At 38.6% G+C, this 100,968-nt stretch carries 94 protein-coding genes and 1 pseudogene; 57 read left to right on the top strand and 38 right to left on the bottom strand.

Features of this window, described 5'->3' with window-relative positions; translation table 11 throughout:
- The 4 genes from I2F17_RS07515 to I2F17_RS07530 all read left to right on the top strand — a co-directional run.
- Positions 1-4,970 (top strand): beta strand repeat-containing protein (locus I2F17_RS07515; protein WP_211139490.1); only part of this gene is annotated, 4,970 nt, incomplete at its 5' end.
- Between the two features lie 86 nt (positions 4,971-5,056).
- Positions 5,057-5,866 carry a trimeric autotransporter adhesin/peptidogylcan-associated protein TpgA gene (tpgA, locus tag I2F17_RS07520; RefSeq protein ID WP_196423917.1) on the top strand — a complete coding sequence of 270 codons (810 nt, stop codon included), beginning with the start codon at positions 5,057-5,059 and terminating at the stop codon, positions 5,864-5,866.
- 553 nt (positions 5,867-6,419) lie between these two features.
- Complete coding sequence (gene ilvD / locus I2F17_RS07525) at positions 6,420-8,249, top strand: dihydroxy-acid dehydratase (protein ID WP_196423915.1); 1,830 nt, start codon at positions 6,420-6,422, stop codon at positions 8,247-8,249.
- 224 nt (positions 8,250-8,473) lie between these two features.
- The gene (locus I2F17_RS07530; protein WP_196423914.1) at positions 8,474-9,763 is read left to right on the top strand and encodes a hypothetical protein; all 1,290 of its coding nucleotides are present in this window, start codon (positions 8,474-8,476) and stop codon (positions 9,761-9,763) included.
- A gap of 25 nt (positions 9,764-9,788) precedes the next feature.
- Here I2F17_RS07530 and I2F17_RS07535 read toward each other — a convergent pair whose 3' ends face one another.
- The 3 genes from I2F17_RS07535 to dmeF all read right to left on the bottom strand — a co-directional run bounded on the left by I2F17_RS07535 (position 9,789) and on the right by dmeF (position 13,681).
- Complete coding sequence (locus tag I2F17_RS07535) at positions 9,789-10,331, bottom strand: ankyrin repeat domain-containing protein (RefSeq protein WP_196423913.1); 543 nt, start codon at positions 10,329-10,331, stop codon at positions 9,789-9,791.
- 81 nt (positions 10,332-10,412) lie between these two features.
- On the bottom strand, positions 10,413-11,939 hold the full coding sequence (locus I2F17_RS07540) for a catalase (RefSeq protein WP_211139491.1): 1,527 nt from the start codon (positions 11,937-11,939) through the stop codon (positions 10,413-10,415).
- Between the two features lie 719 nt (positions 11,940-12,658).
- Positions 12,659-13,681 (bottom strand): CDF family Co(II)/Ni(II) efflux transporter DmeF, encoded by a 1,023-nt coding sequence (dmeF, locus tag I2F17_RS07545; RefSeq protein ID WP_211139492.1) that lies wholly within the window; start codon positions 13,679-13,681, stop codon positions 12,659-12,661.
- A 65-nt stretch (positions 13,682-13,746) separates the two neighbouring features.
- Here dmeF and I2F17_RS07550 point away from each other — a divergent pair, with 65 nt between their 5' ends.
- Entirely contained in the window at positions 13,747-14,013 is a 267-nt protein-coding gene (locus tag I2F17_RS07550) for a metal/formaldehyde-sensitive transcriptional repressor (RefSeq protein WP_196421903.1), read from the top strand.
- A 39-nt stretch (positions 14,014-14,052) separates the two neighbouring features.
- On the opposite strand, the gene ppc is transcribed toward I2F17_RS07550, so the two are convergent.
- The gene (gene ppc, locus I2F17_RS07555; protein ID WP_196421902.1) at positions 14,053-16,737 is read right to left on the bottom strand and encodes a phosphoenolpyruvate carboxylase; all 2,685 of its coding nucleotides are present in this window, start codon (positions 16,735-16,737) and stop codon (positions 14,053-14,055) included.
- A 355-nt stretch (positions 16,738-17,092) separates the two neighbouring features.
- Here ppc and I2F17_RS07560 point away from each other — a divergent pair, with 355 nt between their 5' ends.
- From I2F17_RS07560 to I2F17_RS07590, 7 genes are all read left to right on the top strand, one after another.
- Positions 17,093-17,470: a hypothetical protein gene (locus tag I2F17_RS07560; protein ID WP_196421901.1), complete on the top strand. Its 378-nt coding sequence runs from the start codon at positions 17,093-17,095 to the stop codon at positions 17,468-17,470.
- Between the two features lie 108 nt (positions 17,471-17,578).
- Positions 17,579-18,697: a molecular chaperone DnaJ gene (gene dnaJ, locus I2F17_RS07565; RefSeq protein WP_196421900.1), complete on the top strand. Its 1,119-nt coding sequence runs from the start codon at positions 17,579-17,581 to the stop codon at positions 18,695-18,697.
- Positions 18,698-18,812: 115 nt separating this feature from the next.
- Positions 18,813-19,634, top strand: coding sequence for a 4-hydroxy-tetrahydrodipicolinate reductase (gene dapB / locus I2F17_RS07570; protein ID WP_211139493.1), 822 nt, complete (start codon positions 18,813-18,815; stop codon positions 19,632-19,634).
- Between the two features lie 140 nt (positions 19,635-19,774).
- Entirely contained in the window at positions 19,775-20,302 is a 528-nt protein-coding gene (locus tag I2F17_RS07575; protein WP_211139494.1) for a GNAT family N-acetyltransferase, read from the top strand.
- 567 nt (positions 20,303-20,869) lie between these two features.
- Positions 20,870-21,604: a helix-turn-helix domain-containing protein gene (locus I2F17_RS07580; protein WP_211139495.1), complete on the top strand. Its 735-nt coding sequence runs from the start codon at positions 20,870-20,872 to the stop codon at positions 21,602-21,604.
- Positions 21,605-21,944: 340 nt separating this feature from the next.
- Complete coding sequence (locus tag I2F17_RS07585) at positions 21,945-22,253, top strand: putative quinol monooxygenase (protein WP_196421896.1); 309 nt, start codon at positions 21,945-21,947, stop codon at positions 22,251-22,253.
- 3 nt (positions 22,254-22,256) lie between these two features.
- The gene (locus I2F17_RS07590; protein WP_211139496.1) at positions 22,257-22,955 is read left to right on the top strand and encodes an acetolactate decarboxylase; all 699 of its coding nucleotides are present in this window, start codon (positions 22,257-22,259) and stop codon (positions 22,953-22,955) included.
- A 54-nt stretch (positions 22,956-23,009) separates the two neighbouring features.
- Here I2F17_RS07590 and I2F17_RS07595 read toward each other — a convergent pair whose 3' ends face one another.
- From I2F17_RS07595 to I2F17_RS07615, 5 genes are all read right to left on the bottom strand, one after another.
- The gene (locus I2F17_RS07595) at positions 23,010-23,591 is read right to left on the bottom strand and encodes a DNA-3-methyladenine glycosylase I (protein ID WP_211139497.1); all 582 of its coding nucleotides are present in this window, start codon (positions 23,589-23,591) and stop codon (positions 23,010-23,012) included.
- A complete protein-coding gene (locus I2F17_RS07600; RefSeq protein WP_196421893.1) occupies positions 23,578-23,838 on the bottom strand; it encodes a hypothetical protein in 261 nt (86 codons plus the stop codon). The genes I2F17_RS07595 and I2F17_RS07600 overlap by 14 nt, the downstream gene beginning before the upstream one ends.
- A complete protein-coding gene (locus I2F17_RS07605) occupies positions 23,838-24,380 on the bottom strand; it encodes a M23 family metallopeptidase (RefSeq protein WP_407926556.1) in 543 nt (180 codons plus the stop codon). The genes I2F17_RS07600 and I2F17_RS07605 overlap by 1 nt, the downstream gene beginning before the upstream one ends.
- Positions 24,381-24,397: 17 nt before the next feature.
- Positions 24,398-25,438: an A/G-specific adenine glycosylase gene (gene mutY, locus I2F17_RS07610; RefSeq protein WP_211139499.1), complete on the bottom strand. Its 1,041-nt coding sequence runs from the start codon at positions 25,436-25,438 to the stop codon at positions 24,398-24,400.
- Positions 25,439-25,724: 286 nt separating this feature from the next.
- Entirely contained in the window at positions 25,725-26,273 is a 549-nt protein-coding gene (locus I2F17_RS07615) for a TetR/AcrR family transcriptional regulator (protein ID WP_211139500.1), read from the bottom strand.
- A 95-nt stretch (positions 26,274-26,368) separates the two neighbouring features.
- On the opposite strand from I2F17_RS07615, the gene I2F17_RS07620 reads away from it, so the two are divergent.
- A complete protein-coding gene (locus tag I2F17_RS07620) occupies positions 26,369-26,908 on the top strand; it encodes an HPP family protein (RefSeq protein WP_196421889.1) in 540 nt (179 codons plus the stop codon).
- Between the two features lie 134 nt (positions 26,909-27,042).
- Positions 27,043-29,136, top strand: coding sequence for a TonB-dependent receptor (locus I2F17_RS07625; RefSeq protein ID WP_211139501.1), 2,094 nt, complete (start codon positions 27,043-27,045; stop codon positions 29,134-29,136).
- Positions 29,137-29,273: 137 nt separating this feature from the next.
- Here I2F17_RS07625 and I2F17_RS07630 read toward each other — a convergent pair whose 3' ends face one another.
- The gene (locus I2F17_RS07630; protein ID WP_211139502.1) at positions 29,274-30,014 is read right to left on the bottom strand and encodes a dienelactone hydrolase family protein; all 741 of its coding nucleotides are present in this window, start codon (positions 30,012-30,014) and stop codon (positions 29,274-29,276) included.
- Positions 30,015-30,220: 206 nt separating this feature from the next.
- Here I2F17_RS07630 and I2F17_RS07635 point away from each other — a divergent pair, with 206 nt between their 5' ends.
- Complete coding sequence (locus I2F17_RS07635; RefSeq protein WP_196421886.1) at positions 30,221-30,670, top strand: YcgN family cysteine cluster protein; 450 nt, start codon at positions 30,221-30,223, stop codon at positions 30,668-30,670.
- Positions 30,671-30,678: 8 nt separating this feature from the next.
- Here the strand turns inward: I2F17_RS07635 and I2F17_RS07640 are convergent, their stop codons facing one another.
- Positions 30,679-31,311, bottom strand: coding sequence for a cation transporter (locus tag I2F17_RS07640; RefSeq protein ID WP_196421885.1), 633 nt, complete (start codon positions 31,309-31,311; stop codon positions 30,679-30,681).
- A gap of 71 nt (positions 31,312-31,382) precedes the next feature.
- Between I2F17_RS07640 and I2F17_RS07645 the strand changes: the two genes are divergently transcribed.
- Together I2F17_RS07645 and I2F17_RS07650 are read left to right on the top strand one after the other, a co-directional pair.
- Entirely contained in the window at positions 31,383-31,829 is a 447-nt protein-coding gene (locus I2F17_RS07645) for a MerR family transcriptional regulator (RefSeq protein WP_196421884.1), read from the top strand.
- A 46-nt stretch (positions 31,830-31,875) separates the two neighbouring features.
- Complete coding sequence (locus I2F17_RS07650; RefSeq protein ID WP_211139503.1) at positions 31,876-33,150, top strand: replication-associated recombination protein A; 1,275 nt, start codon at positions 31,876-31,878, stop codon at positions 33,148-33,150.
- Here I2F17_RS07650 and I2F17_RS07655 read toward each other — a convergent pair.
- The 4 genes from I2F17_RS07655 to dapA form a co-directional block, all read right to left on the bottom strand.
- Entirely contained in the window at positions 33,141-34,013 is an 873-nt protein-coding gene (locus I2F17_RS07655; RefSeq protein ID WP_211139504.1) for an alpha/beta hydrolase, read from the bottom strand. The genes I2F17_RS07650 and I2F17_RS07655 overlap by 10 nt on opposite strands.
- A gap of 90 nt (positions 34,014-34,103) precedes the next feature.
- Positions 34,104-34,823: a phosphoribosylaminoimidazolesuccinocarboxamide synthase gene (gene purC / locus I2F17_RS07660; protein ID WP_196421881.1), complete on the bottom strand. Its 720-nt coding sequence runs from the start codon at positions 34,821-34,823 to the stop codon at positions 34,104-34,106.
- A gap of 36 nt (positions 34,824-34,859) precedes the next feature.
- The gene (locus tag I2F17_RS07665) at positions 34,860-35,477 is read right to left on the bottom strand and encodes a lipoprotein-34 precursor (NlpB) (RefSeq protein ID WP_196421916.1); all 618 of its coding nucleotides are present in this window, start codon (positions 35,475-35,477) and stop codon (positions 34,860-34,862) included.
- A 14-nt stretch (positions 35,478-35,491) separates the two neighbouring features.
- Entirely contained in the window at positions 35,492-36,385 is an 894-nt protein-coding gene (dapA, locus tag I2F17_RS07670) for a 4-hydroxy-tetrahydrodipicolinate synthase (protein ID WP_211139505.1), read from the bottom strand.
- Positions 36,386-36,710: 325 nt separating this feature from the next.
- Here dapA and pncA point away from each other — a divergent pair, with 325 nt between their 5' ends.
- From pncA to I2F17_RS07690, 4 genes are all read left to right on the top strand, one after another.
- A complete protein-coding gene (pncA, locus tag I2F17_RS07675; protein ID WP_211139506.1) occupies positions 36,711-37,334 on the top strand; it encodes a bifunctional nicotinamidase/pyrazinamidase in 624 nt (207 codons plus the stop codon).
- A gap of 672 nt (positions 37,335-38,006) precedes the next feature.
- On the top strand, positions 38,007-38,621 hold the full coding sequence (locus tag I2F17_RS07680) for a LysE family translocator (RefSeq protein ID WP_211139507.1): 615 nt from the start codon (positions 38,007-38,009) through the stop codon (positions 38,619-38,621).
- Between the two features lie 35 nt (positions 38,622-38,656).
- Entirely contained in the window at positions 38,657-39,085 is a 429-nt protein-coding gene (locus I2F17_RS07685; RefSeq protein ID WP_211139508.1) for a hypothetical protein, read from the top strand.
- Positions 39,086-39,281: 196 nt separating this feature from the next.
- On the top strand, positions 39,282-39,650 hold the full coding sequence (locus tag I2F17_RS07690; protein ID WP_196421876.1) for a hypothetical protein: 369 nt from the start codon (positions 39,282-39,284) through the stop codon (positions 39,648-39,650).
- A 27-nt stretch (positions 39,651-39,677) separates the two neighbouring features.
- Here I2F17_RS07690 and I2F17_RS07695 read toward each other — a convergent pair whose 3' ends face one another.
- Together I2F17_RS07695 and gabT are read right to left on the bottom strand one after the other, a co-directional pair.
- The gene (locus tag I2F17_RS07695) at positions 39,678-41,123 is read right to left on the bottom strand and encodes an NAD-dependent succinate-semialdehyde dehydrogenase (protein WP_211139509.1); all 1,446 of its coding nucleotides are present in this window, start codon (positions 41,121-41,123) and stop codon (positions 39,678-39,680) included.
- A complete protein-coding gene (gene gabT / locus I2F17_RS07700; RefSeq protein WP_211139510.1) occupies positions 41,120-42,418 on the bottom strand; it encodes a 4-aminobutyrate--2-oxoglutarate transaminase in 1,299 nt (432 codons plus the stop codon). Before gabT ends, I2F17_RS07695 begins: the two co-directional genes overlap by 4 nt.
- Positions 42,419-42,574: 156 nt before the next feature.
- On the opposite strand from gabT, the gene pdxR reads away from it, so the two are divergent.
- Together pdxR and I2F17_RS07710 are read left to right on the top strand one after the other, a co-directional pair.
- The gene (pdxR, locus tag I2F17_RS07705) at positions 42,575-44,080 is read left to right on the top strand and encodes a MocR-like pyridoxine biosynthesis transcription factor PdxR (protein ID WP_211139511.1); all 1,506 of its coding nucleotides are present in this window, start codon (positions 42,575-42,577) and stop codon (positions 44,078-44,080) included.
- Positions 44,081-44,193: 113 nt separating this feature from the next.
- A complete protein-coding gene (locus I2F17_RS07710; RefSeq protein ID WP_196421872.1) occupies positions 44,194-44,766 on the top strand; it encodes a hypothetical protein in 573 nt (190 codons plus the stop codon).
- Here the strand turns inward: I2F17_RS07710 and I2F17_RS07715 are convergent.
- A complete protein-coding gene (locus tag I2F17_RS07715; RefSeq protein ID WP_196421871.1) occupies positions 44,685-45,626 on the bottom strand; it encodes a LysR family transcriptional regulator ArgP in 942 nt (313 codons plus the stop codon). The two genes, I2F17_RS07710 and I2F17_RS07715, sit on opposite strands and share 82 nt — an antisense overlap.
- A 111-nt stretch (positions 45,627-45,737) precedes the next feature.
- On the opposite strand from I2F17_RS07715, the gene I2F17_RS07720 reads away from it, so the two are divergent.
- The 5 genes from I2F17_RS07720 (at position 45,738) to I2F17_RS07740 (ending at position 51,204) form a co-directional block, all read left to right on the top strand.
- Complete coding sequence (locus I2F17_RS07720) at positions 45,738-46,358, top strand: LysE/ArgO family amino acid transporter (protein ID WP_196421870.1); 621 nt, start codon at positions 45,738-45,740, stop codon at positions 46,356-46,358.
- Positions 46,359-46,557: 199 nt separating this feature from the next.
- Positions 46,558-47,271: a DUF421 domain-containing protein gene (locus tag I2F17_RS07725; protein WP_211139512.1), complete on the top strand. Its 714-nt coding sequence runs from the start codon at positions 46,558-46,560 to the stop codon at positions 47,269-47,271.
- 190 nt (positions 47,272-47,461) lie between these two features.
- Positions 47,462-48,907 carry an MBOAT family O-acyltransferase gene (locus I2F17_RS07730; RefSeq protein WP_328705927.1) on the top strand — a complete coding sequence of 482 codons (1,446 nt, stop codon included), beginning with the start codon at positions 47,462-47,464 and terminating at the stop codon, positions 48,905-48,907.
- Positions 48,894-49,976, top strand: a complete 1,083-nt coding sequence (locus I2F17_RS07735) for an SGNH/GDSL hydrolase family protein (RefSeq protein WP_211139514.1) — start codon at positions 48,894-48,896, stop codon at positions 49,974-49,976. Before I2F17_RS07730 ends, I2F17_RS07735 begins: the two co-directional genes overlap by 14 nt.
- Positions 49,977-49,998: 22 nt before the next feature.
- A complete protein-coding gene (locus I2F17_RS07740; protein WP_211139515.1) occupies positions 49,999-51,204 on the top strand; it encodes an SGNH/GDSL hydrolase family protein in 1,206 nt (401 codons plus the stop codon).
- Between the two features lie 98 nt (positions 51,205-51,302).
- Here the strand turns inward: I2F17_RS07740 and I2F17_RS07745 are convergent, their stop codons facing one another.
- The 6 genes from I2F17_RS07745 to rutA form a co-directional block, all read right to left on the bottom strand.
- The gene (locus I2F17_RS07745; RefSeq protein WP_196421866.1) at positions 51,303-52,619 is read right to left on the bottom strand and encodes an aspartate aminotransferase family protein; all 1,317 of its coding nucleotides are present in this window, start codon (positions 52,617-52,619) and stop codon (positions 51,303-51,305) included.
- 101 nt (positions 52,620-52,720) lie between these two features.
- A complete protein-coding gene (locus I2F17_RS07750) occupies positions 52,721-54,016 on the bottom strand; it encodes a solute carrier family 23 protein (protein ID WP_211139516.1) in 1,296 nt (431 codons plus the stop codon).
- 45 nt (positions 54,017-54,061) lie between these two features.
- Positions 54,062-54,562: a flavin reductase gene (locus tag I2F17_RS07755; RefSeq protein ID WP_211139537.1), complete on the bottom strand. Its 501-nt coding sequence runs from the start codon at positions 54,560-54,562 to the stop codon at positions 54,062-54,064.
- Positions 54,563-54,758: 196 nt separating this feature from the next.
- Positions 54,759-55,139, bottom strand: a complete 381-nt coding sequence (gene rutC, locus I2F17_RS07760) for a pyrimidine utilization protein C (RefSeq protein WP_196421864.1) — start codon at positions 55,137-55,139, stop codon at positions 54,759-54,761.
- 29 nt (positions 55,140-55,168) lie between these two features.
- The gene (gene rutB / locus I2F17_RS07765; protein WP_211139517.1) at positions 55,169-55,885 is read right to left on the bottom strand and encodes a pyrimidine utilization protein B; all 717 of its coding nucleotides are present in this window, start codon (positions 55,883-55,885) and stop codon (positions 55,169-55,171) included.
- Positions 55,882-57,000, bottom strand: coding sequence for a pyrimidine utilization protein A (rutA, locus tag I2F17_RS07770; protein WP_211139518.1), 1,119 nt, complete (start codon positions 56,998-57,000; stop codon positions 55,882-55,884). Before rutA ends, rutB begins: the two co-directional genes overlap by 4 nt.
- 268 nt (positions 57,001-57,268) lie before the next feature.
- Here rutA and I2F17_RS07775 point away from each other — a divergent pair, with 268 nt between their 5' ends.
- The gene (locus I2F17_RS07775) at positions 57,269-57,901 is read left to right on the top strand and encodes a TetR family transcriptional regulator C-terminal domain-containing protein (RefSeq protein WP_211139519.1); all 633 of its coding nucleotides are present in this window, start codon (positions 57,269-57,271) and stop codon (positions 57,899-57,901) included.
- On the opposite strand, the gene rutD is transcribed toward I2F17_RS07775, so the two are convergent.
- Positions 57,898-58,671: a pyrimidine utilization protein D gene (gene rutD, locus I2F17_RS07780; RefSeq protein ID WP_211139520.1), complete on the bottom strand. Its 774-nt coding sequence runs from the start codon at positions 58,669-58,671 to the stop codon at positions 57,898-57,900. The two genes, I2F17_RS07775 and rutD, sit on opposite strands and share 4 nt — an antisense overlap.
- Before the next feature lie 176 nt (positions 58,672-58,847).
- On the opposite strand from rutD, the gene I2F17_RS07785 reads away from it, so the two are divergent.
- Positions 58,848-60,311, top strand: coding sequence for a SulP family inorganic anion transporter (locus I2F17_RS07785; protein ID WP_196421859.1), 1,464 nt, complete (start codon positions 58,848-58,850; stop codon positions 60,309-60,311).
- A gap of 69 nt (positions 60,312-60,380) precedes the next feature.
- Positions 60,381-62,384 carry a poly-beta-1,6-N-acetyl-D-glucosamine N-deacetylase PgaB gene (gene pgaB / locus I2F17_RS07790; protein WP_211139521.1) on the top strand — a complete coding sequence of 668 codons (2,004 nt, stop codon included), beginning with the start codon at positions 60,381-60,383 and terminating at the stop codon, positions 62,382-62,384.
- A 117-nt stretch (positions 62,385-62,501) separates the two neighbouring features.
- On the opposite strand, the gene I2F17_RS07795 is transcribed toward pgaB, so the two are convergent.
- Positions 62,502-63,359: an SDR family oxidoreductase gene (locus tag I2F17_RS07795; RefSeq protein WP_196421855.1), complete on the bottom strand. Its 858-nt coding sequence runs from the start codon at positions 63,357-63,359 to the stop codon at positions 62,502-62,504.
- A gap of 117 nt (positions 63,360-63,476) precedes the next feature.
- Between I2F17_RS07795 and I2F17_RS07800 the strand changes: the two genes are divergently transcribed.
- The 10 genes from I2F17_RS07800 to urtE all read left to right on the top strand — a co-directional run bounded on the left by I2F17_RS07800 (position 63,477) and on the right by urtE (position 72,947).
- Entirely contained in the window at positions 63,477-63,842 is a 366-nt protein-coding gene (locus I2F17_RS07800) for a winged helix-turn-helix transcriptional regulator (RefSeq protein ID WP_196421854.1), read from the top strand.
- A 326-nt stretch (positions 63,843-64,168) separates the two neighbouring features.
- The gene (locus I2F17_RS07805; protein WP_196421853.1) at positions 64,169-64,957 is read left to right on the top strand and encodes a transporter substrate-binding domain-containing protein; all 789 of its coding nucleotides are present in this window, start codon (positions 64,169-64,171) and stop codon (positions 64,955-64,957) included.
- Positions 64,958-64,991: 34 nt separating this feature from the next.
- Entirely contained in the window at positions 64,992-65,657 is a 666-nt protein-coding gene (locus tag I2F17_RS07810) for an amino acid ABC transporter permease (RefSeq protein ID WP_211139522.1), read from the top strand.
- Between the two features lie 2 nt (positions 65,658-65,659).
- Positions 65,660-66,325 (top strand): amino acid ABC transporter permease, encoded by a 666-nt coding sequence (locus I2F17_RS07815; RefSeq protein WP_235985931.1) that lies wholly within the window; start codon positions 65,660-65,662, stop codon positions 66,323-66,325.
- Positions 66,303-67,034: an amino acid ABC transporter ATP-binding protein gene (locus I2F17_RS07820; protein ID WP_196421851.1), complete on the top strand. Its 732-nt coding sequence runs from the start codon at positions 66,303-66,305 to the stop codon at positions 67,032-67,034. The genes I2F17_RS07815 and I2F17_RS07820 overlap by 23 nt, the downstream gene beginning before the upstream one ends.
- Positions 67,035-67,379: 345 nt before the next feature.
- A complete protein-coding gene (urtA, locus tag I2F17_RS07825) occupies positions 67,380-68,618 on the top strand; it encodes an urea ABC transporter substrate-binding protein (protein ID WP_407926557.1) in 1,239 nt (412 codons plus the stop codon).
- An 83-nt stretch (positions 68,619-68,701) separates the two neighbouring features.
- Positions 68,702-70,342 carry an urea ABC transporter permease subunit UrtB gene (gene urtB / locus I2F17_RS07830; RefSeq protein ID WP_211139523.1) on the top strand — a complete coding sequence of 547 codons (1,641 nt, stop codon included), beginning with the start codon at positions 68,702-68,704 and terminating at the stop codon, positions 70,340-70,342.
- A gap of 3 nt (positions 70,343-70,345) precedes the next feature.
- Complete coding sequence (gene urtC / locus I2F17_RS07835) at positions 70,346-71,416, top strand: urea ABC transporter permease subunit UrtC (protein WP_211139524.1); 1,071 nt, start codon at positions 70,346-70,348, stop codon at positions 71,414-71,416.
- Entirely contained in the window at positions 71,416-72,240 is an 825-nt protein-coding gene (gene urtD / locus I2F17_RS07840) for an urea ABC transporter ATP-binding protein UrtD (RefSeq protein WP_196421847.1), read from the top strand. The genes urtC and urtD overlap by 1 nt, the downstream gene beginning before the upstream one ends.
- Before the next feature lie 8 nt (positions 72,241-72,248).
- Positions 72,249-72,947 carry an urea ABC transporter ATP-binding subunit UrtE gene (urtE, locus tag I2F17_RS07845; protein ID WP_211139525.1) on the top strand — a complete coding sequence of 233 codons (699 nt, stop codon included), beginning with the start codon at positions 72,249-72,251 and terminating at the stop codon, positions 72,945-72,947.
- Between the two features lie 243 nt (positions 72,948-73,190).
- Here urtE and I2F17_RS07850 read toward each other — a convergent pair whose 3' ends face one another.
- Positions 73,191-73,901, bottom strand: coding sequence for a class II aldolase and adducin N-terminal domain-containing protein (locus I2F17_RS07850; protein WP_196421845.1), 711 nt, complete (start codon positions 73,899-73,901; stop codon positions 73,191-73,193).
- Between the two features lie 178 nt (positions 73,902-74,079).
- Between I2F17_RS07850 and I2F17_RS07855 the strand changes: the two genes are divergently transcribed.
- Together I2F17_RS07855 and I2F17_RS07860 are read left to right on the top strand one after the other, a co-directional pair.
- Positions 74,080-74,943, top strand: coding sequence for an ABC transporter substrate-binding protein (locus I2F17_RS07855; protein WP_196421844.1), 864 nt, complete (start codon positions 74,080-74,082; stop codon positions 74,941-74,943).
- Positions 74,944-75,019: 76 nt separating this feature from the next.
- Positions 75,020-75,970, top strand: a complete 951-nt coding sequence (locus tag I2F17_RS07860) for an NAD(P)-dependent oxidoreductase (RefSeq protein ID WP_211139526.1) — start codon at positions 75,020-75,022, stop codon at positions 75,968-75,970.
- 464 nt (positions 75,971-76,434) lie between these two features.
- Here I2F17_RS07860 and I2F17_RS07865 read toward each other — a convergent pair whose 3' ends face one another.
- Positions 76,435-77,706 (bottom strand): flavin-containing monooxygenase, encoded by a 1,272-nt coding sequence (locus tag I2F17_RS07865; protein WP_211139527.1) that lies wholly within the window; start codon positions 77,704-77,706, stop codon positions 76,435-76,437.
- Between the two features lie 277 nt (positions 77,707-77,983).
- Between I2F17_RS07865 and I2F17_RS07870 the strand changes: the two genes are divergently transcribed.
- Genes I2F17_RS07870 through argE form a run of 4 tightly spaced genes read left to right on the top strand, consistent with a single transcriptional unit; the run spans position 77,984 to position 81,220 of the window.
- Complete coding sequence (locus tag I2F17_RS07870; RefSeq protein WP_196421841.1) at positions 77,984-78,397, top strand: RidA family protein; 414 nt, start codon at positions 77,984-77,986, stop codon at positions 78,395-78,397.
- A 16-nt stretch (positions 78,398-78,413) separates the two neighbouring features.
- Positions 78,414-79,088: a DUF1028 domain-containing protein gene (locus tag I2F17_RS07875; protein WP_196421840.1), complete on the top strand. Its 675-nt coding sequence runs from the start codon at positions 78,414-78,416 to the stop codon at positions 79,086-79,088.
- Between the two features lie 24 nt (positions 79,089-79,112).
- Positions 79,113-80,078: a LysR family transcriptional regulator gene (locus I2F17_RS07880; RefSeq protein WP_211139528.1), complete on the top strand. Its 966-nt coding sequence runs from the start codon at positions 79,113-79,115 to the stop codon at positions 80,076-80,078.
- Positions 80,079-80,083: 5 nt separating this feature from the next.
- Positions 80,084-81,220 (top strand): acetylornithine deacetylase, encoded by a 1,137-nt coding sequence (argE, locus tag I2F17_RS07885; RefSeq protein ID WP_211139529.1) that lies wholly within the window; start codon positions 80,084-80,086, stop codon positions 81,218-81,220.
- A 289-nt stretch (positions 81,221-81,509) separates the two neighbouring features.
- On the opposite strand, the gene I2F17_RS07890 is transcribed toward argE, so the two are convergent.
- Positions 81,510-82,400 carry a LysR family transcriptional regulator gene (locus I2F17_RS07890; protein WP_196421837.1) on the bottom strand — a complete coding sequence of 297 codons (891 nt, stop codon included), beginning with the start codon at positions 82,398-82,400 and terminating at the stop codon, positions 81,510-81,512.
- Between the two features lie 151 nt (positions 82,401-82,551).
- Between I2F17_RS07890 and I2F17_RS07895 the strand changes: the two genes are divergently transcribed.
- From I2F17_RS07895 to I2F17_RS07905, 3 genes are all read left to right on the top strand, one after another.
- A complete protein-coding gene (locus I2F17_RS07895; protein ID WP_196421836.1) occupies positions 82,552-83,403 on the top strand; it encodes an aldo/keto reductase in 852 nt (283 codons plus the stop codon).
- Between the two features lie 24 nt (positions 83,404-83,427).
- Positions 83,428-84,480 (top strand): alpha/beta hydrolase, encoded by a 1,053-nt coding sequence (locus tag I2F17_RS07900; RefSeq protein WP_196421835.1) that lies wholly within the window; start codon positions 83,428-83,430, stop codon positions 84,478-84,480.
- A gap of 80 nt (positions 84,481-84,560) precedes the next feature.
- Entirely contained in the window at positions 84,561-85,688 is a 1,128-nt protein-coding gene (locus I2F17_RS07905) for a (R)-mandelonitrile lyase (RefSeq protein ID WP_211139530.1), read from the top strand.
- Between the two features lie 210 nt (positions 85,689-85,898).
- Here the strand turns inward: I2F17_RS07905 and glmS are convergent, their stop codons facing one another.
- Genes glmS through ribBA form a run of 7 tightly spaced genes read right to left on the bottom strand, consistent with a single transcriptional unit; the run spans position 85,899 to position 92,630 of the window.
- Positions 85,899-87,740: a glutamine--fructose-6-phosphate transaminase (isomerizing) gene (gene glmS, locus I2F17_RS07910; RefSeq protein ID WP_196421833.1), complete on the bottom strand. Its 1,842-nt coding sequence runs from the start codon at positions 87,738-87,740 to the stop codon at positions 85,899-85,901.
- A 27-nt stretch (positions 87,741-87,767) separates the two neighbouring features.
- Positions 87,768-89,129 (bottom strand): bifunctional UDP-N-acetylglucosamine diphosphorylase/glucosamine-1-phosphate N-acetyltransferase GlmU, encoded by a 1,362-nt coding sequence (gene glmU, locus I2F17_RS07915; RefSeq protein ID WP_196421832.1) that lies wholly within the window; start codon positions 89,127-89,129, stop codon positions 87,768-87,770.
- A gap of 21 nt (positions 89,130-89,150) precedes the next feature.
- Positions 89,151-89,663: a phosphatidylglycerophosphatase A family protein gene (locus I2F17_RS07920; RefSeq protein ID WP_211139531.1), complete on the bottom strand. Its 513-nt coding sequence runs from the start codon at positions 89,661-89,663 to the stop codon at positions 89,151-89,153.
- Positions 89,635-90,564 carry a thiamine-phosphate kinase gene (thiL, locus tag I2F17_RS07925; RefSeq protein ID WP_196421830.1) on the bottom strand — a complete coding sequence of 310 codons (930 nt, stop codon included), beginning with the start codon at positions 90,562-90,564 and terminating at the stop codon, positions 89,635-89,637. The genes I2F17_RS07920 and thiL overlap by 29 nt, the downstream gene beginning before the upstream one ends.
- Positions 90,565-90,581: 17 nt before the next feature.
- Positions 90,582-91,025, bottom strand: a complete 444-nt coding sequence (nusB, locus tag I2F17_RS07930; RefSeq protein ID WP_196421829.1) for a transcription antitermination factor NusB — start codon at positions 91,023-91,025, stop codon at positions 90,582-90,584.
- 3 nt (positions 91,026-91,028) lie between these two features.
- The gene (gene ribH / locus I2F17_RS07935; protein WP_211139532.1) at positions 91,029-91,499 is read right to left on the bottom strand and encodes a 6,7-dimethyl-8-ribityllumazine synthase; all 471 of its coding nucleotides are present in this window, start codon (positions 91,497-91,499) and stop codon (positions 91,029-91,031) included.
- Positions 91,500-91,508: 9 nt separating this feature from the next.
- Complete coding sequence (ribBA, locus tag I2F17_RS07940; protein ID WP_196421828.1) at positions 91,509-92,630, bottom strand: bifunctional 3,4-dihydroxy-2-butanone-4-phosphate synthase/GTP cyclohydrolase II; 1,122 nt, start codon at positions 92,628-92,630, stop codon at positions 91,509-91,511.
- A gap of 308 nt (positions 92,631-92,938) precedes the next feature.
- On the opposite strand from ribBA, the gene I2F17_RS07945 reads away from it, so the two are divergent.
- A complete protein-coding gene (locus I2F17_RS07945) occupies positions 92,939-93,100 on the top strand; it encodes a hypothetical protein (protein WP_211139533.1) in 162 nt (53 codons plus the stop codon).
- Positions 93,101-93,119: 19 nt separating this feature from the next.
- Here I2F17_RS07945 and I2F17_RS07950 read toward each other — a convergent pair whose 3' ends face one another.
- Positions 93,120-94,343, bottom strand: a complete 1,224-nt coding sequence (locus tag I2F17_RS07950; RefSeq protein ID WP_196421826.1) for a hypothetical protein — start codon at positions 94,341-94,343, stop codon at positions 93,120-93,122.
- A 449-nt stretch (positions 94,344-94,792) separates the two neighbouring features.
- Between I2F17_RS07950 and serB the strand changes: the two are divergent.
- From serB to I2F17_RS07965, 3 genes and pseudogenes are all read left to right on the top strand, one after another.
- Positions 94,793-95,515 (top strand): annotated as a pseudogene (gene serB / locus I2F17_RS07955) (phosphoserine phosphatase SerB); the annotation flags it as partial.
- Between the two features lie 401 nt (positions 95,516-95,916).
- Positions 95,917-96,231: an AciT family ciprofloxacin tolerance protein gene (gene aciT, locus I2F17_RS07960; protein ID WP_196421824.1), complete on the top strand. Its 315-nt coding sequence runs from the start codon at positions 95,917-95,919 to the stop codon at positions 96,229-96,231.
- 159 nt (positions 96,232-96,390) lie between these two features.
- Positions 96,391-96,870 carry an SCP-2 sterol transfer family protein gene (locus I2F17_RS07965; protein ID WP_196421823.1) on the top strand — a complete coding sequence of 160 codons (480 nt, stop codon included), beginning with the start codon at positions 96,391-96,393 and terminating at the stop codon, positions 96,868-96,870.
- On the opposite strand, the gene dtd is transcribed toward I2F17_RS07965, so the two are convergent.
- Positions 96,867-97,322 (bottom strand): D-aminoacyl-tRNA deacylase, encoded by a 456-nt coding sequence (dtd, locus tag I2F17_RS07970; protein ID WP_211139534.1) that lies wholly within the window; start codon positions 97,320-97,322, stop codon positions 96,867-96,869. The genes I2F17_RS07965 and dtd overlap by 4 nt on opposite strands.
- 133 nt (positions 97,323-97,455) lie before the next feature.
- On the opposite strand from dtd, the gene pncB reads away from it, so the two are divergent.
- The 3 genes from pncB (at position 97,456) to asd (ending at position 100,432) form a co-directional block, all read left to right on the top strand.
- Positions 97,456-98,658 (top strand): nicotinate phosphoribosyltransferase, encoded by a 1,203-nt coding sequence (gene pncB / locus I2F17_RS07975; RefSeq protein ID WP_211139535.1) that lies wholly within the window; start codon positions 97,456-97,458, stop codon positions 98,656-98,658.
- 77 nt (positions 98,659-98,735) lie between these two features.
- Positions 98,736-99,584, top strand: coding sequence for a sulfurtransferase (locus tag I2F17_RS07980; protein ID WP_211139536.1), 849 nt, complete (start codon positions 98,736-98,738; stop codon positions 99,582-99,584).
- Positions 99,581-100,432, top strand: coding sequence for an archaetidylserine decarboxylase (gene asd, locus I2F17_RS07985; protein WP_196421819.1), 852 nt, complete (start codon positions 99,581-99,583; stop codon positions 100,430-100,432). Before I2F17_RS07980 ends, asd begins: the two co-directional genes overlap by 4 nt.
- Positions 100,433-100,968: the final 536 nt, after the last annotated feature.

The following is a 100,968-nucleotide window of genomic DNA, read 5'->3' on the forward strand; positions in this document are numbered from 1 at the left end:
TAAGCTTTGCAGGTGACAGCGGTACAGATGTTGCTCGTAAACTCGGTGATACCCTCAATATTAAAGGTGGTGCAGACAGCACAAAACTCACCGACAACAACATTGGCGTGGTTGCCAACGGTACAGATGGTCTTGAGGTTAAACTTGCCAAAGATCTGAACCTTGGCAAAGACGGTAGCGTCACAGCAGGTAATACTGCGTTGAGCAATAATGGCTTAACGATAAATAATGGTCCAAGCATTACGACATCTGGTATTAATGCTGCAGGTACTAAAGTGACGAATGTTGCTGATGGTACTGATACTCAAGATGCCGTGAATAAAGGTCAATTAAATAATCTAGAATCTGAAGTTAATAATAAATTTAACGATCTTTCAACTAAGGGCAGTTCAACACAGGATACTTCAGGGAATAGCTCGAGTACTACAGCATCTGGAACAACAGTTGCAGATAAAGATGGTAATACAAATACCTCTACATCTACAGGTAATACTGTTGCTGGTAAAGATGGTAATAGCACGACAACGACCGCTGATGGAACAACAAGCAAAGACAAAGATGGCAATAGTACAACCACAACAGCTGGTGGTAGCACTACTCAAGATCAAAACGGTAATAGCAATACCTCAACTGCAACCAATAATTCGCTTGCTGACAAAGACGGTAATAGTAATACCTCAACTGCGACAAGTAATACACTTGCTGGTAAAGATGGTAATAGCACGACAACGACCGCCGATGGTACGACCGTTAAAGACAAAAATGGGAATAGTAATACATCGACAGCGACAAGCAATACGCTCACAGATGGTAAAAATACGACCACAACTACAGCATCTGGTACAACCTATGGCAGTGCAGATCCATCTGATAAAACCAGCACGAATATTGGTCAAAATGGTCTAAGCTTTACAGATACCTCTGGCAATAAAACAGGTCCAAGTGTGACAGCATCAGGGATTGATGCTGGTAATGAAAAAATTACCAATGTTGCAGATGGTGCGGTGGGCCCAACATCTAAAGATGCAGTAAATGGTAGTCAGCTTTATACAGCAACAACAGACTTAACAAATAAGGGTCTGAATTTTGCAGATAGTAATGGCACGGTAACGCATAAAAACTTAGGTGAAACATTAACAATTAAAGGGACAGGTGCAAAATCTGATGATCAGTACAATACTGATAATCTAAAAACAACCACAGATAGTAATGGCAATATTGTGGTTGGGCTAGATAAAAATGCAAGTTTTAACAGCTTAAATGTAGCTGGAACGACTGTAAATGCTACTGGCTTAACCATAAACAATGGGCCAAGTATTACAACGTCGGGTATTAATGCCGCAGGAACGAAAGTAACTAATATTGCTGATGGTACTGACACTCAAGATGCTGTAAATAAAGGTCAACTCAATACATTACAATCAGAAATGAACAGTAAATTTGACAATCTGTCTACGCAAGGAAGTTCAACACAGGATACTTCAGGGAATAGTTCGAGTACCACAGCATCTGGAACAACAGTTGCAGATAAAAATGGTAATAGTAATATCTCTACATCTACAGGTAATACCGTTGCTGGCAAAGATGGCAATAGTACGACAACAACTGCTGACGGAACAATAAGCAAAGACAAAGATGGCAATAGTACAACCACAACAGCTGGTGGTACCACTACTCAAGATCAAAACGGTAATAGCAATAGCTCAACTGCGACAAGTAATACACTTGCTGGCAAAGATGGCAATAGCACGACAACAACTGCTGACGGAACAATAAGCAAAGACAAAGATGGTAATAGTACAACCACAACAGCTAGTGGTAGCACTACCCAAGATCAAAACGGTAATAGCAATACATCAACTGCGACAAGTAATACACTTGCTGGTAAAGATGGTAATAGTACGACAACGACTGCTGATGGAACAATAAGCAAAGACAAAGATGGTAATAGTACAACCACAACAGCTAGTGGTAGCACTACCCAAGATCAAAACGGTAATAGCAATACTTCAACTGCAACAAGCAATACACTTGCTGGTAAAGATGGTAATAGCACGACAACGACCGCCGATGGTACGACCGTTAAAGACAAAAATGGGAATAGTAATACATCGACAGCAACAAGCAATACGCTTACAGATGGTAAAAATACGACCACAACTACAGCATCTGGTACAACCTATGGCAGTGCAGATCCATCTGATAAAACCAGCACGAATATTGGTCAAAATGGTCTAAGTTTTACAGATACCTCTGGCAATAAAACAGGTCCAAGTGTGACAGCATCAGGTATTGATGCTGGTAATGAAAAAATTACCAATGTTGCAGATGGTGCGGTGGGCCCAACATCTAAAGATGCAGTAAATGGTAGCCAGCTTTATACAGCAACAACAGACTTAACAAATAAGGGTCTGAATTTTGCAGATAGTAATGGCACGGTAACGCATAAAAACTTAGGTGAAACATTAACAATTAAAGGGACAGGTGCAAAATCTGATGATCAGTACAATACTGATAATCTAAAAACAACCACAGATAGTAATGGCAACATTGTGGTTGGATTAGATAGAAATGCAAGTTTCGATAGTCTTGCCCTAGGTGGAACAACATTAAATTCTAGTGGCTTAACCATAAACAATGGTCCAAGCATTACAGCATCAGGTATTAATGCCGCAGGAACGAAAGTGACCAATCTTGCAAATGGTACAGATGCCCAAGATGCGGTGAACAAAGGACAATTGGATGCCTTAGCAACGAACATTAGCAATAATGTAACCAATGTCACAGATGGTAATGGAAATAAAGTTAATGTAAGTAATGAGGTTGTTAACAGTACACCAAATAGCAGTAATACAGACTCAGTATTCTTAACCTATGACAAAACAGGACAAGAAACAACAGATCGTTTAACGATTGGTCAAACTGTGCAAAAAATGAATACCGAAGGGGTCAAATACTCACATACTAATGGTAGTACAGAGGTTGTAGATGGTAGAACAAATGACTCGAGTGCAGGAGGTACAAACTCGACTGCAATTGGTGTAAATTCGATTATCGATTCGGGTGCAGATAACACAATTGCTTTAGGTAAGAGTACATCTGCCTCTGGAGTAGCAACAAACTCCGTTGTTATTGGTAACAAGTCGAGTGTCACAGGTGCTTCTTCTGTTGCCATTGGTGATGGTGCTTTGGCTTCGGGTACTCAATCTATTAGTGTGGGTACAGGAAACCAAGTCAAAGGTAACCATTCTGGTGCATTTGGTGACCCAAGTACAATTACAGGCAATGAAAGCTATGTACTTGGTAATAACAATACAGTAAGCACAGATAATACATTTGTTGTTGGTAACAATGTACAAGCAACGACAACAGGATCCGTTGTTTTAGGCAATAATTCTGCTGCTCGCACAGGTGCAAATGTGAGTGGTTATGTACCAACGGGTGCAACAAGTGCTAATCAATCTGCAATTAATGCAACCACATCAACCACAGGTGCAATCGCAGTTGGTGATGCACAAAATAATGTGTATCGTCAAATTACGGGCGTTGCGGCAGGAACAGCAAATAGCGATGCAGTGAATGTTGCACAGTTAAAAGCGGTCGATGACAAAATACTTGCTTTAAAAACTGAAGGAAACACAGTTAGTGATTCTTCTGGCAATACAAATGTGAGTAACGCAACAGGAAATATCGTATCTGGTAATACCAATAATGGTGGTACAACCAGTTCAAATACCACTGCTGCAGGTATAGTCGTGACGGAGAAAGATGCAAATGGCAATACGACAAATGCAAACTATGGGGCAAATGATGCCAAATATACAAATGCAGATGGCTCAAGTACAACTGTTGGAGGTAATGGTGTTAGCTTTGCAGATCAAAGTGGTAACAAGACAGGTCCAAGTATCACTGCTTCAGGCTTAGATGCAGGCAATCAGAAAGTCACAAATGTTGCTGATGGTACGGTGAGTTCAACCTCTAAAGATGCTGTCAATGGAAGTCAATTGTATTCTGTACAAAACCAGTTAGATTCTTTGAAAACTTCTGGAAATAATGTCACTGACACTGCAGGTAACAATAATCAATCGACTGCAACAGGTAATACTGTTAAAGATGCGTCAGGGAATACAAACCAAGCAACAGCAACATCAAATACACTCAGCGGTAAAGATGCATCTGGAAATGCAGTGAGCTCTGCAACAACAGCATCAGGAACAACAGTGACGACCAAAGACAGCTCAGGTAACGCCATTAACAATGCCAATTATTCATCGACTCAAGCAAGCTTGTCAGATGCGAAAGGAAATTCTGCAACCACAACAGCAACAGGAACCACGTATACAGGTGCAGATAAAACAAGCTCAACGGTTAATAATAATGGTTTAAGCTTTAAAGATGCTTCTGGAACAGCAACAGGTCCAAGTGTAACAGCGTCAGGAATCGATGCAGGGAATCAGAAAGTGACAAATGTTACAAATGGTGCTGTGAGTTCAACTTCTAAAGATGCTGTGAATGGTTCACAAGTATATGCTGCAAATGCTTCGGTTGCGGCGGCACTAGGTGGCAGTGCGGCGGTAAATGCAGATGGAACAGTGTCTAGTCCAAGCTATAAAGTGGCGAATAGTAGTTACAATAACGTGGGTGAGGCATTAACAGCTGTGGATAACCGTGTTGGAAATGTGGAAAACAATTTAAACCAAGCATTTACCTACACCAATAATCGAATTAACAAACTTGAAGATAAATTATCTTCAGGGATTGCTGCCGCAGCTGCTTTAGAGCAAGCACCATTTGTTGCAGGTAAATGGACGTATGCAGCAGGTGCTTCTTATTACAATAACCAAGGTGCAATTGGTGCGACACTACGTCGTACAGCAGACAATGGCCGTTGGTCTATGACAGGTGGTGTAGCAGGTGGTACAAACGGTTCTCCGCTCGTCCGCGTAGGTGTCTCAGGTGTGATTGACTAAGTTATCGATTAGACAAAATGAGATCGTTTAACTCCATGCTAAACGATCTCACATCATGTTTTCATCATTTCAAGAGTATAAAACAAATGAAAAAAATAATATCTACGTTATGCATGAGCACGGCACTGACCTTAGGTGTGTTATCAATGTCGGTCAATGCACATGAAGTCAATACAACAGCCAATTCTGATATTCAATTTCCTGATGTAAAAGACAGCTATTTAAAACAAGTCCCACGTTATGAGTATGGAACCATTGCGAACTTATCTACAGGCTTAACCAAAGATCAGTATCGTCACCTATTGGGTAATCCTCAATTTAGTGAAGGTCTACTGTTTGTACACACATGGAACTATGTTTTAGATATTCGTATCCCGAATACACAACAATATAAACGTTGCCAATTACGTATAGATTTTGACAAACATTACATAGGTGAGCATTTGTATTGGAAGGGTGAAGAATGTCAGGGCTTACTAGATTGGGGGGTAAATAACCGTCCTGTTGTTATTCCTGCACCGATACCCGTTAAATCAATGGCGAGTACGGCTTATGTCTTATTTGCATTTGATCGTGCAGATAAAGCCGCAATTATTTCTAATCAACACTCAATTGCAACCATTGCCAAAGACATTAAAGACAGTCAAAGTCAAAGCGTTACCGTCACAGGTTATACCGATGCGACAGGCTCTTATAGTTATAATCATAAACTTTCACAAGCTCGTGCAAAAACAGTTGAGCAACAGTTGATTGATGCAGGTATACCTGCACAAAATATTCGGATTATTGCGGCAAATAAAACCCAACAATTTGAGCACTGTAAAGGTGAACAACGTACTGTGACCAAGCGTTCATGTGAGTCTCCAAACCGCCGTGTTGTGGTCGATTGGAAATAATATGAAACATGAAAAGAATACCTATAAAATGAGGTGTTCTTTTCATATAAAAAAAATTCATAGCATTAAAAATAAAAATTCATGCAAGTTTTGAGCACGATTGGTGCATTAAAGCGGTTTTTAGCTTTTAGAACATCCAACTGTTCTATAGAATGGAAAATACGACATCGAATCAATGAGTCGATTGGCATTTTATCCAAAACCACCAAAACCACTCATTGATGATTAGATTTTGAGAATACGCCTTTAAGTTTAACCGACTTAAAGTTGGTTTTAATGATGAAAGCTCACCCGACCTATACTTTAGGTATTGCTTCTTCCAATATGCGTGATTTTCAATCTCTACCATGACATGTGAATCTTTACACTACAAAATTGCTCACTTTTCGTGACGCAAGTGATGTGTAAAAGCATGCAATATGACCAGATATTTATTCTGATTCACAATAACTTCATAGTATGATGGTGCAATATTTGACTATATTTCATACTTGAAGAAGTATTATTTAGCCAGAGATTGTGACCATCTCAAGCATACATTTGGAAAAAACACATGCCAGATTATCGTTCAAAAACATCGACACATGGAAGAAATATGGCTGGAGCACGTGGATTATGGCGTGCAACAGGTATGAAAGACGACGACTTTGGTAAGCCGATTATTGCCGTTGTTAACTCATTTACTCAATTTGTACCCGGCCATGTACATCTCAAAGACTTAGGTCAACTGGTCGCAAGACAAATTGAAGCGTCAGGTGGTGTGGCGAAAGAGTTTAATACCATTGCTGTCGATGATGGAATTGCGATGGGGCATGATGGCATGCTGTATTCTTTACCTTCACGTGATTTGATTGCAGATTCAGTCGAATATATGGTGAGTGCACACTGTGCCGATGCAATGGTGTGTATTTCAAACTGCGATAAAATCACACCCGGAATGCTTATGGCATCCATGCGTTTGAATATTCCTGTGATCTTTGTCTCTGGTGGGCCAATGGAAGCAGGTAAAGTGAAATTCAGAGGCAATGAAAAAGCGATTGACTTGGTTGATGCCATGATCGTTGCAGCAGATGAAAGTTATACAGATGAAGAAGTGAAAGAATTTGAGCGTTCTGCTTGTCCAACGTGTGGTTCATGTTCAGGTATGTTTACTGCAAACTCAATGAACTGTTTAACGGAAGCGTTAGGTTTGTCACTGCCGGGTAATGGTTCTATTGTCGCTACACATGCAAATCGTGAAAAACTATTTTTACGTGCAGGTGAACTCATTGTCGATGTGGCAAAACGTCATTATGAACAAAATGACTATAGTTTATTACCACGCTCAATTGCCACGAAAGCTGCTTTTGAAAATGCAATGACACTTGATGTGTCTATGGGTGGTTCGACCAATACAGTATTGCATTTATTGGCTGCTGCAAGTGAAGCAGGTGTTGATTTTACGATGGAAGATATTGACCGTATTTCTCGTCATGTCCCTGTTCTATGTAAAGTTGCTCCTGCTAAACAAGATGTACATATGGAAGATGTACATCGTGCAGGTGGTATTATGGCCATCTTAGGTGAGCTATCACGTGCTAATTTATTAAATACAGATGTGAGCACAGTACACGAAAAAACCTTAGCTGATGCGATTAAAAAATGGGATATTATCTCTACTGAAGATGCTGATATCTACGAATTTTATCGTTCTTCACCCGGTGGTGTACCTACGCAAACGGCATTTTCACAAAATCGTTATTACCCAACGCTTGATGGCAACCGTGAAACCGGTGTGATTCGTAATGCAGCACATGCATTTTCACAAGATGGTGGTCTTGCTGTACTGTTTGGTAATATTGCACTCGATGGTTGTATTGTAAAAACTGCGGGTGTAGATGATTCAATTTTAAAATTTACAGGCCAAGCGAGAGTTTTTGAAAGCCAAGATGCGGCTGTAGATGCTATTTTGAACTTGCGTATTAAAGCAGGAGACATTGTTGTTATTCGCTACGAAGGTCCACGTGGTGGCCCAGGTATGCAAGAAATGTTGTATCCAACCAGTTACCTAAAATCAAAAGGTTTAGGTAAAGAGTGTGCACTGATTACAGATGGTCGTTTCTCAGGGGGGTCTTCAGGTCTTTCAATTGGTCATATCTCCCCAGAAGCTGCTGAGGGTGGTGCGGTTGGTTTGGTTGAAGATGGTGATATCATTGATATTGATATTCCAAACCGTACCATTAACGTGCGTGTAGACGATGAAACTTTAGCATTACGCCGTGTGAAACAAGAACAACATGGTTGGCATCCTAAAGAAGAACGTCCACGTAAAGTGTCTAAAGCACTTAAAATTTATGCACAGCATACCACCAGTGCTGCAAAAGGTGCTGTACGTATTTTATAAAACATAGTCCATCTAGGCCATGATGTTGCACAGACTTCATCATGGCCTATTTTTTTGAGCCTGTTATAGTGATTCTTATAAAAATCTGAATAAAAATGAAAATTTAGTTTTAAATCTGACAAAGCTCCACCTATTTTTTGTTAAACTGAGGCATATACGTTGTATTCCCGCTCTCATGCAGACATACCGTGCGCAATGAGCAATGATAGATAGAGGCTTGTGTAATGTCTTTTTTCCGCCGATGGTTTGACCCTGTTCGATCGAGGCTATTTTATCAACAGCCTAAACGCCAAGCAGTGCTACCGATAGAAAAAGGATTAAGCATACATTTACGCTTAGATGATGTGTATAGCTACTTGATTGTACAGCAACTCACTCAGCTCAATGAGATTTTAAGTGAGGACATTAAACCTTTAAATATTATCATTTCAAGTCAAGTCGCTGATCCTCCAAATGCCATGAGCCAAGAAAAATGGCAAAAATATTGTTTAAACGATGCAAAAATTTTAGCAAAACAGCACGGTTTTGGTTATGACGATCAACCTGAACTACCGAGTGCAGAGGCTTTAAATCAAGCACAAGTGATTTTACAAAATACGCCATTACGTGGTGAGCATTTTTTATATTTACTTGAAGATGTCTTCCATATGCTTTGGCAACAGCAATATGGAAAATTGCGTATGCTGTATGTGATGGCAAGCAGGCAACACCAAGCACAGCAGTTCCCTGAACGTATTTTTAATGATGACCCCTTATTGGTGAGCTATTTTGAATTTGGTGGTCGTCAATACAATGCTGTAGACAATTTATTACGCTTAACTCGCCGTTTAAAACAACAAAAATTACTCACAGATAATCCTATCTTCTTAATTAATCACATCGAATGGCGAGAGCATTTGATGGGAGATGCAGAAGATTTAGCCTGTATACAGGCCATGCATCCCACTTTAGATTTGTATGTGGCCTTAGAAGACCCCATTAGTTGGTTATTACTGGCATATATTAAAGAAGATTTAGCAGGGTATTACAACATTCAATTAAATGTACATCCACTAAGCTATCACGGACGTGATCAGTTTGATTGGTCGCTTGCAACACGGTTGTCGAAAAGAGTTGAAGTTGCCTTTACACCATTTTGTCGTCCAACAGAAAAGTCTGTTATTGATATGGCAAAATTATACTACAGTGTTGCTGAAGATGAGCGTGTTGAAGCCATGTATCAGATTTTAAAATCTGTATGGACAAGAGGTAAAGACTTATCCTATGCACCACATTTTCAACGTGTAAAAAATAAGCTTGCTATAGAACATCTAACACATTTAGATGTAATTAAGCAATTAAAGCAAAATGATGCGGTGTGTGCTTCGAAAGATCAACCTGATTTTCCAGTTCTTGTACTGAACGTAGATGGCCGTACGTATACATTTAATAGTTTATATCGAGTGTGGATGATAGAGAGTATTTTTAATAATGTATTAGAGCAAAAATATCGTGCCACACCGACCAAATACTAAAACTAATGCTTAAAGCGTAAAAGCGTTATTTAAACTCTCCATGACTCAGATTATCGACACTATTTCCTCGGTGATCTTTAATCTGGGTGTTAGCACCATTTTTGATTAAATCATCCAAAATTTCTTTTCTTTGAAACAATGCAGCATACATACTTGCAGTTTGTCCAGATACGTTCTGTTGATTTGGAGAACATGCTGTTTTCATTAATAATCGAGCTATTTTTAACTCACCTTTAAAAATCGCCCCCATAAGCGCAGTATTTCCAGAGTGATCTTGGCTGCATGGATCGGCACCTGCGTTGAGCAATCGCTCAACCATAGCTTTGTGGCCATGATATGCAGCTAACGTTAATGCCGTATGACCTTTAGCATCTTGTGTATTTAAGTCAAACCCTGCTTGAATAAACTCGTTGAGCATTGGAATATTGCCATTACGAGCGGCATCAAAATAATATTGTCGTAAGGTGTTTTGAGTATCTGTAGGTACGGTATTTTCTGGTGTAGATGCTAAGCTATATTGAGGTACACTCATGATGATGCTAAGTAATAATCCATAAAAATATTTCATAAATCACCTGCTAGTAAAAGAAAAAAATGATATGCCCAATGAAGGGCATATCACTATGTTGCTACTGCCATCATAGAGAGATTAATCTTCTAATTGTTCAGCCATTGCTTTCACACGATTCACATCTGCTTTGGCAACTTTAGCAACCCCTGCACCGTACTCAGGATCTGCTTTATACAAGAATGAAGCAATTTTATATTTTGCTTGTTCATCTGCACCCGCTAATGCACCACCAAAGTTTTGGATAAGATCTTTACGGTCTGATACAGAGAATGAACGATATAGATCACCTGCTTGTTTAAAGTTTTGCTCTTTTTGAATTTTCACTTGTTGGGTTGTACCCGTAAGTGGCATCACACTGTAACGTGCATGATTGGCTTGTGGGCGAGGCTCACGTGCACTTGGTTCATAATTTACGTCTGATGTTGTGTGATTTATATTCATTGAACCATCTTGATTGCCATTATTGACTTTAGTAACAGGACGGTTGATTGGTAAGCTTAAACCATTTGTACCAATACGATAGATTTGAGTATCGGCATATGAAAATAAACGACCTTGAAGTAAACGATCTTCTGATGGCTCAATACCTGGTACGATATTTGATGGCGCCATAGCCACTTGCTCAGTTTCTTGGAAGTAGTTGTCTACATTCTTATTTAACACCATTTGACCAATTTTTTGACTTGGGACATTCGGCCAAATTTTCGTTGCATCTAATGGGTTAAAATCAAACTTATTGAGATCTTCAGGTGTAATCACTTGAACGTATAAATCCCATTTCGGAAATTCACCACGGTTAATGCTGTTGACTAAATCAGTCGTCATGTGGCTGAAATCTTGACCTTGCACCACAGGCACTTCTTTTGGTGTTAAGTTTTTAATGCCTTGTAAACTTTTCCAATGGAATTTTACATAATGTACTTGACCTTGTGCATTCACAAACTTATATGCGTGTACACCGTTGCCATCCATAAAACGGTAGCTTACAGGTGTACCATTGTTTGATAATAATTCTGTGAGTGTACGGGTTGATTCTGGGATATGTTGGAAAAAGTCAAATGTACGTGACATATCACCAAGGTTAGTTTTTGGACTTGGTTTAAAAGCATGTACCATGTCTGGGAATTTAATCGCATCACGAATAAAGAATGTCGGGAAGTTATTGCCGACTAAGTCCCAGTTACCTTCTTGGGTGTAAAATTTAGTGGCAAAACCACGTGGATCTCGTAGTGTTTCAGGAGAATGGTTGCCATGTACTACTGAAGAAAAACGAACAAATACAGGTGTTTGAGTACCTGGTTTAAATAATTGTGCAATCGTTAAATTCGAAATATCTGCAGATGGGGTAAATACACCGTGCGCGCCTGTACCGCGAGCATGTACAACACGCTCAGGAATACGTTCACGATCAAAACGTTGTAACTTTTGAATGAGCTGTACATCTTGTAATAGTGTTGGACCATTTGGGCCTGCAGTTTGAGAATTTTGGTTATCACCGACAGGTGCACCGTTGTCACGAGTAAGAACTTCTGCTGCAATAGCGTATGATGAAACAAAGCTAGGTGTAATGATGATTGCCGCGGCAATTGCATTCTTAAAATACATATTATTTTTTCCTGACAGATCTGCTGGGTGGTTTAACGATTCTAAGATCATTTTGTTAATTTTAAAATTAGATTAAATGAATAAAATTAATCGTTTAAAACGATTAATAAATTACTTTGGCTCGAAATTGTAGGGCTATAGTAACGCTAATTATTCTACATTTTATAAAGATGTAGATAATTCAATATTTACGAGAGCTCATTCGTATTTATACAAAGATTATACAGATCGATCATCAAGCGATAAGATGTAGAGACAAGTCATGTAAAATATATTCATACAATAATTTATATGTTTTGTACATTTGTATTTATAGGGGGTTTACCGTTAAGACCTGCTTAATACAGACAGATTCATCGGGATAATTATACATATTGTCTTTTTAATCATTTGAGTGCTAGTTTGAATCACTGACAAAATGAAGAGTGTTTAATGTAAATGTGTTTTTATTATTGGTTTGTGTCTATTCAGTTTACATTTAAATATTATGCAGATAAAAAATCTATAATCAAACCATCTAATTCTTTATACAGCGACTAAAGCCAACGTCTTATCTCACTATGTTCTTTCATTTGTATGTATTATGCGTAAACGGTTTCATTATAACTTCGAGAGAGTTTGTTTTTGCAATGCCATGTGTATTTTTTTCAAAATAAAGGCATTGATCACCAAGAAAAACACCCAATTTCACGCGGAAAAATCTTTGTATAAAAATGAAACTAACTCATTGTATTTGATATTGAATTGATTTCTATACTGCTATGAACAATTTGATGATATTTTGAAATTAACAACTTAATATATTGTGGATTAATTTGTGAATGATCCGTTTCAACTGCAATAATACAGGCATACTTTTGTGCACCGACCTGCCACAAATGTAGATCACTAATGATCAAATCATGCTTTTGTAGTTCTTGCATTACTTGTGCGGTTAAAGGGGTATCCATTTCTGCATCGAGTAGCGTTTTTGAAGTTTGTTTCAGTAATCCCCATGACCATATCGCAACAATGATCGCACCGACCACGCCAAGAATTGAATCTAGAGCATCCCATCCTAAATATTTACCTGCAAAAAGTGCAATAATTGCAAAAACAGAGGTCGCAGCATCAGCAATAATATGTACAAAGGCTGCTTTTTGATTTAAATCTTCGTGACCGTGACCGTGACCGTGACCGTGACCGTGACCGTGACCGTGACCGTGACCGTGACCGTGACCGTGACCGTGACCGTGACCGTGACCGTGACCGTGACCGTGACCGTGACCGTCATGGTGTGAATCTTTGAGTAACCACGCACAAATTAAATTTACGACAAGACCAATGATTGCAATAATAATGGCATCATTATATTGAATCATAACAGGATTAAATAAACGCTCTATTGAACTAAAAGCCATTAGTAAAGCAACGATCATTAAAATAATAGCACTGCTGTATGCAGCTAAGATTTCAATTTTCCACGAACCAAAACAAAATCGAGGATCATTGGCATAGTATTTTGCAGCTCTATAGGCAAAATATGCTAAACCTAGTGCCACCATATGAGAACTCATATGCCAGCCATCTGCCAAAAGAGCCATTGAATTAAAAAAAATACCCGTCATAATTTCAACCACCATCATCAATCCCGTAAAGATTGTGGCGATCAATATTTTTCGTTGACCCAATGGATTGCCATGATCAAATATATGCTGATGTTGTGTTGGTCTTGATATGGTGGTAAATGAAGATTTGTTCATTGTTTACATGATATTAATATACTATACCCCCTATAGTATATATTTCTCTGGAGAGTGTCTACTATATGAGTCATTTATATAATGATCGAAAAATTATTAATCGTATTAATCGTTTACAAGGACAGATCAGTGCTGTTCATAAAACAGTACTTGATAAAGATAAGGAGTGTCTTGAAGTCATACAGCAAGTGGCTGCAGTGAAAGGTGCGGTCAATGGTTTGATGAATGAATTAATAGAAGCTCATTTGCGTCATCATGTACTTCATGATAATGATGAACATCAAGTAGAAATAGAAGAGTTTTTTAAAATTTTAAAAAAATATCGGGAATAATGTTATTCCCGATATATACAATAAGATCAATGCTTAAGATTAACCTGTATTGCGTAATCCTGCTGCAATGCCTGTAATACTTACCATGAGTGCATGGTCTACAGGACTATGTTCGGCTTGATGATGGTTTAAATAATCTCTACGACGACGCATTAACTCTGCCTGTAATAAATGCAATGGCATGAGATAGGTTTTACGAACACGCATGGCTTGGTCTAATACTTCATTTTGACTCAACAACTCAGACTCACCAATTAAACGTAATAAGGTATCAATGGCATCTTGTAGGCGTTGGCGTAATTCTTGTCCTAAAGTATGTAGATTTGGATTATCCGTCAGGCGCATTTCATAATATTGAGCAACTTCTGCATCTGATTTAGATAAAACCATTTCTAGCATGTCAATGAGGGTTTTAAAATATGGCCATTGTTCAAGCATTTCATCAAGTTGGGCTTTTTTATTGTCATCGAGGACTTCATCTAACGCTGCACCTGTTCCTAACCATGCAGGAAGCATTAAACGAATTTGTGTCCATGCAAACACCCAAGGAATTGCTCGTAGAGATTCAATGCCACCACTGACTTTGCGTTTTGCAGGGCGTGACCCAAGTGGTAACATTTGTAACTCAAGCTCGGGAGTTACTGTACGTAAATACTCCACAAAATGCGGATTTTCTCTGACAGTTTGGCGGTAGAGCTTCACAGATGTTTCCGTCATTTGGTCCATCAAATCACGCCACTGTTGTTTTGGTACAGGTGGTGGCAATAGTGTGGCTTCTAGTGTAGCAGCTGTGTAGATTTCTAAGTTTTGCAGTGCAATATCTTCTACACCGAATTTAAAGCGAATCATTTCGCCTTGTTCCGTCACACGAATGGCACCAGAGATGGAGCCAGGTGGTTGAGAGTATAGCGCTTGTTGTGTTGGTGCACCGCCACGGCTGATCGAACCACCACGACCATGAAATAATGTCAATCGAACATCATGAGTTTTAGCAACATCTGTGAGTTCTTCTTGTGCACGATATTGAGCCCAATTGGCAGACATAAATCCTGCATCTTTGGCTGAATCTGAATAGCCAATCATGACTTCATGTTTGCCTTGAATATGCTGTTTATACCATTGCATATTAAATAAAGCATCCATGGTGTGTGCGGCATCATCTAAATCTTTAAGTGTTTCAAACAGTGGAACTACACGTAAAAAATCTTCGATGCCTGCTTCTTTTTGTAAAAGCAATACGGCCAATACATCACTTGGATATTCAGCCATCGAAATAATATATGCACCCAATGAGTCTTTTGGCTGCTCTGCCAAAGTTCGCATGGTGGCAAAGACTTCTTTGACATCGGGGTGATTAATTAAATCACCTTCTGAAGCGTGAATCACTTTGGGTAATAGCGGACGTTTGTTTTGTAACTCATTGAGTAAGAAGTTTTGTCGAGCTTGTTCTGTCCATGTGTCAAAATGACCTAAACCTAAATATTCTGTAATGGCAGAAATGGCTTGACGATGGCGCCCCGATTCTTGACGAATATCTAGTCGAAGAAGTTCAATGCCAAAACAATGTACTCGATGAATGAAATCGAGCAAATTACCATTGGCAATTTCAGCCAAGTTACATTCATTGAGTGAGCGATAACACAGCATGAGTGGATCAAGTAAGTCATTTTTATGATGAATTAATCGAATATCGTCATCTGTGGTTTTTTTCCCTTGCATTTTGTCTGCAAGCCATTGTCTTGTGACCAATAAGCGTTCGCGCGTGGCACGTAGGTATTCGCGGTATGGTTCTGCATGTGCATTACCTAAGGCTTCTCTTAGTTCAGAAGTACACTCTTGAATAGAAAGCTCCCAACGTAGGCTTTCTAAGTCACGTAAGTAAAGATCTGTTGCTTGCCAACGTGAAAACCAAAGCACTTGCTGGGTAACTTTATGAGTGACGTTAGGGTTGCCATCTCTATCTCCACCCATCCAAGAAGCAAAGCGAATTGGAGTGGCATCAATCGGTAAGCGCTGGCCACATTTGTCGTCGACAAGATCACCTAATTCACGAATAAAACGAGGAACAGCTTTCCATAAGGTTTGCTCAATCACGGCAAAGCCCCACTTTGCTTCATCTAAAGGGGTTGGTTTTTGTTGACGAATTTCATCGGTATGCCATGCTGAACAAATCAAGTGTTTTAGATTTTCAATGGTCTTGGTTCGTTGGCTCGGTGTTAATTTCTTTTGATCAAGCGTTTCTAAACAGCGATTGATATTGTCATATTTTTGAATGAGTGTACGGCGACTAACTTCAGTTGGGTGAGCCGTCAGTACAAGCTCAATATTCAGATCACAAACTTGTTGAAATAGTTGCTCTTGGCTAATGTCGTGTTGTTTTAACTTATCAAACAAAGGTTGCAATGGGTTGGTGTGCTGCTGAGCGATCTCTGCTTCACGGCGACTGCGAACCACATGGTATTGTTCTGCAATGTTTGCAAAGTTAAGAAAGTGTGTGAATGCACGGGTAATTGGCAGAAATGCATCGTCATCTAGATTTAAAAACAATGCTTCAAGCTGTTTTTCGGCTTCTAACTGACCGTCACTTGCATCTTTGGCTAAGCTACGAATTTGTTCAACCTGATTAAATAAATCCTCTCCGACATGCTTTTTAATGGTTTCTCCAAGTAAATTACCAAGAAGACGTACATCTTCACGCAGTGGAGTATCAACATTTGGTGCCATAACACATTCCTTTATTGGAGTTTGATTTTTATTGACTAGAACGTCTGCCTCAATCCTTGAATTTACCATAGCAAATTTGGCAATAAATACCTTTAGCTATTGGTCTAGCATGAACGATCGATAGTGTCATTTTCTAGACCAATTTAGCATAGTTTGAAATGCCTTGAATAGGCGAAATAATTATTTACATTTTGTTGACCTGTATATAAATTTTTATCACATTTTTTGTGATTTTTAGATGATAAAATGCTGAAACTGTCCTATAGTAAATAGCAATCGATTGTGTTTAAAAAATAAAGAACTTTATAAATCGATTCGACAAAAAACAAACAAGAGTAAATAAGGTTTAAAAGACATGGGGCAAAAAACGATTCAACAGCAACGCCGTTTAATGACTTTGGCGTATGTGTGTATGTTTTTTGCCTTAATAACAGTGTTTACCAGTATATTGGCTTATGGACTGGCCTCGAAAGTGGCCAATACAGAGGGCACTGAGGTTTGGATACAAACACAAGCACTTTGGGTTGTACGAAATATCACTTTATTTATTATGGTGGCTGCTTTTGGTGGTTTATGGTTTAGTCCACTTTATTTTTATTCTTGGGACGCTTACCAATGGGTTACAGGACTTACCGTGGTGGGTATTATTTTTTGCTTTATTGCATGGATGCTTTTACTTAATGCGTTTTGCAAAGGTTTTTTTAAATACTTAAAACATAAGGCTGTTTTTTAGAATTTTCGAATTTTATCTGATTTTACCCTTTAAAAATATCAAAACGCCCCCAACATATCGAAATAAGTTTTACATTTATTTTGAATTCCGTAAGGAGCGTCGCCGATTATGGCTAAACGTGATTATTATGAAGTTTTAGCAGTGGCTAAAACGGCAAGTGATGATGAAATTAAAAAAGCCTACCGCAAGTTGGCGATGAAGTATCATCCAGACCGTAACCCAGATAACCCAGAAGCTGAAGAAAAGTTTAAAGAAGCGACTGAAGCTTACGAAGTGCTTTCAAATGCTGAAAAGCGTAGCATGTATGACCGTATGGGTCACAATGCATTTGAGGGCGGTGGAGCAGGTGGTGGATATGGCGGCTTCGGCGGTGGTGGTTTTAGCGCAGAGGATATTTTCAGTCAATTTGGTGATATTTTTGGTGGTGGCCGCCGTCAACAACAACGCCAACGTACAGGCTCAGACCTACGTTATGTTCTCGACCTTTCTTTAGAAGAAGCGGTAAAAGGCATCAAAAAAACCATTACATTTACCGCGCCTGCACCGTGTGGTTCGTGTCATGGTAAGGGATCTGAAAATCCAAATGATGTTGAAACATGCGGTACCTGTCATGGTGCAGGGCAAGTACGTATTCAACAAGGCTTCTTTGCAGTACAACAAACATGTAGTACTTGTCATGGTTTGGGTAAAATTATTAAAAACCCATGTAAAACATGTCATGGTGCTGGGGTTAAAGACCGTCAGCAAACGCTTGAAGTCACTATACCTGCTGGTGTAGACAACGGCGATCGTGTACGTTTGACAGGAAAAGGCGAGGCAATTCGTGATGGCCAAGCTGGTGACTTGTATGTTGAAGTTGCAGTACGCGAGCACGAAGTTTTTCAACGTGATGGGGCTGACTTGTATATGGATGTGCCTGTCAATGTTGTCGATGCTGCCTTAGGGAAAGAAATTGAAATTCCGACACTCGATGGTCGTTTAAGTCTTAAAATTCCAGAAGGTACTCAAAGTGGAAAAGTATTCCGCTTACGTGGTAAAGGGGTTCGTCCGGTTCGAGCAAGCATGGTCGGTGACTTACTTTGCCGTGTGGTTGTCGAAACCCCTGTGAATCTTACTAGCCGTCAACGCGAGTTATTTAAAGAACTCCAAGCCTCTATGGAAGGTAATGGTTCGGAAAAACACTCAAGTGAAAAGAAAAAATCATTTATTGATCGCTTATTTGATTAATAAACACGAAATAAAAAACCTGTCTAAATGACAGGTTTTTTTATTATCAGAACATAGATCGCTTCAGTTTTGTTATAGTAAAGCGCATTAAAAATAGATCATTTAGGAAAAGATGATGTCCGATTTACCTCGTATTGGTGTTTTAGGCGCAGGCGGTCGTATGGGCCGTATTTTAATTCAGGCAGTACAACAAGCAGGTTATGTTTTAGCTGCTGCGGTTGAGCGTCCTGAAAGTTCATTGATTGGTGCAGATGCAGGGGAGCTTGCAGGCATTGGTTCACTTGGTGTGAAGGTGTGTGGTCATTTGACTGATGTTTTACCACAGCTTGATGTTGTGATTGATTTTACAGCCCCAACAGCAACAGAACAGCATTTAAAGCTGTGTCGTGATGCTGGGGTGGCGATGGTGATTGGCACAACAGGTTTTTCAGACGAACAAAAGCAATTGTTAAATGAAACAGCACAGCATATTCCTGTAGTTTATGCTGCCAATTACTCAGTGGGTGTGAATGTATCTATTAAATTATTAGAGCTGGCTGCCAAAGTTTTTGCTGATACGGTCGACATTGAGGTGATTGAAGCCCACCACCGCCATAAAGTAGATGCACCTTCAGGTACAGCACTGATGATGGGTGAAGCCATCGCAGACACACTTGGCCGTGATCTTAAGCAAGTGGCTGTATATGGTCGAGAAGGTTATACTGGCCCACGTGATCGTCAAACCATTGGCTTTGAAACCATTCGTGGTGGCGATATTGTGGGTGAACATACAGTCATGTTTATTGGTGAAGGTGAACGTGTAGAAGTGACACATAAAGCGACAAACCGTATGAATTTTGCATCGGGTGCGGTACGTGCTGCTGCGTGGGTGGTAGGACGTGATGCGAAGCAATATGATATGAAAGATGTGTTAGATTTAAATAAAACGTTACTTTGATTTTAATGCCCTTGCCTATGATTTAAAGCAAGGTATGTTATTTTTTATACGTTTTTTATGTCTATAATGTACTCGTCAACCCATTGTCATAGTTGGTGGTTAAGCTAGCGCTCAATATACCACCACTATGAATCACGACCATGATCTTAAGAAATAATGTAGAGATTATCTCTGAACAAGTACGGTTACGAGTGTTTACAGAACATGATTCAATTGAGGCATTTGAAGCCATTACACCTAACTTAGCAAAATTTATGAGTTGGGAACCACCTAAAGATATGTACGATTTTGAAAAAATATGGCGTGGGTGGGCTGATCATTTGAAAAAAGGGTCAGAAATTGTCTTCGCTGTGCGTGATCTGAAAAATAATGAATTTTTAGGTTTGGTCGGCTTGCATCGTATTTTAATTGACCCACGTATAGGTGTCTGGATTAAGGAGAAACGCCATAGTCAGGGCTATGGAATTGCTGCTGTGCAAGCATTAATGGAGTGGGCCGCATTAGAATTAGAAATAGATCAATTTACATATTTGGTGGCCGATGAAAATCTTGCGAGTCAAAAAATTGCGATTGCCTTAGGTGGAATCAAAAACGGTTATACGCTGTGTTCAAAATATAATGCTCAAATTTATAAAATTATTTATTCGGCAAAACGAGTATGTGCTTAAAAATGCAGTGGTTTTAAGTTTTGCTCAAATATGTAATGGCTTGGTTGCTTAAAAATATTGATTTAACGTATTTTAACCGTATTTTTATGAGAGATTGCTTAAAACATATAGGGTAGGGTGTAGCGTCATCTCAAAGATTATCATATGTGTATAAAGAGCAGATCTAGTCATACATCGTTTAAATGTTCTTAGAGTGATATTCTTTGAATAAAAAATAAGAAATCATGTGGAGTAAATATAAATTCCATACGGCTGCATGCTTTGAACAATAAAAATACTTGTGAAAGATAATAAACATTTGCCATAAAAAAGTGAAAGGTATAAACGTGAAATTGATTAGTGTTAATGAAACCCTCACAAAAAATTTCAAAGAATATGGCTTTCAATAAAGATATATTTTAATTAAGGAGTGTATATGAATGTGATTGATGCTAAAAATGATGTTATCGCACAGATTTAAAATATTTATGAGAAGACTATTTTTTGAAAACAGCTAATTTTCTTTATCCATCGATTGAATTAGGGAAATATATCAGTAAATACTGGTATTGTGAAAATGTAGATTTTATGCCCATATTACCCCCCGGTTCAGGCTGTGAGCTATTTATTTTTGATAAAAAAATAACAGTATTAGATACTTCACAGTCTCATTCTATTGATCATGTAGATAGTATTTTAGTAAGACCTAGACATGGATCTATTCAATTTTTATCAGACGGCCCCATTAGTTTTATTGCAATACGATTTCGTTTAGGATGTATTAATTACTTTACTGATTACTTAGAAAGTGATTACCAAACATTAGTGAGTCCATATGCCCTTTGGGGAAAAGACTTTTATAAACTAAGAGAAAATATATTAAATAATATAAAAATATCTTCAAGAGTTAATTTTATAGAATGTTTTTTAAAACAAAATATGTATTTACAGTCGGTTGGAAAAATTGATTTGGCAATTTTTTTTTTAGATCAACTGTATTACAATCATGATCGCTTATCGCTCGCAAAGCTTATTACGAACACAGGCTATAGTGAAAGACATTTACAAAAAACAGTTAAACTTGTCACAGGACTTACGCTGATTGAAGTCAAAAAATTAATACGATTTGAGCAAACATTAAAAGCTATGTTTTCTAAAGATGTGATTGATGTTAACCAAGCATATTTACATGGCTACTATGATCAATCTCATTTCATCAAGGATTTTAAAGTATTTACAGGTATGCCACCGATGAGTTTTTTGACAAGTCATCAAGACAGTGCACTCTTTTATAAAAAAATGGCATTAAAACATCAAGATTGATAATTTTCTTTAGAGTAAAAAAAGTATTTGATATCCGTGAGAGTTCGGATTCTTACAATACAAAAAAATGAATATTACTATAATAAGATATTCTCAATAGAGTCTTATATAGTAAAACCATCTAATTGTTCATACAGTTAATCCTGCTAAAGCCTTATGTAGCCGTATTTGGTAATTTTTAATTGTATGTGGTTTTGAGTGGTTTGACTATATTACATGACATAAATAGATTCACTTTATATTCAAAGTTAAAACTATTTTGATGGTGTGCATGCATGTTAAATCGATATGTCAGATGATTAAAAATGAAATATGACTGTTATTCAATTGGAGCAATGACATGAGTTTGGTACATATATTAGCAACAATCAGTTTTTCTCATGAGCACCTTGAAAAGGGCAAACAAAAACTGATAGAGGTATTGGCTCCTTCAAGGGCTGAACATGGAAATGTTTCATATTTATTGTTTCAAGATCAATCAGATCCACATTGCTTTATTTTTCAGGAAATATGGCAAAGTACAACCGCTTTTGAAATGCATCAAAAAACTTCACATTTTTTGAATCTTTTTAACTATTTAAAGGTATATGCTCAATCTGTTGACATTAAAACACTTGCTGATTTCAATGAACCATTCAGTGAGGATTAAAAGATGGGTAAAATCTATCAGTTTTCTTCAATTGGGGCATTAATGTCTGGTTATTTTCAACCAGATCAAGATGTTTACAATGTATGTACTTGCTCAAGCATTGGTTTAGGTTGTTCTGAACAATTAAATGCTGAGGTCACTATTTTAAATGGCAAAGTATATACAGCAACTGCACATCAAGCCATTGAGCGCCCTAAAGCCCCCTTTTATACGCCATTTTATCAGGTTACAGATTTTTCTAATTTTAAAGAGCAACAGATATTAAATACAATGCAAAATACCTTGGAGCAAGAGCTTAAACATTTTGTAGTATTAAATAATCAATTTATTGCGCTTCGTATCGATGGTTTTTTTCATCAATTGACACTCAGGCGTCCTCAAGCATCTGACAAAAAAAGAACGATTAAAGAAGTATCAGCCAAGCAGGAAGTGATCGCTTATCAAGACATTCGTGGTTGTTTAATTGGCTTTTGGACGCCAGAAATATTTTCTCGAATTTCAGTGCCTGGGCTTCATTTACATTTTTTAAGTCATGATGCATCTATTAGTGGACATGTACTTGCTTATCATATTGAGTCTGCAAAATTGCAGTATGAAGAGAAACCAACAATAGAAATTACGCATCCTCAAACGACTGAATTTTCTCAATTGAATATTGATTTAAAATCTTTAGATCAAATGATTGAGAGTGTCGAAAAGTAAAAAACAATGAGGCAACTGAGGGAAATTCAGTTTTTATAACGGTAAAAGGCATTATTACTCATGATGAGAGAGGGTATTTTTTTGTGCTAACCAGCAATCTTTTTCATGATCATTGACCATGCCTGAAGCCTGCATAAATGCATAACAAATGGTTGGCCCAACAAATTTAAAGCCATGTTTTTTGAGTATTTGAGACAGTTTTTGGCTTTGTGTTGAATAAGTCATGGGTTGATGGTGGATGGGCGTGGGGTATTCTGCAAAAGACCATAGCCATTCAGACATATTGGGGTAAATACATTGAAGATTTTGCCATGCAATCGCATTATCTCGAATGGATTTTAGCTTGCCTAAGTGGCGAATCAGGCCTTGATCTGTGCATTTGTGTATGATGTCTTGATCACTCAATAAGGCAATATATGCAATGGAATGATTAAAAAAGTGGCTTCTGTAACATGCACGTTTTTTTAAGACAGTCAGCCATGATAAACCTGCTTGCTGTCCTTCTAAGCAGAGTAATTCAAATAATGCTGCTTCATGATGTATTGGTTTTCCCCACTCAAGATCGTGGTAAGACATATATAAAGGATCTTGCGTACACCAAGAACAGCGTGGGAGAGAGGTATTAGTATTTGTCATGAGATGAGACAAAAGCTTGCCATATATTGGTTTTGGTGTCCCAAAAAAATAATTTGGCATGTTTGAGTTCATCCATTGAAATCGAAACATCTTTGCCCACTTTTTCATTATAGCCTGTACTCATTACTAAGCCATCTTCAGTAATTTCCATGACCCAACCTTGATGAGTGACCTGCTCAAGTTGAATTTTTTGTTGATTACCTGCTTCTGCAAATGCAACCAAATGTTGTAAAAATTGATCTGACATTAAACACCACCATATAAGTAAGGATAAGGGTTCACAGCGCCACGACCTTTGCCGTTTAAATAGATGCTGTAATGTAAATGACTCACAGTGTTTTTGGCATTGCCTGTATTGCCTACACTGCCAATACGTTGACCTGCTTTAACCTGTTGTCCTACGTGTAAGCTTCTTGCAAGTGAGTCTAAATGTGCATAGTAATGCCACGCACCTGCAGGACCAATGATCCATACCACTGTGCCACCGAGTGTACTTGGTTTTAAGCTTGCAACAATACCATGGGTGGTACTCACCACAGATGTTCCACGTGGAGCAACAATATCAATACCATCATGTGTTCGTCCACCACTTCGTTTTGCCCCCCATGTGTCACGTAATTGCTTTTTAGGAACCCCCTTGACTGGTATGGGTAATTGGGGGTTAAAAGGCTCTGCTTTAAGTTGATTTACTACAGGTGTGGGCAGGATGACAGCTTTTTGATGGGTACTACAAGCCATGACTGTTAGACTAAGTACAAGACAACATAAGGGTTTGAGTCTGTGTTGAATGAATTTACTCTGCGGCTTCATGAGTTCGATCTCTGATCATGGTCGATCAGTTTTTGCATTGCAGTCGGTATACCTTTGTTTATGGCATCTTTTTTGGATAGCCAATGGCCTGTTAAATCGCTGAGTGTGTTGGTGTGTGCAACTTGTACGACATATACCTGTAAGTGCCAAGTAAAGTGAGTAAATTGGTGGGTAAGCTGAAAATTTGGTGTTGAAGATGCAGTTAATTTGAGTAAGTTAATTTGATGATTTAGCTCGTCTTGGGTGTTAAAAATGGGTAAGCACCATAATCCACCCCATAAACCATTATTTTCACGTTGTTGCCAAAACCATGTTTCTTGTTGTTGTAAACATAGTACAAATCCGACTTTTTCAGGCACTGTTTTTTTGGGCTTTTTAAATGGAATATACGTTTGACTGCCTTGAGCATAGGCTTGGCAATGTTGTTGCATTGGGCAGTATAAACACAATGGTTTTTTAGGAGTGCAGATGGTTGCCCCTAAGTCCATAATGGCTTGAGTATAGTCGTGATTACGTTCGGTTGGGCAGAGTGTTGTTGCAATATGCCACATGTTTTTTTCATGTATTGTTTTACTTAAGTCATCAGTAATGGCAAAAAATCGTGCCAATACACGTTTTACATTGCCATCTAAAATGACTCCGTATTGACGTAAACCCAACGACATAATTGCGCCTGCTGTAGAGCGCCCAATGCCTGGCAATGCAATCCAACCGTCTAAACTGGTGGGTAGAGCACCGCCACCTTGGAAAATTTGAGTGGCTGCTTTGTGTAAATTTCTTGCACGTGCATAGTAACCTAGCCCTGCCCAATATGGTGCAACATCATCCCAGCTGGCTTGCCCAAGCAAACTTGCACTAGGAAAGCGTGTGATGAAACGGTCAAAATACTTGAGTACCGTTTTAACTTGAGTTTGTTGAAGCATAATTTCAGACACCCATACTTTATACGGATCGTCTGCGACCTGCCAAGGTAGGTCATGGCGACCATACTGATCGAACCATGTAAGTAAGGCATCTGAAAATTGAAACGAAGGCATAGCAGTTTTACATAAGAATCTAAGCTGATTATAAAGCAATTTGTAGTATGGTTACATCATGGTGTAACCATCTTGCTCGAGTATATTCACATATCATCTGATAGCAATATGAAAATACCTCTCTTGATTCTTTTCATTTTATAAAGATTGAATATATAAAATGAATAATACAATGAATGGATTCAATTAACGAAAGTCAATCCGCTTTATTTTTTCATCCACTTCGCTCAGGTATTATTTGTGTTGTCTATATAAGCGCATGCACATTCAACACAAGATCATTGAATTATGTATGTTGTGGTGGACTTAAAAGTACATAGATCGTGTGTTGAATTTTTTGTGCAACGTTTGAATCAAAACCATCAATTAAAAAACGACTGATCAATCCTTCAATGAGCGTATAAATGATTTCATTCGCTTCTGGATGTCCTGCTATTAAGCAATGCTTTGTAATGAGTTGTTTAACCCATTGTTTATGTGCAATAGAAATCGCACAAATCTCTTGATGGTCTGTCGCTTCTGAAAAGGCTCTAATAAATAAACAGCCTTTGAAGTCATCTTGTTGAAACCATTTCATGTGCCAATCTAAAATCTGATGAATGGCCGTTGCACCATAACTGTCTCCGATATGTTCAAGTATACGGTGTTGAAACCTTTGGTCACGCGCAGTTAATACTGAATGAATTAACTGTGTTTTATTTTTGAAATGGGTATACATGGTTGTTTTTGAGCAACCTGATTCATCACGAATGAAGTCGACTCCGACACCAATAAAGCTATTGTGATTAAATAATTTTTCTGCTGTATTTAAAATTTTTAATGCTGACTTTGACAAGAGAATAACTCCTTTGAATAAAAAAGTACAATTCTGTACTATTTGTAATTTTGTATGTACTATATACCTAAAACAATATCTAAGCGATGGTAACCATGCAGTCTATAAAAAATATAAAAGAAAAGTTAATGCCATCTGTTCATGTGATTACGGTTTTAAAAGGATTAATTGGTGGAACATTAAGTATTTTTATATTGTTAATTCTGACAAAATTCTTTAATCATCTATATATTATGGCGCCATTTGGTGCAAGTTGTGTTCTTTTATATGCTGTACCACAGTCACCATTGGCTCAACCAAAAAATATTATATTAGGGCATTTCATTTCTGCATTTATTGGATTATTTTTTCTAAAATTTTTTACGTTATCTGCATTTACCATTGCGTTATCTGTTGGGTGTGCAATTGCATCTATGCAACTACTACGCTGTGTACATCCACCAGCGGGTGCCAACCCATTGGTGATTTTGCTCACAGCACAGAGCGTTCACTATGAGTGGACATTTCTTTTGTTTCCAGTTTTATTGGGTACGGTCATTTTAGTATTAATTGCCACTGTGATTAATAATATAAAAAGCGATACTCAATGGCCTAATCATACTTTTAACTTTAAAATAAAGCGTCGTCGCTCATAAAAAATGCTCTTTGTAGGAATGATCAAGATACAAAGTAAATAGTTGATAATGATTATTGTTAATAATTATTTTAAGATACTATGTGTATTTTTGTAATCAATTTGGTAAGAGATGGCATTAAGTCATTATTTTTTATGAAAAAGACTATTTTATTGGTTTCTATATTGTCTTCATTTTCTGGGCTAGGTTATGCAGATGAGGTTGCGGCATTACCTTCTATTCGAAGTAAAGCCAATCAACAAACATTAAAGCAAGAAGTAACACAGGCTTCAACAGCAACGAAAGGCGCTTTACAACTCAAAGACGTACCTCAGACTGTAAATGTTATTCCGCAAGAAATTTTAAGAGAGCAGGCAGTAACTTCAGTTCAAGGTGCATTACAAAATGTGCCGGGTGTGGGGTTTAGCACAGGGGATGGACAGCGAGATCAAGTCTCTATTCGAGGATTTAACTCAGTATATGATAGCTATATTGATGGTTTTCGTGATGACGCAATGTATTACAGAGATTTATCCAATACAGAGCGTATAGAAGTCGTTAAAGGCCCTGCATCTGTATTATATGGTCGTGGTTCTGCGGGTGGATTAATTAACCGCATTACCAAAAAGCCAATGGCAGAACCTTTACGTGAAATCACGTTAATGGGAAGTACATTAGGCCAACGCCGTTCTCAATTTGATGTGAATCAGCCTCTTTCAGATCAGGTGAAAATGCGTCTGACAGGTGCAGTTGAAGATTCAGATGGATACAGAAATCAGGCTTTCTTAAAGCGTCAGGCCATTGCACCTTCTATGAGTTGGGATATTTCGGACAAAACCAAATTATTGGTTCAAGCCGATTATTTGCATGATGATCGTTTGGCAGATCAAGGATTTCCGATGGATCCAACCACCCATCGACCACTTGCTTTAGATCGAAAAGTTTTTTTAGGCCCTGCCAATGCAAAAGATAGTGCAGATACAGATACAGAAGTAAAAAGTGCAACAGTCACATTAGATCATACCTTTGATAATGCATGGAAATATCATGGTGTGGTGCATGCCTATAAGTATTCTTTAGATCGTCAACTACCAAATTCATCATATAATGCGAAAAATCAAACCATTTCCATTACACCATCACGCCGTTTTCGTAATGAAAAAGGTGTAGCAACACAACAAGAATTATCTGGTCAATTTAAAACAGGCAGTATTGAACATAATGTACTTGTTGGTTTAGAGCTTAACCATCAAAATAAAGATGATAAAATATTTGCTAGTCCTCCTGCATCTACCTTGCAGTTGAATAATATTGTTTTGCCGATATGGCAATCGATTTCAACAGTTACACCAACGACCAATAATAAAAACAACAGCACCAATAAAGCATTGTATATACAAGACATGCTGGCATTAAATACGCAACTTAAAGTATTAATTGGGGCTCGTTACGATGATTTGGAACAAAAACGTTCAGCTTTAGCGGTGCAAAAAAATGTGATAACACCATACAATCGTACCGATCATAAGTTTTCTCCACGTGTCGGGCTTGTGTATGAACCGATTGAACAATTGTCTTTATACGCCTCTTATAACCAGTCTTTTCAGCCATTATCTGATGCTTTAACGGTATATCGTAATTTATCAGGATTACAACCAACAAAAACGCAAAGTTATGAAGTGGGTGCCAAGTGGGATGTTACGCCAGACTACAATGTCTCGTTGTCTATATTTAACACCACACAAAACAATGTCTTACAGTCAGATCCTGCTGACAAAACAGGACAAACTGCACTGGTTGCAGGCGAACAACGCAGCCGTGGTGTAGAAGTAACTGCTGTTGGCCAATTAACTGATAAGCTGTCTATTTTGGCAGGTTATGCATATTTAGATGCAAAAATCACAAAATCTGTATTGGCAAGTGTTCCTGTGGGATCATTGGCTGCGCTTACACCTAAAAACTCTGCAAATGTATGGGCAAAATATCAGTTCAATGATCATTGGTATGCAGCCGTGGGTGGTCGAGCACAAACCAGTCAATATGCTGCATCTACCAATGTGTTGAAATTACCAGGATATGCAGTGATGAATGCTGCGGTAGGGTATAACCATGAGCGTTATGATGTTGGATTGAATGTAAACAATATTTTTGACCGTCATTATTTTGTTTCTGCGCATGGGTTGTCTGACCAAGGTGCATTGATTGGTAACCCTGTAAATGCACAATTAACTTTGCGTTACCGTTTCTAAGACTATCGTTAATGTGTTGAGCAGGTTAAAGCGAGTTTACTTTAACCTGCTTATTCTTGGTTTTTACAACATGCGTGAATGTATATTACTTAGTGTGTTAAGCGCATTTATTTTGGATCAGTGTATGTTTGCATAGATTAATGGGTAGGGAAGCGTTTTTTTAAAAGTTCAGCCAATGTATCAAGACTTTTTTGTTCAGCCACAGCATTATATGCGACATCTACCCCTGTTTTTGCATGTCTTTCATCTGATTTAGGGTTAGTAAACCCGTGTTTTGCATCTTCTAATCTTAAAATTTGATATGCAACATCGGCATGTTGTAATTCTTGTTCAATGCGGTCGACATCTTCTAGTGAAATCATACTGTCATCGATACCATGACAAATCAAAACATCACCTTTGATCATACCTAATTTTGCAGGACGATCTGTTTTAAGTGTCCCGTGAAAAGAAGCAATCACTTCAAGTGGTGCACCGCTACGTGCAAGTTCTAATGCAATTTTTCCACCAAAGCAAAACCCGATGGTAGCAAGTTTTTTAGGGTCAACTTCAGGTTGTGCCGCTAACATGGCTAAACCAGCTTGTGCACGATCAAGTAAGGTATTGGGTTTTTCAAAAACTTCACTCATATATGCGCTGGCTTCTGTGGCCACTTCAGTACATGCCTTGTTGCCGTACATGTCTATTGCAAATGTTGCATAGCCTTGAGCTGCAAATTGCATTGCACGTTCGACCATATATTCATCGCGACCCCACCACTCGGGCCCAAGAATAAGACCGGGCAAGGCGTGTTGTACTTCTGGCGCAGCAAAAAAACCAATCAAGGTTTTACCATCATGTGCTGTATATTCGATTTCACGGGTAATAATATTGTGCATGTGCCTGCCTATCAACATATGAATGAAAAGATCTGTGACTTAATCAAAGATGCGTTTTATTTCATCATAATGGAAAAAATCTTTATGCATTGTGAGTAATTTTTTGATGATGTAAAGAATTGTAATGGTGATGCTGTGGTCGATGCTATCAATTTATGTGTTCAGCCATGTTACACTACAAGTGTTGTGTTTATATCGGGTTCAGCATGTCTTTACGCCCTCAATTTTGGCAAAAATACCCCCTTGATGCATTAAGTACACAAGAGTGGGAAGCACTGTGCGATGGTTGCGGTCTGTGCTGTTTAATTAAATTAGAAGATGATGATACGCAAGATGTGGCATACACTAAGGTGGCATGCCATTTATTAGATTGTTCTACAGGGCACTGTTCTGACTATGTTCATCGAAAAAAATTCGTACCTGACTGTATTCAATTAGATTTAAAAACCATTGATCAAATTGCCTATTGGCTACCTTCAACTTGTGCATATCGACGTCGATATGAGGGTAAGAAACTACCCTCGTGGCATTATTTAAATACAGGCTCTCGACAAAGTGTGATCACTGCTAAAAAATCTGTGGCAGGTCGTTGTATTTCTGAACATGATGTTCCTGAAGATGACATTGACCAATATATTGTTCGATGGGTACGTTAATTTTAAGATTAATGTACAGGTGTGTAACGGCTTTTTTGACGTTCGGCACGGGCTTGTTTGATTACTTGTAAACCACCTGAGAAACCGAGAATCGCCATAATAAAGGCCACCAATAAATCAGGGAACATGCTTTGCGTACCAAAGACACCAAGAGCGGCCAATAATACAGCCACGTTACCAATGGCATCGTTACGGCTACACAACCACACCGAGCGCATATTTGAATCGCCATCTCTAAAGGTATAAAGCACAAAAGCACTAATGATATTGGCAAGTAAGGCCAATACACCAATAACACCCATAGTCATGGCTTCAGGGGGTTGACCAATGCTATACGACCACACAACCTTTCCAACAACAAGGCCTGCAAATAAAACCATCATGCCGCCTTTGAGCAATGCTGCATTGGCTCGCCAATACAAACTCATGCCTAAAGCAATTAAAGAAATAATATAGTTAAATGAGTCACCAGCAAAATCGAGCGAATCTGCCCAAAGTGATGCTGAACCCGATTGCATACCGCCAACCACTTCAATTAAAAACAAAGAGAGATTGAGCACCAATGCAATCCAAAGCGCATTGCGAAATTTTTTAGAATGCGTTTTTGTTGGTGCTTCGTGATGACAATGACAACCAGCCATTTGAAAATCTCCTCTAACAGATTTAAACTGATTAAAAAGCTTGGTGTAGCTCTAAGGTCAAGGAGAATTTTATGCAATTTACAATTGGTGAATTGGCGAAAAAAGCCAAACTCAGTGCAGATACCATTCGGTTTTATGAAAAAAAGCAATTGATTCGTCCACCACTACGTGCGGACAACAATTATCGGTACTATGATCAAGACAGCTTAACGCGCCTTGTTTTTATTCGTCACTGCCGTGAATTAGGAATGTCTTTGAAAGAAATTCAAGCATTGCATGAACAATTACAAGAACCTGAACAAAATTGTGTGCATGTGAATGAAGTGATTCGTGACCATTTACATCATGTCACTGAAAAAATTAATCAACTAGAGCAATTTAAAGTGCAACTTGAACAACTAGAAAAGTCATGCCAAGCCAATGCATCTGTCAAAGATTGTGAAATTATACAAGCTTTACAGCGACCTGATGATCGTGATGATCCTTTAACGTTAAGTCGCTTAGATTTACACGCATAACATATACCACATGTTGGTCTAACCACAGTCAAAGATAGATTTACTTATGAACGATAGTTGTAATATTCCACTGCCAGAACGTTTACGTCCCCGTGATTTATCTGAAATTTTAGGGCAGGGGCATTTATTAAATGCAGATGCACCGTTTCGTCAAATGATTGATCAGGGGCATTTACCTTCTATTATTTTTTGGGGGCCACCGGGCGTTGGGAAAACCACATTAGCATCTTTGCTTGCGCAAGCCGTAGATCGTCCATTTTTGAGCTTATCTGCATTAAATACTGGCGTGAAAGAATTAAGAGAAATTATTGCAGAAAGTGGTGATCTACTCACGCCTGTGGTATTTATTGACGAAATTCATCGATTTAATAAATCACAACAAGATGCGTTATTAGGCGCGGTTGAAAAAGGAAAAATTACCTTAGTGGGAGCAACCACAGAAAATCCCTCTTTTGAAGTCAATAGTGCTTTATTATCTCGTTGTCAGGTCTATACGTTAAATGCTTTAGATCATGAAGCGATTCAACAATTGCTTGATCAAGCATTAAGCCGTGATTCTATTTTGCAAAATCGCCACGTATATATTGATGAATATGAAGCACTCATTCAATTTTCAGGCGGAGATGCTAGAAAGGCATTGAATTTGCTTGATTTAGTGGTTAATACTTTTGATGTAGAGCAAGATGAACATCATATTAATAATGCCATCGTGGTCAAAATTGCTCAACAAACCACTGCTCGTTATGACAAGACCGGTGAACAGCATTACGATTTAGCATCGGCACTGATTAAATCTATTCGTGGAAGTGACCCCGATGCTGCTTTGTATTGGCTTGCCCGTATGCTCAAAGGGGGAGAAGATCCTGTTTTTATTGCTCGTCGTTTGCTGATTTCAGCGTCAGAAGATATTGGAAATTCAAATCCAAATGCTTTGTTGCTTGCTGGAGAAAGTATGCGGGCTGTACAGGCGATTGGTATGCCTGAAGCACGTATTGTTTTAGGGCAATGCGTGGTGTACTTGGCAACCAGTGCCAAAAGCAATAGTACGTATTTGGCGATTAATAAAGCCATGGCATTGGCCGAAAAGACCGCAGATGTTGCTGTTCCTCTGCATTTACGCAATGCACCTACAGGTTTAATGAAAGCACAGGGTTACGGAGAAGATTATTTATACCCACATGATTATCCAGAACATTTTGTGAAACAAAATTATCTACCGCCTGAATTAATGGGCACGAAATTGTATGAGTCGGCACGAAATAAGCGTGAAGTTGAAGGTGAAAAGCTACAACAACGCCGTTGGCAAGACACTCAATCGTGATGCTGTTGCCATTGTAAAAATAAGTTTGGCCATTGCTGGGTTTGCGTATTATTTCCTAAGCCCCAACCATGCCCACCATGGTCAAATAAAATAAGTTGATTGCTGATATGTTGCTGTATTAATGCTTGATGTAGTAATTGGCTATTGGCCACAGGTGAAATAGCATCATCACGAGCATGTGCAATAAACATTGGGGGGGTATCCGAGCGAACATTTTGATTGACACTATATTGGCGTAATAAAGCATCACTACTGTGTTCATTAAACAATACATGATATGCATGGGTGTGGTTTAACGGTGCTTGCATACTGACGATGGGATAGAGCAGTACTGCAAAATCAGGTCGAGCAGACAATGTATCTATATGATCGACTGCAAAATAAAAGGGCGTTGTCCACTGTGTGGCTAACATTCCTGCAACATGCCCACCGGCAGAAAAACCCATCACACCTACCTGTTTGTATTTGGATGTTGCTTTAATGAGTCGTAATGCACGCTGTGCATCTGCAAAAGGGAAATCACGTGTTTGGCTTTGTTGTTGAAGGTGAGGTAAACGATAGAGTAATTCAAATACAGTAAAACCGTGTTGTTGTAGCCATTGTGCTGTGGGGGTACCTTCTTTATTGAGTACTTCATGGGCGTAACCACCACCACTGAGAACTAAAATCGCAGTATGATTAGATTGTTCAGGAAAATACACCGCCATAAATGGTGTTGCCACGGTATGTACGTTGTTTTTTAATTGATGTTTTGGGTGATGCGGTGGTTCATCGTTTGGCCAAAGCGAAATAATGTCAATAGGTGTTGCTTGTGTAACTGTGCTGAAAAAAAATGCAAAAGCGAAAGTGTAATAGCTTTTCATATAGATGCTCTGTTTTAAACAGAATATGAGGCACTGAGCTTACATTAAAAAACCGAGCTAGAAAGCTCGGTTTTGTAAAGCAGATTCAATTTAGATGCTATCTAGATTAATGCCTAGACGTGTTGCAACTTCTTCGTATGCTTCAACAACATCGCCTAACCCTTGACGGAAGCGATCTTTGTCTAATTTCTTTTTCGTTTCTTTGTCCCATAAACGACAGCCATCTGGTGAAAACTCATCACCCAGTACAATGCGGTCGTGGAAAACACCAAACTCTAGTTTAAAGTCAACCAAGAGCATACCGCCTTGCTCAAACAAATCTGTCAGGACTTGATTTACTTGGTATGTTAATACTTTCATTTGTTCAAGTTGTTCTGCCGTTGCCCAGCCCAATGCAATGGATTGAGATTCGTTCACCATTGGATCGCCTAAGGCATCATCTTTGAAGAACAGCTCAAATGTTGGTGGAGTAAGTACTTTTCCTTCTTCTACACCTAAGCGACGACAAAGTGAACCTGCAGCGTAGTTACGAATAACACACTCTACAGGAATCATGTCTAAACGCTTTACTAGAACTTCGCTTGGATTAATCAATTTTTCAAAATGCGTTTCAATGCCTGCTTCAGCAAGTTTTTCCATGATAAACGCATTAAATAGATTATTTACCTTGCCCTTACGGTCGAGTTGTGCAATTTTTTCGCCATTGAATGCCGAAGCATCATCACGAAATACTAAAATTAAAAGGTCTGGGTTATCTGTGGTGTAGACAGATTTGGCTTTACCGGTATAGAGCAGGGTGTTTTTTAACATGGGGCTAACCTGTTTTTAAAAATAAGTCCTAGTGTACTAGGCTGGCCAATTCTGTGCGATTTGACCTAAAAGTTCTTCCGCTTGAGTCTGATCGGCAAAACTATTATCAGGGTTAAACAACACCAATGTATTTTCTTTGCCAATTGCAGAGAGTTTTAACAGGTATGTTTTTTGGTTGACCTGAATGGTTGCTTCGTAGCGTGTTGGGTTTTGCCCTGTAACGCTATAATTTAGACTGCTAAGCGTTGCCAATGTGTACTGCCAAATGGTATCAGATTTGCCACTAACTTTCAGTAGTGGATTGCGTTTTGCATCAAATAAAACTGTCGGGCGAAGGTACTGATTTTGCGCTTTTTTAGCCAATGAACGGTTTTGTACCTGTTCTAGTGGGCGAGGCATTGCAAAGCGATTACCTTTTTGATTTTCAAAATCAGGTGCTTTTTCAAGTGCCACAGGGTTAATAATAGGCGCAGGATACAGTGGTGTTACTGCACGCGCATCTATACCTTGTGGGTATTTTAAAGGTTCAATTGTGTCAGCTTTTTTGTAATCTAATGAGCCATTATTGACTGCAAGTTTGGTACTTAGGGTGCTACACCCTGTTATGCCCAGCGTAGAAAGTAATGCTATGCTAATGCCTACACGTAATTGCATCATAAAAAGTACCTTTAAATAAGTTTTGCAGACTTGAGTGCATCGCGTACATCTGCATGATATTGTTCTGCCAATGGCGTGAGTGGTAAGCGAATACCACTACAAATCATTCCCATTTCACAAAGTGCCCATTTGACAGGAATTGGGTTAGATTCGCAAAATAAAATATTGTTTAGATTTGCAATGTTCTGTGCTAGCTTTCTAGTGTTTTCAGCATCGCCTGCAAGTGCATATTGGCAAATTTTGCTCACAGTGTTTGGAGCAATATTGGCCGTCACCGAAATATTGCCTTGACCACCGACCAACATGAGTTCAGCTGCTGTATCGTCATCCCCTGAGTAAACGGCAATTTTTCCTTGAAGGCTTTCAATCAGCGCTTGACCACGAGGTACATCTCCTGTGGCATCTTTAATTCCAATAATATTTTCAATGTCTGCTAAGCGTAATACCGTCTCATTACTCAAATCTGCAACAGTGCGCCCGGGTACATTGTATAAAATAACAGGAATATTGGCAGATGCTGCGATGGCTTTGAAATGTTGATATAAACCTTCTTGCGTTGGTTTATTATAATAAGGAACGACAGAAAGTACTGCATCTGCACCAAAAGAATGGGCTTCTTGAGTGAGCTTAATGGCTTCGTGGGTAGAGTTTGCCCCTGTACCTGCAATAATGGGAATGCGTTTATTGGCAATACGGATCACTTCTTGAATCACTTTTGCATGTTCTTGCATCGTGAGTGTTGATGATTCGCCCGAGGTGCCTACAGCCACGATGGCATTTGTCCCTTCTTGGATATGCCACTCAACGAGCTTCTCTAGGCCTTTCCAATCTACGTTACCATCTTCAAGCATAGGGGTGACGAGTGCGACGATTGAGCCTTGAATGTTCTGAGCTAGCTGAGTCATTTTGAAAAAATATCCTGTTGGGCCATACCTATTTTATTTGAATCAATAAAGCAGATGGTTCATATTTAGAATTTAAAAAAACCGTTAATTCGGTGTGAATCATGATATGTTGCTGTATCTGTATTATGGTAGCGTAAATTGTTGCTTATGGCATAATTTAAGACACATCTAATCAACTTTATAGACATTTTTTGCTATTTTTTCAACCATATTTACGATGATTGTGAGATACAGTATCGTGAATGTAGGGCTTTTTCAAAAAACAGTGACTTGATTGGCTTAAAATAGGCATTTTGAAAAAACAAGTCTCGATGGAGTCATATTTATGTTCGATAAAGTATCAGCATTGATTGTTGTTGATGTACAAAATGGTTTTACTCCGGGTGGACAACTCGCTGTAGAGCATGCCGATCGAATTATTCCTCGTATTAATCAATTGGCCAAAAAATTTAATCATGTGATTTTAACGCAAGATTGGCATACAGCAGATCATATTTCTTTTGCTGACCAGCATACAGGTCAACAGCCGTTTGATGTGATTACTTTAGATTATGGCCCACAGGTGTTATGGCCTAGACACTGTGTACAAGGTACACATGATGCTGAATTTCATCCATTATTGGATATTCCAACAGCACAGCTGATCATTCGTAAAGGGTTTCATCAACATATTGATAGTTACTCTGCTTTTTTAGAAGCAGATCATGTAACCTCTACAGGTTTAGCAGGGTATTTACATGCTCGTGGCATTGATACGGTGTATATTGTTGGAATTGCAACCGATTTTTGTGTGGCATGGACAGCCATTGATGCTGTGAAACTTGGCTTTAAAGCCTATGTCATTGAAGATGCAACAGCTGCCATTGATTTAAATGGATCTTTAGCACAGGCATGGCAACAAATGAGTGAGTGTGGTGTTCTCAAATTAAGTAGTTCTGATTTATCATAAAAAAAACAGCAGTCACTGGAGTTAAGCAACTTGCTGTTAATAGGTAGTATAAGTAAAACGACGGCTTTTTACTGACACCAATTGCAGTTTAAAACTGCATTTCTTAGTATTTTATACAGATATTTCCATCATATGGGTAAAGATTAAAGATAACCTATACGGCCTACGGTCGCTTTAAACTTTGTATATGATTGGTTTTACTGATAAATATTATCTACTACTTTTAGTGAAATAGATAGACTGCTTTGTGTAATTGGTAGAAAATGATAACTCATTACATGTTTAGCCTGACCTTGTGATGTAAAAGCCATGTGCTTTTATAGCATTTTCAATGGTTGATTGTGCTTTAAAATGGTGCGAACTACTTATCTGTACGCGATGAAATAATATAAAAAGCCAATCATTAGACTTAAATCACTGGTAATGTCATGTGAAGAAAATATAAAAATACCAAAAAATAGATTGATTTTAAAAGCACATTACATCGAGAATTCTAGCTTAATATATCGGTTAAATATGTAGAAATGTGTATTGTGTATGTGATGATACAACAGACTTTTGTGGTTATGATCAAAGCAAAAAAAATTTAATCTTTCAAAGTATGAATTGAGTATGACAGCCAGTGTTTGAACTGGCATTAACATTGGGGTTAAAGATCATGTTGGACAGAATATGAATGGGTTTGAATTATTCACCTATATGGTGACAGTGATTGTCATGATTGCCACACCAGGGCCTGTAATGTTACTTGTTGCGAGTGCTGGTTTAAAAGGCGGGTATCGCAAGGCATTACATACAATTTTTGGAACTAATCTAGCATCGTTATGCCTGATTGCGATCTCTGTTTTAGTGCTTAAAGGGTTGTTGAGCATCAATGAACAGATCTTTATTATGATCAAAATATTGGGTTGTTTATATATTTTATACTTGGCTGTACAGTTATTTCGTGAGGCGTGGTCACAGCACAATGACATGATGCATCCTGAGCATTCACAACATGGCGGTTTTAAAAAAGGTTTTTTGGTGGGAATCTCTAACCCGAAGGATATTATTTTCTTTTCCGCATTTTTCCCGCAATTTGTTCATGTGACTTCAGATTTAAATATGAGTTTGTTGTTGCTGACTGTGGTTTGGGTTGTTTTAGATTTCATGACGCTATCTTTGGTTTATATCGGATTTAATCGCCTGTCTCAGAGTCGTCATTATGGCAAAATGCTGATGTTATGTGCTTTAATTTTAATGTCAGTTGCACTGTATGGAATCGTGAGTTCGGCATTGCTGTATTAGTCATGTTTTAATGTCTTTTAATCTAAGGTGATGCGATGAACTTATTTTTAGATTGTGAATTTAATGGTTTTGGTGGGTCATTAATTTCTATGGCTTTAGTCGATGAAAATCAGCATTATTTTTATGAAGTTTTAGCATGTGAATCACCTATACCTTGGGTTGAAACACATGTAATGCCCCAATTAAATCAACCTGTGATTGAGTGGGATCAGTTTCAGTGGAAATTAAGGCATTTTTTACAAAGTTATCAGCATGTTCATATTATTGCAGATTGGCCTGAAGATCTTTCACTGTTTTTAAATGCGTTAATTGTTCATCCGGGGAATCATATGGCAGTTCCTGCGCTCACCATGGCGTTATGGAAGCCTACGCAAAACGATCATTTTATTGATGCGAAGCAACCCCATAATGCATTATCCGATGCAATTGCGTTACAAAAAAATTATCAGAGCATGAACAAGTGAAATACACATTTGATGATGAGTGAACAAGGTTTTTTACTGTAAGTCTTGTAAAAATATAAAAATTTTATTCAAATGGTTTAGAAGATTTTTAGTACTTATGCAGACACAGGCGGACGTTCAATGTACGCTTATTTAGTATCAAACGCGTTGACTTATACTGTGTTCAGTAAATATTGGTTGAGTAAAGGAAGAAGATATGTTGTGTCCTCAGTGTCATGCATCTGATGTTGAAATCAGAGACCATGAGCAACAATTAAAGAGAGTTGGTGGTGTAATGTTAGGGTCGGCAGGTGTTGCTGCGGGTGCCGTTGGTGGTGCAGCTGCGGGTGCATCTACAGGCGCTGCGATTGGTACTTTGGCAGGGCCTTTGGGCATTATTACAGGTGCAACTATTGGTACATTTGTTGGTGCAATCAGTGCAGGCGTGACAGGTGGTTTTTTAGGTCGCCGTGTTGGGCATAAAGCAGGTACTGTGGTGGATAAAAACATTTTTTTTGATTACACTTGCTTAGCATGTGGGCATCGATTTAATGCCTCTAAACATAAACAAAGCGAGCTTAAATAAGCTCACTTTATACTTTAACATTGTGTATTAATTGGAAATATCGACACACAGATATTTCATTTCAAGATATTCTTCAATCCCTTCTTGTGAACCTTCACGGCCAAGCCCTGATTGTTTAACACCACCAAAGGGGGCAACTTCATTAGAAATAGCGCCTGTGTTGATACCAACCATGCCATATTCAAGTTGCTCCGCCACACGCCATTGTCGCGCTGTGCTTTGAGTAAATACATATGCGGCTAAGCCAAATTCTGTATCGTTGGCAAATGCAATCGCTTCATCTTCTTGTTCAAAGCAAAATAAAGGAGCAAGTGGGCCAAAAGTTTCTTCTTTAGCAACATGCATCTGTTGTGTGACATCTGCTAATACGGTGGGTTGAAAGAAGCGTTTTCCTTGTGATGTAGATGTACCACCGATCAAAATACGTGCACCTTTTTCAGTGGCATCATGAATATGCGACAATACTTTATCGACTGCTGATTGCGAAATCAGAGGCCCTTGTGTTGTACTTTGTTCACGACCATCGCCTACTTTAAGTGTTGCAACAGATTCAACGAGTTTTTGACTTAATTTCTCATAAATACCCGCTTGGACATAAATACGGTTTGCGCATACACAGGTTTGCCCACTATTACGGAATTTGCTTGCCATAATGCCTTGTACAGCTTGATCAAGATTTGCATCATCAAAAATAATGACGGGTGCATTGCCACCTAATTCTAAAGATAGTTTTTTGATGGTTGGTGCACATTGCTGCATCAAAATTCGACCAACGTGGGTTGAACCTGTAAAGCTTAATTTACGTACAATGTCACTTTCACATAATGTTTTTCCTACTTCAGCTGCATCACCATTAATTGTAATAAGTAAGTCTTGTGGTAGGCCAGCCTGTAGAGCCAACACTTCTAAAGCGTAGGCAGTTAGTGGTGTGAGTTCAGCAGGTTTGACCACCATCGAGCAACCTGCTGCAAGTGCAGGAGCAACTTTACGTGTAATCATTGCTGCAGGAAAATTCCAAGGTGTAATGGCTGCAGTAACACCTATCGGTTGTTTTAAAACTAAAAGGCGCTGTTGTTGTTGAGTTGGTGCAATAATGTTGCCTTCAATACGGCGTGCTTGTTCGGCAAACCAACGAATAAATGACGCAGCATAAGTAATTTCACCTCGTGCTTCAGTGAAAGGTTTGCCTTGTTCTGCGGTTAAAATTTCTGCCAATGCCGATGTGTTTTCAAGTACAGCACTATGCCATGCCAATAAAATGTCAGCACGTGCCAATGCCGTTTTTTGTTTCCAAGCCGACTGCGCAATTTGAGCGCGCTCAATGGCATGTTTGATTTCGGCTTGAGTGTGTTTTTTCACCCATGCCAATGAAGCTTCAGTGGCTGCATCTGTCACTTCTATGGCAGGGTAGTCGGGTGCAACAAAGCAAAGGTCGGGGTGTGTGAGTAAATGTTGTAAGTGGGTTGAAATCATGCAGATTGCTCCGAATGTGAGTGTACAGTGTCAGGCAAATCAATTGAGCGAAAACCTTGTTTTAAAATATGAAGTGCATGTTCAAACTGTGATGTTGGAATGGTTAAAGGGTACAAAAAGCGAAGAACATTACCATGTTTACCACAGGTTAAAAGCAGTAAGTGATGTTGCATTGCGTAATCTTGTACAGCTTTTGCAAGAGCAGCCGTTTCAACTTCAACAGCAATCATTGAACCCAATGCACGAATATCTGTAATGAGATGTGGTTGTGCGTGCGCGATCTCTTTTAAGGTGCGGACTAAGGTGTGTCCTAATGTATTGGCGCGCTCGCATAAATCTTCTTCTTCAATGGCTTCAATTACCGCATGGGCAGCTGCAACAGCCAATGGGTTACCTGCATAGGTACCGCCTAATCCACCTGAATGAGGTGCATCCATAATATCTGCACGGCCAACCACACCAGAAATAGGAAAGCCACCTCCTAAACTTTTGGCCATCGTGATTAAATCTGCTTTAGCAGAGTAGTGTTGCATTGCAAACAGCTGTCCTGTACGTGCAAAACCAGATTGTACTTCGTCTGCAATCAGTAAAATGCCATGCGTATCACACAGTTGACGTAAACGATCTAAGAACTCAGAAGGCACAATATGAAATCCACCTTCGCCTTGTACTGGCTCAAGTACAATTGCTGCAACATCGTGAGCTGAAATATCTTCACTAAAAATATCTTCAATGCTTGAAATGGCCGCATTTACACTGATGCCTTGTTGTGGCACAGGATAGCGTGCATGAAAAACACCTGCCGGCATAACACCAAAGTCACGTTTGTAAGGTGCGGTTTTTCCTGTCATGGCCATAGTCATGAATGAGCGTCCATGAAATCCATTACCAAATGTAATAATACCGTGACGACCTGTATATGAACGTGCAATTTTTACTGCATTTTCTACAGCCTCTGCACCTGTGGTAAAAAATGCGGTTTTTGCCATACCGTCAATGGGTGCGCGTGCATTAATTTTTTCTGCCAATGAAATATAACTTTCATAGGGAGTGACTTGATAGGCTGTATGTGTAAATTGCTCTAATTGCGCTTTTACTGCTGCAATGACTTTGGGGTGACGATGTCCTGTATTCAGCACTGCAATTCCACCTGCAAAATCGGTATACGCTTGGCCTTGTTGATCCCAAATGGTTGCATTTTCGGCTTTGTCTGCATACCACTGACACATCACACCTACTCCACGTGGTGTTGCTTGTTGCTTGCGTTGATTTAAATCGTGATTTGAGGTGTTCATATCTTATCCTTTATTTGTGTGGTGTAGGCATTGGTTGTGATTGCATAGATATATCGTATGCACGATGAGATGTTCTACAATGCGTATGATGTCATCAATGTGTCGTATTTATACTTTTTTTACGAGAGCCACTTTTACGGTTGAGGGGGGAGCCAATTGCGTCGTTTATTGGGCGATTATTTATTGCAAAGATTACAGCAAGCGCAAAGTGGTACATTACAACAGCGTTTGTTTGATTGTTTGCGGGGTGCAATATTAGACGGTATATTGCACCCCAAAACACGGTTGCCTGCATCGAGAGATTTAGCACAAGAAATCAAAGTTTCTCGAAATACAGTACTCAATGCTTATGATCAATTACAAGCAGAAGGATATGTTGAGGCACGTATTGGGCATGGTACATGGGTCTCTGAACAATTACCTGATCTTTATTTATCTTTACCGACAGCAATATTAGACCATCAAACTCAAAGTGTTCAGTCGAGTGCAGTGTTATCCCAACGAGGACATCAATTAGTAGAAACGGCAGCTGCATCGCCACATCAGTGGGGAGCTTTTGTGCCCGGTGCACCCGATGTAACAGAATTTCCGCATCATATTTTTACACGGATTCAAAATAAATTAAATAAATCACCAAAGGTGGAGCAGCTCATTTATAGCAATGACGGCGGTTGTATATTGTTACGTCAAGCTTTGGCTGAATATTTGAGAATGGCACGTTCAGTACAGTGTGATGCAGATCAAATTATTATTACTGAAGGAATTCATCAAGCCATTGATTTAGTTACACGTACTTTAAGCGATGTTGGCGATCGAGTTTGGATTGAAGATCCGGCATATTGGGGGGTGCGAAATAATTTAAACGTCAATGGTGCAGATATTTACCCTCTACCTGTTGATGCAGAAGGTATTGTACCTGAGCTGTATCCAGATCAAAGCCCAAAGCTTATTTTTGTAACACCGTCACATCAATATCCGTTAGGTGTGCATTTGAGTGTATCTCGGCGTAAACAATTGCTACAGATTGCACGAAAGCATGGCAGTTGGATTGTAGAAGATGATTATGACAGTGAGTTTCGTTTTTCAGGGTTGCCGTATCCGTCATTGCAGGGTTTAGAAAAAAACAGTCGTGTGATTTATATGGGAACATTTAGTAAAACCATTTATCCTGCGCTACGAATTGGCTATGTGGTTGTACCTAAAGTCCTTAGTGTGCCTTTACGTACGGCAGCGGCTGAATTATACCGTGGGGGGCATGTGTTGATTCAAAGTGCCTTGGCTGAATTTATTAAAGATGGGCATTATGAGGCTCATATACGCCGTATGCGATTGCTATATGGTAAACGACGTAAATATTTAATTGATTTGATTCTTCGTTATTTAGGTGAATCTTTTTTACATGAATTTGATGATGCTTCAGGACTACATTTGGTGTTAAAACTTCCTTTGTATGTCGATGATGTTGCCCTAGCGAAGCATAGCTTGGCACAGGGGATTAAAGTCAGGGCTTTGTCGCAGTACTATATGCATCGTCAAACTTGTCATCAGCGTGGATTATTACTCGGCTTTGCTTGCGTAGAAGAGTCTGAAATGATGTCTGCTTTTACGATTTTATTGGCCTGTTTACGTGAAGTGCTTGATGAAAAAACGGTACCACACTGAACTAATCATAGATTGCATATTGAATTGGTTTTACTTTGTGTTAATGTGTAAGTGTGCTCAATAAAGCACCATAATTAATAATGCCTTAGAAAAACTAAAATATTTGAGTTTACATGATGAAAAATTGTGGAAGATGGCTTGCATTGGCCGGAACAATGCTTATACAAGGGTGTCAAATGCCCTTAATACATCAAAAAACCAACGTTTTAATGACTCAATCTTATCAAAGTTTTGCCATGACACCTGAACAATTTCGTTTGGCAATGAATCAAAAAATTGAATCAGAAAAGATGTCAGGACTGATTTCATTGGCACCTTTTTTGATCAATAATCAGTTTTTTTCAGTGGCCAATATTTCAAATGCACAGGTTACATTAGAGGGTAAATCCAATGTCGATGGACAACTCACGCTCGTGCGTTACCGTAGTTATTTAGTGGATGAAAAAAGTTTGGTCATTGCCATGACTTTAATTAAAAATACGGCAAAAGTTTTGCCTCCATCGGTCAGTGAACAAGACAAAGAGGATTGGATGGAACAAGTGATGGAAGATGCCGTGGCAAGCCCTGAAGGTTTTGCAGAAAAAGAGGTGCATCAGGGGATAATTTACTCGGCATCTATCTCATCTACGGGGTTGTTTGAAGTGTCATATCGGGTGTTACCTTCATCTTGTTGTAAACGTATTTGAGCTTGTTGTTGGATATGCAAAGTGAGTTTTTTCATTTGGTCAGACTGTTGTTGCCAGTGATGCCAGTACAATTCAATTTCTGTACTTAATGCAGGCGACAACACCACCAAATCAGTGCCTTGAATTTGAAGGTCTGGTAGCATGCCATAACCAAAACCCATTTCTATGGCTTGTAAAAATGACTCAGAAGATGGAATTAAATGGTATGGGTAAACGGTTTTACTTAATCCAAAATGATGCAATAAACTGTTGATATGCATTTCATCTTTACGATTGAAAATAACAGCAGGTGCAGTTCTGAGTGCTTGGCGTGTAAGGCCGTGAGGAAACCATTGTTGAATAAAAGATGGGCAGGCCACCATATGATAACCAATTTTACCTAAATATATGGCATGACAGCCTTTTTGTGTGATTGCATTACTAGATATACAGGCATTGACTTGGCCTGAGCTGAGTAAATGGTGAGTATGATCTTGATCATCTAAATGAATTTTTAAAATTATTTTTTCTTTTAATAACATGTCTTTTAATGCAGGTAAAAACCATGTGGCTAAGCTGTCTGCATTGATGGCAATATGTGCTTGATAAAATGAATTTTCGGGGTGCTTTCCTGTAAATTGATGAAACAAATCTTGTTCAAGTAACATAATTTTATTCAAATACTGTAATAAATCTTGTCCTGCTTGTGTTGGGTAACATGGTCGCTCTCGAATAAGTAAAATATGTCCTAAAGATCGCTCTAATGCTTTAACACGGAGCGTAATTGCAGATGCAGTGACATTTAACTGTGTTGCCGCGTGCTCAAAACTTCCTGTTTCTATGACTGCTAAAAACGCTTGGCATTGCTTATGATCTAGCATGAATTATCCTAAAAAAAATTTAGTGAAGCTTATCATTTCTTAGTTTTTATTTATTTCATTTGAAGTATGAATAATATAACCCATTAGCAAATAAAGCGATGGAAGATAGTCATGTTATGGACAAGTTTTGCCCAAGGTTTAGGCATAGGTGCAGGTTTGATTGTGGCTATTGGTGCGCAAAATGCGCATGTTTTACGCATGGCCATTCAAAAACAGCATGTTTGGATCACGATATTTGGCTGTATTTTATGTGATTCGATTGCCATTATGATTGGTATAGCAGGGCTTGGGCAGTCATTACAGCAATCTAGTTTTTTGATGTCGATTGCTCGTTGGGGGGGGATTATTTTTTTATTATGGTATGCATTACAAGCACTCAAGCGGAGTGTTTTTTCTCAACATGGCTTACAAGTACAACAATTAAATGAACAACAAATGCATATTATGGTTGCTGTTCGTTTGGTTTTGGCTGTATCGCTACTGAACCCACACTTTTATTTAGATACGATTGTTTTATTGGGTGCTATTGGAAGTCAGCAACCCACAACCCTATTGCAGTATGCGTTTGGATTTGGAGCAATTTGTGCGTCTACACTGTGGTTTATTCTATTGGGTGGTACAGCTAAATGGCTTTCACCGTGGTTAAATAATGCCACTGCATGGCGTTTTATAGATGCAATGATTGCTGTCATGATGTTAACGGTCGCTTATTTATTGTTTCGAAGCCGTTAATTTATCAAAAAATGAGCGTTGGTTTAAGATGTAATTATTGTAGAATAAACAGCAATGTGAACAAAAATAAACAGATAGATTCATCTAAGTTATGTTATCTCTAGTCATTATTTATGTGATTGTATGGTCTTGGTGTAATTTGAATCAAACCGTTTAGATTCACACTATCCTCTTTGCGATTCATTTGGCGACTTTGCTGATGAGTTTTCTTAGTGATGTATTTTTTAAAGAGATCGGCATGCTGTTTTATTCTTTAGTTTTTTTAAAGTTTTTTGTGGGCTTTGTTATTGTCATTATTCACTTAAATTTGTCAGGAAAAACACAGTTATCTCAAATGACCCCGGTTGACTTTATTGGTAACTTTGTTTTGGGTGGTATTATTGGTGGTGTAATTTATAGTCGTGCGATTCCATTTCATGAATATATTTTGGTCTTGCTGATCGGTGTATTTTTAATTTCATCTTTAAATTATATTTCTAAGCATGTCTATTTACTTCGAAATTTTACTATTGGTGAGCCGATTCCGATTATTAAAAAACGTCAATTTTTGATGGATAATATTTTAGCGAAGCAAAATAAAATTGATATTATCAATATTGTGTCACAGTTACACTCACAAGGAATTTACTCATTTGAACAGGTATATTATGCGCAAATTGAGCCTAATGGGGAGCTGACTGTTATTTGTGATCCATCTGAAATGCCTTCTGTCATTTTAATTAAAGAAGGATCATTAAGAAGCAATGAATTAAAACATATTAAACGTGATGAAGTGTGGTTAGAACAAAAATTAGTGGACTTAAATATCGATTTGGAAGATGTATTTATTGCTGAATTTTGGAAAAATAAACTGCGTTTTATTTTAAGAAGTGGTGATGTCATTGAGCAAGAAAATGCATTTGATAAATTATAATTGGCACTGTAGTCAGATTTAAAAAGTACAATCGCCAAGTTACAATATTCTGTTAAGCGTATGTTATTTTCTTGTTTGAAAATCGTATGCTGAGTGCTATATTTGCCGCCTGAATATAATAGTAAAAAAGTGTTGTATGTTCTCATTTTTGTCCATCGAATTTTCCCTATGTTTTATTGTATTTTTTGTTGTGTACTGGGCCTTTCGTTTTAGTCCTAAACTTCAAAATATACTGTTGGTGGTTGCAAGCTATGCTGTAATTTACTTGATGGCCAATGAAATTGCACTGTTGTGTATTTTTGTGTTTAGTTTACTTATTTTTTTGCTGTCTATAGGCATGCAAAAATTTGAAAAATATAAAAAAATATTGATGTTGTCAGGTATTTTTTTGACTGTACTACAGTTGTTTATTTTTAAATTTTATGACTTTTTTAGACCGGTGATTGCCCAAAGCTTAGATCGGGTACAATTAGATAGTTCAGGTTTAGTCGCCAATCTTTTATTGCCACTAGGCTTGTCATATTATTCATTTCAGGCCATTAGTTATTTGGTCAGTTGTTATAAAGCACAACAGACTGTCGCACCCTTAAAATTTAATGAACTTTTACTCCATTTTTCGTTTTTTTGTACCATCACCGCAGGGCCTATTGCCCGTGTTGAGTCTGTGAAGGGCTTAACAGATATTAAGCAACAACCTTGTGGCATGCGTGAACAAATCTGTACAACACAAAAGCGTCAGATTTTATGGCCAAGCCTCGCTTTTTTACTATTAATACTGGCTTTGCTTAAAAAATGGTGGTTGGCCACATGGCTTGCAGACAACTGGGTGAATCCTGTGTTTGCAAATCCTATGCAGTATCATAGTTTAGAAATTCTCACAGCCATTTATGGGTATACCTTACAGTTATTTTTAGATTTTTCAGGCTATAGTGAAATGATGATTGCATTTGCACTATTGTTGGGTTTTCGATTGCCTGTAAATTTTAAAGCCCCATTGCTTGCACATAACATTCGAGAATTTTGGAACCGTTGGCATATCAGTCTTTCTACATGGATTCGTGACTATATTTATATTCCGCTAGGTGGCAGTCGTGGTGGTTTTGTCAGAACCCAAATCAACTTACTCAGTGCTATGGTTTTATCTGGTATTTGGCATGGTTCAGGTTGGAATTTTTTGTTGTGGGGATTGTTTCACGGTTTGGCTTTGGTGCTATTAAATACCGCAGATCTTGTATATGCAAAAATATTTAAAGTCAGTATGAAAGATGCGCAAAATGTACTATATCGTTCAAGTGGGTTGGGTAAAGTTTTAGGTATATTATTCACAATACATTTTGTATGTTTTTGCTTTGTTTTCTTTAGAGCAAAAACATTCGATGAAGCTATGAATGTTTTTCATTCTCTGTTTTTTAATATGAATAATGTACAGTGGTCAAGTAACCCATTGTATTTAATGACGTTACTAACATTAAGTTGGATTGCTTATCCTTTTGTAAGAACAATGTTCGTTCAATTGCAAAGCAAAGACATTCAACATGCTAAGTATCGTCTGTTTGTACCTTTGCTTCTTATTTTTGTTTTAATTTTAGTATGTGCACCCTCTGGAATTCCAGGATTTATTTATGCAAATTTCTAAGCCAACACTTCCAAACGTGCCACATTCAAATTTTGCATGTAGCAGTACAGACCAAACCCATTATATGGGTGTTTTATATACGCTGATTGTGTTGATCACAGGTGCAATCACAGGGCTATGGTTATTGCAAAACTCAGTCAATGCATACTATGAACAAACTTACCATGCAGAAAGCCCATTACATGTGTTGGATCAATATCGTTTATGGCAACAAGGGGCACAGTGGGGAAGTATACTCTACCAAAAGCGAGATGTAATGGCGAAAAACATTGCACAAAACAATCAAATCATCACAGATGTGTTTAATCAAAAGTATGCGTATAGTGTTGAATATACACAACGTCTTCAACAGAAAATAGCAGTAGAAAAACAACATCAGCAACACCTTTTAGCAGTGCAAGAACAACAAAAAGCGCAAGATGATTTAAGCCAAAAATTTACGTTAACTGCAAATGATCAAGTGTTTTTTGCCGGTGATTCTATGATGCAAGGTGTTGCACCACATGTGCAAAAAGCCTTACTTGAACAGTTTAAAATTAAAACAGTCAATTTAAGTAAACAAAGTACAGGCTTGGCATACCCTAAATTTTTTGATTGGCCAAAAACGATTAAAGACACTCTTGTTTCCCATCCAAATATTAAAGTATTGGTGGTTTTTTTGGGGCCCAATGACCCATGGGATATGCCTAACCCACATGGAGGAAGTTATTTAAAATATGAAAGTCCTGAGTGGGAACAACTTTATCGTTCACGTGTGGCAGATATTATTCAAACTGCAAATCAACATCATGTGAGTGTGATGTGGATTACACCACCGAATATGAGAAAACCTGTATTAAATAAACAGATGATGTATTTGAATCATGTGGTTGCAGATGAAGTACAAAAAAACAATGCTTTATCTATCGATTCTCGTGAAATACTTGGCAATATAAATAATATTTACAGCGACTATTTTTATGAAAATGGTCAAGCCGTAAAAGCACGTAGTGCAGATGGTATTCATTTCTCGCCAGATGGTCAAAAGCGTATTGCGAACACTATTTTACACTATTTAAAGGTCAGCTAACGAACGCTCTGAGTGAGATTGCATGAACGTATTTTTAAGAGTTGCATTGGCACTGTCGGTCACTACAGCAGTACATGCAGATGTTTTTAATAATTTTAATGAACCAAATACAGCGAAACTACAACAGGCTTTGCGTACTAAAACAGCCAACATTGTTCAACTAGGTGACTCGCATACCGCTGCAGATTTAATGACAGGTAGCCTACGAACGGTTTTACAACAACAGTTGGCAGATGGTGGTATGGGGTGGGGCATGCCTATGTTTTTTGCAGGGCAACGCTTATCTTTATATGGGTACGACAATGCGGGTTGGCAAGCGATTTCTAGCCGTACACAGCAAAATGAAGACTATAGTTTGGGCGGATTGTTGGCCGTACCGAAAAGTAATGGTGCGATGTTGACGATTAAAGCCAAAATACCACAACCTGAACAGCGTATTGTGGTGAGTATACGTCAAAATTCAACAGATGAAGCGCTCACAGTCGTAGATGCGCACGGTAAACATTTTAATCTAGATGCTCCAATGAAAAACAATACATGGCAATTTGCAAGCTTTACAGCCACTTTACCATTTACTGTGACAGCACCGCACAGCACAGGTACAGCAATTGGCGGTTGGTGGGCAAAAAATGCCAATGGACAAGGTGTTGTGGTATCTGCGTTGGGAATTAATGGCTCTGAACTATCGCAATGGGATCGTTGGAATACTCAAGCATGGCAACGTGAAGTGACAGAAATTGCACCAGATTTAATTATTTTGGCTTATGGTACCAATGAAGCATACAACGATCGTTTGAATGTTGTACAAACCAAACAAGTGTTGATCGAACGTATTCGACAAATTCGCCAAGCCAGTCCAAATAGTGCGATTATGATTATATCTGCCCCTGAAAGCCTCAAAAATACTGCGGGGATTTGTGGTACGCGGCCAATTCATTTAACTGCTGTGCAAGACATGCAAAAAGAAGTGGCAGAAACTGAACATACCTTGTTTTGGAGTTGGCAACAAGCGATGGGTGGCCAATGCAGTATGAAAAAATGGATGACACAAGGGTTAGGTCGTGGTGATGGTGTACATTTTACAGCAGCAGGTTATCAGCAATTGGGACAAGCTTTAGCCAAAGACATTTTAAGTATAGATACTTCAGCACAAGAGCCGAGTACAGCTGTAAAAACCCCTAACACTGTGGGGCATAAAATGAGCATTTCATGGTCTAGCTCTGAGTAAGATCAATAGACCATCTTTTTTAATTATTGATATTCGTTTGTGCAATGGTCTAGGTGAATAGATGTTTTGAAAAAATCTAAACACCTAGAATTTTTAATTTAATCAGTTAAATACAGTTGCTCACCCACAGCGTGAAAAAGGCGATCTAAATCATCGACTTTACTGTTAAACATAGGGCCAAACTGTAAAGTATCTCCACCAAAGCGAACATAAAACCCTGCTTTCCAAAGTGCAATACCTGCTTCAAAAGGACGTATGGTGGGGTCACCCTCTTTGGCATGTAATTGAATAGCACCGACTAATCCACAATTACGAATGTCAACGACATGCGGGCATGTTTTTAAGCCATGAATGAGTTGCTCAAACTTTGGAGCTAAGTTTTTGGATTGTTCGATTAAGTGCTCCTCTTTTAGTAATTGCAGTGTGGCTAAACCTGCTGCACAGGCCACAGGGTGGGCTGAATAGGTATAACCATGTGCAAACTCAATGGCATGTTCGGGCAAGTCTTGTTGCATGAAAGCATGGTAAATTTTAGAACTTGCAACAACGCCACCTAAAGGGATACTGCCATTGGTAATTTGTTTGGCAAAATTTAAAATGTCTGGTGTAACACCAAAATATTCTGCACCTGTCCATGTGCCTAAACGGCCAAAGCCTGTAATGACTTCATCAAAAATAAGTAAAATATCGTGCTGATCACAAATTTCACGCAAACGCTGTAAATAGCCTTTTGGTGGAATAATTGCCCCTGCCGAACCCGATAACGGTTCAACGATGACCGCTGCAATATTAGATGCATCGTGCAGTTCAATAAGTTTTAACATGTCGTTGGCCAGTGCTATACCGCCATCTTCTGCCATACCTTGGGTAAACGCATGACCTGTTTGTAAGGTATGAGGTAAATGGTCTACATCTAAAAATTGACCAAAAGCTTTTCGATTACCTGAAATACCACCAAGACTCGTTCCTGCTAAATTCACGCCGTGATAGCCTTTCATACGACCAATAAATTTGGTTTTAGAAGCTTTGCCTTGAATCCGCCAGTAGGCTTTGGCTAATTTTACCGCTGTGTCTGCACATTCAGAGCCCGATCCTGTAAATAAAACATGATTGAGCCCTTGAGGCATCAGTTCAACAATTTTATCTGCCAATTCAAACGATAAAGGGTGTGCATATTGGAAAGCAGGTGAGTAATCGAGTGTTGCTAACTGTTTTGTGACTGCTTGACCAATACTACTGCGAGTATGTCCTGCGCCACAGGTCCATAAACCAGATAAAGAATCGTAGATTTGTCGACCATGATCATCGGTTAAGTGGTGGTGGTGAGCAGATACAACCACTCGGGGATCTTTGTGAAAGCTTCGGTTGGCACTAAACGCAAGCCAATGCGCATTTGAGTATGTTTTTGTAGTCATGCTTGCCTCAGTGATAAAGAGATTTTTTAGTGATTGATGTTTTATTTTTTAAGGGTAATGTACGCAGTGTTTGATCACTGCGTTTTCATTATTGTATGGTACTAGGCGTGTGTTTTACGGTTTAAAATGAGATTGAGTACAATCGCAGCAAATGTTGCAGTACCAATGCCACCTAAATCGAGGCTACCGATGTGTAAAGCATAGTTTCCAGCACCCATAATAATTGTTACGGCTGCAACAAACATATTGCCATTTTGGCTAAAATCGACGTTATGATTGATCCAAATACGAATACCCGAAATGGTGATTAATCCAAATACTACAATAGATGCACCCCCTAAAATTGCATTTGGAATGGTACTAATTAATGCGCCAAATTTAGGGGATAATCCTAAAGCAATTGCAAATATACCAGCCACAACAAAAATGATGGTTGAGTAAATTTTGGTTGCAGCCATCACACCAATATTTTCAGCATATGTGGTCATACCTGTACCCCCAATCATTCCGGAAATACTTGTGCAAACACCATCAGCAAGAAATGCACGTCCCATATAAGGTGAAATATTTTGACCTGTCATCGCACTGACAGCTTTAAAGTGTCCTAAATTTTCTGCCACTAAAATAATCACAACAGGAATGATCAGTAGGGCTGCATTCATGGTAAATACAGGACTGTGAAAGGTGGGTAAACCGAACCAAGCTGCTTGTTGAATAGGTGCAAAATCAATAGGTTTACCAAAACCCATCACGTTAGAAAGGACAAAGTAAATAATGTAAGACAGCACTAAGCCAACAAGAAGAAGCAAACGGCGCAGTAAACCTGTGGTAAATACAGCCACTGAGCCAATACATAACACAGTCACAAAGGCTAACCAACTGTCAAATGCATTGCCAGATACGCCTTTAATGGTCACAGGTGCAAGGTTTAAGCCAATGATCATGACAATCGCACCAGTCACGACAGGTGGTAATAGATTTTCAATCCATTGTGTTCCTGTTTTCATCACCAGTAAACCAATGACAGCATAGACCACACCACATAAAACAATACCACCTAATGCAAGTTCAATATGTGGGTTTGCACCCACACCGCTATAACCTGTTGCTGCGGCTACTGCACCAATAAAAGCAAAGCTTGAACCGAGATAACTTGGGACTCGTCCTCCTGTGATGAGGAAAAATAAAATAGTACCAATTCCTGTCATGAGCATGGTTAAGCTTGGATTAAAGCCCATGAGTAAAGGAGCTAAAATAGTGGCACCAAACATGGCAAAAGCATGTTGTGCTCCCAAAACAATAGATTGCCCTGCAGGTAAGTATTCATTCATTGCTACGGGTGTTTTTTCTAAATCACCTTTAAATGGTTTCCATGTATTAAACCAGCGTTCACTCATTGGATGAATTCCCCTTGATGTACAAAAAAAGTGTGAGTGATAAATTTAAGGGTGACGATTTAAGTTGTGATAGGCACGGTCAAAATAAATCAGGCCATGTCCTGTTCCTATTTTGGTTTCTAGTACTTCACAAAATAAAACATCATGTGTACCCACACTTGAAATGTTTGTGATTTTACAATCAAAAGCCACTACAGCATCATCTAGTACAGGAGATGATGTGCATAAATAATGCCAAGTTGCTTTTTCAAAGCGTTCTGGCATTGGTGTCTTACCACCAAAGGTATTGGAGAGTGTAGCGTGGTGTTGCCCTAGCGTATTTACGCATAAAACTTGATTGGTTTTAAAGGTTTCATATACCGAAGCATTACGGTTTAGACAAACCAATAATGTAGGAGGCTGATCTGTTACGCTACATACTGCAGAGGCTGTAAAACCTGCCTGACCTGCAGGGCCATTTGTAGTAATCACATTAACTGCAGTTGCCAATTGGCTCATCGCATTACGAAAATTTTGCTGTGCATCAGAAAGTATAGGTTTATTCATGAGAGATAGAGGAGTGTTTTGATGAGATGGAGTAGGGATGGTATGTTCTACATTTACACGAGATGATCGAGCGTTATCTAACATGGTGTATCCTCATGGTAAAAAACAAGTGACGATCTACCTATAAATACAGTAGCACCATGATATATGCGATATGGTACTACTGTATGCCAAATGATCTATACAAAGATTGACTTTATAGGTGAGCGATTGATGAAATTTCAATCAATGCATCGGGTTTAACTAAACCACATTGTATGCAATAACGTGCAGGTTTATCTCCCGGAAAGTATTCTGCATACACTGCATTGACTGCGGCATAATCTGCCCAATCTTTAATAAAAATAGAATTAAATGTCACGTCATCCATACTTCCGCCTGCTGTTTCAATGACTGTTTGAATGGTTGTGAGTACATGATGAGTTTGTGCTGTGGCATCGCCAACATGAACAACGTTGTTTTGGTGATCTAGTGGCAGTGTGCCTGAAACATAAACAATGTTGTCTGCACGGGTAGCAGGAACATATGGTGCAAGTGGTTTTCCTGTTCCTTCAGGTAAAATAATAGTTTTTGGCATGATGTATTTTCCTTTTTAATCAGTAAAATTTATGAATGAAATGTTTCGACAAAGTTTTGAGTATTGGATACCCAACCAAAAAAGGTTTTAACATTAAATAAAGTGGCATCATGTGCCGAGGAAGGGCCAGCTTGATAGCAAGCATCATCAAGCAATACACCAAAGTATTCTAAAAAGAAGCCATCTCTGAGTGTAGATTCAACGCATACATTGGTTGCAATGCCTGTAAACACCAAATTGCGAATGCCTTGAGCACGTAAAATACTGTCAAACTGTGTATTAAAAAATCCGCTATAGCGTGGTTTAGGAATGACAATATCTTGTGGTTGTGGTGTAAGCTGATCGATTAATTCATAATCCCAACCACCTTTGGCCAAAAGTGTGCCTTGTAATTCTGGGCGTTTACGCATGGTTTTGAGTGCATTTGATTTATGGAAGTTGGGCGAACCTGCACCACCTGCTTCTACATATTGATCATCCCAACCATTTTTAAAGAAAATAACTTGAATGCCTGCTTGATGAGCCGTTTTAATGGCTTGTTGAATTTTTTCGATCACTGGTTGTGTGGTAGAGACATCAAACCCTGCTAAATCTAAATAGCCTCCAAGGGTTGAATAGGCATTTTGCATATCAACAACAATAAGCGCAGTTTGTTTCGGGTCAAGGCGAATAGATTCAGGTTCAGCAGTCAGCACAGGGCTAGTTTCTGAGGTAAATTCGGCAGAAACAAGGTTTATTTCACTCATACGGTTACATCCTCTGTTATATCTTTGACTTGACTCAGCACAGGGCTGTCTATATGGATACGACTTTTCATGAGTGGTTGAATTTTTTCACCAAAGTCGTTCACGCCTTGTATAAAATCATCAAAGGTCAGTAAAATTCCTGCTGTGCCTTTAATGTGTGAAATTTCATCTAACATGGCTGCTACCTTTTCAAATGAACCAACCAGCGTGCCCATATTAATATTGACTGGTGAAACACTTGATGCCATATGTTTAATGTTGGTGTCTGAACCCGATGTTTTATCTTTTGATCCTTGATCTTGTAACCAAGCAATTGCTTCTAAATCAGCGCCTTCATTGTATTTCACCCATTTTTCCATCGCTTCTTCATTGCTAGGTGCAGCAATGACCATAAATAATGCTAAGGTTTCAACATGACGTCCTGTTTTGTCTGTTTGTTGTTTTAAGCGTTCGTTGATCGGTGCAAATGCTGTAGGGGTGTTTAAACCTTTACCAAAAACAAAATTATAGGTGGCATATTTGGCAGAAAATGCTAAACCTGCATCTGATTGTCCTGCACAAATAATACTGAGCTCTTTTGATGGTGTTGGTTTAACATGACAGTCATCCATTTGAAAAAACTCGCCTTTGAAATCTGATGCTCCTGTACGCCAAAGGTCTTTAAGTACATGCACATATTCAGCAAGATATTCATAACGTTTACCAAAAAAGGCATCACCCGGCCACATGCCCATTTGGCTGTATTCAGGCCGTTGCCAACCCGTAACGACATTTAAACCGAAACGACCATTGGATATTGAATCTAGAGTTGTTGCCATACGTGCCACAATGGCAGGTGGCATGACCAATGTGGCGGACGTTGCAAAAATTTTAATTTTAGAGGTAACAGCCGCTAAGCCTGACATGAGTGTGAAACTTTCAAGATTGTAGTCCCAAAATTCTGTTTCCCCTCCAAAGCCACGAAGTTTGATCATCGATAAGGCAAAATCAAAACCATATTTTTCTGCACTCAAGACAATTTCTTTGTTTAATTCAAATGTGGGTTTGTACTGAGGTGAGTTTTTTGAAATTAACCAACCATTGTTTCCAATCGGACAAAAAATACCTACTTGCATGTGGCACCTCATTGATAATATGGTTTTTTAAACCTGTTATTTTTATTTATGCATAATATATGCCAATATTATTTTTATAATATAAACAATATTTTATATATTTTTTATTGTTTTTTTAGTTGGACTAAATAGTCCACTTTATGCACCCAAATAAAACACATACTCTTTTTCTGCACAAATTTTATGCAGAAAATGCTAAAGTACAGCAAGTTGTATATACTCAGCTAAACCCACTAAAGGTCAATCATAGGTGTTGATGTGAGTGCAAATGAGTCGCAGTAAGAAAACGCAAGTAATGGCATCTAAAGAACAGCATATTGTTTTATCTGCATTGTCGGTATTTTCACATTATGGTTTGCAAGGTGCCAGCATGGAAAAAATTGCTGAAGCGGCAGGTGTGTCTAAATCTAATTTATTTTATTATTTTAAAAACAAAGAGCACTTATATATAGAGGTACTGTCTTATGTGTTGACCGAATGGTTAACGCCTTTGAATTATTTTTCTGAAGAAAGTGACCCTCAACAGGTCTTAGAAAGTTATATTGAACTTAAATATGAGATGTCAAAGAACAATCCTCAGGCTTCTCGTTTGTATGCTTTAGAAATCATTCAAGGCTCACCTTATTTAATGAAGGTATTAAAAACTGCATTAAAACCGTTGGTACTGAAAAAAGTACAGATTATTGAATACTGGATTGCACAAAAGAAAATTAAACCTGTATCGCCAATTCATCTCATTTTTCATATTTGGGCAGTGACACAGCATTATGCAGATTTTGCCACGCAAGTTCAGGTTGTGTCGGGTAAAACACTGAGCAATAAAGCATTTAAACAAGATGCAATTGCCACGACCAAGCAATTACTCGTAAATAGTATTTTACCAGACACTTTTTTAGATTAAGGCATTAAAAATTTGAATAAACAGTCATTTATTTGGGACGTTTGAGTGACTGTAGAAGCATGTGCTCCTGTATCAAATAATTCAAATTGACTGTGAGTAATGGCTTTAGAGAGTGCAAGACCGCGCTGCCAAGGTACTAAAAAATCATCTTGATTACTGATAATTAAACAAGGCATATCAATGGCATGAATGGCATGTAATGGTTGATAGCTTTTAAGTGCATGTAGTCGAGTTTTAATATTATGCGTGGTGCACGCTTGATCTATCATGTACTGTTCTTGCTGTTTAAGCTGTTGGTCATGTTGTGAAATCCATGCAGGTGGATATAAAAACAATGCTTGGGCTTGAATGTATGCTGAAATACCTGCATGTTCGAGTAACTTAAGACGTGTGTTAAAACAACGTATTGTATGTGGGTCTAGTTCTTCCCATGGATTAATCATAATGATTTTTTCAATCTGTTTCGGTGCGATTTTGGCTAATTCCATGCCAATAAATGCACCTAAAGCATGACCTATAAAATAACAGGTTTTAATCTGTGCATGCTCTATGATTTGATATAACTCACGTGCCATGTCTGTTAATGTATAATCTTGAGGTAGATCGGCACTTTGATGATGAATACCGACATGATCATAGGTAAGTACATTAAAATGTTGTGTTAGTGCTTCAAGTTGTGGTGCCCAAAATTGAGCATGTCCTCCTAAACCTGAACTGAGAACAATCGTTTTGGCCTCGGATTGTTGACTTGGATAAATGGTATATGTCATGTGAAAACCAAAAAAGAAAAAAGATTTCCTTTTCTAAAGCAAAAACTATACCTGTTCACACTTAAGTAAATTTTAATGGCTTTGTGGCAGAGTAATTGTTATACGCTTCTGGTCGCAGTATTTTTTAAGTATTTGATTTTAATTTAGTTGATTGTCTTTATACAACATGGTTCCTTATGTTACTTCATTATCAAAAACAATGGTTTGGTCATATTCGTAAAGATGTTTTGGCAGGGCTTGTGGTTGGTCTGGCATTAATTCCTGAAGCGATTTCTTTTTCAGTGATTGCAGGTGTTGATCCAAGTGTTGGATTATATGCTGCTTTTTCGATGGCTGTGGTGAGTGCATTTGTGGGGGGGCGCCCTGCAATGATTTCGGCTGCCACAGGTGCGATGGCATTGCTCATGGTCACACTCGTTAAAGAACACGGATTACAGTATTTATTGGCAACAACCATTTTAACGGGGTTACTGCAAATTACCATTGGTAAGATTCGTTTAGCAAAATTAATGCGCTTTGTACCAAAACCTGTTGTAGTTGGTTTTGTAAATGCTTTAGCCATTGTGACATTCATGGCGCAATTACCACACCTTATTCATGTGCCGTATGTGGTATATGGTCTAGTGGCTTTGGGGTTGTTAATTATTTATTTGTTTCCAAAAATTCCTAAAATAGGGCAAATGCTTCCTCCGTCATTGGTGTGTATAGTTGTTTTGACTGTGCTCACATTATTTTTTTCTACCCCTATTAAAACTGTAGGAGATATGGGGAATTTACCCCATAGTTTCCCTGTTTTTTTAATTCCAGATATTCCATTCACATGGCAAACACTATGGATTATTCTTCCATATGCGGTGGCAATGGCGTTTGTTGGATTGCTTGAATCTGTGATGACTGCAAAACTGATTGATCAAATTACACATACCGACAGTAATAAGCATCAAGAGTGTATTGGACAAGGCGTTGCAAATATCGTCACTGGTTTTTTAGGCGGTATGGCAGGGTGTGCAATTATTGGCCAGTCTATGATTAATGTAAAATCAGGTGCAAGAGGTCGACTATCTACCTTTGTTGCAGGGGCATTTCTACTGATTTTAGTGCTGTTTTTAACGGCTTGGCTGAAAGTGATTCCTATGGCTGCGTTGGTTGCAGTGATGATTGTGGTGTGTATTCATACTTTTGATTGGACATCTATTACTGCATTTAATAAACAATCGACCAGTAATAATGTGGTGATGTTAGTGACAGTTGGGGTGGTCTTATATAGTCATAATTTAGCGTTAGGTGTGCTTGCAGGGGTTTTAATTTCAGCATTATGTTTGGTTGCACAACTTGAACAAAGTGTTGAAGTTGAAGCATTGCCTTTGTCTGGGCATACCCAAGTATATCGGGTAACAGGACAGTTATTTTTTAGTTCGTCTGACATCTTTTTTAAAGCTTTTGATTTTAATATAGAGAAAGTAGAACGCGTTGTTATTGATTTAACCGCAGCAAATGTTTGGGATATCAATGCAGTAGAAACTTTGGACGTATTGGTGCAGCAATATCAGCATCTTCAAGTGGAATGTACTGTGATTGGGTTAAATGAAAAAAGTTTAAACGTCATGCAACGTTATAGTCGCAACAGTATGCCCACGTAATGTTCGTGATGATTAAAACAGTATGATATTGATAGATTGTAATGGGCCAATAGGTTGTATAGGAACGATATGCTAAGCCACATGTTAAAAAAAACTCGCCGTAGCTGTATGGCTATGGCCATGCTTGCAACAAGTGCAACAACACTTTATGCACAACTGCCCTCGAACACGGCAGACCCTTTAACCGTCATTGGTTATCATGAAGTAACCAATGAATCAAACGATGCTGTGATTCCACTGTATGCAGTCACCACAGAAAATTTTGAAGCACAAATTAATTATTTGAAAAATAATGGGTTCCATTTTATTTCTACCGACCAATTAATCAAGGCGCATGCAGGTCAAATCAGTTTGCCTACAAAACCTGTTTTGTTGACCGTTGATGATGGCTATGAATCATTTTATAGCAATATTTATCCATTTGTGAAAGCCAATAAAATTCCTGTTGTTCTTGCCATTGTAGGTTCTTGGGTGGATACACCAAGTCATCAAGAAGTACATTTTGGTGACAGTGAAGTGGCACGTAATAAAATTCTGACATGGGCTCAAATTAAAGAAATGAGCGACAGTGGCTATGTTGAAATTGCCAGTCATAGTTATGATTTACATCATGGTGTGCTTGGAAACCCACAGGGTAATTCACAACCTGCGGCAACCACACGTATATATAACCCAAAAACCAAAGGTTATGAAAATGATCAACAATATGCCCAACGCATTTATGAAGATTTGAAAAAAAATAATGAGCGTATGAAAGCCAATGGCATTGCATCACCACGCGTAATGGTGTGGCCATACGGTCGTTATAATACGGAAACAGTCGCCGTGGCAAAAAAATTAGGTATGCCAATCACCGTGAGTTTGGATGATGGCCCTGTATTTGTAAATCAATCGATTAGTGCGATTAATCGAATTTTAATTGAACGAAAAATGACGGTCGAAGATTTAGGCAAAGAAATTTATAATCGTCAGCATGATTTAGGTGATAACTATCGTGCACAAAAGATTATGCATGTAGACCTTGACTACATTTATGACAAAGATGAAAAGCAAGAAGAAAAAAATCTAGGGTTATTGTTAGATCGTATTCAGCAAATGAATGTCAATACGGTATATCTACAAGCTTTTTCTGACAGTGATGCCAATGGCTCAGCAGATATGGTGTATTTCCCAAATCGCTATATTCCTATGCGTCAGGATTTATTTAACCGTGTGGCATGGCAAATTGAAAAACGTACGCAGGTAAAACGTATTTATGCATGGATGCCATTGTTGGCTTGGGAACTACCAAAAAGTAATCCTGTATCTAAAGATTTGGTAAAAACAGAGCAGCCTAAAGCCAGCGATCATTTAAATATGGGTTACATTCGTTTATCGCCATATTCTGCACCTGCACGTAAAGTGATCGAGGGTATTTTTGAAGATTTAGGTAAATCTGCAACGTTCGATGGTGTATTGTTCCATGACGACACCACATTGTCTGACTATGAAGATGCAAGCCCAGCTGCGTTAAAAGCGTATGCAAAAGCAGGATTGTCAACCAATTTAGATTTTGTTCGCAACAATGATCGAGCATTACAGCAGTGGACTGCATTTAAAACCAAAACCATTGATGATTTAGCCATGCAAGTGGCAAAAGATGTCAGACAGTATCAACCTGCGTTATTAACTGCACGAAATATGTATGCCCAAGTGGTGTTGAATCCGTATGCAGAAAATTGGTATTCTCAATCGCTTGAACAATCGCTGAATCGCTATGATTTTACTGCGATTATGGCCATGCCTTATATGGAACAGGCAAAAGATAAAGATCAGTTTTATCAAGATATTGTGAATCGTTTAAAACAGTATCCAAATGGTCTGCGTAAAGCAGTGGTTGAGTTACAAGCAGTCAATTGGCGTAAAGATAACGCACCTATTCCTTCACAAGAATTGGCCGATACCATTACATCTTTATATGGGCAAGGTGTTATTCATGTTGGATATTACCCAGATGATCCAATTAAAGGACATCCAGACCCTGCAGTATTGCGAAAAGTATTTGACTTAAAACCGAATCGTGTTGAACCATAACGATTTTGTCATGTTATAAAAGCGAGGATATCCTCGCTTTTTTATTGGGTAGGTCAACGCGTGCAATACAAACTGCACAGTGGGAAAATCACACAATGTGATTTTCCCACATTCAGATTAAGCCGTTTTTTGTTGTTCGATAAGGTGTTGAAGCGATGTTGTTTCATGTCCAAGCAGTGTGGCTAGGTCATTTGATTCGCTGTACATAGCGCCTTGAGTCGCCTGTATATCTGCATCTACAATGACATTGACTAAACCTTGTGGCAATCCTGCAGCAACAAGCGCCTGACTGTATTCTGTTGCTGTTAAATTAATATATTCAACAGGTGTGTTGTAGACTTGACCAATGGTCGATGCCAATTCAGCAAGCGTAAAGGCAGGTGAACCTGCAAGTTCATACACTGGATTACCCGATGGTGCTTTGATTAATACATTGGCTGCTGCTTGTGCATAATCTTGACGTGAAGCTGCACTAATTTTACTCGTTTCAGCTGCACCGTAAAGTTTACCTTCGGCCACTGTATGGGCGAGGCTACCCAAATAATTTTCGATGTACCAATTATTACGTAGTAGTGCGTATGCTAAACCACTGTCTTGAATCAAAGCTTCAGTTGCTTTATGTTCAGCCGCTAAACTGAGTGGATTCGTATCTGCATGTAATAAGCTTGTATATGCAATATAAGGTACAGATGCCTGAACAGCCGCATCGATAACCGCTTGATGTTGAGGAACACGCTGTCCAACTTCACTGCCTGAAATAAGAAGTAGGCGATCTACACCATCTAAAGCAGGGCGTAAGCTTTCAGATTGACTATAATCGAAAAACCGAACATCAATCCCTTGTTCTACAAAATGTTGCGCCTTTTTTGTATCACGAACTAACGCAATAATATTTTCAGGTGCAGTCTGTTGACTCAATGCTTGAATGACTAAATGACCTAATTGACCTGTTGCACCTGTAACTGCAATTTTCATATAAAACCTCTTGTTAAATGGTAGGGTTATTTACTGAACGATATTTATGCTATGCTAAATACTTACTAATTGTAAGTACTTACCTAAAAGTAAGTATAGTAAAAAAGGAAATAAATAATGTCTAATATGTCACTTCAAGGTTATGTTTTATCGAGTCAATGCCCATCTAGACAAATTTTAGAGCGTTTGACCAGTAAATGGTCTGTACTTATTTTACGCTGTTTGAGTCAACATGCTGTGTTGCGATTTAGTGAATTAAAGCAACATATTGATGGTGTAAGTGAAAAAATGCTCTCTCAAACATTAAAAATGCTTGAACAAGATGATTTTATTTCACGACAAGTGTATGCCGAAATTCCACCGAAAGTAGAATATCGTTTAACCGCCTTAGGCCAGCAAGCGGCAGAAAAAATAGCCTATTTGGTCTATTGGATTGAAGATAATCTTGAAGAAATTTTGGCACATCGACAGCAGGCACAATAGTGCGCAGTACCAATAATTGATTTGATCAATGGTCTATTATATGGCAATTGGTCAAACACGAAGTAAAACATCGCATAATACGTACTTTTTTAGTGCAGTATTTCATACACATGCTGTGCTTTGTGTATCTAAATGACAAGGCACTGATGAAATCAAATAGATTATTTGAAATGAATCTTTCTTTGTTTATATAGATAAGAGGCTTGAAGTAAATGAAACAACCATCAAGGCTTTATTTAATTGAACATTTGGTGTTTTGAATTCATGGCATAATTATTGCTCCTGTGTTGGTACATCTTTTACTGTTATGTACTTTCGGGGTCATTATGTTTAAACCATCTTCTTTGCTCTTGGCACTTTCTGTTTTAACATCGGCAACAATGATTCCAACTTTTGCAAATGCAGATGCACTTGCAGACATCAAAAAATCAGGTGTAATTAAAGTTGCAATTCCACAAGACTACCCTCCGTTTGGTTCAGTGAGTAAAGATTTACAAGCCCAAGGTTACGATATTGATGTAGCTAAACTGATTGCCCAATCTTTAGGGGTGAAATTGGTTCTTGTACCTGTGACCAGTGCCAATCGAATTCCATTTTTAACCACAAAAAAAGTTGATTTAGTCATTTCTAGTTTAGGTAAAACACCTGAACGTGAACAAGTCATTGATTTTGTTGGACCATATGCCCCATTTTATTTAGGCGTATTTGGTCAAAAAAATGAACAAGCAAAATCTGTAGCAGAGCTTGCAGGAAAAACAGTGGGTGTAACGCGTGGAGCAATCGAAGATATTGAATTGACAAAAATGGCGCCGGCATCTACAACAATTAAACGTTTTGAAGATAATAATTCAACAATTTCATCATTTTACTCAGGTCAAGTGAGCCTAATTGCCACAGGTAATGTTGTTGCAGGTACGCTTAGCAAAAATTTTACAAAAAAACCATTAGATACCAAATTTATTATTAAAAACTCTCCATGTTATATCGGACTCAATAAAGGTGAATCTGAGCTACACAATAAAATTACCAGTATCATCACTACCGCAAAAAGTAATGGTCAGCTTAATCGTATCTCTGTGCAATGGCTGAATGCACCGCTGCCAAAACAATTTTAAGTTGTGATATTGCCACCGTTAAAAAGAGAGTGTGATGTCATACCAGTTTGATTTTTCGAGTGTATTACCCTATAGCGGTATGATTGTTGAAGGTTTAGGACAAACATTGTTACTGACGGTTGTCGGAACCGTGTTTGGCCTAGTACTAGGTATTTTTGCTGGGGCATGTCGAGCATGGAAAATACAACCTTTAAGTGCGATTTTTCGCGTGTATGTCGAATTAATTCGTAATACACCTTTTTTAGTTCAGTTGTTTTTTATATTTTTTGGTTTACCTGCCATTGGCGTGACCATGAATGCATGGACGGCATCTATTTTAGCCATGATTATCAATTTAGGGGCTTATAGTGCGGAAATTGTTCGTGCAGGTATACAGGCAACAGCCAAAGGACAAATTGAAGCAGCTGAATCTTTGGCCATGACTCGATTTCAAATTTTACGTTATGTGGTTTTACCACCATCACTTGGACGAGTATGGCCTGCTTTATGTAGCCAAATTATTATTGTGATGTTGGGTTCATCGGTCTGTTCACAAATTTCAATGGAAGATCTGACATTTGCTGCGAATTTTATTCAATCACGAAATTTTAGAAGCTTCGAAATTTATATTGTGATTGCCATATTATATTTAATGTTATCTGTGATGATTCGTGCTTTGTTGTTGCGTTTGGGGCGTATCTGCTTTAAGGGGAGTGACTGACAATGATGATGCAAGAATTTACGCTTTGGGACATTATTCATAACTTACTTAATGGTTTTGGTTGGTCACTTGTTTTATCGTTAATCGTTTTTGTATTGGGCGGAGTATGTGGTTTATTGATTCTTATGCTCAGAATCAGCAAAGATCCGATTTTACAAAAAATTGCCATTGTTTATATTGAATTTTTCCAAGGCACGCCTTTGTTAGTGCAATTGTTCATGACTTTTTTTGGGCTTGCATTACTTGGGTTTGATACTTCTGCTTGGGTTGCTGCCTCTTTTTCTTTGACCGCGTATGCTGCTGCATACTTTGCAGAAATTTGGCGTGGTTGCGTACAATCTGTGCCTGTTGGTCAGTGGGAAGCGGGTAGTAGTTTAGCACTGACACGTTTTCAACAGTTTCGTTATGTGATTTTACCGCAAGCTTTACGTATTGCAATTGCGCCTACGGTGGGTTTTTCGGTACAAATTGTGAAAGCAACGGCGGTCACGTCTATTATTGGTTTTACAGAACTAACCAAAACAGGTTCCATTTTAGCCAACGCAACATTTGAACCATTTTTAGTCTTTGGTTTAGTGGCTGTGTGTTATTTTATTTTATGTTTCCCATTGTCAGCATTGGCATCTTATCTTGAGAAGAAACTTCATGTCACTACTTCACATACATAATTTACATAAGCATTTTGGTGAAAACCATGTTTTAAAAGGCATTGATCTAGATGTAGAAGCAGGGTCGGTGGTGTCAATTATTGGTCGTAGTGGTTCAGGAAAAAGTACGTTATTACGCTCAATTAATGGCCTAGAAACCATTGATCAAGGATACATTGAAGTAGATGGTACGGTTTTAGATGTTGATCGTACAGATTTGCGAGAGTTACGTTTAAAAGTCGGCATGATTTTTCAACAATTTAACTTGTTTCCACATTTAAGTGTGGTTCAAAATGTCATGCTTGCTGTGCAAGTAGTTAAAAAAATCGATAAAGCAAAAACCCATGCATTGGCATTAGATATGCTCGATAAGGTGGGTTTAAAAGCCAAAGCAGATGCTATGCCCAATCAGTTATCTGGCGGTCAACAACAACGTGTTGCGATTGCTAGAGCATTGGCTATGTCGCCCAAAATTTTACTCTGTGATGAAATTACATCGGCACTTGACCCTGAACTTGTAAATGAAGTATTGGCGGTTGTCCGTGATTTAGCACATGAAGGAATGACACTGATTATGGTGACGCATGAAATGCGTTTTGCTAGAGATGTGGGGGATTATTTACTGTTTATGCATGAAGGTAAAGTACACGAGTATGGCCCAGCGAAAACATTATTTGCCGAACCAAAAACCGAGGAACTGCAATCGTTTATTCGTATGACGCAAGGTTGATCGATTCCATACAGCATTGATGTTGTATGGAGGATAATACATGGTTGAGTCGCGACCATTGATAGATACACTACAGTTTTTAATGAAGAATAAATAGTGAATGTGCGTTAAATACCGCTCTGTTTACCTATGGCAATCAAAGTTCATTGCTATAGGTAAATGATCATAAAAATCACAACACATACCATGTCATTTTAAGACTTAAGTCTATAATAAAAATGATTGGCACATAACTTGCTCCCTTTGGCGTATAGAACGACCACATAAAGAGATTGGAGTAGTAACATGCGCCTAACGCACCATATTTTATCTAAAAGCTTATTTGCAGCAACAATTCTTGGGGGTATGGTATTAACGGGCTGTTCAAAACCTGCTGAAACACCTGTAGAAACCAAGCCCACACCTGCATCAGAAACAAAAACAACAGCACCAAGTGGCGATACCATTAAAGTGGGTATTTTGCACTCACTTTCGGGAACGATGGCAATTTCAGAAACGTCTTTAAAAGACACGGCCTTGATGGCGATCAATGAAATTAATGCCAAAGGTGGTGTGCTGGGTAAAAAATTAGAGCCTGTGGTGGTAGATCCTGCATCGAACTGGCCGTTATTTGCCGAAAAAACACGTCAATTAATTACACAAGATAAAGTGGCTGTGATTTTTGGTTGTTGGACATCGGTATCTCGTAAGTCTGTATTACCTGTGGTTGAAGAGTTAAATGGCTTGCTATTTTACCCTGTACAGTATGAAGGCCAAGAACAATCAAAAAATATTTTCTATACGGGCGCTGCACCTAACCAACAAGCGATTCCTGCGGTGGAATACCTCATGAGTGATGAGGGTGGTAAAGCCGAGCGCTTTGTTTTATTGGGCACAGATTATGTGTATCCACGTACCACCAATAAAATTTTACGTGCCTTTTTAAAGTCTAAAGGGGTGGCTGATGCAGACATCATGGAAGAATACACACCATTTGGTCATAGCAACTATCAAACCATTGTAGGAAATATTAAGAAATTCTCAGCAGGTAAAAAGACAGCAGTCATTTCAACCATTAATGGCGATTCAAATGTACCGTTCTACCGTGAGTTGGGCAATCAAGGGATTAAAGCATCAGATCTTCCTGTAATGGCTTTTTCAGTCGGTGAAGAGGAATTACGTGGTATAGATACAAAACCATTGGTCGGTCATTTGGCCTCTTGGAACTATTTCATGTCGGTAAAAAACCCTGTAAATACCGACTTTATTGGCAAAATGAAGCAATATGCTGTGCAGTATAAATTGCCAAATGCCGATAAATTAGTCACGAACGACCCAATGGAAGCCACTTATGTAGGCATTAACATGTGGAAGCAAGCGGTTGAAAAAGCAGGTACGACCGATGTAGATAAAGTTCGTGATGCTATGGCAGGTCAAACCTTTAATGCGCCATCTGGTTACACTTTAAAAATGGACGAAAAAAATCATCACCTTTATAAACCTGTGATGATTGGTCAAATTCGTGCCGATGGACAATTTGATGTTGTCTATAAATCACCAACCACCATCGAAGCACAGCCATGGAGTACTTATATTCCTAAGTAAGCCACTCTAAAAAGCCCATTATGCTGCGTGTAATGGGCTTTTGTATGGCTATTTTTATTTTCTATAAAATAGGAGAGTCGCTGATGTTGGTGAAAACGCGTATCGCAACCATTTTACTCCTCGTCGCACAGTGGTGTTGTATTCAATCTATTTATGCTGAATCGACCACAAATACAACAGCAATGGCATCTGAGCAACAAGTCACTTCTGATGATGCGATTCAAAAATTTGTGAAAGCAAATTTTTCGGAACGCCGTAATATGCTCAATCAATGGCCAGCAAGTGTAGAACAACTTGAACAACTTGCAGATTTTTTGGAAAAAGAACAATTATATGTAGATAGTGCAGGGCATACCTACATTATGAAATCTGCTGATGATGTGGTTCGCTATCCGCAAGATCAGCAAGTGAAACCGACACCGACCGATTTAAACCAAGTGACTTTGGTGAACACACTACAAAAAGCATTAAGTTTTGGTTTAGCTAAAGCAAAGCTTAAGTCAGACAGCCCTTCACAACGTTTAAAAGCCATTGATATTTTAGAGTCCAACGTGAGTGAACTTGACCCTAACATGGTCAGTCAATTATATGCACATGAGTCGAGTGATCAGGTTAAGCAGCGCTTATTGCTTCTCAAAGCTCGAATGGATTTATCGAGTACCGATGTAAAAACTAAAATACACGCTGCTGAAACACTCAAAGCATCTAATCGGCCTGATGTATTGGCAGATGTGGAGCAACAGTTAAGCCAAACAGCATTAGATCCACAATTAAAACAAGCCCTTGAACAAGCCAAAAAAGATATTTCATGGCGTTTAAAAATGAGCGAGTGGAGTAGTTATATATTTTCGGGGTTCAGTACAGCCAGTATTTTACTACTTGCAGCATTAGGGCTTGCCATTACCTATGGTTTGCTCGGTGTGATTAATATGGCGCATGGTGAACTGATCATGATTGGTGCATATACCACTTATGTGGTGCAAGGCGTATTTAAAACTTATTTATCACATTATATGGATTGGTACTTAATTGCTGCTATTCCTGCTGCATTTTTAGTCAGTGCGCTTATTGGTATGCTCATTGAACGTACGGTGATTCGTCCTTTATATGGTCGTCAGCTTGAAACACTCTTGGCTACTTTTGGGGTGAGCCTAATTTTAATGCAATTAGTGCGTATGATTTTTGGTGCACAAAACGTAGAAATTTCCAATATTTCTTGGTTATCGGGTGGTTGGTCAATTACACCATCACTGATTTTGCCGTACAACCGAATTGCGATTATTGGTTTTACCGTGGCAATTTTAATGCTTTTACTATATGTGTTGAATAAAACCCGTTTTGGTTTGTTTATTCGTGCAGTCACACAAAATCGTCAAATGGCTCGTGCAGTGGGTATTCGATCTGCTCGTATAGACATGATGGCCTTTGGTTTAGGGTCAGGTTTAGCAGGTCTTGCAGGTTGTGCTTTGGCGCAAGTGGGTAATGTTGGCCCTGATTTGGGGCAAAATTATATTATTGATGCCTTTTTAGTGGTCGTTGTTGGGGGTGTAGGGCAAGTGTGGGGTGCAGTATTGGCGGCGCTTGGTCTTGGTGTGAGTGGTACAGTGCTCGAAATTGGCCTTGGTGCGGTATTGGCCAAAATTATTTTATTGGTGCTTGTTGTGTTGTTTATTCAAAAACGTCCGCAAGGTTTATTTGCAATTAAAGGCCGCTTTGTGGAGTAATTTATGAAAATACAAGCATTACTTTCAGATCGACCAATGAGTGCAGTACTCATTGCTTTGTGCTTTGCCGTATTACTGCTGTTACCGTGGTTGCATCTATTGTCACCCACATCAAGTTTGTACTTGTCGGCATATTGGGTCACTTTACTGGGAAAAATAATGTGTTTGGCCTTAGTGGCCTTAGCCCTCGATTTAGTATGGGGGTATGCTGGCATACTCAGTTTAGGGCATGGTCTGTACTTTGCCTTAGGTGGTTATGCCTTTGGTATGTACCTTATGCGTCAGTCATCTGGCGATCAATTACCTGACTTTATGCGTTTTTTGAGTTGGACAGAGCTACCTTGGTATTGGATAGGCACAAATCACTTTGTATGGGCGTTGTTTTTGGTGGTGGCAGTGCCTGGTCTTGTGGCACTGATTTTTGGATTTTTTGCCTTTCGCTCAAAAATTAAAGGTGTGTATTTTTCAATTATTACTCAAGCCATGACCTTTGCTGCCGCTTTATTATTTTTTCGTAATGAAACAGGTTTTGGTGGTAACAACGGTTTTACAGGGTTTAAAACCATTTTAGGATTTGATATTACATCTGCACCCATGCGTGCAATGTTATGTTCACTCACAGCATTGGTATTGTTACTGTGTTTTATGGGTTTGCGTAGCCTCATGAATCGACCTTATGGTCGTGTATTAGGTGCTATTCGTGACAGTGAAAATCGGTTGCAATATTTAGGTTATCGCACCTTATGGTACAAGTTATCTGCTTGGATTTTATCGGCCATGATTGCAGGAATTGCAGGGGCATTGTATGTCCCACAAGTGGGCATTATTAATCCGAGTGAAATGAACCCTGTAAACTCAATCGAGATTGCAGTATGGGTGGCATCGGGTGGTCGAGGCACACTTATCGGCCCCATTTTAGGTGCAGGGATTATTAATGGTATGAAAACCTATTTTACAGTGGCATATCCTGAAGCATGGCTACTGATTTTAGGGGCATTGTTTATTGTGGTGACCATATTCTTGCCTAAAGGGATTATTGGTTTATTTGAGCGTTTTAAAAAGGGAGACCGCTAATGTCAACAATAGAAAAAGACATTGAACATGGTGGTCAAGTCGGTGAACAGTATGCTCGACTCAAACAAGCTGGGCCTGATTTTACTCATGGCGTAGCGTTATATTTAGAAAATGTGAGTGTTTGGTTTGATTCTTTTCGTGCTTTAAATGATTTGTCGCTATACATTCAAGAGGGCGAGTTGCGCTGTATTATTGGCCCAAATGGTGCGGGTAAAACTACACTCATGGACGTAATTACAGGAAAAACACGCCCCACAGAAGGCAGTGCTTTTTTTGGGCAAAATTATAATTTAGCCAAAATGAGTACAGAGCAAATTGCAGAGTCTGGCATTGGGCGTAAGTTTCAAAAGCCAACCGTATTTGAAAATTTTACGGTGATGGAAAATTTACTGTTAGCAGCACCTAAAGATAAACGAGTGAAAAAAAGTTTATTTCGTAAACTCAGTGCAGATGCGCAACTGGCCTTAGATGAGTCGTTACAGCAAATCCGCTTACAAGAGTTTATTCACAAGCCTGCTGGTTTATTGTCACATGGTCAAAAGCAGTGGCTGGAAATTGGTATGTTGCTGATGCAACGCCCAAAATTGATTTTACTCGATGAACCTGTCGCAGGTATGACCGATGCCGAAACAGAGCGTACAGCCGAATTGTGTTTGGAGCTGAAAAAAAATCATACCTTGGTGGTGGTCGAACATGATATGAGCTTTATTGACACCATCAGTGAAAAGGTGACTGTGCTTGCACAAGGGGCAATCCTTGCCGAAGGTACACTTGCCGAAGTTCAAGCCAATGAAGATGTCATTGAAAAGTATTTAGGGCGTTAGGAGCGAGCATGTTAGAAGTAAAACAGATTAATCAATTTTATGGTGGTAGCCATATTTTACGAGATGTGTCTTTTACCGCACCTATGGGGGCATGTTCTGTAGTTTTAGGGCGTAATGGCGTAGGTAAAACCACTTTTTTGAAATGTTTAATGGGTATTTTGCCAATTAAGTCAGGTGAAATTTTACTCAATGGCAAAGATATTTCTAAAATGAGTCCAGAACAACGTGTGCGAGCAGGATTAGCATATGTACCACAGGGACGTGATATTTTTTCAACACTGACGGTAGAAGAAAACATTTTAATTGGCATGGCGAAGTTTTCAGGCGCAAAAACTAAAAAAGTACCGAGCCATTTATATGAAATTTTTCCTGTTTTAGATGAAATGAAACATCGCCGTGGGGGGGATTTATCGGGTGGGCAACAGCAACAACTTGCCATTGCACGTGCATTGGCTTCTGAACCGAGTGTGCTCATTTTAGATGAACCCACTGAGGGAATTCAGCCTTCAATTATTAAAGACATTGGCCGTGTCATTCGTAAACTTGCAGATCAAGGAGATATGTCGATTGTATTGGTTGAGCAATTTTATGATTTCGCTGAAGAAATTGCAGATTACTACACAGTCATGTCACGTGGGCAAGTGGTGGCAGAAGGCATTGGTGCAGATATGCCTGCACAAGGCATTAAAGATTTAGTCGCAATTTAACCTAAATGTATGGAAAATCCCCCATACATTTAGGCTTAAAGCGATGCTTACTGTTTTGCCTTTATAGTGAAGCCGTTGAAAAATACATACATGTAAAAAGCAACAGAATACATATAGGTCAGCCTTTAATATTTTTGTTTGTATAAACAATGAGAGGGTTTCACTAGATGAGGCAAATATTCAATTTTTAGTTGTATGGTGAGATTGTATGCGTATTAAAATATAGAGGTGATGATCTCTCTTTTAAATGTATTTGAGCAATAACATTCGCTTCATTTCTAAAAAATGTGCCTCACTAAAATCTTCAATTTTTTCCCAATCTAAAGCTGTCTTTTCAGCAATGTCATCTGTAAGTATGTTGAGAGGTTGTTGAGTTGCATATGCGGTCGACAAAATTTGGCATGCACGTTCTATGGTGTACATATCGTCAAATGCAACACCAATCGAATGTGAACCAATAAGTACGCCATGATTGCCCATCATCAGACGTTTTTTATCTTTGAGTAATAATGCCAAACGTTGCCCTTCTGCTTTGGAGTCGGCCATGCCACCATAGTGTTCATCGTATGCTACTCGATTAAAATAACGTGCTGTATTTTGATCTATAGGCAAAATTTTTGGATTTTTTAAGCATGCAATGGCTGTGGCATATATGGGGTGTAAATGTAAAACGACTCGAATATCTGGTCGTAATTGATGAATTTGGCCATGTACCGCGAGTGCGGTTGGATCAATCAGTTCGTCATTCAAACAATGTTCATCATCTACATCAACTAAAATTAAATCATTGGGTTGAATACTTGCAAAGTGCTTCCATTTGGGATTAATAAGAAATTTTTTACCGTCCTCTGAAACAGCTGCACTGAAGTGATTTGCAACCGCTTCATGCATATTTAATGTTGCAAATAATTGAAAACAAGCGGCTAAATCAATTCGTATTTGCTGTTCATCCATTGTGAATTATTCCATGTCGTGTTTTTTATTATTTTAGGTGCTTTTGTATAAAAGTTTGCATCGGATTTTTAATAACCCTACATAAGAATTTCAAAATTACTTTTTCAGATGAGATTCCGTATAACTTGATGTCGTCAGCATGGTATTTCATACCATCATACCTGTTTGGAGCATCTTTATGCATATTTTGCGTCAACGTTTAAGCCCTTTACTGGCCTTGTTCATCGTCAGTGGGTTAACAGCATGTGGTAAAACAGAAGGTACGACGTCACAAGATACATCTTCAGCAGTGACATCCATCGTCAAAGTGGGCTCAGATATGACTTTTCCACCCTTTGAATATATGGAAAACAATCAACCCACAGGTTTTGATATTGATTTAATGAAGCAAATTTTGACATATTCGAAGGCAGATGCCGAGTTTGTAGATACTCGTTTTTCTAACTTGATTCCGGGGTTAGAAGGCAAAAAATTTGAAGCTGTAATTTCAGGAATGTATATTACCCCTGAACGTTTGATGAAAGTGGATATGATCCCCTATTTTAAATCAACAGAGTCTGTGTTGGTTCTGAACGATTCAACTTATACACCAAAAGTGCGTGATGATTTATGTGGTAAAACCATTGCCACACAAAAAGGTTCACTCTTTCCAGATCAGTTGAATCAAATGTCGAAAGAAACCTGTATTGCCAAAGGCAAATCGCCCATTACTGTCAGAGAGTTTGATACTTCACCAGAAGCGATTCAAGCGGTGCTTGCAAAAGCAGCCGATGCACAATATGACGATACCAGTGTGGCAAGAATCACAGTGAAAAAACTCAAAAATCGAGTAAAAATCACGTCGACTGAATCATTTTTTCCATTTATTGGTGGGATTGTGGTACGTAAAGGAGATACAGCAACGTATCAACGAATTCATGACGGTTTAGAGAAAATGAAGCAGTCAGGAGAGTATGATGCACTCATTAAAAAATATGATTTAATTGCACCTACGCCAGAAGAGGTGAGCGATTTTATGCAACAGGTTCAAAAAAAAGCATAAGCTAAAATGAATGATGAACATCGTATCAGATTGAAATACGATAATTTTTTGAATTAAAAGACGAGTGTATGTTGTTATGGGGCATTTAAAAATCACCTGTGTAGAAAAAAATATTTTATTAAACCAACCTTTTGAGTTTTCTGTTCCTATTGAATATACAGAGTATGATGGCTTAACTCAGCAAGAGCTGTATGACAAAGTACACGGACAAGATGTCATTATTGTGAGTGACTTAACGGTAGATGAGCATGTTTTAAATCATAACCCTAATTTGAAATTGGTAGCTTTATGTTCTACAGGGTTTGATCATATTGATATTGATCTACTTAAATCAAAAAATATAAAAGTGTGTAATATTCGAGGCTATGCAGGTGATGCTGTAGCAGAACATGCATTTTTATTGATGATTAACTTGATTAAAAACTTTTCTTCGCAACGACAGGCGGTTCAAACTGGGCAATGGTCAGCATCTAAAACATCATTTTATTTAGCAGCCCCCATGTTTGAATTAAAAGGTAAAACATTGGTTATTGTGGGTAAAGGTGAAATTGGTCTTGCCCTCGCAGAGAAAGCGAAAGCGTTTGGTATGGTTGTTATTTTTAGTGAACGTAAACAGGCAACAACGTGTCGTCAGGGGTATATGCCGTTTAATGAAGCGATGGCACAGGCAGACATTTTATCTTTACACTGTGAGTTAAATGAACACACCTTCCATTTGATTGATGATGATGTATTAAGTCGATTGAAAAAAGGCTGTATTTTAATTAATGTTGGACGAGGTGCTTTAATGAATGATCAAGATGTCATTAATGCATTACACCAAAATAGACTTGGTGGACTTGGGGTTGATGTTTTAGACGTTGAGCCTCCACCTCAGCAACATCCATTACTCACCATTCAGCATCCGAATGTTTTAGTCACGGCACATATTGCATGGAATACGCATGAAGCACAACACAGGCTGTTCAACATTTTACAAGAGAATATAAACTCAAATATTACTGGTGTGGACAAAAATCTACTATAATTTGTGGTGGTGAATAAGGTGTGATAACTGAGTTATCACACAGTTTTATATAGTCTGATCTCAATCGATAGGTTTTTAGAACTGTGTGTAAAACAGATGTTCTAAAGCTATTCAATAGTATTCAAAAGATTAGTTTTAAAATAAAAATTTAAAGAATGTTCATTATTTTTGAGTGTCTGATGTTTATTTTTAACCGTGAACGACTGATCAAAAACATTTATTTAAAATCCATCTAACGATAATGTATAGCTCAAAATAATGTGTATTCTCTGAATCAAGAACAGCAAATTTTTCTTTTTTTATGTTTAAAATCCCTTTATTTGGAAGAAAAAATGACAGCTGTTTAAACAGAGAATTTAGAGTGTATTTAAGATAAATACGATATGAAAAAGTTAATGAAAAATAAATCGAGTGAAACAATCAACCATCGAGCGATGATTGATTATTATATTGAAAAAGTATCTTTATTCAACAGTAGAAGCATGTTGCTTTAATGGTAAATACTGTAAATATGTCTTTTGAATAGACATGTGATCTGCAATACGCTTGGCGTCATGCCATACTCCCCAAATAAAGCTAGAGCCTCTCCCAGTAAGATAAGGTAGACCTAGAAAATAAACGCCTGCTAGATCTGTAACGCCATATCGGTGTTTTGGCTGAGATTGTTCATCGAGAACATCTAAATTTAACCATGAGTAATCGTAGCTGAAACCAGAAGCCCATATCACACTTTGAATGTTTTCTTGTGCCAAATCGAGAGATAATATGGGCTGTGTGATGCATGTAGGGTCTTCTAACATCACCCGTGCCTCTGGGTCTTCAGGAAGTGATAAGCCATTATTTTTAATAAATACATCTGCTTCATCGAGCAGTTTTAAATAGCAACGTTCACCTTCATGAATATTTTTTGCTAAATCTTCTTGAAAAGTCACATGGCTTTGAGTAAATGTTTTGGTCATGCCAACCAAAGTAATGCCTTGTTGAACGAGTTTTTTAAAATCAACACTTTGACCACCATGAGCACCGCTTACAGCAAACCCTTTTAATGGGCCTTGATTGGGTTTTTCAACATCCCAGCCACCCAATACGCCCAACCACCATACATTGTCACGACCACGATAACGACGAGGTGGACGTTCGTGCTGTCCAACAGATAAAAAGACTTTTTTACCTGCACGATTGAGTTCATCGGCAATTTGTACCCCTGAAGACCCTGCCCCTACAACCAATACAGCACCTTGAGGTAATTGTTGTGTGTTTTTATATTGATCAGAGTGAATTTGATATAACGTAGATGTTTTAGGTGCAATAGAGGGAATGACTGCTTTTTGAAATGGACCTGTTGCAATGACAAGACGTTCAGCAATAACAGTGCCTTGAGTGGTTTCTATGAGATAGTTGGGTTGAGCTGGTATTTTTGAAACATTAAGTACTTCAGTATTGGTAAAAATGGGGGCATGAATGTGTTTAGCATATGCTTCAAAATAATCTGCCACTTGATCATGGTGCACAAAATCATCTGGGGCTTGAGGGAAATTGAGCTGTGGAAAACGGTCATGCCAACATGGGCCGTTGGCCACTAAAGAGTCCCATCGTCGACTACGCCATGCTTCTGCAATCCGTGATTTTTCTAAAACAATATGGGCAGTACCTGAGGCCGTCAGATGTTCACTCATTGCAATGCCAGCTTGTCCACCACCAATCACAACTGTGTCTATACGTTTGGGTAATTGCATGTTTTCATCCTAAATTACTTATTTTTTTGTATAAAACTGAGCGCTGCGATTGTGCAGAACAGTCTATTTACGCTGATGTTGATATTAGAAATTTGCATCAGAAAATGAAAATCACATATACAAAACAGTTGCATCAAAAAAAACGAATCCAATATTTAAATGAAGGTGATGGGCTTAGTACGGATTAACTGAAGTATAGGCAAGGAAAATATAAATTGTCTTACGCATACAGCATTGCATACTCATCACATTGCACGCATGATGAAAGGACAGGCGGATGAAACATACTCGAATTCGAACATTTAATACAAAAACCACTTATCCAGAACAAAAACTCGATAACGATCTTTGCCAAGCTGTGGTTGCTCGAGGCGCAATGGTTTTTTTAAGAGGACAAATTGGACAAAATTTAGATACCTCAGAAAGTGTATGTATCGGTGATGTGCAAGGCCAAGCAGAACAAGCCATGTTTAATATAGATATGCTTCTTAAAGAGGCAGGTGGAGAGTTACAAGATATTTGTAAAATCACAATTTATATTGTAGACCCACGTTATCGTGAAGCTGTGTATGGTGTGGTTGGTCAGTGGTTAAAAGGCGTGTTTCCTGTTTCTACAGGTATTGTCGTTTCTGCACTTGCTCGTCCAGAGTGGTTGGTTGAAATTGATGCTACAGCGGTGATTCCAGACTAATTTAGAGAAAAAGAAGATGACATTTTCAATTGTTGCACGTTGTGAAAAAACAGGTCAAATGGGAGCGGCAGTTAGTTCTTCATCGCCTGCTGTGGCTGCGCGCTGTATTCGAGCAAAAGCAGGTATTGGTGTGGCGGTTAGTCAAAATATTACCGACCCACATTTGTCTGATGTCTTATTAAACTTGGTTCGTTTTGATGTTGCTCCGAAAAATGCAATGCAAGAACTTGTGGCAAACACCGAATTTATTGACTACCGCCAATTAATGGTCCTAGATACACATGGCCAAGTGGCAACATATAGTGGTGAAAAAACATTAGGTATTTATGCTACACATACAGGTGAGCAAGTTGCTTGTGCAGGCAATTTGTTAAAAAATGATCAAATACCACACGTCATGTGTGATGTGTTTATGCAAAGTAAAGGCGATCTTGCAGAACGATTATTATTGGCGATGCAAGCAGGATTGAGTGCAGGCGGAGAAGCAGGGCCTGTACATTCGGCAGGTATATTGGTTGTCGATAAAATGGATTGGCCAATTATTGATTTACGGGTAGATTGGTTTGAAAAAGATCCTATTGCTGAACTGTATCAAATTTGGAAACACTATGAGCCCCAAGTAGATGATTATATTGGACGTGCTTTAGATCCATCATCTGCTTTAAGCTTTGGAGTGCCGGGTAATTTATAATTTTTTCAACTTTTGGATATAAATGTGCTAAATCGTATTTCATTGCGTCAAATTGAGTATTTTGTAGCGACTGCAGAAAGTGGCAGTATTATTATTGCATCCGAACGAATACATGTTTCTTCACCATCGATTTCTGCCGCAATCGCTCATATTGAATCTGAGTTACAAGTGCAACTGTTCATTCGTCAACATGCAAAAGGGCTCATTTTAACCAATGTGGGTGAGCATTTAATGAAAGAATGTCAGGAGATTTTAGCACGTGCAGGCAATTTATATGCTTTGGCTGCCAATTACTCTGGCTCCATTCGAGGCCCTTTGAAATTAGGATGTTTTTCTGCATTTGCACCCATGTTGTATGCAGAAATCATTCACGGATTTAGTCATTTATATAAAAGTGTACATTTAGACGTGTGTGAAGGCGATCAAGAAGTTTTACTGAGTGGATTACAGCGCAATGTATTAGATGTTGTACTCACATACGATTTAAATATAGACCATGATGTTATACATTTTGAGCCTTTGGCCAGTTTGCCGCCATATGCATTATTTAGTAAAGACCATCCATTAGCAGATGCTTCTGCCGTGACCATGGAAGAATTAGCAGCACATCCGATGGTTTTATTGGATATGCCATATAGTAATGATTATTTTATTTCTTTATTTAAAGAAAAAAAGCTCAATCCAAATATTGTGAAAATGTCTAAAAATACAGAAGTTATTCGTGCCATGGTAGCCAATAATATTGGCTATAGTATTTTAAATGTACGACCAAAAATGAATTATTCTTTAGATGGTAAACCTTTGGTACGTGTACGAATTTCTGGCGAACAACGCCCAATGCAAATTGGGCTTGCGACTGCAAAAAATGCGGTTCTCAATACGGTTGCACAAGCCTTTATTAGTCGATGTCGATCTTTTATTTCTGATCAGTATATTCCGGGTATGGGGGCACCACATTTTTATGACCCACATATTCGAACCAAGGATTAACATTCATGCCCAATACCGCCTCGACAGCATTGTTAAAACAACTTATTGCATTTGATACCACATCGTATAAAAGTAATCTTGAGCTCATTCAATTTGTTCAGCAACAATTTGAAGCATATGACATTGTGGTTCAATTAACATTGAATGAGCAAGGCAATAAAGCCTGCTTGTTTGCAAGTGTTGGGCCACAAGATGTCGCTGGTATATTGTTGTCTGCGCACAGTGATGTTGTGCCTGTTGATGGTCAAGATTGGCAAAGTCCTCCATTTATTGCTGTAGAAAAAGATCAGCAGATTTATGGTCGCGGTACGGCAGATATGAAAGGTTTTATTGCCTGTGCCATGTGGGCGATGATTTGTGCATCACAACAGGGATTAAAAAGACCATTACATTTATGCATTTCTTATGATGAAGAAATTGGTTGTATTGGTGTGCGTGATATTTTGCCACAGCTTGCAGAATTTTTAGTTACTCCTTTAATATGTATTGTGGGTGAACCTACATCTATGCAGATTGCTTTGGGTCATAAAGGCAAGTCCGTTTTTAAAGCCATTTGTACAGGACAAGAAGGTCATTCGGCATTGGCACCACATTTTAGTAATGCCATACATGCTGCCAATGCCTTGATAAATGCTGTGATACAGGTTCAACAAGAGGTGACACAAGATCACCCAACAGATTTAGATTATGATATTCCTTATACGACCTTACACATTGGCAAAATTTATGGCGGGCAAGCATTAAATATTGTGCCAAATGAATGTATTGTAGATTATGAAATTCGTAACATTGCACAAGATAATCATCAGCACATTCAGCAAAAAATATATACTTCTTTAAATAACAGCAGATTTGAAAAATATATTCATATTCATGAAGTGAATCGCTATCCGGGACTGAGTACCGCACACACTATTGACATTGTTCAGCATATGCAAACACTTTTACCTACGTATACACCGCTAGGCAAAATTTCTTTTGGAACAGAAGGAGGACTGTTTTTCGAGTCGCTTGACTGTCCTGTGATTGTTTGTGGCCCCGGTTCAATCGATGTTGCACACAAACCTAACGAATATATTTCACTGAGTCAGCTACAGCAGTGTGATATATTTTTAGATAAAATGATTCATTTTCTTCAATAACCACTTTGTTTAGATGGTAAAAGACGTACTAATGAGATTTTAATACGTTTTTTCTTATTTAAAAAAAATATGATTTACTTCAAATGAAGTGGCAATTGTTTGTATAGAATATTCTTTGTTCAAGGCAATAACGATGCATTTATAGTGAAACCACCGAAAAACACATACAGGTAAAACTACAGAATATGTGTGGGCAAGCCTTTCACTGTATTGACCGTATAAATAATTAAAAGGTTGTACTTTAAAGTGCAGTGAATCATTTATTGTAATGATCGTGGTGTGCTGTTGCTCAAGTGAGTTTTAAGGCATCAACCAATAAGCGAAATAAAGGAGATGATTCGCGTCGACTTGGATAGTACATGTAATATCCTGAATACACCATATTCCACTCTTCTAAAATAGCCACCAATTGACCTTGCTGTATTTCTTTTTCAATCATGATTTTAGGGAGCCAGACAATACCTAGTCCATCTACCCCTGTTTTGATTTGTAATCTAGCATGACTCACTACCATCGAAAAATCGGGTGATATGGTATCTACCTCACTCATATCTTTTCGAAATTCCCAAGATTGAATACGTTCATGGCTAGGTAGGCGTAAACCAATGCATCGATGTTTGTATAATTCTCTAGGATTTTGTGGTGTACCAAAATTTTTTAAATATTCAGGCGAGGCCACAGTCATCATATGTAAAGCAGGTGTGACTTTGACAGAAATCATATCTTTTTGTAGGTATTCTCCAAGTCGAATACCAATGTCATAACGATCTTTGACAATATCAGTGAATGCATAATCCATCGTGAGCTCTAGATGAATATTGGGGTGCTCTTTTGAAAACTGAGAGAGCTTATCCCATAAAAAATAGTTAATGCTCAACTCTGTACCGTTGATTCTGAGTTTACCCGTAGGTGAGGTTCTAAACTCGTTTAAATTATACAGTTTTTGTTCAATACCAATAATCAGTGGCTCGATATCATATAAAAGTTTTTCCCCTTCTTGCGTTAAAGACACACTTCGAGTTGTGCGATTAAGCAATTTTATACCAAGACGTTGTTCAAGCATTTTTAAGGTATAGCTCAGCGCAGATTGAGAAACACCGAGTTGTCCAGATGCTTTTGTAAAACTTTTAAGCCGAGCAACCATAATAAAGGCTTTTAAATCATTTAAATTTTCAGACATGAAAGATCCTTCGAATTGTTTTTTTAATGTACTGCTATTTATCAAAAATTAATATAAATGTAATCGAAATTGTCTGACTAATACACCTGAGCGTCTTGGAGTATAGTGATTTTTCAATCAATACCCTATATGTATGTGATGAGAGGTTGCTATGAAAACGGTGAAATTAAATAACGATATTGACATGCCATTACTCGGTTTTGGTGTATTTCAAATGAGTGACCCCGTGGAATGTGAGCAAGCGGTATTACATGCTATAGATGCAGGGTATCGCTTAATTGATACAGCAGCTTCTTATCAAAATGAAACGCAAGTTGGACAAGCGATTCGCCAAAGCCAAATCCCTCGTGACGAATTATTTGTAACCACCAAATTGTGGCTACAAGATGCAAATTATGCAGGAACAAAAGCGCAATTTGAACGTTCATTGAATCGATTACAACTCGATTATCTCGATTTATATCTGATTCATCAACCGATTGGTGACGTACATGGTGCATGGCACGCCATGGAAGAATTATATGCTGAAGGTAAAATTCGTGCCATCGGTGTCAGCAATTTCCATCCTGATCGCTTGGTCGATTTAATGGCTTTTCATTCGATAAAACCTGCTGTTAATCAAGTTGAAGTCAATCCATTTAACCAACAATTGTATGCTGTACCGTGGATGAATTCTCGTGATATTCAACCAGAAGCTTGGGCTCCTTTTGCAGAAGGAAAAAATAATATATTTAGCCATCCGATACTGATAGAGATTGGCAAAAGATATAACAAATCTGTTGGACAGGTGATTTTACGTTGGTTGTTCCAAAGAAAAATTGTCTCGTTGGCCAAGTCAGTACGAAAAGCACGTTTGCAAGAAAATATTCATATTTTTGATTTTGAGTTATCTGCCGAAGACATGACGCATATAACCGCCATAGATACAGCCACAAGTGCATTTTTCTCTCACCGTGACCCTGCCATGATTGAGTGGTTAGTGGGTCGAAAAATAGATGTTTAATTCATATTTAGGAATGAAATCAGAATGAAAATTTTAAAAACTATTTTAATGTCAGCTGCAATGAGTACATCTGCTGTGGGTTTTGCAGCAGACAAAAAAGAAAATACTTTTGGTTTAGTGTATGAAAATGCAGTGACTGAAAATGTCAAAGGGAAGGTGAATATTCACCCTGTTCACTATACGCTCAATGGGCTTAATATTGTTGCCAATGTATATACGCCAGCCAATTATGATCCTCAGAAAAAATATCCTGCGGTGGTGGTTGCACATCCAAATGGTGGCGTAAAAGAACAAGTATCAGGTTTATATGCACAAAAATTGGCCGAGCAAGGGTACATTACGATTACTGCAGATGCAGCGTACCAAGGTGGGAGTGCAGGAGAACCTCGTAATGTAGATAAGCCAATGTATCGTATAGAAGACATACATGGTATGGCAGATTTTATTACACAGTATGCTGGCGTAGATGAGCATCGTTTAGGTTTACTTGGAATTTGTGGTGGTGGTGGGTATTCGTTAGCAGCAGCCACAACCGATAAGCGCTTTCACGCCGTTGCTACAATAAGTATGTTTAACTCGGGCAGAGTACGCCGTAATGGTTACCAAGATTCACAATTAAATACGGTTCAACAGCGTTTAAAACAAGCAAGTGATGCACGAGCACAAGAAGCAGCAGGTGCTCCACCTGTGTATGTGGGTTCATCTACACCTTTGACCGATGCACAAATTGCAGCACTCCCATTTGAGCTGTATCGTCAAGGGTATGAATATTATGGTAAAACACATGCACATCCGAACTCAACTTCAAGATATACCATGAGTAGTTTGCTTGACTTAATGCGTTGGGATGCCACGAATCAAATTGAATTAATTCATCAACCTTTACTCATGATTGCAGGAAGTAAAGCAGATAGTTTATATATGACGGAAGATGCTTTTGCGAAAGCCACAGGAAGTACCTATAAAACTTTATTTAAAATTCCAAATGCCACTCATATTGAAACGTATTGGAAACCTGAATATGTCAAACAAGCAATGGATCAATTGACTGGGTTTTATGGTCAATATTTAAAATAAATTATATGTTTTATGGTGAGGGTCATGATTTGATTTCATCGTCACCCTCATTTTTTCATAAAAATGATCGGGGAATGATCATGAAACAGCACATTAAAACCTTACTCGTGATGAGTTCGTTGTCAGGTGTGGTATATGCTGAAGAACAAACAGGCCAACAAATTACACGGGTTACATCACAAAAAGTACAATCTGCACCCTCGAGTTATTTTTCAGGAAAAGCGCAGTTTTCTCGGTTACCTCAAATGCCTTCAAAGGGTGATATTGCACCAGCATTGGTTCAATTTGAAGCAGGTGCAATCACACATTGGCATACACATCCTCACGGTCAATATTTGATTGTGACTGAGGGAGAGGGACGGACGCAAGAATGGGGTAAACCTATACAAATAATACGTCAAGGCGATGTGGTTTGGTGTCCACCCAATGTCAAGCATTGGCATGGGGCAAGCGAGCAACGTGCAATGTCACATATTGCATTATCACCTGTGGTACAAGATGGAAAAAATGTTGTGTGGCTAGAAGAAGTAAGTTTTCCTTCATCTGAACGCACAAATACTCCTTCCTCCAATACCTTTGTAACTTTAGAACAAAAACAGTTAAGTTTGATTCCCATTGCAGCCTTTACTGCTACAGGCGATTTAGTACAGTTAAAACCTGCCCTAATTCAAGCTTTAGATAACGGTTTGACAGTGAATCAAATGAAAGAAGTATTTGCTCACCAGTCTGCATATGTTGGATTTCCACGTGCTTTAAATGGCATGTTGACCTTCAAAAGTGTACTTGAGGAGCGAAAAAAACAAGGAATTAAAGATGAAGAGGGTGCTTTGCCTCATGTTTTAGCAGACAGTACTTCATATTATCAGCGAGGTATCGCACAGCTGAGTGCACTCAATAAAGCATCTGTTGTAGAGAACTCCAAACCATTATTTGATAATTTTTCACCCACGATGGATTATGCTTTGAAGTCACATTTATTTGGGTATTTATTTAGTCGAGATAATTTATCTCCTTTAGATCGTGAACTTGTTGTCATAGGGAGTCTTTCGGCTTTAGGCGGTGTAAATGCTCAGCTTCGTTCACATTTAAAAATCACTCAAAACTTAGGTGTTCACAAAACTGAAATGCAACGCATCATTGTAATGTTACGACAATCTATAGGAGAGGATTGGGCCAGTAATACGCAAAATGTTTTTAATGAAATTTAGTTTTGAATTTGATGAAAAAACCAAAATATAAAAACGATTGAGTGTCTTTTTTACTTTTTCTTATTTGATATATTGCTCATTTTAACGATGCTTTAAAACTAAAAAACCCACACCCTATGCGATTTAACACATGGTTTGTGTGGGTTTTTTTAGAAATTTAGGATGAAACTTTATTACTCTCTTACAAATAACGCATGCGAACTACATGATTTATTCAACAGTCACTGATTTAGCTAGATTACGTGGCTGATCTACATCTGTACCACGTAATACCGCAACATGATATGACAACAATTGCACTGGTACACTATAAATAATAGGGCTTAACCAATGGCTAATATGTGGTACTTTCACCACATGTTGGCGATCTTTGTCGGTAATACCACTATGTTCATCGGCAAATACAAACAGTTCGCCACCACGTGCTTGTACCTCTTCCATATTCGATTTAAGTTTATCGAGCATGTCATCTTTAGGTGCCAAAATAACTACAGGCATATCGTTGTCCACCAAAGCCAATGGACCGTGTTTTAACTCACCTGCAGCATACCCTTCTGCATGAATATAAGAAATTTCTTTTAGCTTTAAAGCACCCTCTAAAGCGATAGGATAGTTGGTTCCACGCCCTAAAAATAAACAATGTTGTTTTTCAACAAACAGCTCAGATAAGCGTAAAATTTCAGCATTGTGTTGTAGTGTGTTGAGTAACACCTTTGGACAATGCCATAGATGCTCAATCATTTGCACTAAATCTTGCTCAGAAATACGATTTTGTACTTGCCCCATTTTTAAAATAAACAGCATTAATGCAGCAAGCTGTGTTGTAAAAGCTTTTGTTGAAGCAACACCAATTTCAGGGCCAGCTAAGGTCAGTAAGTGATAGTTTGTTTCACGAACCATAGATGAGGTTGCAACGTTACAAATCGCCATACTTGAAATGCTAATATTCTTTGCTTTGGCACGCTTTTGTATATCACGCAGTGCAGCCAATGTGTCTGCTGTTTCACCAGACTGAGAAATACATACATATAAAGTATGTTCAACAATGACCGGTGAGCGGTAACGAAATTCGCTTGCAATTTCAACTTGGCAAGGAAAATCAATCAGTTGTTCAAACCAATATTTTGCAATTAAACCAGAGTGGTAACTTGTACCACAGGCAATAATTTGTATTTGTTTAATTTTTTTAAAGTCAACTTCAGCATGCTGTAAAAAATCATCACGCAGTGCATTGCCATTAAGTGCTTGTGAAATGGTTTGCTGTAATGCTTCTGGCTGCTCAAAAATTTCCTTGAGCATAAAATGCTTATATTCACCTTTTGATGCATGGCTGACGGTGGCATCTAATTCTTTGGTGAGACGTTCTACTTCATGCTGACCTTGTTCGTAAATACGTACGTCTTGACGGGTAATACATGCAATGTCACCCTCTTCAAGATAAATAAAGCGATTTGTAATAGGTAATAATGCCAATTGATCTGAACCAATGAAGTGTTCACCGATACCTACACCAATGACTAAAGGCGAACCTTCACGTACAGCAATCAGTTCATCTGGGTAATCTGCATGTACAATCCCTAAAGCAAAAGCCCCTTTTAGCTTTGGAACAATATGTTGTACAGCACCAAACAAAGTGGTATGCGTTTTTAATGCTTCAGTCATTAAATGCGCAACAACTTCAGTATCTGTTTGTGATGAAAATACATAGCCTTGCTGTTCGAGGCTGTCTTTAAGTTCAGCAAAGTTTTCAATAATACCGTTATGCACCACAGCAACCCGATCTGAAAGGTGAGGGTGAGCATTATTTTCAGTAGGTTTACCATGAGTTGCCCAGCGTGTATGCGCAATCCCTAAACTACCTGTAATTTGACTGCTTTTAACAGCCTCTTCTAAATTAATTACTTTTCCTACACGGCGTTCACGCAACACATGTTGTTGATTCACTAATGCTAAGCCTGCAGAGTCATAGCCACGATATTCAAGGCGTTTTAAACCCTCAATCAAAATTTCACTAATATTACGTTCAGCAACACCACCAACGATTCCACACATACTTTATACCTCTAATTTTTAATGTTTTTATTTGCTTTTTTGTGGACGTTGATAATCTGATTTTTCAACTTGCATGGCACGTCCAATGGCCAATGCATTGTTGGCAACGTCACGAGTAACGACTGAGCCTGCAGCAACAGTTGCACCATCTCCAATGTGAATTGGCGCAACTAATGCACTATTTGAACCAATAAAGGCAGATTCACCGATGTGCGTTTTATGTTTGTTTACGCCATCATAGTTACAAGTAATGGTTCCAGCACCAATATTGGTATGTTGTCCCACTATTGCATCACCCAAATAGGTAAAATGATTGGCTTTGACCCCTTGCGCTAACAGACTATTTTTGACCTCAACAAAATTCCCAATATGAACCTGATTGGCAAGTACACTGCCAGGACGAAGTCGAGCAAATGGGCCAATCATGTTGTTTTCTCCCACAACAGCATGGTCAAATATGCTATAGGGCTGTACTTTGGTATAGGCTGCAATTTTTGTATGTTTTAAAACACAACCTGTCCCAATTTCAACGCCATCACCTAGTTCACAGTCACCTTCAATGATCACGTTGGTATCAATACGCACATCACGCCCGACTTTGAGTGAACCCCGTAAGTCAAAACGATCTGGGTCTGCAAATGTTACACCGTCACGCATTAAGCTGAGTGCCTGTTGTGATTGATACTCTCTTTCAAGCTTTGATAGTTGTACACGATCATTGACACCTTCGACTTCAAAGGCCATCTCTGGTTGAATCGATGCAACGTTTAAGCCATCAGCAACCGCCATTTCAATAATATCTGTTAAGTAATACTCACCTTGGGCATTTTGATTTGACAAACGTGGTAACCATTCGTGAAGCTTTTGATTACTTACACAATATATTCCTGTATTAATTTCTTGAATACATTGTTGTTCTGTAGACGCATCTTTATGTTCTACAATGGCTTGAATTTGATCGTGATGACGTACAATTCTGCCGTAGCCTGTTGGGTCTGCAACCTGTAAGGTGATCATCCCAATCCCTGTTTTTTCAGAGGCTTTGAGTAGTCGTTGGAGTGTATGAGCACTTACTAAAGGAACATCGCCATATAAAATTAAAGACGTGCCCGAAGTTGCTAAAACAGGTAACACCATTTGTACAGCATGTCCTGTACCGAGTTGTTCTGTTTGTTCGACCCAACGCATATTTTCTTGTGAAAATGCGTCTTTAACGAGAGCACCACCATGGCCAAAAATTGTAATTATGTCTTGTGCTTGTAATTGTTTTGCTGTTTCAATCACATGGCCAAGTAATGGTTTGCCTGCCAATGGTTGTAATACCTTGGGTAACAAAGATCGCATGCGAGTGCCTTTTCCCGCAGCTAAAATAATAACAGTTGTTGACATAATCACCCTACAAGTTTGTAGTTAAGCTGATAAATAAATCAAAATACACAGTGCAGCCCATGCCCCTGCTAAGAGGTCATCAAACATAATACCAAACCCACCTGACAGTTTTTGGTCTGCAACACAAATTGGCCACGGTTTCCAAATATCAAACAAACGAAACAGCGCAAAACCAATAAATAACCATTGTACACTCATGATATTAAAATAGATTAAAGGCAAGAATGTAATAGATTGCCCAGCAAACTCATCCCAAACAATTCGTCCATCGTCATCGACGTGCATAATTTTGGCTGTATGACCACAGATGGCAATTCCCAATATAGACATCATGACAATTGTAATGGCAGATAGGTTAAAGCCAATGCTGTACCATATGGGTATAAATAATAAAGCAAATGCTGAGCCAAATGTGCCTGGTGCTTTAGGTAGGAGCCCAGAACCTAGACCTACGCCTAAAAAAACAATGAAACGTTGTGGCCAAGATAATCGACTAAAACGAAGTTTAGGTTTGTGCAAAGTGTTGATATCCATGTAAATCTAAATCTTGTCGTTTTTCTTGATAGTACAGTCTTAGCCCTACAGGCGCTTCTATACGTCCAATAATATGCACAGGTACAGACAGCTCTTTTTGTATGAGTTGTTGGTAATTTTTTTCAGAGATAGTAAAGCAAAGTTCATAGTCATCACCTCCTGCCAAAGCATATTGCCATTGTTTGGTGTGTGGTAGATGATGTAGTGCAGGGTCGAGCGGGAGCGTTTCTAAATCGAGTCGGGCACCGACTTTAGAGGCCAATAAAATATGATTCAAATCTTGAATAAGACCATCTGAAAGGTCAATCATACTCGATGCTAACCCTTGTAACTGTTGGCCAAGTAGACAGCGTGGGCTCGGATAATCAAGACGTTGTTGTAAGGGGTGTCCTAGATGTTGTAAGCCAAAGGCTGCATCGCCTAGTTGCCCACTGACAACCACATAATCTCCGACGCATGCACCTTGTCGTTTGATGGCTTGCCCTTTTTTGACCCAACCTAACGCTGTTACGGATATGGTTAAATGTTGGCCTTGGGTTGTATCACCACCTATTAAATCGACATGATGGGGTGCACAGCAGTCAAAAATGCCATTTGAAAAGTCTTTTAACCAAGCATGATCGATCTGCGGCAAAGTGATGGCCAATAAAATACTGTGTGCAGTTGCACCCATTGCGGCCAGATCAGATAAATTCACTGCAACACTTTTCCAACCAATGGCATGTGCTGAGGTGTTGGTTGGAAAGTGTCGCCCTGCCACAAGCGTATCGGTACAAATGACCAATTCATGGTTGGGCGGGGGAGAAACAATTGCCGAATCATCGCAGATGCCTAGTACAACATTATTTTGATACAAGCGAGCTTGTTTGAAGTACTGTTCAATAATTGAGAATTCGGCCATAGATTGTATGTTCTACTTTAAGCGTGTTTTTCTGCTTGGCGTAATGTTTGCGCTAAGCGGTCAAGTACACCATTGATGTATTTGTGGCTGTCTGCACCACCAAAATGTTTACCGAGTTCAATAGATTCATCTAAAACAACACGGTAAGGAATTTCGGCATGATCACGCAACTCGTAAGCGCCTAAGCGTAAAATCGCAAGCTCTACGCCATCTAAAGCAGAGAGTTCACGGTCTAAAACACCCAATAGCAGTTGATCTAATACCTCATGTTCTGCAATCACTTGTGTGAGCAGTTCATGATAGTAGTTTAAATCTACTTTATGCATGGCATTGTCAGCACGTGTACGTGCTTCAATTTGATGCGATGGGTTTTTGCTCATTTGCCATTCATAAATTCCTTGAACAGCAAAGCGGCGGGCTTTACGTTTTGCAGCATACACTGCTTGTAATGTTTGTGACATCGATTAAATTGCCTTTAACAAGTTAACCATTTCAATGGCCGTCAAAGCAGCTTCGCTGCCTTTGTTGCCCGCTTTAGTACCTGAACGTTCGATGGCCTGTTCAATGCTGTCTGTTGTAAGCACACCATTAATGACAGGTAAGCCTGTGTCTAAGCCAACTACGCCTAAACCTTTAGCACATTCACCTGCAACAAAGTCAAAGTGAGGTGTGCTTCCACGAATCACGGCACCAAGCGCAATAATGGCATCGTAAGTTGATGTTTTCGCTAATTTCTTAGCAACAACAGGAAGTTCCCATGCACCAGGTGCATGAACAACAGTAATATTTTCTTCAGCAACACCATGACGCTTTAGTGTGTCAATGGCTCCTTCTAAAAGGTGTTCAACCACGAAACTGTTAAAACGGCCAACAACAATCGCATAATGACCTTCACCTGCGAGATGCATTAAACCTTCAATACGGCGAATAGCCATAATAACCTCTTATTTTTCAGTCAATTGATCGGCAGAAATATATTCTACCACTTCTAAGTTAAAGCCAGAAAGTGCATTAAATCGCAGTGGTGAGCTAAGTAATTTCATTTTCTCAACACCTAAGTCACGCAAGATTTGTGCACCAACACCTGTTGTTTGGTATTGCCGAGATAACTCTGAGCTTGACTTGGCCGTTTTAGGCAAGTTAAGCGTAGTAAATGCATGCCCTAAATCTAATAAGTGATTTTGTCCAATCCATACTAAAACGGCACGTTCGCTAGAAGCAACGTATTGTAAAGACTGGTCTAAACTCCAACTGGTTTTACCCGAGCTGTTTTTGAGTTTAAGTAAATCACGTAATGGATTAAAACCATGTACCCGCACAGTGGTCACACCCTCTTGAGGCTCACCTTTAACAATGGCTAAGTGTGTTTCTGTGTTCCCATGTTCTTTGTAACGAAATAGCTCAAAAGAACCATATTCAGTTTCAATCGTTTCTTGGCTTAAACGTTCAACAGTTTGTTCACTGGTCATACGGTGATGAATCAGGTCAGCGATTGTACCAATTTTTAAGCCATGTTTCTCGGCAAATTTTTCTAAATCTGCTCGACGTGCCATTGTGCCGTCTTCATTAATGATTTCGCAGATCACAGAAGCAGGCTCTAAGCCTGCAAGACGAGATAAATCTGATCCAGCTTCCGTATGGCCTGCACGATGTAGTACACCACCTGGCTGAGCCATTAATGGAAAAATGTGTCCAGGTTGTACGATATCTGCAGGTTTAGCTTGAGGTGAAACTGCGGTACGAATGGTATGAGCACGTTCAGCAGGAGAGATTCCTGTCGTAATTCCTTCACACGCTTCAATAGAGAGAGTGAAATTGGTTCCGTGTTGTGCTCCATTTTGGTCAACCATCAATGGAAGTTTGAGTTGTTGACAGCGTTCTTTGCTTAAAGTGAGACACACTAAACCACGTGCATGGGTAATCATAAAATTAATGTCTTCAGGGCGTACGTGAGTTGCCGCCATGACCAAGTCACCTTCGTTTTCTCGATCTTCATCATCCATTAAAATGACCATTTTTCCAGCACGGATATCTTCGATCAGTTCTTCTACAGTATTGAGTGGCATTTTTTTACCTATGCCCAATACATTTTCAGGCCAATGCACTGGGTTTGTTGTTAATCTATTGTGGTCTCTTGTGCTTACGCATGAGAGGTAAGCGATTTGAATATATCAGGCTACAATAAAGTAAATTGTCAGTGATGAAAAGAGATGAGTGGTATTTTGATGTGATCTAAAAGAAATCGCAGTATGCATATTTATACTTTCATGGTTATTTGACATTGTGAATCATCGTTTATGTATAAATATTCTTTTATTTTTTAAATTGTATTATATGACATTATTTTTTGGTTTTCAGATAAAAGAGTATAGTCATGATTGAGCTTATTTCATTACTCGGTGAAGCCATTACTGCAAGTCAAGATATCAAACAAAGTTATAAAACTCTCTCTAAAACGGGAAAAATTTGGTTTTCTTTGTTTCTTATCTTGATAATTGCATTCATTGTTGGCATATGTATTTTAGATGATCTCTAAGCGCTTTGAATCGAAATGATTAACCTTTTAAAATCTGTGTTCTGATCCGTTGTGCTAAGTCAGCACAGTCATGATTCATTCCATTAATTAAATAAGCATGACGAGTTAATGCATTGGTTGGGTGAGGAAGTGTAACCAACTGATAGCACTGTGTCATACTTTGCAAAAATTTATGATTAATATATACCGCACTTTCTTTGCCGGTTAAAGATTGCGTTAAACGTTTTGCAGCAGGGAGTGCATCGAGTTGCATGTCTTTGACTCCACTTGAAATGGCACAACGAGTATGTAAAACAAAACGCTTTTCTTCTCTATAACGTCTGTAAAGAACATCTGATAACATTTGAAATACTGCACAGATCATCATGAGACATTCGGCATCTTTGTATTTTTCTGCATCAATTTCAACGGTTACCCCATGCGCATCAAAACTGTTGCTGATGATAAAATCATCGACTGAAATGTTATAGTGTTGAGCACACTGCGTGATGGTTTTATTTAAAAAAAGTTGGCATAAATTAAAATAAGCCTGTGTGACAGATTGACTGACCGTATCGAGCAGTTGTTTGGGGTCGTAAAATTGAATATTTAAACAAATGGTTTTTTCATTAATATGCTCTACAGTGCTTTCTTCGACATCCTCTTCAGGAGAGGTGGGCACACATGTATTTGATGGGTCTGATTGAGCCATAGACAATGCTTGATTTAATGTAGAAATTTGTTGTTTTAATTCATTTTCATGAGCTAGGCGAGCTAAATACTCACGGCGAGTAGGTCGAGCAATCAAACGATAAGCCAACCATAAGAAAACATAAAGCAATAATGACAATGTCATTGCGAGCCATTCACTACGCAAAATTTCCCCAATACTTGGTTCAATGAGCGTTAGCTGAACTTGTCCAATTTTACGCTCACCTTGCATGATGTCTCTTGAAAAAACCTCACCTGAGCGTGTTTGTTCTAACCCTGCTGTTGCTAAAACCTGTTGACTGGCATCGAGTATGCGCAAAGAGGCTACGCTTGGATTTGTTGCGTAACGATTGCCAATCAGTGCTAAAGAGACGGTATTAGGTGGCATCATTTCTGGCAGACTGTCTGTAATAAGCTGACTGGTCATGAGCTGACCTTGGTTTGCACGATTTTCTTTGAGTTGATGTGTCGTTGCAATGACCAATAACAGTGTTTGTAGTACAAAACATACAATCAGTAAGCTGGCAAAAAGCCCTTGTCTAGGTGCGTTCAAGATATATTTCCAAATCAGAGTCGTTTATTTTATGCTCATTTTATGACTACAATAGCGTGTGCTTATTCCAGCCGCAGTACAGCGTGTTTTACCGCCAACGATACGCATATGTTTGATTTATATACACGGTCTGATATTTTCATTCAACATCAGGTTGTATCTACCCATAAATCAAGCTAATTTTAACATAAGAAATCAAAGCGATTGTTTGATTGAAACCAATTTGTAACGCAGAAGATAGATAAATGACAAATTCAGAGTACAGTCCACGCTATGTGGTGACATTATTAGGCCGTGAACCACTAGGTAATCATATAGATTCTGTGACCAATATGCTGATACAAGAAGGATTAGACGTCACAACATTGACATGCCGTACTTTATCTGAGGGCACTCCTTACTATGTACAACAATTAACCATCGCATTTGATCCACAACATCACCAAATTGAATCTTTACGTCAAGCATGCCTAACTATGTCTACACAGATAGGAATTGACATGACGGTACAAGATTTTGACAGTACGCAAATTGATCGAAAACTCATTTGTTTTGATATGGATTCGACACTCATTGGTCAAGAAGTCATTGATGAGTTAGCAAAGGACGCAGGAATTGGTGAGCAAGTTGCAGAAATTACAGAACGTGCTATGCAAGGAGAGCTTGATTTTCAGCAAAGTTTTCGAGCACGTGTGGCATTACTCAAAGGTCTTGATGCTAATGTGTTGAATCAGATCACCACACGTTTGACCATTAATGAAGGGGCAGGTCGTTTAATTGACACTTTAAAATCAAAAGGGTATTACACCGCGATTTTTTCTGGTGGCTTTGTGTTTTTTGCAAATCATTTAAAAAACACGCTGGGCATAGATGAAATTCATGCCAATGTTTTAGACATAGCAGAAGGTGTTGTAACAGGGCAGGTGGTTGGTACGGTTGTTGATGCACAGCGTAAAGCGGTGTTGTTAACACAATTGGCGAAGCAACACGGCTTAACGTTGGAGCAAACGATCGCTGTTGGAGATGGAGCAAATGACTTACCAATGTTATCGCTTGCAGGTTTAGGGGTAGCATTTCATGCAAAACCCAAAGTACGTGCAGCGGCAAAACAAGCAATTTCATACGTTGGTTTAGATGGTGTGTTGTACCTGTTGGGCCATAGCGATCTTTAATGTATTACCTCAAAGTGCATGTGATTGATGTTAAAAAACATCAGTTTCATGCACCACAACCATGCAGAATTAAAAACCGATAAAGACCAACACTTTTTTTCATAAAAAAATAATAAGTGCCGTTTTTTAGATGGTATGTTTTTGTAATGACACGCCAAGCCATGATGTGTCATGCTTTTGTACCAAAGGGAAAAAATAAAAATGTAATGACAAAAGCGGATTGCGACAACCTGTGTCGTTTTGTAGAAAAAAGGCACTGTTTTTTTTATTTTTTTTTTGCATAATGACTCAAGTGCTGAATGCAAATCTTATTTTAAAGCCTGAGAGATTGCGTAAAACAGCAATGGCTTAATTGCTCGATTTAGATAGATCACTCTCATAGAGTGCTTTGCGGAGGTTATATGCTAACAGCAAATTTTGCGATGATGCTTGGGGCTGCGTTCATTATGACGGCTTTAGTCATGGTGTTTTTTTCACCATACCGTCAATGGCTAGGTTTCATGGTTGCGGGTATGTTGTTTTGGGGTAGTGTAGAAATTTTACGTCTCGTCGTAGAGCAAATTGCTCAGTGGCAAACACTATATGCCTATCTGACCGCAACTAGCGTGATGATGGTCGGCTTAATTTATGTGTTGTTGCGTTTAGATGCTGTAGAACAACGTACTGTTTCAAACAGATCATTGATTGAACATACACCTGTGTACGATGACGAATAATCAATCATAGGTTGCAATACACGATTAAAAGGTATACCTGTACGGTATGCCTTTTTATTTAAGATTAAAAAAAGTTACAAACTCACTCAGATTACGTATAAGCGCTTGTGCCTGCTGTGATACGATATATGGTTAATCTATATCTGAATAGGCCTTTTCATGAATCTTTCTTCAATTCCTGTTGTAAAATTGCCGTTGATTGATTTGAGTACAGATCCTTTAGATCTGACGGTTACAGGTATTGTTTTACGAATGAAACAATTGGCCAAAACCAGCCCTAAATTCATAGAATTAACACACGATCAGCAAGTACGTATTCAATTGAGTACAAAACAAGGCTTTGCACGACAAATTATTATTAACCAAGGTAAAGTCGACACGGTATCCGGGCAAAAAGTCGACGCAGATTTCAATCTTATTTTTCAAGACAGTGACCATGGTGTAAAAATACTCATGAAAGGGGATTCAAGTGTATTTATGGCAGGGCTAAAAGATAAGAGTATTGCTGTAGATGGTGAGCTGAAACTGTTGGTTTTATTTAGTAAAATTATGCAACTGCTTCCACCGAAAATGCCCAAGCCTGTCGAACAAAAAATCAAACAAGCTCGAGTATTTATTCGTCGTAAATTAGGCCGTTAATGGACAGCCAAAGAATGACATTCTAAGTGAAAGGTAACGGGGCCATCGTTGACTAAATGTACTTTCATGTCTGCCCCAAAAATACCAGTTTCAACCCCTACATACGTTTGATGGGCATACTCAATCAGCGCATCGTACAACGCTTTGGCATCTGCTGGTGGCATTGCGGGTGCAAAATCTGGGCGCAATCCTTTTTGTGTATTGGCCATCAACGTAAATTGTGACACCAATAAGACTTGTCCTTGGGCTTGATGGACATTCCAGCCCATTTTGCCATGATCATCTTCAAAAATTCGATATTTAAACACTTTATCTAATAGCTTTTTAGCCACGTCAAGATTGTCGTCTTTTGCAAGACCAATAAAAACCAATAAGCCCTGTTGGATTTCTGCCACAGTCTGATCGTCAACCACGACTTTAGCCTGTTGAACACGTTGAATCAGTGCTTTCATTGTCTGTTTTGCCTATTTTTTTGATGAATGTATTTCAATTTAAAGCAGAATTTTATGCAATTTTAGTCAATTGTAACGAATGCAGTGATAAAAAATATGCTTTAATGCATTAGGCTAAAATATTTCGACTGATATGAAACCAATAATACGCTCATTACTCGACACAGATTTATATAAATTTACAATGCTACAAGTGGTATTGCATAAGTTTCCACAAACTCATAGTGTGTACCAGTTTCGTTGCCGTAATTTGCAAGATACGGTTTATCCGTTGCCAGATATTTTAGCAGATCTTAACGAACAGCTCGATGAGTTGTGTACCTTACGTTTTACCCAAGATGAATTACAATATTTACGCGGCTTACGTTTTATTAAAAGTGACTTTGTCGATTACCTTGAATTATTTCAACTCAAACGCCGTTTTATTGTTGCTAGTCTTGATGCAGAGGGACGTTTAGACATTCATATCGAAGGGCCAATGGTACAGGCCATGATGTTTGAAATATTTGTTTTGTCTATTGTCAATGAACTGTATTTTACACGACTACACTCAGAGGCTGTGTGGGCAGAGGGTGAACAGCGCTTACAACAAAAAATCGCAACCTTGAAAACATTACAGCAACAACAGTCGACAGATGAGCCATTTTTAATTTCTGACTTTGGTACACGGCGCCGTTACAGCTTGGCATGGCATCGTCATGTTGTTGAACAATTTAAACAACATGTGCCTGAAATCTTTCGAGGAACGAGTAATGTATTATTGGCCAAAGAGTTAAATATTACGCCCATTGGCACAATGGCACATGAGTTTTTACAGGCTTTTCAGGCACTTGATGTACGTTTGCGTGACTTTCAAAAAGCAGCGCTTGAGGCATGGGTACAAGAATACCGTGGTGATTTAGGCATTGCACTCACAGATGTTGTGGGAATGGATGCGTTTTTAGATGACTTTGATCTATACTTTGCCAAACTGTTTGATGGCTTACGCCATGACAGTGGTGACCCCTATGTTTGGGGGGATAAAGCATATCATCATTACCAAACCCTAAAAATTGACAGTAAAACCAAAATGCTGACGTTTAGCGATGGTTTAAATTTAGAAATGGCATGGAATTTGTACCAATATTTTAAAGATCGCTTTAAAGTTAGTTTTGGTATTGGTACGAATTTAACCAATGATTTAGGCGTAACTCCACTGAATGTCGTATTGAAATTGGTGGAGTGTAATGGGCAGTCTGTCGCTAAAATTTCAGATAGTCCGGGTAAAACCATGACGGATGATAATACCTTCTTAGCCTATTTACAGCAGATATTTGACAAACCACGCCAACACTAACTGCCATTCTATGACGGGGACAGCATGTCAATGTTGTACGGTCATAGGTTAACATTGAACAAAAAAATTGACCTTCCATGACACGTTTTGACTTCTCTTTTGATTTATTGATAGATGCAGAACAACTTCTGCCTCATTTAGACCATGCACAATTACGTATTGTTGATTTAACGCGAACATCTGTATACAGACAACTGCATTTACCACATGCGGTTCATGTCATGCCCAAACAGTTGGTTTCACAACGCGATTTTGCAACAGGTCTATTACCTCAGCAAGATGACCTACAGTCTTTGATTGAACATCTTCAGCTCTCACCTGATCATCATGTTGTGGCCTATGATGATGAAGGAGGGGCGTGGGCAAGCCGTTTTTTGTGGAATTTACATTGTGCAGGATTTGAACGTACGAGTCTTTTGAATGGTGGCATACATGCTTGGCTTGCCAATAAATACCCTGTCACTACTGTAGAGCCCAAAATTGAACCGACTAGTCATTTATATCAGGTTAATTTAAGTCAGGTTGAAAACTACCAGATTGATTATATGACACTCAAGCAAGCTGTTGAAAATAAAGATATTCAACTGTGGGATTGTCGTTCATTTGAAGAATATACAGGGCAACAACGAGCTGCCCGCAAAGGCGGACATATTCCAAATGCTCTGCATTATGCATTTGACCGTGCTTTAGACCGTGAAAATCATTTAAAATTACAGCCTTTCGTTGAAATTCGACAAAATTTACAGCATATGGGGTTTGATTTAGATCAACCTGTGGTTGTTTATTGCCAATCGCACCATCGTTCTGGTCTTGCATATTTACTAGCACGTATGTTGCAATGGCAAGTGAGAGCATATGATGGTGCATGGAGCGAATGGGGTAACATGACCAATAGTCCGATTGTTATGGGAGAGAAGCCACTTTGAGCCTCGAAGCATTAAAGAAAACGGTGTTTTTGAAAGCACAGCGTTTAGTACCACAGCACAAATTGAGCCGTGTGGTTGGCAAAGTTGCAGCCAGTGAAAATTTAATTGTAAAAAATTTAGCGATTCAAGCCTTTAAAGCAAAATATGGGATTGATTTATCGATTGCAGAAGAAAGTAATGCAACAAAATATCCTTCATTTAATGCATTTTTTACCCGTGCGCTACAAAATAATATTCGTCCTGTAGATGAAAATCCGCAACATATTGTTTGCCCTGCCGATGGTGCAATTTCGCAAATTGGCGATATTGTCGATGGTGATGTTTTTCAAGCCAAAGGTCAAAAATTTACGGTCGAACAATTGGTTGCAGACCCTGTTTTAGCTGCACCATTTAAGCAAGGGTGTTTTACAACGATTTATTTGTCACCGAAAGACTATCATCGTGTACATATGCCATTCGATGGTGTGCTCACCGAAACATTGTATGTTCCCGGGGAGCTATTTTCAGTCAATCAAGTCACCGCAGAAAATGTTCCGGGCTTGTTTGCACGTAATGAACGTATGGTTTGTTTATTTGATACAGATATTGGACGAATGGCTGTTGTCTTGGTTGGTGCAATGATTGTGGCAGGAATTGAAACTGTCGCAACAGGCAAAGTAAAACCATCAGGTCGTCTTGAATTGCAAAAACATGATATTGCTTTGAAAAAAGGCGATGAATTGGGTCGCTTTTATTTGGGTTCAACAGCAATCGTTTTATTTGAACATCAAAAAATGCAATGGGACGCTGTCTTTCAAGCACAATCCTCTGTCGTTATGGGCGAAAAATTAGGCACATTATTGCCTTAAATTGCCAGATCAGCATAATGTGATTGAGTTTAAGTGAAAATTAAAAATGGGCATGTTTCATCATGCCCATTTTTTATGGCTCTAAACATCAGAGCTTAATGTAAATCAAATACTCTTTTTCTAATGATGTTTTGTATTTATGTATAAATATGATTTGTTCATTGGCTGTATTACTTAAAAATCTGACCAAGCATGGCATTAAGTGGTGAAAAATATTGTGAACTGTTGCACAGTATATAAGTAAAATAAAACAACATGGTGAGAAAAGATGTTGCCAATAATGGATGGGTTTAATCCACAGGTATTCGATTTATTTTAACTAATGATTTAATCAATTTTTTTATTTAAATGTCAGCTGATAGGAAATAAAACATGGTGTCTACATTAAAAAAGACCGTACTGTTATGTTTGTCGCTTTTGACCATGGCATGTCATCAAAAAGAGTCTGCAGCAAATAGTCCACAAGTTGAAAAAGACCCCTACGGTCAACCTTATTATATAGGCAACCTCGATGGCATAAAAATGAAACTTGGAAA

The sequence above is a fragment of the Acinetobacter baretiae genome (assembly GCF_015627105.1).
Lineage (GTDB): Bacteria > Pseudomonadota > Gammaproteobacteria > Pseudomonadales > Moraxellaceae > Acinetobacter > Acinetobacter baretiae.

Coding starts and splice junctions, on each gene's coding strand:
- I2F17_RS07620 (WP_196421889.1), top strand. CDS start 26,369: ATGCAGTCTATAAAAAATATAAAAGAAAAGTTAATGCCATCTGTTCAT.
- aciT (WP_196421824.1), top strand. CDS start 95,917: ATGCTAACAGCAAATTTTGCGATGATGCTTGGGGCTGCGTTCATTATG.
- I2F17_RS07980 (WP_211139536.1), top strand. CDS start 98,736: ATGACACGTTTTGACTTCTCTTTTGATTTATTGATAGATGCAGAACAA.
- I2F17_RS07720 (WP_196421870.1), top strand. CDS start 45,738: ATGTTATGGACAAGTTTTGCCCAAGGTTTAGGCATAGGTGCAGGTTTG.
- I2F17_RS07595 (WP_211139497.1), bottom strand. CDS start 23,591: ATGACAAATACTAATACCTCTCTCCCACGCTGTTCTTGGTGTACGCAA.
- dapB (WP_211139493.1), top strand. CDS start 18,813: ATGTCCGATTTACCTCGTATTGGTGTTTTAGGCGCAGGCGGTCGTATG.
- I2F17_RS07650 (WP_211139503.1), top strand. CDS start 31,876: ATGAACGATAGTTGTAATATTCCACTGCCAGAACGTTTACGTCCCCGT.
- I2F17_RS07965 (WP_196421823.1), top strand. CDS start 96,391: ATGAATCTTTCTTCAATTCCTGTTGTAAAATTGCCGTTGATTGATTTG.
- gabT (WP_211139510.1), bottom strand. CDS start 42,418: ATGAACACCTCAAATCACGATTTAAATCAACGCAAGCAACAAGCAACA.
- urtE (WP_211139525.1), top strand. CDS start 72,249: ATGTTAGAAGTAAAACAGATTAATCAATTTTATGGTGGTAGCCATATT.
- glmS (WP_196421833.1), bottom strand. CDS start 87,740: ATGTGTGGAATCGTTGGTGGTGTTGCTGAACGTAATATTAGTGAAATT.
- I2F17_RS07685 (WP_211139508.1), top strand. CDS start 38,657: ATGAACTTATTTTTAGATTGTGAATTTAATGGTTTTGGTGGGTCATTA.
- ribH (WP_211139532.1), bottom strand. CDS start 91,499: ATGGCTATTCGCCGTATTGAAGGTTTAATGCATCTCGCAGGTGAAGGT.
- I2F17_RS07625 (WP_211139501.1), top strand. CDS start 27,043: ATGAAAAAGACTATTTTATTGGTTTCTATATTGTCTTCATTTTCTGGG.
- pncB (WP_211139535.1), top strand. CDS start 97,456: ATGAAACCAATAATACGCTCATTACTCGACACAGATTTATATAAATTT.
- I2F17_RS07895 (WP_196421836.1), top strand. CDS start 82,552: ATGAAAACGGTGAAATTAAATAACGATATTGACATGCCATTACTCGGT.
- purC (WP_196421881.1), bottom strand. CDS start 34,823: ATGTTAAAAAACACCCTGCTCTATACCGGTAAAGCCAAATCTGTCTAC.
- I2F17_RS07820 (WP_196421851.1), top strand. CDS start 66,303: ATGTCACTACTTCACATACATAATTTACATAAGCATTTTGGTGAAAAC.
- I2F17_RS07630 (WP_211139502.1), bottom strand. CDS start 30,014: ATGCACAATATTATTACCCGTGAAATCGAATATACAGCACATGATGGT.
- I2F17_RS07735 (WP_211139514.1), top strand. CDS start 48,894: ATGCAAATTTCTAAGCCAACACTTCCAAACGTGCCACATTCAAATTTT.
- I2F17_RS07655 (WP_211139504.1), bottom strand. CDS start 34,013: ATGAAAAGCTATTACACTTTCGCTTTTGCATTTTTTTTCAGCACAGTT.
- ribBA (WP_196421828.1), bottom strand. CDS start 92,630: ATGCCACTCAATACTGTAGAAGAACTGATCGAAGATATCCGTGCTGGA.
- I2F17_RS07535 (WP_196423913.1), bottom strand. CDS start 10,331: ATGAAATATTTTTATGGATTATTACTTAGCATCATCATGAGTGTACCT.
- I2F17_RS07725 (WP_211139512.1), top strand. CDS start 46,558: ATGAGTTTTCTTAGTGATGTATTTTTTAAAGAGATCGGCATGCTGTTT.
- I2F17_RS07645 (WP_196421884.1), top strand. CDS start 31,383: ATGCAATTTACAATTGGTGAATTGGCGAAAAAAGCCAAACTCAGTGCA.
- I2F17_RS07810 (WP_211139522.1), top strand. CDS start 64,992: ATGTCATACCAGTTTGATTTTTCGAGTGTATTACCCTATAGCGGTATG.
- I2F17_RS07755 (WP_211139537.1), bottom strand. CDS start 54,562: ATGAATAAACCTATACTTTCTGATGCACAGCAAAATTTTCGTAATGCG.
- urtB (WP_211139523.1), top strand. CDS start 68,702: ATGTTGGTGAAAACGCGTATCGCAACCATTTTACTCCTCGTCGCACAG.
- I2F17_RS07900 (WP_196421835.1), top strand. CDS start 83,428: ATGAAAATTTTAAAAACTATTTTAATGTCAGCTGCAATGAGTACATCT.
- dtd (WP_211139534.1), bottom strand. CDS start 97,322: ATGAAAGCACTGATTCAACGTGTTCAACAGGCTAAAGTCGTGGTTGAC.
- glmU (WP_196421832.1), bottom strand. CDS start 89,129: ATGTCAACAACTGTTATTATTTTAGCTGCGGGAAAAGGCACTCGCATG.
- urtC (WP_211139524.1), top strand. CDS start 70,346: ATGAAAATACAAGCATTACTTTCAGATCGACCAATGAGTGCAGTACTC.
- I2F17_RS07865 (WP_211139527.1), bottom strand. CDS start 77,706: ATGCAATTACCCAAACGTATAGACACAGTTGTGATTGGTGGTGGACAA.
- I2F17_RS07695 (WP_211139509.1), bottom strand. CDS start 41,123: ATGATTTCAACCCACTTACAACATTTACTCACACACCCCGACCTTTGC.
- I2F17_RS07805 (WP_196421853.1), top strand. CDS start 64,169: ATGTTTAAACCATCTTCTTTGCTCTTGGCACTTTCTGTTTTAACATCG.
- thiL (WP_196421830.1), bottom strand. CDS start 90,564: ATGGCCGAATTCTCAATTATTGAACAGTACTTCAAACAAGCTCGCTTG.
- rutB (WP_211139517.1), bottom strand. CDS start 55,885: ATGAGTGAAATAAACCTTGTTTCTGCCGAATTTACCTCAGAAACTAGC.
- I2F17_RS07905 (WP_211139530.1), top strand. CDS start 84,561: ATGAAACAGCACATTAAAACCTTACTCGTGATGAGTTCGTTGTCAGGT.
- ilvD (WP_196423915.1), top strand. CDS start 6,420: ATGCCAGATTATCGTTCAAAAACATCGACACATGGAAGAAATATGGCT.
- I2F17_RS07740 (WP_211139515.1), top strand. CDS start 49,999: ATGAACGTATTTTTAAGAGTTGCATTGGCACTGTCGGTCACTACAGCA.
- I2F17_RS07775 (WP_211139519.1), top strand. CDS start 57,269: ATGAGTCGCAGTAAGAAAACGCAAGTAATGGCATCTAAAGAACAGCAT.
- I2F17_RS07920 (WP_211139531.1), bottom strand. CDS start 89,663: ATGGATATCAACACTTTGCACAAACCTAAACTTCGTTTTAGTCGATTA.
- mutY (WP_211139499.1), bottom strand. CDS start 25,438: ATGCCTTCGTTTCAATTTTCAGATGCCTTACTTACATGGTTCGATCAG.
- I2F17_RS07890 (WP_196421837.1), bottom strand. CDS start 82,400: ATGTCTGAAAATTTAAATGATTTAAAAGCCTTTATTATGGTTGCTCGG.
- dapA (WP_211139505.1), bottom strand. CDS start 36,385: ATGACTCAGCTAGCTCAGAACATTCAAGGCTCAATCGTCGCACTCGTC.
- I2F17_RS07870 (WP_196421841.1), top strand. CDS start 77,984: ATGAAACATACTCGAATTCGAACATTTAATACAAAAACCACTTATCCA.
- I2F17_RS07600 (WP_196421893.1), bottom strand. CDS start 23,838: ATGTCAGATCAATTTTTACAACATTTGGTTGCATTTGCAGAAGCAGGT.
- I2F17_RS07575 (WP_211139494.1), top strand. CDS start 19,775: ATGATCTTAAGAAATAATGTAGAGATTATCTCTGAACAAGTACGGTTA.
- pncA (WP_211139506.1), top strand. CDS start 36,711: ATGTTCGATAAAGTATCAGCATTGATTGTTGTTGATGTACAAAATGGT.
- I2F17_RS07580 (WP_211139495.1), top strand. CDS start 20,870: ATGCCCATATTACCCCCCGGTTCAGGCTGTGAGCTATTTATTTTTGAT.
- I2F17_RS07690 (WP_196421876.1), top strand. CDS start 39,282: ATGTTGTGTCCTCAGTGTCATGCATCTGATGTTGAAATCAGAGACCAT.
- rutD (WP_211139520.1), bottom strand. CDS start 58,671: ATGACATATACCATTTATCCAAGTCAACAATCCGAGGCCAAAACGATT.
- rutC (WP_196421864.1), bottom strand. CDS start 55,139: ATGCCAAAAACTATTATTTTACCTGAAGGAACAGGAAAACCACTTGCA.
- I2F17_RS07550 (WP_196421903.1), top strand. CDS start 13,747: ATGAGTCATTTATATAATGATCGAAAAATTATTAATCGTATTAATCGT.
- urtD (WP_196421847.1), top strand. CDS start 71,416: ATGTCAACAATAGAAAAAGACATTGAACATGGTGGTCAAGTCGGTGAA.
- I2F17_RS07710 (WP_196421872.1), top strand. CDS start 44,194: ATGATGAAAAATTGTGGAAGATGGCTTGCATTGGCCGGAACAATGCTT.
- I2F17_RS07585 (WP_196421896.1), top strand. CDS start 21,945: ATGAGTTTGGTACATATATTAGCAACAATCAGTTTTTCTCATGAGCAC.
- I2F17_RS07665 (WP_196421916.1), bottom strand. CDS start 35,477: ATGCAATTACGTGTAGGCATTAGCATAGCATTACTTTCTACGCTGGGC.
- ppc (WP_196421902.1), bottom strand. CDS start 16,737: ATGGCACCAAATGTTGATACTCCACTGCGTGAAGATGTACGTCTTCTT.
- I2F17_RS07815 (WP_235985931.1), top strand. CDS start 65,660: ATGATGATGCAAGAATTTACGCTTTGGGACATTATTCATAACTTACTT.
- I2F17_RS07875 (WP_196421840.1), top strand. CDS start 78,414: ATGACATTTTCAATTGTTGCACGTTGTGAAAAAACAGGTCAAATGGGA.
- nusB (WP_196421829.1), bottom strand. CDS start 91,025: ATGTCACAAACATTACAAGCAGTGTATGCTGCAAAACGTAAAGCCCGC.
- I2F17_RS07945 (WP_211139533.1), top strand. CDS start 92,939: ATGATTGAGCTTATTTCATTACTCGGTGAAGCCATTACTGCAAGTCAA.
- I2F17_RS07855 (WP_196421844.1), top strand. CDS start 74,080: ATGCATATTTTGCGTCAACGTTTAAGCCCTTTACTGGCCTTGTTCATC.
- I2F17_RS07800 (WP_196421854.1), top strand. CDS start 63,477: ATGTCTAATATGTCACTTCAAGGTTATGTTTTATCGAGTCAATGCCCA.
- I2F17_RS07850 (WP_196421845.1), bottom strand. CDS start 73,901: ATGGATGAACAGCAAATACGAATTGATTTAGCCGCTTGTTTTCAATTA.
- I2F17_RS07590 (WP_211139496.1), top strand. CDS start 22,257: ATGGGTAAAATCTATCAGTTTTCTTCAATTGGGGCATTAATGTCTGGT.
- I2F17_RS07785 (WP_196421859.1), top strand. CDS start 58,848: ATGTTACTTCATTATCAAAAACAATGGTTTGGTCATATTCGTAAAGAT.
- I2F17_RS07745 (WP_196421866.1), bottom strand. CDS start 52,619: ATGACTACAAAAACATACTCAAATGCGCATTGGCTTGCGTTTAGTGCC.
- I2F17_RS07795 (WP_196421855.1), bottom strand. CDS start 63,359: ATGAAAATTGCAGTTACAGGTGCAACAGGTCAATTAGGTCATTTAGTC.
- I2F17_RS07640 (WP_196421885.1), bottom strand. CDS start 31,311: ATGGCTGGTTGTCATTGTCATCACGAAGCACCAACAAAAACGCATTCT.
- I2F17_RS07530 (WP_196423914.1), top strand. CDS start 8,474: ATGTCTTTTTTCCGCCGATGGTTTGACCCTGTTCGATCGAGGCTATTT.
- dnaJ (WP_196421900.1), top strand. CDS start 17,579: ATGGCTAAACGTGATTATTATGAAGTTTTAGCAGTGGCTAAAACGGCA.
- rutA (WP_211139518.1), bottom strand. CDS start 57,000: ATGCAAGTAGGTATTTTTTGTCCGATTGGAAACAATGGTTGGTTAATT.
- tpgA (WP_196423917.1), top strand. CDS start 5,057: ATGAAAAAAATAATATCTACGTTATGCATGAGCACGGCACTGACCTTA.
- I2F17_RS07560 (WP_196421901.1), top strand. CDS start 17,093: ATGGGGCAAAAAACGATTCAACAGCAACGCCGTTTAATGACTTTGGCG.
- dmeF (WP_211139492.1), bottom strand. CDS start 13,681: ATGAACAAATCTTCATTTACCACCATATCAAGACCAACACAACATCAG.
- argE (WP_211139529.1), top strand. CDS start 80,084: ATGCCCAATACCGCCTCGACAGCATTGTTAAAACAACTTATTGCATTT.
- pgaB (WP_211139521.1), top strand. CDS start 60,381: ATGCTAAGCCACATGTTAAAAAAAACTCGCCGTAGCTGTATGGCTATG.
- I2F17_RS07715 (WP_196421871.1), bottom strand. CDS start 45,626: ATGCTAGATCATAAGCAATGCCAAGCGTTTTTAGCAGTCATAGAAACA.
- I2F17_RS07750 (WP_211139516.1), bottom strand. CDS start 54,016: ATGAGTGAACGCTGGTTTAATACATGGAAACCATTTAAAGGTGATTTA.
- I2F17_RS07860 (WP_211139526.1), top strand. CDS start 75,020: ATGGGGCATTTAAAAATCACCTGTGTAGAAAAAAATATTTTATTAAAC.
- I2F17_RS07540 (WP_211139491.1), bottom strand. CDS start 11,939: ATGTATTTTAAGAATGCAATTGCCGCGGCAATCATCATTACACCTAGC.
- I2F17_RS07680 (WP_211139507.1), top strand. CDS start 38,007: ATGAATGGGTTTGAATTATTCACCTATATGGTGACAGTGATTGTCATG.
- I2F17_RS07635 (WP_196421886.1), top strand. CDS start 30,221: ATGTCTTTACGCCCTCAATTTTGGCAAAAATACCCCCTTGATGCATTA.
- urtA (WP_407926557.1), top strand. CDS start 67,380: ATGGTATTAACGGGCTGTTCAAAACCTGCTGAAACACCTGTAGAAACC.